Annotated in this window: 102 protein-coding genes, 2 tRNA genes and 1 pseudogene (2 of these 105 cut by a window edge); 61 read left to right on the forward strand and 44 right to left on the reverse strand. The window is 38.1% G+C overall.

Features of this window, described 5'->3' with window-relative positions:
* Positions 1-242: the final stretch of a DUF6624 domain-containing protein gene (locus LC419_RS09005; protein WP_223607027.1), read on the forward strand. 352 nt of this gene lie to the left of the window's left edge; 242 of the gene's 594 nt are visible here — the last part of the coding sequence; its start codon lies beyond the left edge, outside the window; the stop codon is at positions 240-242.
* 279 nt (positions 243-521) lie between these two features.
* Here LC419_RS09005 and LC419_RS09010 read toward each other — a convergent pair.
* From LC419_RS09010 to LC419_RS09020, 3 genes and pseudogenes are all read right to left on the reverse strand, one after another.
* Positions 522-698: pseudogene (locus LC419_RS09010) on the reverse strand (IS982 family transposase); the annotation flags it as partial.
* Between the two features lie 36 nt (positions 699-734).
* Entirely contained in the window at positions 735-1,019 is a 285-nt protein-coding gene (locus LC419_RS09015; RefSeq protein WP_223607028.1) for a hypothetical protein, read from the reverse strand.
* 261 nt (positions 1,020-1,280) lie between these two features.
* Positions 1,281-1,646 (reverse strand): DUF1304 domain-containing protein, encoded by a 366-nt coding sequence (locus tag LC419_RS09020; RefSeq protein ID WP_223607029.1) that lies wholly within the window; start codon positions 1,644-1,646, stop codon positions 1,281-1,283.
* 65 nt (positions 1,647-1,711) lie between these two features.
* On the opposite strand from LC419_RS09020, the gene LC419_RS09025 reads away from it, so the two are divergent.
* The 3 genes from LC419_RS09025 (at position 1,712) to LC419_RS09035 (ending at position 3,230) form a co-directional block, all read left to right on the forward strand.
* Positions 1,712-2,284, forward strand: a complete 573-nt coding sequence (locus LC419_RS09025; RefSeq protein ID WP_223607030.1) for a Crp/Fnr family transcriptional regulator — start codon at positions 1,712-1,714, stop codon at positions 2,282-2,284.
* Between the two features lie 63 nt (positions 2,285-2,347).
* A complete protein-coding gene (locus LC419_RS09030) occupies positions 2,348-2,782 on the forward strand; it encodes a DoxX family membrane protein (RefSeq protein ID WP_223607031.1) in 435 nt (144 codons plus the stop codon).
* Between the two features lie 4 nt (positions 2,783-2,786).
* Entirely contained in the window at positions 2,787-3,230 is a 444-nt protein-coding gene (locus tag LC419_RS09035; protein ID WP_223607032.1) for a carboxymuconolactone decarboxylase family protein, read from the forward strand.
* Between the two features lie 83 nt (positions 3,231-3,313).
* Here the strand turns inward: LC419_RS09035 and LC419_RS09040 are convergent, their stop codons facing one another.
* From LC419_RS09040 to LC419_RS09070, 7 genes are all read right to left on the reverse strand, one after another.
* Positions 3,314-3,745 carry a cyclase family protein gene (locus LC419_RS09040; protein WP_223607588.1) on the reverse strand — a complete coding sequence of 144 codons (432 nt, stop codon included), beginning with the start codon at positions 3,743-3,745 and terminating at the stop codon, positions 3,314-3,316.
* 9 nt (positions 3,746-3,754) lie between these two features.
* Positions 3,755-4,285 (reverse strand): hypothetical protein, encoded by a 531-nt coding sequence (locus LC419_RS09045; RefSeq protein ID WP_223607033.1) that lies wholly within the window; start codon positions 4,283-4,285, stop codon positions 3,755-3,757.
* 76 nt (positions 4,286-4,361) lie between these two features.
* Positions 4,362-5,345: an aldo/keto reductase gene (locus tag LC419_RS09050; RefSeq protein ID WP_223607034.1), complete on the reverse strand. Its 984-nt coding sequence runs from the start codon at positions 5,343-5,345 to the stop codon at positions 4,362-4,364.
* Between the two features lie 250 nt (positions 5,346-5,595).
* Positions 5,596-6,270 (reverse strand): type 1 glutamine amidotransferase domain-containing protein, encoded by a 675-nt coding sequence (locus LC419_RS09055; protein ID WP_223607035.1) that lies wholly within the window; start codon positions 6,268-6,270, stop codon positions 5,596-5,598.
* A gap of 79 nt (positions 6,271-6,349) precedes the next feature.
* Complete coding sequence (locus LC419_RS09060) at positions 6,350-6,637, reverse strand: putative quinol monooxygenase (RefSeq protein ID WP_223607036.1); 288 nt, start codon at positions 6,635-6,637, stop codon at positions 6,350-6,352.
* A gap of 2 nt (positions 6,638-6,639) precedes the next feature.
* Positions 6,640-7,524 carry an NAD-dependent epimerase/dehydratase family protein gene (locus tag LC419_RS09065; protein ID WP_223607037.1) on the reverse strand — a complete coding sequence of 295 codons (885 nt, stop codon included), beginning with the start codon at positions 7,522-7,524 and terminating at the stop codon, positions 6,640-6,642.
* Between the two features lies 1 nt (position 7,525).
* A complete protein-coding gene (locus LC419_RS09070; protein ID WP_223607038.1) occupies positions 7,526-8,140 on the reverse strand; it encodes an NAD(P)H-dependent oxidoreductase in 615 nt (204 codons plus the stop codon).
* Positions 8,141-8,331: 191 nt separating this feature from the next.
* Here LC419_RS09070 and LC419_RS09075 point away from each other — a divergent pair, with 191 nt between their 5' ends.
* The 4 genes from LC419_RS09075 (at position 8,332) to LC419_RS09090 (ending at position 12,296) form a co-directional block, all read left to right on the forward strand.
* The gene (locus LC419_RS09075; protein WP_223607039.1) at positions 8,332-9,078 is read left to right on the forward strand and encodes a metallophosphoesterase; all 747 of its coding nucleotides are present in this window, start codon (positions 8,332-8,334) and stop codon (positions 9,076-9,078) included.
* A gap of 178 nt (positions 9,079-9,256) precedes the next feature.
* On the forward strand, positions 9,257-10,189 hold the full coding sequence (locus LC419_RS09080; RefSeq protein ID WP_223607040.1) for an alpha/beta fold hydrolase: 933 nt from the start codon (positions 9,257-9,259) through the stop codon (positions 10,187-10,189).
* Positions 10,190-10,212: 23 nt separating this feature from the next.
* Positions 10,213-11,334, forward strand: a complete 1,122-nt coding sequence (locus LC419_RS09085) for a serine hydrolase (protein WP_223607041.1) — start codon at positions 10,213-10,215, stop codon at positions 11,332-11,334.
* Positions 11,335-11,378: 44 nt separating this feature from the next.
* Positions 11,379-12,296, forward strand: a complete 918-nt coding sequence (locus tag LC419_RS09090; RefSeq protein WP_223607042.1) for a LysR family transcriptional regulator — start codon at positions 11,379-11,381, stop codon at positions 12,294-12,296.
* On the opposite strand, the gene LC419_RS09095 is transcribed toward LC419_RS09090, so the two are convergent.
* Entirely contained in the window at positions 12,249-12,716 is a 468-nt protein-coding gene (locus LC419_RS09095) for an N-acetyltransferase (RefSeq protein WP_223607043.1), read from the reverse strand. The genes LC419_RS09090 and LC419_RS09095 overlap by 48 nt on opposite strands.
* A gap of 1 nt (position 12,717) precedes the next feature.
* Entirely contained in the window at positions 12,718-13,152 is a 435-nt protein-coding gene (locus tag LC419_RS09100; RefSeq protein WP_223607044.1) for a GNAT family N-acetyltransferase, read from the reverse strand.
* 246 nt (positions 13,153-13,398) lie between these two features.
* Here LC419_RS09100 and LC419_RS09105 point away from each other — a divergent pair, with 246 nt between their 5' ends.
* The 3 genes from LC419_RS09105 (at position 13,399) to LC419_RS09115 (ending at position 16,269) form a co-directional block, all read left to right on the forward strand.
* Positions 13,399-14,274 carry an aldo/keto reductase gene (locus LC419_RS09105; protein WP_223607045.1) on the forward strand — a complete coding sequence of 292 codons (876 nt, stop codon included), beginning with the start codon at positions 13,399-13,401 and terminating at the stop codon, positions 14,272-14,274.
* Between the two features lie 113 nt (positions 14,275-14,387).
* The gene (locus LC419_RS09110; protein WP_223607046.1) at positions 14,388-15,095 is read left to right on the forward strand and encodes a DNA alkylation repair protein; all 708 of its coding nucleotides are present in this window, start codon (positions 14,388-14,390) and stop codon (positions 15,093-15,095) included.
* 115 nt (positions 15,096-15,210) lie between these two features.
* Entirely contained in the window at positions 15,211-16,269 is a 1,059-nt protein-coding gene (locus tag LC419_RS09115; RefSeq protein ID WP_223607047.1) for a nitronate monooxygenase family protein, read from the forward strand.
* A 351-nt stretch (positions 16,270-16,620) separates the two neighbouring features.
* On the opposite strand, the gene murC is transcribed toward LC419_RS09115, so the two are convergent.
* Genes murC through LC419_RS09135 form a run of 4 tightly spaced genes read right to left on the reverse strand, consistent with a single transcriptional unit; the run spans position 16,621 to position 19,881 of the window.
* Complete coding sequence (gene murC, locus LC419_RS09120) at positions 16,621-17,958, reverse strand: UDP-N-acetylmuramate--L-alanine ligase (protein WP_223607048.1); 1,338 nt, start codon at positions 17,956-17,958, stop codon at positions 16,621-16,623.
* Between the two features lie 6 nt (positions 17,959-17,964).
* Positions 17,965-18,402 carry a hypothetical protein gene (locus LC419_RS09125; protein WP_223607049.1) on the reverse strand — a complete coding sequence of 146 codons (438 nt, stop codon included), beginning with the start codon at positions 18,400-18,402 and terminating at the stop codon, positions 17,965-17,967.
* A gap of 15 nt (positions 18,403-18,417) precedes the next feature.
* Positions 18,418-19,224, reverse strand: coding sequence for a 1-acyl-sn-glycerol-3-phosphate acyltransferase (locus LC419_RS09130; RefSeq protein WP_090024003.1), 807 nt, complete (start codon positions 19,222-19,224; stop codon positions 18,418-18,420).
* Positions 19,225-19,251: 27 nt separating this feature from the next.
* Positions 19,252-19,881, reverse strand: a complete 630-nt coding sequence (locus LC419_RS09135; protein ID WP_090024004.1) for a CoA pyrophosphatase — start codon at positions 19,879-19,881, stop codon at positions 19,252-19,254.
* Positions 19,882-20,231: 350 nt separating this feature from the next.
* Between LC419_RS09135 and LC419_RS09140 the strand changes: the two genes are divergently transcribed.
* The 6 genes from LC419_RS09140 to LC419_RS09165 all read left to right on the forward strand — a co-directional run bounded on the left by LC419_RS09140 (position 20,232) and on the right by LC419_RS09165 (position 25,686).
* Positions 20,232-21,050 carry a hypothetical protein gene (locus LC419_RS09140; protein WP_223607050.1) on the forward strand — a complete coding sequence of 273 codons (819 nt, stop codon included), beginning with the start codon at positions 20,232-20,234 and terminating at the stop codon, positions 21,048-21,050.
* Between the two features lie 160 nt (positions 21,051-21,210).
* Entirely contained in the window at positions 21,211-21,609 is a 399-nt protein-coding gene (locus LC419_RS09145; RefSeq protein ID WP_223607051.1) for a hypothetical protein, read from the forward strand.
* Positions 21,610-21,619: 10 nt separating this feature from the next.
* Positions 21,620-22,351: a curli production assembly/transport protein CsgE gene (locus LC419_RS09150; protein ID WP_223607052.1), complete on the forward strand. Its 732-nt coding sequence runs from the start codon at positions 21,620-21,622 to the stop codon at positions 22,349-22,351.
* Positions 22,352-22,362: 11 nt separating this feature from the next.
* Positions 22,363-22,773, forward strand: a complete 411-nt coding sequence (locus tag LC419_RS09155) for a curli production assembly/transport component CsgF (RefSeq protein ID WP_223607053.1) — start codon at positions 22,363-22,365, stop codon at positions 22,771-22,773.
* A gap of 25 nt (positions 22,774-22,798) precedes the next feature.
* Positions 22,799-24,163 carry a CsgG/HfaB family protein gene (locus LC419_RS09160; protein WP_223607054.1) on the forward strand — a complete coding sequence of 455 codons (1,365 nt, stop codon included), beginning with the start codon at positions 22,799-22,801 and terminating at the stop codon, positions 24,161-24,163.
* An 11-nt stretch (positions 24,164-24,174) separates the two neighbouring features.
* The gene (locus tag LC419_RS09165; protein WP_223607055.1) at positions 24,175-25,686 is read left to right on the forward strand and encodes a carboxypeptidase-like regulatory domain-containing protein; all 1,512 of its coding nucleotides are present in this window, start codon (positions 24,175-24,177) and stop codon (positions 25,684-25,686) included.
* Between the two features lie 258 nt (positions 25,687-25,944).
* Here the strand turns inward: LC419_RS09165 and LC419_RS09170 are convergent, their stop codons facing one another.
* The 6 genes from LC419_RS09170 to LC419_RS09195 all read right to left on the reverse strand — a co-directional run bounded on the left by LC419_RS09170 (position 25,945) and on the right by LC419_RS09195 (position 30,857).
* Positions 25,945-26,595: a response regulator transcription factor gene (locus tag LC419_RS09170; protein ID WP_223607056.1), complete on the reverse strand. Its 651-nt coding sequence runs from the start codon at positions 26,593-26,595 to the stop codon at positions 25,945-25,947.
* Positions 26,596-26,820: 225 nt separating this feature from the next.
* On the reverse strand, positions 26,821-27,291 hold the full coding sequence (locus LC419_RS09175; RefSeq protein ID WP_223607057.1) for an OsmC family protein: 471 nt from the start codon (positions 27,289-27,291) through the stop codon (positions 26,821-26,823).
* A 22-nt stretch (positions 27,292-27,313) separates the two neighbouring features.
* Positions 27,314-27,766, reverse strand: coding sequence for a hypothetical protein (locus LC419_RS09180; RefSeq protein WP_223607058.1), 453 nt, complete (start codon positions 27,764-27,766; stop codon positions 27,314-27,316).
* 64 nt (positions 27,767-27,830) lie between these two features.
* The gene (locus LC419_RS09185) at positions 27,831-29,390 is read right to left on the reverse strand and encodes a ribonuclease E/G (protein WP_223607059.1); all 1,560 of its coding nucleotides are present in this window, start codon (positions 29,388-29,390) and stop codon (positions 27,831-27,833) included.
* Positions 29,391-29,756: 366 nt separating this feature from the next.
* Entirely contained in the window at positions 29,757-30,047 is a 291-nt protein-coding gene (locus LC419_RS09190; protein ID WP_002984212.1) for an HU family DNA-binding protein, read from the reverse strand.
* A gap of 138 nt (positions 30,048-30,185) precedes the next feature.
* On the reverse strand, positions 30,186-30,857 hold the full coding sequence (locus LC419_RS09195) for a response regulator transcription factor (RefSeq protein WP_223607060.1): 672 nt from the start codon (positions 30,855-30,857) through the stop codon (positions 30,186-30,188).
* Between the two features lie 180 nt (positions 30,858-31,037).
* Between LC419_RS09195 and tssO the strand changes: the two genes are divergently transcribed.
* From tssO to polA, 19 genes are all read left to right on the forward strand, one after another.
* The gene (gene tssO / locus LC419_RS09200) at positions 31,038-31,571 is read left to right on the forward strand and encodes a type VI secretion system TssO (protein ID WP_223607061.1); all 534 of its coding nucleotides are present in this window, start codon (positions 31,038-31,040) and stop codon (positions 31,569-31,571) included.
* A 20-nt stretch (positions 31,572-31,591) separates the two neighbouring features.
* Entirely contained in the window at positions 31,592-32,116 is a 525-nt protein-coding gene (locus tag LC419_RS09205) for a type VI secretion system transmembrane protein TssO (protein WP_223607062.1), read from the forward strand.
* A 50-nt stretch (positions 32,117-32,166) separates the two neighbouring features.
* Complete coding sequence (locus LC419_RS09210; RefSeq protein WP_223607063.1) at positions 32,167-33,075, forward strand: PKD domain-containing protein; 909 nt, start codon at positions 32,167-32,169, stop codon at positions 33,073-33,075.
* Between the two features lie 45 nt (positions 33,076-33,120).
* Complete coding sequence (tssR, locus tag LC419_RS09215) at positions 33,121-35,520, forward strand: type VI secretion system protein TssR domain-containing protein (protein WP_223607064.1); 2,400 nt, start codon at positions 33,121-33,123, stop codon at positions 35,518-35,520.
* 776 nt (positions 35,521-36,296) lie between these two features.
* Positions 36,297-36,701 carry a type VI secretion system tube protein TssD gene (tssD, locus tag LC419_RS09220; protein ID WP_223607065.1) on the forward strand — a complete coding sequence of 135 codons (405 nt, stop codon included), beginning with the start codon at positions 36,297-36,299 and terminating at the stop codon, positions 36,699-36,701.
* Positions 36,702-36,868: 167 nt separating this feature from the next.
* Entirely contained in the window at positions 36,869-38,809 is a 1,941-nt protein-coding gene (locus LC419_RS09225) for a type VI secretion system Vgr family protein (RefSeq protein WP_223607066.1), read from the forward strand.
* An 11-nt stretch (positions 38,810-38,820) separates the two neighbouring features.
* Positions 38,821-40,110 carry a hypothetical protein gene (locus LC419_RS09230; RefSeq protein ID WP_223607067.1) on the forward strand — a complete coding sequence of 430 codons (1,290 nt, stop codon included), beginning with the start codon at positions 38,821-38,823 and terminating at the stop codon, positions 40,108-40,110.
* 6 nt (positions 40,111-40,116) lie between these two features.
* On the forward strand, positions 40,117-40,794 hold the full coding sequence (locus LC419_RS09235) for a hypothetical protein (protein WP_223607068.1): 678 nt from the start codon (positions 40,117-40,119) through the stop codon (positions 40,792-40,794).
* 245 nt (positions 40,795-41,039) lie between these two features.
* Positions 41,040-43,538: an ATP-dependent Clp protease ATP-binding subunit gene (locus LC419_RS09240; protein ID WP_223607069.1), complete on the forward strand. Its 2,499-nt coding sequence runs from the start codon at positions 41,040-41,042 to the stop codon at positions 43,536-43,538.
* 72 nt (positions 43,539-43,610) lie between these two features.
* A complete protein-coding gene (locus LC419_RS09245; protein WP_223607070.1) occupies positions 43,611-44,480 on the forward strand; it encodes a lytic transglycosylase domain-containing protein in 870 nt (289 codons plus the stop codon).
* A gap of 383 nt (positions 44,481-44,863) precedes the next feature.
* Entirely contained in the window at positions 44,864-45,274 is a 411-nt protein-coding gene (tssD, locus tag LC419_RS09250) for a type VI secretion system tube protein TssD (protein WP_175548869.1), read from the forward strand.
* 220 nt (positions 45,275-45,494) lie between these two features.
* The gene (locus tag LC419_RS09255; protein WP_223607071.1) at positions 45,495-47,666 is read left to right on the forward strand and encodes a type VI secretion system Vgr family protein; all 2,172 of its coding nucleotides are present in this window, start codon (positions 45,495-45,497) and stop codon (positions 47,664-47,666) included.
* A 6-nt stretch (positions 47,667-47,672) separates the two neighbouring features.
* Positions 47,673-48,725, forward strand: a complete 1,053-nt coding sequence (locus LC419_RS09260; protein WP_223607072.1) for a hypothetical protein — start codon at positions 47,673-47,675, stop codon at positions 48,723-48,725.
* 12 nt (positions 48,726-48,737) lie between these two features.
* Complete coding sequence (locus tag LC419_RS09265; RefSeq protein ID WP_223607073.1) at positions 48,738-49,268, forward strand: hypothetical protein; 531 nt, start codon at positions 48,738-48,740, stop codon at positions 49,266-49,268.
* Between the two features lie 188 nt (positions 49,269-49,456).
* Positions 49,457-50,728 (forward strand): hypothetical protein, encoded by a 1,272-nt coding sequence (locus LC419_RS09270; protein WP_223607074.1) that lies wholly within the window; start codon positions 49,457-49,459, stop codon positions 50,726-50,728.
* 367 nt (positions 50,729-51,095) lie between these two features.
* Positions 51,096-51,191, forward strand: coding sequence for a hypothetical protein (locus LC419_RS24230; RefSeq protein WP_368734494.1), 96 nt, complete (start codon positions 51,096-51,098; stop codon positions 51,189-51,191).
* Between the two features lie 312 nt (positions 51,192-51,503).
* Positions 51,504-51,827 carry a hypothetical protein gene (locus LC419_RS09280; RefSeq protein WP_223607075.1) on the forward strand — a complete coding sequence of 108 codons (324 nt, stop codon included), beginning with the start codon at positions 51,504-51,506 and terminating at the stop codon, positions 51,825-51,827.
* Between the two features lie 335 nt (positions 51,828-52,162).
* Positions 52,163-52,570 (forward strand): type VI secretion system tube protein TssD, encoded by a 408-nt coding sequence (gene tssD, locus LC419_RS09285; protein ID WP_223607076.1) that lies wholly within the window; start codon positions 52,163-52,165, stop codon positions 52,568-52,570.
* A gap of 329 nt (positions 52,571-52,899) precedes the next feature.
* Entirely contained in the window at positions 52,900-55,734 is a 2,835-nt protein-coding gene (gene polA, locus LC419_RS09290; RefSeq protein WP_223607077.1) for a DNA polymerase I, read from the forward strand.
* 315 nt (positions 55,735-56,049) lie between these two features.
* On the opposite strand, the gene LC419_RS09295 is transcribed toward polA, so the two are convergent.
* From LC419_RS09295 to LC419_RS09335, 9 genes are all read right to left on the reverse strand, one after another.
* A complete protein-coding gene (locus LC419_RS09295; RefSeq protein WP_223607078.1) occupies positions 56,050-56,784 on the reverse strand; it encodes a hypothetical protein in 735 nt (244 codons plus the stop codon).
* A gap of 28 nt (positions 56,785-56,812) precedes the next feature.
* On the reverse strand, positions 56,813-57,673 hold the full coding sequence (locus LC419_RS09300) for a hypothetical protein (RefSeq protein WP_223607079.1): 861 nt from the start codon (positions 57,671-57,673) through the stop codon (positions 56,813-56,815).
* Positions 57,674-57,763: 90 nt separating this feature from the next.
* Positions 57,764-57,931: a hypothetical protein gene (locus tag LC419_RS09305; RefSeq protein ID WP_223607080.1), complete on the reverse strand. Its 168-nt coding sequence runs from the start codon at positions 57,929-57,931 to the stop codon at positions 57,764-57,766.
* A gap of 168 nt (positions 57,932-58,099) precedes the next feature.
* Entirely contained in the window at positions 58,100-58,735 is a 636-nt protein-coding gene (locus LC419_RS09310) for a hypothetical protein (protein WP_223607081.1), read from the reverse strand.
* A gap of 34 nt (positions 58,736-58,769) precedes the next feature.
* A complete protein-coding gene (locus tag LC419_RS09315; protein ID WP_223607082.1) occupies positions 58,770-59,342 on the reverse strand; it encodes a hypothetical protein in 573 nt (190 codons plus the stop codon).
* Positions 59,343-59,361: 19 nt separating this feature from the next.
* Positions 59,362-59,763 (reverse strand): thrombospondin type 3 repeat-containing protein, encoded by a 402-nt coding sequence (locus LC419_RS09320; protein WP_223607083.1) that lies wholly within the window; start codon positions 59,761-59,763, stop codon positions 59,362-59,364.
* Positions 59,756-60,199 carry a hypothetical protein gene (locus LC419_RS09325; RefSeq protein ID WP_223607084.1) on the reverse strand — a complete coding sequence of 148 codons (444 nt, stop codon included), beginning with the start codon at positions 60,197-60,199 and terminating at the stop codon, positions 59,756-59,758. The genes LC419_RS09320 and LC419_RS09325 overlap by 8 nt, the downstream gene beginning before the upstream one ends.
* A 123-nt stretch (positions 60,200-60,322) precedes the next feature.
* Positions 60,323-60,721: an immunity 22 family protein gene (locus tag LC419_RS09330; protein ID WP_223607085.1), complete on the reverse strand. Its 399-nt coding sequence runs from the start codon at positions 60,719-60,721 to the stop codon at positions 60,323-60,325.
* Between the two features lie 27 nt (positions 60,722-60,748).
* Entirely contained in the window at positions 60,749-61,303 is a 555-nt protein-coding gene (locus tag LC419_RS09335) for a YdeI family protein (protein WP_223607086.1), read from the reverse strand.
* 144 nt (positions 61,304-61,447) lie between these two features.
* On the opposite strand from LC419_RS09335, the gene LC419_RS09340 reads away from it, so the two are divergent.
* A complete protein-coding gene (locus LC419_RS09340) occupies positions 61,448-62,095 on the forward strand; it encodes an MgtC/SapB family protein (RefSeq protein ID WP_223607087.1) in 648 nt (215 codons plus the stop codon).
* Between the two features lie 30 nt (positions 62,096-62,125).
* Here LC419_RS09340 and LC419_RS09345 read toward each other — a convergent pair whose 3' ends face one another.
* The gene (locus LC419_RS09345; protein ID WP_223607088.1) at positions 62,126-62,614 is read right to left on the reverse strand and encodes a copper resistance protein NlpE; all 489 of its coding nucleotides are present in this window, start codon (positions 62,612-62,614) and stop codon (positions 62,126-62,128) included.
* A 348-nt stretch (positions 62,615-62,962) separates the two neighbouring features.
* Between LC419_RS09345 and LC419_RS09350 the strand changes: the two genes are divergently transcribed.
* From LC419_RS09350 to LC419_RS09360, 3 genes are all read left to right on the forward strand, one after another.
* Positions 62,963-65,101, forward strand: coding sequence for a S46 family peptidase (locus tag LC419_RS09350; protein WP_223607089.1), 2,139 nt, complete (start codon positions 62,963-62,965; stop codon positions 65,099-65,101).
* 70 nt (positions 65,102-65,171) lie between these two features.
* A complete protein-coding gene (locus LC419_RS09355) occupies positions 65,172-66,173 on the forward strand; it encodes a polysaccharide deacetylase family protein (protein WP_223607090.1) in 1,002 nt (333 codons plus the stop codon).
* A complete protein-coding gene (locus LC419_RS09360) occupies positions 66,170-67,246 on the forward strand; it encodes a GNAT family N-acetyltransferase (RefSeq protein ID WP_223607091.1) in 1,077 nt (358 codons plus the stop codon). The genes LC419_RS09355 and LC419_RS09360 overlap by 4 nt, the downstream gene beginning before the upstream one ends.
* Before the next feature lie 315 nt (positions 67,247-67,561).
* On the opposite strand, the gene LC419_RS09365 is transcribed toward LC419_RS09360, so the two are convergent.
* Complete coding sequence (locus LC419_RS09365; protein ID WP_223607092.1) at positions 67,562-70,429, reverse strand: pitrilysin family protein; 2,868 nt, start codon at positions 70,427-70,429, stop codon at positions 67,562-67,564.
* A gap of 291 nt (positions 70,430-70,720) precedes the next feature.
* Between LC419_RS09365 and LC419_RS09370 the strand changes: the two genes are divergently transcribed.
* The 12 genes from LC419_RS09370 to LC419_RS09425 all read left to right on the forward strand — a co-directional run bounded on the left by LC419_RS09370 (position 70,721) and on the right by LC419_RS09425 (position 85,467).
* Positions 70,721-72,046 (forward strand): sigma-54 dependent transcriptional regulator, encoded by a 1,326-nt coding sequence (locus tag LC419_RS09370; RefSeq protein ID WP_223607093.1) that lies wholly within the window; start codon positions 70,721-70,723, stop codon positions 72,044-72,046.
* Positions 72,047-72,790: 744 nt separating this feature from the next.
* Positions 72,791-74,485, forward strand: a complete 1,695-nt coding sequence (gene kdpA, locus LC419_RS09375) for a potassium-transporting ATPase subunit KdpA (RefSeq protein ID WP_223607094.1) — start codon at positions 72,791-72,793, stop codon at positions 74,483-74,485.
* A gap of 172 nt (positions 74,486-74,657) precedes the next feature.
* Positions 74,658-76,697: a potassium-transporting ATPase subunit KdpB gene (kdpB, locus tag LC419_RS09380; protein WP_223607095.1), complete on the forward strand. Its 2,040-nt coding sequence runs from the start codon at positions 74,658-74,660 to the stop codon at positions 76,695-76,697.
* Between the two features lie 10 nt (positions 76,698-76,707).
* Positions 76,708-77,265 (forward strand): potassium-transporting ATPase subunit C, encoded by a 558-nt coding sequence (locus LC419_RS09385; RefSeq protein ID WP_223607096.1) that lies wholly within the window; start codon positions 76,708-76,710, stop codon positions 77,263-77,265.
* Positions 77,266-77,278: 13 nt separating this feature from the next.
* Entirely contained in the window at positions 77,279-78,367 is a 1,089-nt protein-coding gene (locus LC419_RS09390) for a porin (RefSeq protein ID WP_223607097.1), read from the forward strand.
* 547 nt (positions 78,368-78,914) lie between these two features.
* A complete protein-coding gene (locus LC419_RS09395; protein ID WP_223607098.1) occupies positions 78,915-80,024 on the forward strand; it encodes a sensor protein KdpD in 1,110 nt (369 codons plus the stop codon).
* 5 nt (positions 80,025-80,029) lie between these two features.
* On the forward strand, positions 80,030-81,745 hold the full coding sequence (locus tag LC419_RS09400; RefSeq protein ID WP_223607099.1) for an ATP-binding protein: 1,716 nt from the start codon (positions 80,030-80,032) through the stop codon (positions 81,743-81,745).
* 72 nt (positions 81,746-81,817) lie between these two features.
* Positions 81,818-82,327, forward strand: coding sequence for a hypothetical protein (locus LC419_RS09405; RefSeq protein ID WP_223607100.1), 510 nt, complete (start codon positions 81,818-81,820; stop codon positions 82,325-82,327).
* 22 nt (positions 82,328-82,349) lie between these two features.
* Positions 82,350-82,586: a hypothetical protein gene (locus LC419_RS09410; RefSeq protein ID WP_223607101.1), complete on the forward strand. Its 237-nt coding sequence runs from the start codon at positions 82,350-82,352 to the stop codon at positions 82,584-82,586.
* Between the two features lie 534 nt (positions 82,587-83,120).
* Positions 83,121-84,560 carry a hypothetical protein gene (locus LC419_RS09415; RefSeq protein ID WP_223607102.1) on the forward strand — a complete coding sequence of 480 codons (1,440 nt, stop codon included), beginning with the start codon at positions 83,121-83,123 and terminating at the stop codon, positions 84,558-84,560.
* A 7-nt stretch (positions 84,561-84,567) separates the two neighbouring features.
* Positions 84,568-85,029 (forward strand): hypothetical protein, encoded by a 462-nt coding sequence (locus LC419_RS09420; RefSeq protein WP_223607103.1) that lies wholly within the window; start codon positions 84,568-84,570, stop codon positions 85,027-85,029.
* Between the two features lie 33 nt (positions 85,030-85,062).
* Positions 85,063-85,467 carry a hypothetical protein gene (locus LC419_RS09425; protein WP_223607104.1) on the forward strand — a complete coding sequence of 135 codons (405 nt, stop codon included), beginning with the start codon at positions 85,063-85,065 and terminating at the stop codon, positions 85,465-85,467.
* Positions 85,468-85,527: 60 nt separating this feature from the next.
* Here LC419_RS09425 and LC419_RS09430 read toward each other — a convergent pair whose 3' ends face one another.
* From LC419_RS09430 to ligA, 3 genes are all read right to left on the reverse strand, one after another.
* Complete coding sequence (locus tag LC419_RS09430; RefSeq protein ID WP_223607105.1) at positions 85,528-87,999, reverse strand: T9SS type A sorting domain-containing protein; 2,472 nt, start codon at positions 87,997-87,999, stop codon at positions 85,528-85,530.
* Between the two features lie 238 nt (positions 88,000-88,237).
* The gene (locus LC419_RS09435; RefSeq protein ID WP_223607106.1) at positions 88,238-90,538 is read right to left on the reverse strand and encodes a T9SS type A sorting domain-containing protein; all 2,301 of its coding nucleotides are present in this window, start codon (positions 90,536-90,538) and stop codon (positions 88,238-88,240) included.
* 103 nt (positions 90,539-90,641) lie between these two features.
* Positions 90,642-92,648: an NAD-dependent DNA ligase LigA gene (gene ligA, locus LC419_RS09440; RefSeq protein ID WP_223607107.1), complete on the reverse strand. Its 2,007-nt coding sequence runs from the start codon at positions 92,646-92,648 to the stop codon at positions 90,642-90,644.
* A gap of 238 nt (positions 92,649-92,886) precedes the next feature.
* Between ligA and LC419_RS09445 the strand changes: the two genes are divergently transcribed.
* The 8 genes from LC419_RS09445 (at position 92,887) to LC419_RS09480 (ending at position 106,271) form a co-directional block, all read left to right on the forward strand.
* Entirely contained in the window at positions 92,887-95,985 is a 3,099-nt protein-coding gene (locus tag LC419_RS09445; protein ID WP_223607108.1) for a TonB-dependent receptor, read from the forward strand.
* 62 nt (positions 95,986-96,047) lie between these two features.
* Positions 96,048-96,794: a glycerophosphodiester phosphodiesterase family protein gene (locus LC419_RS09450; protein WP_223607109.1), complete on the forward strand. Its 747-nt coding sequence runs from the start codon at positions 96,048-96,050 to the stop codon at positions 96,792-96,794.
* Positions 96,795-97,142: 348 nt separating this feature from the next.
* Positions 97,143-100,103, forward strand: coding sequence for a SusC/RagA family TonB-linked outer membrane protein (locus LC419_RS09455; RefSeq protein ID WP_223607110.1), 2,961 nt, complete (start codon positions 97,143-97,145; stop codon positions 100,101-100,103).
* A 10-nt stretch (positions 100,104-100,113) separates the two neighbouring features.
* A complete protein-coding gene (locus LC419_RS09460; protein ID WP_223607111.1) occupies positions 100,114-101,562 on the forward strand; it encodes a SusD/RagB family nutrient-binding outer membrane lipoprotein in 1,449 nt (482 codons plus the stop codon).
* A gap of 74 nt (positions 101,563-101,636) precedes the next feature.
* On the forward strand, positions 101,637-103,202 hold the full coding sequence (locus LC419_RS09465; protein WP_223607590.1) for a calcineurin-like phosphoesterase C-terminal domain-containing protein: 1,566 nt from the start codon (positions 101,637-101,639) through the stop codon (positions 103,200-103,202).
* A 396-nt stretch (positions 103,203-103,598) separates the two neighbouring features.
* Positions 103,599-104,312: a 3-ketoacyl-ACP reductase gene (locus LC419_RS09470; RefSeq protein ID WP_223607112.1), complete on the forward strand. Its 714-nt coding sequence runs from the start codon at positions 103,599-103,601 to the stop codon at positions 104,310-104,312.
* 271 nt (positions 104,313-104,583) lie between these two features.
* Positions 104,584-105,411, forward strand: a complete 828-nt coding sequence (gene prmA / locus LC419_RS09475) for a 50S ribosomal protein L11 methyltransferase (RefSeq protein ID WP_223607113.1) — start codon at positions 104,584-104,586, stop codon at positions 105,409-105,411.
* A 17-nt stretch (positions 105,412-105,428) separates the two neighbouring features.
* The gene (locus tag LC419_RS09480) at positions 105,429-106,271 is read left to right on the forward strand and encodes an SH3 domain-containing protein (RefSeq protein WP_223607114.1); all 843 of its coding nucleotides are present in this window, start codon (positions 105,429-105,431) and stop codon (positions 106,269-106,271) included.
* A 59-nt stretch (positions 106,272-106,330) separates the two neighbouring features.
* Here LC419_RS09480 and LC419_RS09485 read toward each other — a convergent pair whose 3' ends face one another.
* The 5 genes from LC419_RS09485 to LC419_RS09505 form a co-directional block, all read right to left on the reverse strand.
* A complete protein-coding gene (locus tag LC419_RS09485; RefSeq protein ID WP_223607115.1) occupies positions 106,331-107,896 on the reverse strand; it encodes a hypothetical protein in 1,566 nt (521 codons plus the stop codon).
* A gap of 5 nt (positions 107,897-107,901) precedes the next feature.
* Positions 107,902-108,774: an ABC transporter ATP-binding protein gene (locus LC419_RS09490; RefSeq protein WP_223607116.1), complete on the reverse strand. Its 873-nt coding sequence runs from the start codon at positions 108,772-108,774 to the stop codon at positions 107,902-107,904.
* Between the two features lie 1,036 nt (positions 108,775-109,810).
* Positions 109,811-109,884 (reverse strand) — tRNA-Arg (locus tag LC419_RS09495).
* 32 nt (positions 109,885-109,916) lie between these two features.
* Positions 109,917-109,991, reverse strand: a tRNA-Pro gene (locus LC419_RS09500).
* A gap of 317 nt (positions 109,992-110,308) precedes the next feature.
* The gene (locus LC419_RS09505) at positions 110,309-112,279 is read right to left on the reverse strand and encodes a M43 family zinc metalloprotease (protein WP_223607117.1); all 1,971 of its coding nucleotides are present in this window, start codon (positions 112,277-112,279) and stop codon (positions 110,309-110,311) included.
* A 129-nt stretch (positions 112,280-112,408) separates the two neighbouring features.
* Here LC419_RS09505 and LC419_RS09510 point away from each other — a divergent pair, with 129 nt between their 5' ends.
* Positions 112,409-112,906: a hypothetical protein gene (locus tag LC419_RS09510; RefSeq protein ID WP_223607118.1), complete on the forward strand. Its 498-nt coding sequence runs from the start codon at positions 112,409-112,411 to the stop codon at positions 112,904-112,906.
* Between the two features lie 53 nt (positions 112,907-112,959).
* Here LC419_RS09510 and LC419_RS09515 read toward each other — a convergent pair whose 3' ends face one another.
* The 3 genes in view from LC419_RS09515 to LC419_RS09525 are tightly spaced (each overlapping or abutting the next) and all read right to left on the reverse strand, a layout consistent with a single transcriptional unit that may run on beyond the window.
* Positions 112,960-113,733 (reverse strand): ABC transporter permease, encoded by a 774-nt coding sequence (locus LC419_RS09515; RefSeq protein WP_223607119.1) that lies wholly within the window; start codon positions 113,731-113,733, stop codon positions 112,960-112,962.
* Positions 113,726-114,628: an ABC transporter ATP-binding protein gene (locus tag LC419_RS09520; RefSeq protein WP_223607120.1), complete on the reverse strand. Its 903-nt coding sequence runs from the start codon at positions 114,626-114,628 to the stop codon at positions 113,726-113,728. The genes LC419_RS09515 and LC419_RS09520 overlap by 8 nt, the downstream gene beginning before the upstream one ends.
* Positions 114,628-115,343, reverse strand: the 3' portion of a protein-coding gene (locus LC419_RS09525) for an erythromycin esterase family protein (RefSeq protein ID WP_223607121.1). The gene runs 562 nt beyond the window's last position; only the last 716 of its 1,278 coding nucleotides appear in the window; its start codon lies beyond the right edge, outside the window; its stop codon occupies positions 114,628-114,630. The genes LC419_RS09520 and LC419_RS09525 overlap by 1 nt, the downstream gene beginning before the upstream one ends.

Here is a 115,343-nt window from a genome sequence, read left to right on the forward strand (position 1 = left end):
TTCCACAAATAGAGAAAGCGGTAAAAAATGGAGACTTATCTAAACAGCAATATGCATTGATGAAAGATAGGATGTTAATGGACGAAGGAAAACCCCAAATATATGGTTCACAAATAGAAAATGGTAAATTGTATAAATTAGAAAATCCTGAAACTGTAAACGAAAGAAGAAAAGAAATGGGGTTGGAACCAATAGAGGATTATTTAATAAAGTATTTTAATATTCAGTTCAATCCGAATTAAAAACACAACATATAATCACGTAGACGACTCCGGTCATAATTATTTGGAGTGTGTCTCTCACATAAATTTTATTAAAAAAAATGTCAACCTAGATCAGGATAATACAAAAAATTGTAAATAGCCAATGGATAACTTCTTTTATATTTTTTAAAATTCTTAAATTCTTTTGATTATACCTATCAAACAAGCCGTTAAAGAACGGCTGTTAGTGAACCTAATAAAAGCGCTGTTTCAATTACAAATACGCTTGACTTTTTTGGTGTAAATAAGACCAGGAAGTTGGCGGAACAGATGATTTTCGCTGCCAATCCCCATATATTCGGCAGTCAAGACGAGGCTTACAACCTCTAAATCCTTCATTTTGGGAATACGTCTCTGATAAGATAAAAGTGTTTCATCTGAAATTTCCCGTAAAACTTCCAAAATTCTTTCGTAATTTGCAATTAAGTTGTTCATTGTAAATGTTTTGTGGTAAAAACAATTTACTGATTTTCAATCGAATGAACAACTTATTTCTTTGCATTCATAATGCACAACGGGTATTGAATATTGATATTTTATATCTGAATCCAGATCGTATTTTGTATAATTCCACGTTCCCTGAAGCAATTGTATTAAAGCATCAAATATCTTGATTAGTTCTGCTGTTAGTAAAGGTTGTTCGAAAAATGTTTTAAAATCCGGATCTTCTGTTGGGATAGTTTGTAATTCGGTTACAGAAATATAACTTCCTTTACTATGGATAATGGTTTTTACAGTTTGAAGAATATCAATCATGGTCTGTTCTTCAAAAGGGTTTACTATATATCAATCCCATAAGAAGGCAAACCACCCAACCATATGGCCTTTTGTTACACTTTTGTGATATTCTTCAAGAGAGTATTTATTCGTAAAAATATACTGTTCTTTTCTTAATTCTTCATTAATATAATACAGAGCCAGCTGCATAAAAAAATCCGATATCTCAAATCCTCTATCTTTATAGTCTATCAATTCTATTCCCATATATTCAATAGGCTATGAATGTTCATTATAAAATTATTTGAAAATGACAGCAATAATGGCCAGTATTGCAGGCAATGCCTGTACAAAAAATATTTTCTTTGTTGCAGAAACAGCTCCGTAAATTCCGGCTATTGCCACACAGCTCAGGAAAAACAGCGAAATATTAGTCTGCCATTTTGGATCTTCAATCAGAAAAGACCAGATCAGTCCTGCGGCAAGAAAACCATTATAAAGTCCCTGATTGGCAGCCAGACCTTTCGTCGGTTTAAACATTTCAGCCGGCAGTGCCGCTTTAAATACTTCCTTTCCTTTGGTTTCCCAGGCGAACATTTCCATCCACAGGATATAAATATGTTCCAGTGCCACAATGGCGATGAGAATTTTAGCAACAAGTTCCATGATTTACTATTTTGTAATTGTAAAACTAAAAAAATAAAGTTAAGTTTGGGTATTCAATTGCAAAGATGGATACTTTCAAAGCGCATTTAAATAAATTTATTACAATCACCGATGAAGAATACGCTTCTATATTTTCTTTTTTCCAGGAAATTGAAGTGAAAAAAAAGCAGAGTCTGATGCTTAGTGGCGAGATCTGCAGATCGATGTATTTTGTTTCTGTGGGCTGTCTGAGGAAGTTTTTTGTGAACGAGAAAGGGGCAGAACAGACTACTGAATTTGCCATAGAAAACTGGTGGATCACCGACACTTTCGCCTATGAAAGGCAGATGAAATCAGATTTCTGTATTCAGGCAGTGGAACGTTCTACAGTTTTGATTATTGATCTTCAGCAACAGGAGCTTTTGCTGAAGAAACACCCTATCATGGAAAGATATTTCAGGATGATTTACCAAAGGGCATATGCCGCTTCGGAAAGAAGAATCCGCTACCTTTATGAAATGTCCCGGGAAGAACTGTATGTCCATTTCAGTACTTTATATCCATGGTTTATCCAGAGAATTCCTCAATATCTGATCGCTTCTTTCTTAAATCTTACCCCGGAATATCTCAGTGAAATCAGGGCGAAATTACGTTCTTAAACCAGTTTAAGATTTTTACCGAAAATAAGTTGGAAATTTGTCATGTTATTAAAAGCCAATATCATGACAGACAAAAATATTCAGTTTCCACAATTATTTCTAAGACTTGCCATCTCTGTGACCATGCTTTCTGCAGTGGCAGACCGGTTTGGTTTCTGGGGCAAAAACTCAGCCTGGGGAAACTGGGAGAATTTTGAAGCGTACACCCGAAAACTTACTTTTTTTCTTCCTGAAGGATTAAGTGTGTTTTCAGCTTATACAGCAACTTTTTTTGAAATACTTTTTCCACTGATGCTTCTTGTAGGTTGGAAAACCAGAATTGGAGCTTACGGAGCGGGATTGCTGCTGCTGGTCTTTGCATTGTCCATGACCATAGCATTAGGCGTTAAGGCTCCATTGGATTATTCTGTGTGGGTAGGAAGTGCCGGAGCATTTTTACTGGCTGTTCAGCCAAAGTATTCTTTTAGTATAGATCATTTAACCAACAAAAATAAATAATATTATGAGCGCAAGATTAAATATTGCCACAGTAGATTCAGCTGCTTACAAAGCAATGATGGGATTGGAAGGATATCTTCAGACGATTTCATTAAACCACATTCAAAAGGAATTAATAAAAATCAGGGCATCACAGATCAATAAATGTGCTTTCTGCCTTGATATGCACACTAAAGATGCTCTTAAGTACGGAGAAACCACACAGAGAATTTTCATTCTTGAAGGATGGAGAGAAGCCAAAGATTTTTTCACGGAAGAAGAGCAGGTGCTTTTAGCGATGACGGAAGAGATCACCCTGATCAGCCAGAACGGACTTTCAGAAGAGACTTTCCAGAAGGCAAAACAGTATTTTGATGATGCACAGATTGCACAGATCATTATGGCAATTGTCACCATCAATGCATGGAACAGAATTGCTGTAAGCACTCACTTACCGATTGCCAAATAGTTTTCCGTTTAAAGTTATTTACCAAAAAAGAGCACTTCAACAACTGAAGCGCTCTTTCTGTTATAAAAATTAGAAGGAATATTTTAATAGATAGCGACCGGATTGATATTGACCTGGGTAGATCCTACATACAAAGGCTGCCCCAGAACAAATAAGAATTCCCAAACTTTATCTTTCACCAATGGACGGCTGTCGATCAGTTCCAGATTGTAAATTCCTTTTTTTGTCAGCATCAACTGATTGACAGGAAATTCCTCTTTAGATTTTGGATTGGGGTACACTTCTGACGCCCATGTATCGCCACCGAAAGCGATGATTCCCTGCTCGGCAAGCCAATGCGCTGCTTCCATACCGATTCCGGGTTCTGTTTCTAAAAACTTTTGGTTTTCTTTACCGATCAGTTCAAGCCATCCGGTATTGAACAGGACAATATCTCCTTTTCTTAGGGTAAGATTCTGTTTCTTTAAAACAGCTTTAATATCTGCTGTTGTAAATTCTGTACCACCCGGAACTATTGCTTTTCCTTAATGAGCGGTCATATCTAAAACCACACCTCGGGTTACAAAAGGAGGAACTTTTTCAATGCCTAATTTCTTTACGCCTTCTACAGTTACAAAATCAACCGCTTTATTTCCGTTGTAGTAGACATTATCAATTCCAATGTGCCCAATACCGTTAAGCTGAGTTCCAACACCTGTCCATCCGTTGACAAGTTCATCATTGAAAGTGAATTTATTGGGTCCGATGCTTTTTCCGCCCTGTTCTCCGGGCTGGATATTATATAAATTAAAACTTCTGTGTCTGAAAGCCGGTAGGTTTTTGTCAATGGCAACAGCCAGTGGAAGTGTTTTACCTTGCTTTACCAGTCCTACAGCTTGCTTTACGACTTCTGCAGTTAACAGATTGGCGGCTCCTATTTCATCTTTAGCGCCGTAAACAGAAGGATACCATGATGTATCATCAGGATTAATGCTGAGGTTTTGAGCCTTTATATGAATGTTGCTGATGGCCAATAGAATGACCAACCCGAACATTCTGATCAGATTCTTTTTCATTTTTTTATATGATATGGGTGTAAGAAAGAAAATCAGTAAACCGTCTCCCAGGATAAAGTTTACTGATGATACAAGATTAAATTTCGCTTAGCGCTGTATTGATGAAGTTTAATTCATCCTGAGAAAGATCTATTTCCATTGCTTTGGCATTATCAACAGCCTGTTGTGCATTTCTGGCTCCTGCCAAAACTACGGTAATAGCCGGCTGCATAGTAGTCCATCTTAATACCAGTTGGGAAAGGGAAGCTCCTTTTTCCTGAGCAATGGGTTCTATTTTGTCTAAGAAAGTTTTTACTTTACTTAAATCAAACTGTGAAAAATAACCGTTTCTGTGGTCATTGTCTTTTAATTTATCCTCTTTGAAATATTTACCGGTCAAAAGACCTCTTTCCATAGGACTGTAGACGATGATTCCTGAATTGTGCTCCAAAGCATAAGGCACAAGGTCGCCTTCAATAGCACGCTTCAGCATGCTGTAAGAAACCTGGTTGCTCGCTAAATGCAGTGTTCTGTTGGCTTCCTGCATCTGGGAAACGCTATAATTGCTGACACCTGCTGCAAGCACTTTTCCCTGCTGAATCAAAAGTTCCATGGCTTCCATGGTTTCACAGATAGGGGTGGTGCTGTCCGGCCAGTGAAGCTGTAAAAGATCGATATAATCTGTTCCCAGTCTCTTTAAGCTTTCTTCCACTTCTTTGATAATATTGGCCTTTGAAGCGTATTTATAAACCGGAAGCGTTTTGCCTTCATCTTCTGCATCGAAGAAAAACTCACCTTTCCCGTTATTGCTGCCGTCCCATACCAAACCGAATTTGGTTAATAACTGAATTTTCGAACGGTCTTTTCCTTTAATGGCTTCCCCGATCATTTCCTCACTGAGTCCGAAACCGTAAAAAGGTGCCGTATCAATGGAAGTTACGCCGTGATCCAAAGAAGCATGAATTGAATTGATGGAATCCTGTTTTTCATTGCCGCCCCACATATTTCCTCCGATAGCAAAGGCTCCGTGAGTAATTGCAGACAGTTCCAGTTCCGTATTTCCTAATTTTCTGTATTCCATTTTTTTGTCTTGATTATTTATTAAAATTGTGAACCACAAAAGCCTTTTTTCTTGAACCACCCCGTCAAAAATTCTTTGAATTTTAGCCACCCCTCCACAGGAGGGGAATTCTCGACCGACGAATTTTTGTCATTATGAAAATCTTTGATTTTCATACAACTTAAGTGATCTTCCTTTTTTCCAAGTTTTTGAACTTAAAAAAAACTAAAGTGTTTGAAAGCTTTTGTTTCTTTTGTGGTTAAAATCTAAATTATTTACTAAGTTCCTTTAAAATTGCCTCACCTACACTTTTTGCAGACTGAGGATTTTGTCCTGTAATGACCCTCTGGTCACTCACCACATGGTTCTGCCAAAGCCCTGCTTTTTCAAATTTTGCCCCTCTTTCTTTCAGTTTGTCTTCCAGCAGGAAAGGAACGACGTTGGTTAATTTGACTTCAGCTTCTTCCTCATTGGTGAAAGCATTGATCTTTTTGCCGTCTACCAGATATTTTCCGTTATTCAGTTTGATATTGACCAAACCGGAAGGACCATGACATACTGCTGCTACAATACCGCCATTGTCATAAATTTTTGAAGCAATACCAGCTAATTCCGTATTATCAGCGAAATCCCACATCGCTCCGTGACCTCCGGCATAAAAAATAGTACTGTAATTATTGGGATTCACCTGAGACGGCTGTAAAGAATGATCGATTTTATTTTTGTATTCCTTATTTTCCCAGAATTCTTTGTTGACAGGATCTTTTAAATCAAATCCGTCTACCGGTGGAGTTCCGCCTTTTGGGCTTACAAAATCAATTTTATATCCTGCTTTGTGAAGAACTTCCCATGGATGAGAAACTTCACCCAGATAATATCCGGTGTCTTCTCCCGTATCACCTTTTTTATCATGACTGGTCACGACGAATAAAATTTTCTTTTTCATACGTTTAGATTTTTGGTGTTGTGCCTGAACAAATCCTATCGTCAATAGGGTTACCAATAAAAATGCTAATTTTTTCATATTAAAGAATATGCGTGGTATAAATCTGTGGTTTTTCCTGTAATTTTTCGTCAACAATAGCTCCGAAAGCCTGAATATAAGGCTGCTGATTATGCTGCGCCAGTCCTTCATCACTTTTCCAGATTTCGTAGAATATAAACTGGTTTTTGTCTTCAATTCCCTGGTGAAGGCTGTACAGTGCGCACGCGTCTTCTTTTCGGGTTTCTTTTACCATATTCTGAAGAATTTCCAGAACTTCTGCTCTGTATTCTTCTTTGGCCTTTATAACTGCTGTAAGATAAATGTTCATGATTAAATAAAATTTTCGATTGATTGATATCGGGGATTCCAGCCCAATTCTCTTTTTGCTTTGTCTGAATTACACAGACTATTGGAGGCAAATCCAAAATATCCGCCTGCCGGACCAAAAGTATTCACGGCTTCCTGTACGCTGACAGACTGTGCCGGTTGTAAATTATAGTGTCTGCTTATATTCTCCGCCAGATTTCTGATCGTTGAAGATCCGTTTTCCGCATAGTAAAGAGAGCCTGCCTTTGCTTTTTCAAGTGCAAGTACATAGAGATCTGCCAAGTCTTCAATATGCAGATTAGACCATACATTTTCACCTTTTCCAAAATAAACTCCAAACCGTTTTTCTTTAGAGAAATTGATTAAAGCCGGAAGCTGAATGCTATCCTTTTTCAGTCCCAGACCTTCTCCGTAAACCATTGTGGGTACAATAACAATACTTCTTATATCTTTTTTAGCAGACTGAAGAACATAATTGTTGATCAATACCCTTGAAGCCATTTCCAGTCTTGGATGTAAAGGAATATCTTCAGTATAAACAAAATCACTTTTTTCCCCATTTTCTTTTCCTCCAAATATGGCGGAACCTGAAGTGAAAATAAATGTTTTGCCAGTCCCCTCCAATGCATTGATCATACTGTCTGCTGCAAAGGCGTCATCAGCAGAATCTGCTGTGTGGATAATGGCATCAGCCTGGGAAATCGCAGCTTCCAAAACGGCTTCATCATGGATATTCCCTATAATGGGTTCAATTCCCAATGGCTTAAGCTTTTCTGCCGAATCTTCATTACGGACAAGTCCTGATACCCTATAGTTTTTGTCTAATAACTTTTTGGCAACAGTACCACCGATATAACCGGTAATTCCTGTAATAAATACCCTTTTCATGTTAAGCTAACTGTGGTTTTAGTTCCTGTGCAAAAACTTGTTCAAGATGTTCTCTGTAAAGCTTCATATCACGTTCTATATTGGCATTTTTCTCTACATCATGGAAGTGAAAACTTTCCATTTTTTCTAAGGAAACGAAGGCATTCATTCTGTGGAAACCAAATAAAGGCCCATTATCTACACTTGTTTCATTGAAGAACTCTCCGGGAATCGTAAAAGCTGTTTCAGGAGCATTCCAACTGGTCGTTACCATATATTTTCTTCCGCCAAGCATTCCTCCTGTTCCGTAATTGATTTCCGGATTTTCTGCATTTCTTCCGTCACTCATATAGATTCCTTTCGCATGACCAGCTGTGAAAACTTCGTCGATATATTTCTTAAGACCGTTGGGAAGCTGGAACCACCATATCGGAGTGTGGTAGATGATAAAATCTGCCCATACAAATTTCTTAACCTCTTCATCTTTGTCGAATCCTTCTGAAACCTGAGTAGTTTTTACTTCTATATTTTCGAATTTATTCAATACTTCCAAAGTATTCTGAGCGATGGTATCGTTATATTTTCCTCCGGAATGTCCGAAGTTCTGTCCTCCGTTAATGATCAATACTTTTTTCATTTGTTTATGATTGTTTAAATTTTATGATGCAAAGTTAGTTTGCAACATTGTATAATAAAAATAGCATGAATTATATCTAAGTATTATAATACTGATAGTTTAAATTTTGTCATTCATGTGAAATGTCATACCGTTTATTGATTCCATTGTCACGACTCTGCTGTAAATTTGTTATGATTATTAGAGTGGATATGATACAGATTGCGGTTTTTAGTGATGTGCATGGAAATCTTCCTGCGCTGAATGCAGTGTTGGAGGATATAGATAAAAGAGGGATTCAGCAGAAATTCTGTCTGGGAGATCTGGTAGATTTTGCTCCCTGGGGAAATGAAGTCACAGAAAAGATCAAAGATCTGAATATTCCTTGTCTGATGGGGAATCATGATGAAAGAATTGCTTTTGATATTCCCGTGGTTCCTTTATCAAAACATTCAAAGGAAGAAACGGAGGCCAGATTTATTGCGATTGATCATTCCAAAAGACATATTACAGAGGAGAATAAAAGCTTTTTATCCGAACTTCCTTTCCATTTAAAATTAAACTATAAAATAGGGAAGAAGCATTGGAATATTCAGCTTGTGCATTCAAGTCTGTCCAGTAATGATACCTATTTGTATGAATCGGAGAATGATGAGCTTTTTGCAGCTATGCTCAAGGAGTCTCAATCCGATATCGTTGTCATGGGCCATACCCATTTATCATTTACAAAATCTTTTGAAAATAATAAATGGGCCATAAACTGTGGCTCTGTAGGCCGTTCGAAAGAAGAAAACCGTCTGGCTTCTTATCTCGTTTTAACGATGAATGAAGAACAGATTATTCCAGAAATTATACAGATCGCTTACCCGCTTGAAGAAACCGTTCACGCCATAGAAGAGAGCAGAATTCCGAATTATTATGCTGATTTTTTAAGAAATGAAAAAGCTTTGATGCTCTAAAATATTTTCCGAAATAAATACAAATTGTTGATTTTTAGTATTTTGTAAATAGTCGAACGTTGGTTTACAGAAGGTCGAACTCATTTTATCCGTTAAAATCAGTTCGACTTTTTTTATCCGGACTTTTCTGAAAATTTTCTGATTCATCTTTGCATCAGATTATTAAAATTTAGAAATCATGAAAAAAACAGCCCTGTTTATTCTTTTACTTTTATCAGTATTTTGTTTAGCACAAGCCGTAAAAGTTGATACTATTCTCACTCCCGAAATTGGCGGAATAAAACAAGTCATCGAAATTAAAACCGATGATTCCAATAAGCCGATACTTCTGTTTTTATCAGGAGGCCCCGGAAGCTCAATGATGAAAAATGCGGATTCTTTTACGCATATTTTAAAAAATAAATTCACCATTGTTCAATGGGATCAGAGAGATGCAGGAAAAACACTGGCATTAAACCCCTCTCCGGTTCAGCCATCCGTTGAGCTGATGGGTAAAGATACCTTTGAAGTGATCAGTTTTCTTAGAAGGAAGCTAAAGCAGGAGAAAGTATACTTGTTGGGAAGTTCGTGGGGAAATGCTTTAGGATTTTACATTGTTAGAAATCATCCTGAGCTTCTGCATGCTTATTTTGCAGTCAATCCTGTGATCAGTCAGCTGGCCAGTGAAAAGGAACTGCTTACAATTCTGAAAAATCATTTTAAAGAAGATCCTGTTGCCAGCAAAGAATTGGCGAGCGTGCATATTCCGTTTACGATAGATGAAGACCTGTTTTATCTTAGAAAATGGCTTTTTTATAAAGACGGTAAAAAAAATGTCACCAGTGATGAATTCAAAAAAGGTTTTCTTCAGTGGTCCAAAACATGGTCACCAGCCTGGAATGAAGTCATGAAAATAGATTTACCGAAGACTTTAAAGAAAGTGAACTGTCCGATCTATTTTTTCGTAGGGAAAAACGATATCCAAACTTCTACCGCCATTACAAAACAATATTTTGAGAAGGTAAAAGCACCTAAGAAAGACCTGTTTTTATTTGAAAACTCAGGACATCAGATCCATAAGGACGAGCCGGAACTATTTCAAAATAGAATCATGAAAACATTAGAGTATTAAATTCAAATTAAAGCGTAGAAACCATGAAAAAAACAATTGTTTTTACTGTAACATTTCTCTCAGTATTTTGTTTTGGGCAACAGCCAATAAAAGAAACTGTCAATCTGAAATCAATAGTTGATCATGCCGTGAATAAGATGGTTGAAAAACCAGTGATTAACGCTGTGTCGATCGGAATTGTTTACCAGGGGCAGGAATACATAGGGCATTATGGTGAATTGGAAAAAGGAAAATCCAACCTGCCGAATAATGAAACCATCTATGAGATCGGTTCCCTGGGTAAAACTTTAACCGGAACATTGGTGGCGAAAGCTGTTTTGGATAAAAAATTAAAGCTTGAAGACCCTGTTCAGAAATATTTATCTGAAGATTATCCTAACCTGGTTTTCAATGGTCATCCCGTTCTTATAAAGGATTTGGTGACTCACACAAGTGGCTTACCTAAAATGCTGCCTTTGGAAGTAAATGCGGTACTGAATGATTTCACGAATGAAAAAGCACCTGAGAATACCAATAATATCTTGAAAAACTATAAACAAAAAGATTTTTTAAGAGACCTTCACACCGTAAAACTGGATGCGGTACCGGGACATAAATTTTCATATTCAAATGCCGGTATTGAACTTTTAAGTGCTGTTTTAGAAAAAGCTTATCATAAAAATTTTGAAGTTTTATTAAAAGAATATTTTGCTGATAACCTTCAAATGAAGCATACGAAGATTAATTTATCAAAAAAAGAAGAGGCCCATCTTGCCGTAGGATATCATTGTGATTATAATGCCATAGCTCCTGAATTAATATCATCACTTTGGGGGTCATCAGGTAACGTGAAAACAACGCTTCCGGACATGATGGAATACATAAAGTATCAATTAAAAAATACTCCTGAAATAGCAGAATCGCATAAGCCTTTGGTTAAAATTGATGATACGTTCAGTTCAGGATATACGTGGAGAGTCATTACGGATGAAAAATTGGGAACTTTGTATAAGCATCATGGCGGCGTTTTTCGTGCACAATGCTTTATCTACGTCATACCAAAATATAATCTTGGCGTTTTTATTATAGCCAACCAAAGTGGCGTAAATACAGGAAAAGATATACAGAGTGTACTCGATGAAATATTTGGAAGTATATCATTATAATAATTATTCCGTAACTTTGTATCAGAATATTAATAATTAAAGTTATGGTCAATTTAGAATGGTACCGCACTTTTAAAGCGATATACAAAACCGGAACCCTCACGGGTGCAGCAGATTCCCTGTTTATTTCGCAGCCCGGAGTAAGTCTTCATTTAAGCTCACTGGAAGCTTATGTAGGCTATAAATTATTTGACAGGACAGGTCGAAAAATGATTCCCACCGAAAGAGGAAAGGTTTTATTCAATGCCGTTTCTGAGCCGATTGGCAGGCTGGAAGATGTAGAGAAGAATTTTCAGAAATCCACGGAAAAACTGACGCCGACGATCAGTGTGGGAATGTGTTTTGAAACATTTCAGACCACTTTGGAACAGTACGTATCTACTTTACCTTTTAACCTGATTATCAGTTTCGGGCAGTATCCCGAAATGCTGGACCAGCTTGATAAAGGAATTTTAGATCTTATTATTACTCCGAAAAAAGGAGTTTCTCCCAATATCGAACATGAAGCATTTTCTTCCGAACAGATCATTCTGGTAGGTGGAAAAAATGTAGATACGGAAAGCTTTCAGGAAGTTGTACATAAAGGAGCCGAACATATCGAGGAATGGCTGAAACAGGAAAAATGGTATGGAACAACGGGAGACATGGAACATCTTTTTCAGTTCTGGATCATGAATTTTGGTCATAAGCCGAATTTCCGTCCGAATTATATTGTTCCCAATCTAAACTCAATTATCCGTTGTCTGAAAGGCGGAACCGGACTGGCTGTAGTTCCCGATTTTCTATGTAAAAATGAAATAGAAAACGGAGATCTTAAACTGATCTGGGAAGGTGAGAAAAAGCTGGAAAACACTTTGTATTTCGGTTGCAGAAAGAAAACCAATTATCAGTCAGAAATCGATCATATCAAAGGATTATTCAGAAAGGTCATGAGCAAGAAGGATCATGTCGCGCAGCTGTAATCCGTTTTCATAAATAGGGAGTGGGTAATTTTCTATAAAAAAGTCTTTGCGTACTCCCTTTTTTGTAAAACCGTTCTTTTCATAGAATTTAATCTGCTGAAATCCTGTATCTGAGGTACCTACGACTAAAGTGGTATAGCCGCTTTCTTTCGCAATTACTTTAGTCCGATCCATAAGAAGACCACCGATTCCCTGACTTCTGTGGCTTTCAATAACAGCCATATTTTTAATTTCCAGCTCTGTGCTGCTGTTTGGGTACAAAGCGATCACTGCAATATCCCGAAGACCATTATCTAAAAGATAAATGTCAGAATTAAAAATGTACTGATCAATAGCATCAACTGTTTCATCCGCAAGCAGCAAAAGCTCATACGGAATATCTGAAGCCGAATTTATCTTTCTAAGTGTAAATTTTGCCATTCTAAAGACTCATATGAATAATAGGATAGTCTTTTCCTGAACCATCTTTTTCTGATCTCCCGATCTGCGTGAACCCCATTTTCTCATAAAATCCTATGGCTTGTGGATTCTGTTCGTTGACGTCAACTTTAGTCAAACCCGTTATCTCTTTCATAAATTTGTACAGTTTTTTGCCATATCCTTTTCCCCGTACTTCATTGTGGATGAAAAGCATCTCGAGATTGCCCTCAGCTACGGAAGCGAAACCTTCTGCCTGACAATTTTCCAATAGTAAATAGACTTCCAGATGAGGAAGATATTCTCTCGGAATAACTTCTTTAAAATAGTTGAAATCCTCTTCAGCAAGGAAATCATGGGTCGCAAGTACAGCAGACTCCCATATCTCCATAATTCTTGGATAATCTTCTGCCTGTGCTAATCGGATTGAATGTGACATTGTTTTGGATTTGGTGCAAAAATAGGGAATTAGAGACTAGAAATTAGAGGTTAGAAGTTAGAAAGTGGAGTATTGAGAAGAAGTAGGAATTCCGCTTCCTTGAAGGGGTGGATTTTTACGGAGCAAAAAGACGGGGTTAGTGTGAAAATATACACAAAAACAGTAAAAATGGTAAGTAAGAATCCCGATTTTTTGTCGCAAATTTGTTAGGCTATACATTAATATTAAAATTGAAATTTAAAAATTATGCAAAACAAAACATATACAGGACAGCCTGTAGTGACCCTAAATAATGGTGTGGACATCCCGGCCTTAGGCTTTGGAGTTTGGCAGATGGAGAATCTGGAAGAATGTGAAAGAGCGGTGGTAAAAGCGATCCAGACAGGATACAGAATGATCGATACAGCAGCCATCTACCAGAATGAAACGGCAGTAGGAAAGGCAGTGAAAGACAGTGGTGTCAGCAGAGATGAGCTGTTTATCACTTCAAAAGTCTGGGTGCAGGATCATGGTTACGAGCAGGCAAAAAAAGCATTTCAGAGAACATTGGACCGACTTCAGATGGGTTATCTGGATCTGTATCTGATCCACTGGCCTTATGGAGATTTTATCGGAACATGGAAAGCTTTGGAAGAATTATACAGTGAAGGAAAGATCAAAGCTATCGGAGTATGTAATTTTACTGTTGAAAAATTAGAAGAATTGAAAGCGAATTCAACGGTTTCTCCAGTGATCAACCAGATTGAGCTTCACCCGGTTTTCCAGCAGAAAGAACTTCAGGTGTACAACAGAGAAAACAACATCATCACACAGCCTTGGAGCCCTCTTGGAAACGGAAATGCAGATCTTCTGAACAATACTGAATTAAAAGCAATCGCTGAAAAATACAGTAAAACTGTAGCTCAGGTAATTTTAAGATGGCATCTCCAGGAAGGATTTGTAGTTATTCCAAAATCGGTGACACCTTCCAGAATTGAAGAAAACTTTAATGTTTTTGATTTCGAACTGAATGTAGATGAAATGAATACGGTCCGCTCTTTAGATACCGGAAAAAGACTGTTCTTTGATCCGAAAGATTCGGAATGGGAAGAAAAAATGCTGAACGTTGTAGCAGATATTTAACCGTATAGCTCAATATTAATGGTCCCGCAGATCAAACGGATAACACCGATTTTAATACAATCATGTTGAATCAGTTTAATCTGCGGGATATTTTTTAATTTTAAATAAAAACGATGACGGCAGCTCAATTTATAGAAAAGGTATCAACATTCAGAAATGAAAAAGAAATTGACAAGGTTGAAAAATTTTTCAAAGGAAATGATGGTGTTACAAAGCATTTTGGAGTTAAATTCGGAGATGTTTTCACAACGGCAAAAGAATTTTCTTCAATGCCACTGGAGGAAATTAATATACTTCTGGACAGTGATTTCTATGAAGTGAGAATGGGAGGAGTAAGCATCATGGATTTTCAGGCTGGGAATAAAAAAACGTCTGAAGAAAGAAAAAAAGAGCTTTTTGATCTGTATTTAAATCGCCACGACCGGTTGAATAACTGGGATTTCGTAGACCGGGCAGCACGGAATATCATCGGTGAATATCTGATGGACAAACCAAGGACTATTCTCTACAAGCTGGCTGAATCTGAAAATCCGTGGGAAAGAAGAACAGCGATAGTAAGCACTCATGCCTTTATCAGAAAAAATGATTTCGAAGATACCTTTAAAATCGCTGAAATCCTTGTTCACGATCCCCATGAACTGGTCAACAAAGCAGTGGGAAGCTGGATCAGGGAAGCCGGAAAGAAAAATCCCAAAAGATTGCTCAGCTTTCTTAATCAATATGTAGAAACAATGCCCGCTGCTACATTTTTCTATGCAGTAGAAAAGCTCGATCCGGACACGAAAAAGCATTATAAGGAACTCCGGAAGATGATAAGATAAGCTCTCCATTTTGTATTAATTTTGAGTCAAAGAGATAAAAAATACTTGACTGATATCATACTCATTTAAAGAAGGGTTTCATCAGTTTTTTGTAAATTTTAATAAAATAATTGTTATGTTTTGGCCAGACACTATCAGTAAAAGATTCTATATCAAATATCCTGTCATTCAGGCTCCGATGTTTGGAGTCAGTACCCCACAGATGACTGCAGCAGCTGCAAAAGCCGGAGCTCTTGGATCTTTGGCATTGGCTGATCTCCCCCCTGAGAAGTCTATTGAACTCATCCGGGAAACAAAAGAACTGACCGATCAACCTTTTGCTGCCAATATTTTTGTGCATAATATTCCAGAAATTACGGACAGTCTGAAAGAAAGGTTTATCAAAGCCAAACAATTCATTACACAGCTGGCGAAGGAAAATAACATCGAGGTGACACTTCCGGATCTTGAAGATATTAAAGTAAAAAACTACCATGAACAGGTAGATGCCATTATTGGAGAAGGCTGTAAAATAATAAGTTTTACTTTCGGAAATCTGGATGATCAAAGCATACAGAAGCTGAAAGAAAATGGAGTGGTTCTCATCGGCACGTGTACTTCGGTGGAAGAAGCTTTAATTCTTGAAAAATCTGGAATTGATATGATCTGCGTGCAGGGAATTGAAGCCGGAGGTCACAGAGGAACTTTTGATGCTGAGCATATCCCTATGATTGGAGGAATGTCTCTTTTTTCTGAGGTTTATGATCAGGTAAAAGTCCCATTGATCTATGCTGGAGGAATTTATAACAGAAAGAGTTTAAGAGCTGCAAGAGAGCTCGGTGCACAGGGCTTTCAGGTAGGAAGCCTATTGTTGGCATCGGAGGAAAGTGGATTACAACCGTTTGAAAAAGAAAGACTCAAAAATGCCACAGAAAAAGATATTATATTGACGAGAAGCTTTTCAGGCCGATATGCGAGAGGAATCAGAAATAAGTTCATCGAAAGTCTCGAAAACTCAGACTACATTATGCCCTATCCTTACCAGAATAAACTGACGAATGAATTGCGGAGAATTTCAAAAACTCATCATAATTCTGACTTTGTAAGCATCTGGGCGGGGCAGTCTATCCATGATTACAGCAGTCTTTCTACTGAAGAAATTTTGAAAGTGTTGATTCAAGATTCTGAAAAATAAAGAGTAATGATTTCAAGGAAAGAAAATGACTACTGTATTCATGCTTTATTCAAACATTAAGATTAGTGAAGGATGTAAGGTTAGTTAAGAAAAATCAAATGATTTTTTTAAGTCGTACGTCTTAAAATGCAGCTAAAACTTAATATTCTTAAAAGCTTAACAGGACTCTTAATGGTTTTATTTTTTCTGTCGCAGATAATAAGGATAGAAGAGTAAAAATCTGCATTATCCAATTAATCTGCGTGAAATTTGTAAACATACACATTGTAAAAAATCCCTTCATCTGCATGAAAGGATTTTTATTTATATAGAAATTCAATAACATTTATTATTATCAAATCATCGTCATATCTACTTACTCAGATCCAAACCTCCGAAGTTACCCGAACTCATCATCAGGAAAACACCGTCTGTTTTATCGACAGTCTCCCAGTAAGCATGAAGATCTTCAGCATTGGTGAATACTCTCAATTTGTCATTTTTGAATTTTTCCATAATGAATTCCGGGGAAATAGGTTCCATTCTTTTGATCTTTAAAGCATCTTCGGAATAGAAAACGATGGCTTCATCCAAGCCATCCATTGCGTGATCGTACTGTTCAAGGAAAACCGGGTTCAAGCTGGAATACGTATGCAGTTCAAGGAAACCGTATTTCTTTTCCTTCTTAAACTGCTCATGGAATGCTTTTACCGTTGCTTTTACTTTACTTGGCGCGTGGGCAAAATCTTTGTATAAAGTTCCCTGGTCTTCTCTTTCTACTTTTTCAAGACGTTTTGAAGCTCCTTTAAAGCTCATGATAGCCTCATAGAAATCCTCATCCATGATACCCAGCTGACGGCAGATATGTCTCGCCCCTTCCATATTCAGAAGATTATGGGCTCCGAAAACAGAAAGAGGAACATCGCCCATTTCAGTTTTTAGATAGACTTTTCCGTTGCTGATTTCGTATTCAGGCGTTTTGTAAGGAATTTTTCTGAAATAGTTTTCAGCAGCTTCCACTACTTTTACGACTTCTGCGTCTTCTTCGTTGTATACCAGAACACCGCCGGCCGTAATACTCGCTACGAATTTTCTGAACTGTTCAATATAATCGTCAAACGTTTTAAATACATTGATGTGATCCCATGCAATACCGCTCATTAAAGCAATGTTCGGCTGGTACAGAAGAAACTTTGAACGAAGATCGATAGGAGAGGAAAGGTATTCGTCGCCTTCCAGCACCATAAAGTCGTTGTCCTGCGTCAGTTTTACCATACAGTCGAAACCTTCCAGTTGCGCGCCTACCATAAAATCTACCTCTTTCTGGTGGAAATTCAGCACGTGAAGGATCATTGAAGTGATCGTTGTTTTCCCGTGTGATCCGGCGATTACTACTCTTGTTTTGTTTTTGGACTGTTCGTAAAGAAATTCAGGATATGAATAAATTTTTAAACCCAGCTCTTCTGCTCTTGCCAGCTCGGGATTGTCCTGATGGGCATGCATTCCAAGGATAACTGCATCAATATCCGCTGTGATCTTTTCCGGGAACCAGCCCATTTCCTGAGGCAAAATTCCTTTATGATCAAGTCTGGATCTTGAAGGCTCAAAAATAGCATCATCCGAACCTGTCACCTGATATCCTTTATCTTTTAACGCAATGGCAAGATTATGCATGGCGCTTCCGCCGATGGCAATGAAGTGGGTTTTCAATTGTATTTACTGTTTTTTTACGTTGTTATTAATGATCTCCTGGAAAGCGTTCAGGATATTGTTCCAGTTCGTCGTAAAGTTCGGCATGATCATGCTTGCATCCGTTTTGCTGCCTTCATTTTGGCCTTTTTTGATGTTAATGGAAGTACTCACATTATCATACAGCTTTTTCCGGTCTTCCTGTATCCTTCTGAAATTATTCTGGGAAAGGGTTTGGTCCAGTTTCTTCAGATCTTCATCTGAAATTTTGAAATCCTGTTTGTACTTTTTCCCCTGACCTTCAAAAGAATAATGGGCATTGTTGCCTTTGATCAGCAGATTTTCATACACAGGAGCAAAGCCTCCGCTTTTGGAGTAGCTGATGTCAAAATCCGAATATACTTTCTGACTGTTACACGAAACTAATACTATGACCGCGAATAAGATCCCTAATATTTTGTTCATAATTTTTTACTTACTTTAATGATTTGAATCCTTTTGTTCTAATTTTTTAGCTTTAAGTTCTTCATCATAATTGTGCAGTACATTGAAGTCTTCTGTCTGCTCAATGGCAGTCATGATCTTCAATAAAATTTCAGGCGCTTTTTCGTTGTCGTAATCGATGTCCAGAGGGGCTTTGAACTCCATGGTAGGTTTTACGCCTGTTACCTTTACCCGGAGGCCTTTTTTGTCAAATGCCCTTCTGAAGCCGTTGATCTTGATAGGGATCACGATCGGACGCTGACTTTTAACCAGTTTGGCCGTTCCTCTTCGTCCCTGTGCAAAAGCAGATGTAGTACCTTGAGGGAAAGTAGCTACCCAGCCGTTGTCCAGAGCTTTCATAATATTATCAACTTCGGTAAGATCTACCATTCTGTTGACGTTTTTACCCTCTGCTCTCCAGGTTCTTTTTACGGTCACAGCACCGGCGATCTTGAAGATCTTCGGGAGAATCCCTTTATTCATGGTTTCTTCTGCTGCTACATAGTAAAAATCAATCTTGGGATTGAGCAGGTAGATCGGGTTTTTAATCGTATCCAGATAACCGTTGTTTACAGCACAGAATGCATGATACATTGCTGCTACGTCTGCAAAGTAGGTTTGATGGTTACATACAAAAAGTACGTTGGAATCGGGAAGATCCACAAGGTGTTCCGTACCGGTTATCTTCAGTTTATTAAAGCCGTTGAACCTTCTGTAGGATACAATTCCTAAAATAAAAATGATAAACCTTTTTAAAAAATAAGGTGTTCCGAATGCATCGGTGAAAATATTTTTCTTCGCCATCTCTCAATTAAACACGGTAGTGCAAAGTTACATTTTTTTCAGCAACTGGCTAAACTCGCTCAATATCATTGCTGTAGCACCCCAGATAATATATCCGTTGAAATTAATGACCGGAACTTCATGTCCGGCAGCACCGGGAAGTGCCATCATTTCCGGATTATCCGGGAGACTGAGGAAAGAAGTGATAGGAAATTCTATAGTTTCTACCGCCTCGCTCTGCTGAAGAACGAAAAGCGGATTCTTTTTAGTATACGAAATATAGGGGTAGACGTAAAAATTACTTGGGGGAATATAGATCGGGGACATTTCCCTGATCACCCTGATGTAATGCTTCTCTATACCTATCTCTTCGGAAGTTTCACGGACTGCGGTTTCAGCAAAGTCTCTGTCCATTTCCTCACGTTTTCCACCGGGTAGGGAGATCTGTCCGCTGTGTCTGTCATGTTCGTTGATGGTTCTTTGTATCAGGGGGAAATACCATTCATTGTCTTTGAGGTACAATACAATATTTACCGCTGCAAATTTTGGGTTTTTCGCCAGTACTTCGTCATAGGTAAATACAGGCCGGGAAGGTGGTGAAAATACCCCGTGAGCGTGTACTCCCGGCAGTTCTACGTTTGTAATTTTCCTCAATAAATCTTTTCCAAAACTTTCCATAGCTCAAATTTAGCAATATATACTGAAGAAAAGAACAGGCGTTAACATTAATTAACCATTGGGAGAGATGAAAAGATTTAAAAATTCAAAGATTTAAAAATGAAGGACGGAGAAAATGAATGTTATTTTTAGTCATTAAAATTAGAGTTATTTTGTTTATTTATTTGAAAATCACTGATGTATATTACCGTATTTTCACGTAACTGAAACACGTTACACAGAGAAAACGGTAAACAGTTACAACGGAAACGGTAATCAGTGATTTTTAAAATTTACACTTAAGCAGTGGTTTCTCGTTTGGGTTTAGCCTATACCTTTGTCATACTATTAACCAATTAATTTTACCAAAAATGAAAAACTTTATTACAGGTGTATTTACACTAATGGCCATGAGTTTCAGCTTCGCACAATCAAACATTGATCTTACTGCCCAGATTGGAAACTTGAACGTTGCAACTGTTGACCAAACAGGGCTTTTAAACATCAACTCTTTAACACAGGATGGAAACCGAAATACGGCTGATATCGATCAGGTAGGTATTCTGAATATTAATACTGCTGAAAGTATTGGAAACAGAAACTCCATTGACGTAGACCAAGCTGGGATCGGTAACACCAATGATGTAAGCCAAACAGGAAACAGAAACTCCGCAACAACCTGGCAGTTGGGAGCATTAAACTCCACAGAACAGACTCAGATCGGAAGAAGAAATGAAACCTCTTCTTTACAGCTCGGAATAGGAAACGCAGTAGTACAATATCAGGATGGAAGAAGAAATGATGCTTCTGCTATTCAGTTAGGTAACGGAAATGATGCTTATCAGATTCAGCTTGGAAGAAGAAATGATGCAAGCGGTCTTCAGGTAGGTAATGGTAACCTTTTAGTTCAATATCAGGATGGTGATGATAACAGTGCCACACATGATCAAGGAGGTAACAACAATATAGCTGCTTCAGTTCAGGTGGGTGATGACAACATGGCTATGGGGGTTCAGATTGGAAACAGTAACCAATTGTACCAACTTCAATTGGGAGATTCCAATACAGCGATTGATGTTCAGATGGGTAACAATAACTTTACCTGGGTAGCTCAAAGCGGAGATTCTCATATCCACGTAGGAACTCAGATCGGTAACGGAAACTCAATGATCGTTAACCAATCTAACTAATTCATGTACTGTAATCAAGCATAAAAGGAGAGGCTGCGGTTTTCTCCTTTTTTAAGCTTTAAACGATAAACATACCCGGAAACCGTGATTTTATATTTATACCAGCAGGGTGTGTTTTTCCAAACAGTCTATTCATGTACCTTTATTAAAAATTAAGACCATGTTGAAACTCAGATGGGGTGCCTTTACACTTTTCGCAGGGCTGTGTGTGCAAGCGCAGCAGGTAGACTGGGATAAACTCAACAGCAGTACGGTTCTTGATCTTATGGCAAGACAGCAGACAGAGCAGGGACTTTATGGTTCCAGCATTATCCAGATAGGAGATGACAACCATGCGGAACTTTCTCTTAATGCTAAAACCATTATTGCCATTCAACAACTGGGAGACTTCAATACACTTTTTTTCATTAATTCATTTACAGATCAAGCCACCAAAACTGCCGTTACCGCTCAGGGAAATAACAATATTATTGATATTACCGGAAGCAACAGTATTTCAGACGGCATGCAGATCAATGTAAAAGGTGACAACAAAACCATTTTCATGAGAAATTATTAAAACACACGTGATGAAATTTTTATATTCCTTAAATCTGTGCACTTTATTTATCTTCCTGTCTGCAACGGTTGATGGGCAGGAAGATAAAAAAGTGAACGCAAGGATTGAAAAAAGCATTCTCGAAAATCAGATTAATCTAAAAGCTGTTGTTACCAATAATACTGCCGTATACAAAGAGCTGAACTATCTTTTGATTTCCATTAAAAAAGGAAATGCCGGCAATCTTTCCAATAACCAGCAAAGCGGTAAGTTTTCCATCAATCCCAATGAAGTAAAGGTTTTATCTGAGATCAATGTGAATCTTGAACCGAAAGATGCTCTGAAAGCCTTCCTATACGTAAAAGATGAAGAAACCCAGAAAATGATCGCCAAAGACAGTCTTGAAATCAATACCGATCTGTTCAAAAAGAAAACAGCCAAAGTAGAAGAAGATGCCGTCTTTGAACTGAAAGGGCTCACGATTGATGAAACCAAAACAAAGGTTGGGAAAGACTTTTATGATCTTTTTTACATCCAGTACAGTCAGATTCCTGATAAAAGCGGTGGCGCAGTTACCATTTCCGAACTTCCTCTCCGCGGGACGAGTGGCCAGATCAATATCCAGATCGATGACAAAGTGATTTACAGTTTTATGACCAATCCCAGCGAAGATTACCTGAAAGAACAGCTGGCAGCCAGCTTAAAATATATCAAAGAATTTAATGCAAAGAAAAACCTCATTAAAAATGAATTTATCTACTAAAAACGTCCGCCATGAAAACTTTTATCATTATTTTGACCTTTATTGCGGGTATTTTCTCCGGAAAATCTCAGCAGCTCGTCTATAAGCCCATCAATCCGGCATTCGGAGGAGATACGTTTAACTATCAGTGGCTTTTAAGTTCAGCAAATGCTCAAAATCAGTTTGACGAAAAAGATGATTACAGCAGTTTGCTCGATAATATCAATTCTTTAGACAGTTTCAGCCAGAGCCTCAACAGGCAGATCCTGAGTGAGCTGTCCAGGAAATTGTTTGAAGATCAGTTCGGGGAGGGCAGTCTGAAGCCCGGAAATTATCTTTTCGGTTCGCTTTATCTGCAGATTACCACTACAGCCCAGGGACTTTTGATCAATATTTTGGATACCAGTTCAGGCGATCAGTCCGAGATCGTAATTCCAAAATAAAAAATAACTAAAAACCAAACTTACCATGAGAACTTACACTTACACCAGAATTTTTTTCTGTACGCTCCTTCTGTGCTTAATGCAGGCCTGCAGTTCGATACTGGGTCTTCCTTCCGATCCTGAAAGATCCACCATGGGAGAGCTTACTCCCTCTACTGCGGAATTGAAAAATCTTCCGCTTCCCAAAGAAAAAATCGTCATTGGCGTTTACAAATTCAGAGACCAGACCGGCCAGTATAAACCGTCAGAAAACGGCAACAACTGGAGTACGGCTGTTCCACAGGGAACCACAACTATTCTGATCAAAGCATTGGAAGACAGCCGGTGGTTTATCCCGATTGAAAGAGAAAATATCGCCAATCTTTTAAACGAAAGACAGATTATCCGGTCCACCAGACAGGAATACAACAAGGACGCTGATAAAAACAGCCAATCTCTTCCCCCTCTTCTTTATGCAGGAATTCTTCTTGAAGGCGGCGTGATCTCTTACGACAGCAATGTCATGACCGGAGGCCTCGGGGCCAGATATTTCGGAATAGGCGCTTCTACGCAGTACCGTCAGGATAGAATTACCATTTATCTGCGTGCTGTTTCCACACTGAACGGTGAAATTCTTAAAACCGTTTATATTTCAAAAACCATTCTTTCCACCAGCGTCAACGGAAGTTTTTTCAGATATATCGATACCGAAAGACTTCTGGAAGCGGAAGTTGGACTTACTCAAAATGAACCGGTGCAGCTTGCTGTAACTGAAGCTATAGAGAAAGCGGTAAGATCCTTAATCGTTGAAGGGATCAGGGATAAGATCTGGGGCAAATCATCTGAGAATTTAACGGGTTACCAGGCTCTGATCAATGATTATAATAAAGAACAGGAAGATAATGTAGGAAGAACGGTAGGGAATAAGTTTCCGGAAAATTACAGACAGAAAATGTCCGTTTTTGCTAATGTGGAAGCTCAGAAAATTAAAGATGATTACGTAAATCCTAAAATGAATGTTGGCGGAAAACTGGGAATGAAATACTTTATAAGTCCCAATTTCAATATTGAAACCAGCGCCGGTTATTTCACTTTGGAAAATGAAACGATTATTAAAAGAAGCTATATAGTTCCCGAGCTTAATCTGGAGTTTCTTTTGTTCCCAAAATACAGATTCAGTCCGTACGTTTACGGTGGAGCGGGAGCTATGTTTTCAAAATACAAACCTCAGTACAAAGGCCAGGTCGGCGGTGGACTGGAATATATGATCGGGAATAATACCGCAATCCGGGTTTCGTCACAGTATGATATCGGTTTTAAAGATAACTGGGAAGGTTTGGTCAACGGAAAAAGAAAAGATCAGGCACTCCGTTTTGCACTTGGAATCAATTTTTACCTTGGAAACAAATAAAAACATGAACTATGAAAACTTTAATCAAAATACTCAGCATATTCATCCTTATTTTTTGTCTGTTTTCATGCGGCGAAGACCTTGTGGAACAGGCTCAGACAGGAGCATTGAAAGGAAAAGTTGTAAAAAGAGGTACCAATGTACCTATTCCTAATGTGAAAATTTTTACAGCGCCCACTACACAGACGGTTTTCAGCGGGACAGACGGTACATTCGAAATTGCTGCCATGCCGCTTGGAAATTATTCTGTGAAAGCAGAATTATCAGGCTATATCACCACTTTTCAGGGTGTTAATATACAAAACCAAAACCAGGTAGTCACCGTGGTTTTTGAAATGGACGATGATGAATCACTTAATTCCCCTCCATCAGCACCGCAGCTGCTAAGTCCGGTAGACAATGCGGTAAACCAGCCATTAAGCGTTGAACTGACGTGGACTGCTACAGATCCTGATACGGCTGATGTTTTAAAATATAGTTTAACAATTAAAAATAACCTTGATACTAGTGTGATTCAGGTTAATGATTTGGCGGCGAAACATTATTCGCTTTCCAATTTGAAGTTTGGTGTTAGTTACTTCTGGCAGGTGTCTGTTTCGGACGGCATTCACCCGCCAGTTTTAAGTTCCATCAGTAAATTTACCACCAATACGGTTCCGGCCAACCGGTACCATTATGTGCAGAAACAGAACGGTAATTTCGTCATCATGTCGACTGACGGACAAGGAAACAGTTTTCAGCTGACCAATTCGTCCTACAACAGCTGGAGACCACGGAAAAACAACAATGCAGGACTGATTGCATTTCTGCGGACCGAAGGTGGAAGTACCCATATTTATACGGTAAACCCTGACGGATCCAATCCTTTTAAAGTGACTACCGTACCAGCAGCCGGTTTTAATAATTATGAAATGGATTTTGCATGGAGTACCAACGGCCAGGAAATCCTCTATTCTAATTTCAATAAATTATACAGGATCAATAAAGACGGAAGTGGCCTGACTCAGGTGTACACAACCCCGGACGGAAGCATGATCTCCGAATGTGACTGGAGCTACGATGGTAGCAGAATCGCCGTAAAAACAAATGACTTCAACGGCTACAATACGAAAATCTACATTATTGATATGATGGGAAATGTTTTAAAAACTATTCTAACAGGATCAGCAGGAGCATCAGGTGGCCTTAACTTTTCTGTAGACGGACAAATGCTCGTATACACAAGAGATATGTCAGGGTATCTGGATGGAAGCGGTAACTACCGTCAGCTCGACTCCCATATTTTCATCTATAATATAACTACTGACACAATATATGATATTTCTGATGAAAGCGAAAAACCACTGGGAACCAACGATCTTGACCCAAGGTTTTCCCCCAATAATGCCCAGATTATCTACATGAATACTTCCAATGATAATATTTCTCAGAAAAATGTAATGGTTATTGATCTCAACAGCACCATGACTGATCTTTCGAGAGCATCTCTTTTCAGTAACGGGGAAATGCCGGATTATGAGTAATTTGAGTTTGAGAGTTGCTGGTTGACAGTTGATTGTTACTCGTAATTAAATATTATACTTTAATAGTTTTAAGCCTGATATATCCGGGAATATTGAATGATGGGCAAGTATCTGGTGGCTGAGGTTCCCGAAGTCACCGGTACTCATGTCTGGAATCTAGAATTTAAAATCTAGCATCTTATAATAAATTTAATGATCCAAAAAAAATCCAAACCTAAGGTTCGGATTTTTTTTGGTGGTTAAACGAAATTGGTTTCATCAATCAATAATGTGGTTTTCTAAGGCATATTTTACGATTCCTACGGAATTTTTTGCGTTTAATTTAAGGAGGATCCTTTTGCGGTGGGTTTCGACGGTATTGATACTTATAAAAAGTTTTTCAGAAATATCTTTGCTGCTAAATCCGTCGCATATCAGTTTAAGGATCTCCATTTCTCTGCGCGTTAAAGGCTCTTTGATATGAGGATTTGGTTTTCCTTCCTCGCTGCTGATAAAGTTGATCATTCTTTCTTTGGCGTTGTCGCAGATGTAGATCTCATTTAAAAGCAGGGCATTTATGGATTTCAGGAATTCATCATATCTGCTGTTTTTGTCAAGATAGCTCTTTATACCTTTGTTAAAAAGCTTCCGGATGTCAATCATATCATAACTATTGCCTATGACAATAATCTTGATGTTTTTGTCTTTTGAGGTAATGTCTTCTACAAGTCTGAAAATATCTGTCAGCATCAGCATATTGGAGCTTATAACCAGAATTTCAGGGGGATCATCTTTTAATTGTTTAAATAAGGGTTCATAAGAGTTACAAATGTCAATCGTGTTAAAAATTTTGCTCTGTGAGAGCAGTTTTGATAAACCTTCTGTATAGAGTAGTGGCTCATCAAAAATGGTTAATCTCGGTTTCATCATGGTTAGTTTTGTTTATATAAAAATATAAAAAAAACTTTACATTTTACGTATAAATAGCAATTAATTGTAATTTTTTACATAAATAATGATTATAAAATTGAAATTTTATTGATTATTTGATAAATAATTCTCTTATTGTGGAGTTTTGAACTTAAATTTTAGAGTTATTATAGTTAATATGTTGTATTAGTGGTAGTTTTGATGATAGTGAATTTAAAATAAAAATTATTTAACTAACACGGTAGGGATATGTTTCACCGGAAAATTCACCGACCGGGCAATAAAACAAAACTGACCTGCCTTATGATGGAGCTCCTTCGCTTTTTGAATCATTGATTCTTCTGTAACGCTAACTGTGGGATATAATATAACCTCAGTGAAATGACCACTGCCGTTAGTTGTTTCAGTCATAATTACTGTAGCTTCGTCTGTATAATCTGTCACGATGATTCCTTCTTCAGAACAGAAATGAAGATACCAGAGCATGTGGCAGGAAGAAAGTGAAGAAAGAAAAAGATCTTCAGGATTGTGTTTCGTTTTGTCCCCACGAAAAGCGGGATCAGAAGAACCCTCAATAACTGCTTTATTTTCAATATGGATGGTATAGCTCCTTTCGTAGTTTCTATAGCTGCTGGTGCCGGTTCCTTGGTTTCCTGTCCAGTGAATGGCGGTCTTGTAATGATGTTCCTTGCTCATTGTTGTATATTTTTGTAATTATTTATAGTTGTAAAATGATTTCTATTGCCGTGGCTGTTCTTCCCAAATGAACTGATATCCTGAATTCAGGACAGCTTGTATTTCCCAGTCTCTTTTCAACCGAATGATCTGGTCCGGCATTGTAAGCAATTGAAACAGCCAATCCGGAAATAATGATGGCCAGTCCCCAAATGGTGATATTTAAAAATTTTGGAATCTTTACGGTAAAAAGATATTTATGGATTAGAAATAAAATCAGCGTCCATAGTAAAATCTGTATGAAAAAGTCGGCTAAGAATTCTGTGATGAAAATCTGGTAAGATAATGAAGTGTGCCATCCATCAGCAATGAAGGGAAAAGGAAATCCTGACATGGCTGTGTTGCCAGCATCTACCGGAAGCACAAACCACCATTTTGTAAAAAGGGTCATGGCAATCACTGTTAATGGAACTGATTGTATAGCTAAGCGTTTCATGGGCTTATTTTACAGCAATTTAACGAAAAAACCTCCAGCACAAAGCTGAAGGTTTAAATTTTGTCTAATTAGAATATCCAATCAATTCTTCTTTTTTCGAATTGTAAATTTTGTATTCTAAATATTTGAAAGAGTCCCGTGGGATAATGGTTACCCATTTTTTGTATTTTATAAACCATCTCATCTGGATGCTTTTAAGACCTTTGGTAAGGTAAGCTTCCACGAAAGGGTGTACATGAAGATAAAGTTTTCCTTTATCTTTCTGTATAATATTTCTTATGGTTTCTTCCATTCTTTCCACAACAACGATTGGAGCTGTGATTTCTCCGTCTTTGTTTGGATTTTCTTCTTTGGTTTCAATCTGTTTTTCCGGGCGGTTTCTTTGTCTGGTAATCTGGATCAATCCAAATTTGCTCGGTGGAAGAATTTTGTGGCGTGCTTTGTCACGTTTCATTTCTTCTTTCAAATGTTCAAACAGATCTCTTCTGTGGTCAGGATTCTGCATATCGATGAAATCGATTACAATGATGCCTCCCATATCTCGGAGACGAAGCTGTCGGGCAATCTCGGTAGCTGCCATTTTGTTCACGTTCATTGCGTGTTCCTTATTGGCGGAGTTTCCGGTAGTGATATTGTTTCCCGAGTTGACGTCAATCACGTGAAGGGCTTCTGTGTGCTCAATAACGAGATAAGCACCTTTTGAACTTGGAATATTAACGTGTTTTCCAAAACTCTGTTTGAGTTGTTTTTCAACGTTGTAATATTCGAGAAGAGGAATGTGGGAATTATAAAACTGAACAATATTCTTTTTTTCCGGGGCTATGACCTCCACGTAGTTGGTCATTTCGTCTACCATCTGCTCATCGTCGCAGATAATACTCACGAAATCCTGGTTGAAATTGTCCCTTAAAATAGCTGAAGCTTTATCTTCTTCGCTTAAAACTCTGGCCGGAACCTTACTTTTCTGAATGTTTTTGAATGTAGTTTCCCATTTCTGGATCAGCTGATTCATATCATTGTGAAGGTCTGCTACTTTTTTTCCTTCCGCTACCGTTCTTATAATGACTCCAAAACCTTCCGGCTTGATGCTGTCGATAAGGGTTTTCAGTCTTTCTTTTTCCTCAGTGGTTCTGATTTTTTTGGAAATGGAAACTTTGTTGTCGAAAGGGATCAGGACCAGAAAACGGCCTGTCAAAGAAACCTGGGTAGAGATCCTGGGACCTTTTGTAGAAATAGGTTCTTTGGTGATCTGAAGCAGAACGAGATCGTCTTTTGCGATGACTTTATCTACGGTTCCGTTTTTGTCTATTTCGGGTTGTATCTCGAAATTTTTTAAGCTTGAAGTGCTCTGTTTTTTAGAAATAGTATCTTTTAAAAACTTTCTGTACGTAAGATACTGAGGCCCCAGATCCTGATAATGCAGGAATGCATCCTTATCGTATCCGATATTTACGAATGCTGCATTCAGGTTAGGTGCCAGTTTTTTTACTCTTCCTACAAACAGATCTCCAACTATAAATTCGCTTTTGTCTTCTTGCTCATGAAGTTCACATAGTCTTCCGTCTTCCAGTAGTGCAATCTTTGTAAGATCATCTTCATGCGAAACTATTAGTTCTTTCTTCATTTTGTTATAAGATAAAAATTATTAAGATTATGGGGAAATGGCGTGTTTTTTAGCAAATAAATAATATTAAATATAAGAATTTTGAATGAAAATGCTCTATCTTTTTAAAAATATATGCAAAAGCCTTTGTTTTCCGTAGCATCTTATGGTTGCAAACAAAAATATAGTCGGTGAAGTTTAAATAATTAAAAACACCAACTATATTATTATATTGTAAATCTCGAGAAAAAGAGATTATTTTTTCTTATGTCTGTTTGCTCTTCTTCTTTTCTTTCTCTTGTGAGTTGCAACCTTGTGTCTTTTTCTTTTCTTTCCGCTTGGCATAATTTTAATTTTTTAGTAACTAGTTAATATTCAGTTAATGTTTTATTTTACTGCGACTTTAGTTTTTACTTTCTCAACAAAAGATTTTGAAGGTTTGAAAGCAGGAATGTTATGAGCAGGAATCTCAATTGCAGTGTTCTTAGAAATATTTCTTCCTGTTTTAGCAGCTCTTGTTTTAATGATAAAAGATCCAAAACCTCTCAGATAAACGTTATCCCCATTATACATAGAAGTCCTGATCTCCTGCATAAAAGCTTCTACAACTTTCTGTGTTTCATTCTTTTCTGTTCCCAACTTATTTGAGATGGTGTTTACCAATTCTGCCTTTGTCATTTCCTTTTTTAATTTTAAATTTTAGGTGTGCAAATTTAGTTAAAAAAATTGAATACTAGCAAATTAGTGGCAAAATATTTTTGTTTAAAGAGTTGGAGTTTTCTTGTTTACCCAATATTAATATTACATTAAATCTCTCTACATGCTGGAATTATAGTAGCCGTTTTCTACACAGAACCGGATAAGATGCAGTTTTGTTTTCAGCCCAAGTTTTTCCGTCAACCTATTGATATAGGTGTCAATGGTCCGTGTGCTGAGGTTCAGTTTTTCTGCAATTTCCTTGTTGCTGTATCCTTCGTAGCAGAATTTCATCAGCTGGATTTCGGTAGGGCTGAGCTCTTCCTGGCCTTTTTTCTGCCTTTCCATATAGTTCTGTACAGCGAGTGGCTGTTGCTCCCATTCTTTGGAATATTTCTCATAATCGAAGCTGTCAGAAGCAATGCTGCCTTTGATGAGATCTTTTATAATCGTACTCTTTTTCTCGCAGTAATAGATATTGGGTATTTTTGAAAGGATCTCAGCCATATCTTCCTGATAGGTGCTGGAATAAGTAACGATAGGAGTTTCCGTATTGTTTTTGCGGATGTATTTGATTGCTTCTATTCCGCTTAATACGGGCATAAAAAGTTCTATGATAAACACGTCTTCCTGTCTCCTGTAAATCCTGTTCACAAGCTCATGGCCGTTGTTACAGTCATTCAGAAGCATATAGAATGGGTTTTCCATAAGCGTTTTAATCATGATCTTCTTGAAATAGAAGTCGCTGTCTGCTATAGAAAACCTTATTGTGTTTGATAATAATTTACTCACTTTTAATATCGATTTGGTATAAGATATTTAAAATTCAGAGGCCTAATTTAGGAAAAACTTATGAAAGTGGAAATTAAACTTAGGTTAATTAGGGTTTTCCCGAAATTACCTTAGGGAAAATACGTATTGTACATAAAATTTTTTTTTTATATTTTCACAGGCCAAACAAATTGCAAATATATGTCTTCTAACAGGGAAAAAAAATTAAACAAATCTGACGTCAGAGCGGGCATTTGGAAGTTTATTCTATCCTTCGCCGTTCTTTCTGTAGTATCTTTTCTGTGTTTATTTCTCTTTTTCAAAAGCTACAGTATACAGCGGGAAAGAATCGCCATAGAAGCAGAGGCTTATAAAGACCTGATGCGTCGCGGCGATATGCTAAGGGAGCATGTAGAAAATATCTACAACAAAATGAGCCAGCTTAATGAAGGTAAGGTAAAGAGTGAAAGCTTTCTTAAAACCAGCATTATGGATGATGTAGCGGATGCAAGAGAAGCCATAGGTAAGGACAGTGCCGATAATTTTAAACATTATGCAGTGCTGATGAAACAGATAGGGCCAATGCTGACCTTAAAGAACAATATTCTGGAGGTAGAGTACGATAAAAAGATGGTTCTCAGAGATCTTGATGAATGTTTACAGAAGATGAAAAGAGCTAATAATGAGCTTAAAAAAGATCCTACGAGGCATTTTGAAGGACCAAAAGGAAGATAATTTAGAAAAAAAGAAAACTTATGCAGGGACATATTACATTATCCAAAAAAGAAAGGCATTATCAGTTTCTTTATTTAATACTGATGCTTTTAGCCGCTATGGTATTCCTCGGGGTCATCTTTCTAAAAGGATTTGAATCTCCATTTTCAGATGAAGATGTCAGAGGATTAGAGAGTATCGAACAGAAAAAAGCGTTCGAAAGCAAACAGAAGCTCATACAGCCTGTAATGGACAGCGCCTATATAAGGATCAGCAGAATCAAAGATAAAGCTCCGGAACCATTTGTGGAGGATAATATCTCTCATGATATCAATGGTATTGCGAGCTATTTTCATGGGAACGATGTCGTGGATATCCGTAAAGATGCATATCCGCAGATCGCGAAATTCTACAAAATGTATTTTGACGACAAAAAAATTATTTCTATAACTACAGAAGATGTAAACAGATTTGAAAAAGAGGTTGAAGACTGTAGAATTGGCTTTAAAAATAAGCAGAGCTATATTAATGAAAGAGAAAATGCAAGGAGGGAAAGAACTCAGTAATCTAAAGAAATAAACATTAAAGGAATAAAACACATCACAATCACTTAACTATGAATTATTTTCAAAAAAACAAAAAGAACATTATTATCGGTGTTATCGCAACGCTGCTCATTGCAGCCCTCGTTGCGCTATGGCTGCAGAAAAAAGTCATCCATTCTGCCGATGATATTGTAGGAATCGTGAACCCAACCTCATTATCAGTAGGAGATACGCTGTTATTTGAGGACAAAACCCAGTTCGCCAAGACGAAAAGATGGAATTTTGGAGACGGAACAACCTCTGACAAAAGCACAGGGATCCACTTTTACAACAAACCGGGGTATTATCTGATAAGCTTAATTATCGATAGCAAGTATACCAAAACCTTCCCGGTCATGGTATCGTCCAGACCCCAGAAAGTAAAAGACACAATAAAGAGCATTACGCTGATTGAAGCTCAGTCAGAAGCCAGACAGCTTGAAAATGTACAGTTCCGTGCTGTTTCTGATGCAACACGTTTTGCATGGAAATTTGGAGAAACAGGAAATACAGATTCCAAAGAAAAAGTAGCTTTCTATTCTTACAAAAAACCTGGAGATTACCGTGTGGCATTATATACAGAGGAAAACGAGGAGCCTATTTATCACAACATCAGAATTCTTCCCGCCTATAATTCCTTAGAAGAGGAGGCGGTACCTGTAGAAGATTCTTACAAAAAGATTGACGACGATTTCAAATACCACCTTCAGCAGATTGCCAACGGGAACAGTTTTAATATGCATTACAACTACCTGTTGAATAAGTATCTGTGTAACAATGAAAATACAGTGGTAAAAGTAAGCGACAGCAAAGCCAATAATTTCTACATGTATTGTGCCGGACTTCAGTTTGATAAAAACGTTGTGATCCAGACCGTAAAAGTTAACTTGGACGACAAACAAACTTGTGTAACAAAAGTTGACATCAACCAAAGCAAATAATAGGATCCGGATTTCCGGACACACCAATCATTAAAATAAAATAGGATGAAAAATAAATTTCCTCTAGCAGCATATTATATAGGATTATCAGTATTAATAACCAGCTGTCAAGTGAAGCTGCCGTCTAAGAGAACTCCTGAGCCTTCGAAATACGGACAGGTAGATAATTCTCCGGTAGTAAACGGATACCCGAAAAAAGCAGCTCCCTGGATCGTCATTTCAGACCGATCCAGAAATACGGCCTATCTCGATAAAAGTGACGAAAAGTCTTACAAAGAAGTTAAATTCCTGGAGCCTTTAATGGTTCTTAAAAACAGAGACGGAATGGTAAAAGTGGCGGAATATATTCCGGATGCTTTGATGAAAAAAGTTTCGTCCAAATCGATTAAAACCTACGGATGGATTCCGGAATCCGAACTTCTTCTATGGAATAATTCTTTAAAAAGCGAAAAGACAGGATATCCGGTAAGAGTAGCCGTAGTTCCGAATAACAGTGAAGTAGTTCGAAGCGCAGAAAGATATTACAAGAATGACTCTATCATGGTGTTCAATTCACCAAGTCTGATAGAAGCAGCCAATGTCAAAATTCCAAACGGACAGATGGTGTACGTTTACAAACAGGCGGAAAACAATAAACGTTTTCTGGTAGGTAAAAAACCTTCTATTGATATGGACAGTATCAGCACAAGTCTTTACGGCTGGGTGGATTCCAATGTGATCTCTGCATGGGGCGAGCGTTCCGCAATAAAAGTGAAAAATGACACAAAAGTTACCGAGTCTTCTTTAGGAATACATGAAGGATATCCAGGGGCGGCAGATTCTGAAAGCAGAACAGCAATTCTTCTTACGGATACCAACAAGAGAACACCTCTTGAAAACATTTATCCAGTAAGTCTTGCTTTAAATGAAGCTCCGACACCGGATTCCAAAACAAAATATTTTACCAATATCCTGGATTATAGTAAAAACTATATTTTCAATGTTTTGGGTGAAGAGATTTATTTTGACCGTTACAGAGAGATTACAGAAAGAAATAAGAATATCAACATCGTTTTTGCGCTGGATGTAAGTGCTCCTAATACACCTTATGCACCTATCGTAAAATCCCTTCTTCAGGATCTTCAGCTTAGATTTGAGAAGCCTTCTTATTTCAATGACGTGAAATATGGTGTTGTTTTGTATAAAAATAATCCATGCGGAGAAAATGTTCTGGTTTCCAGTTTAAACAGAGATTACAGTAAGATTACAACATTTATTACCGAAAGAACCAATGAAATGAACTGTGCGAGCAACAGCGGATACCAGCCGGTAGGAGAGGCGCTTTCTGCCGCAGGAAACCTTCTTTCAAATGTTCCGGATGAAACCAATATTGTAGTTACTGTAGGTACTTCTGCCAATCAGAGTGGCAATATGTATAGTGTAATCAGTTCCCTTACGCAGGCGCAGGCCAGACTGATCATGTTCCAGACCAGTGCAAGATCAGCAGATACCTACAATGATTTTGTATTGATGGCAGAAAATGTAGTGACCAACACCGCGAAAAATATTGCTGAACTTAAAAAGCAGAAGATCATCAATCAAAACGATGTTCTTACCAAAAATAACTTTAGCCTGGTAGAAGGTGATGCAGGGTTCTTCTCACTGGATTATCCGAAGCAGAGTATGTCGCAGGGATTTGTCATTTTCCCTAAGAAAGGAGATGTTGCAACACCCGGTTATCTGAAAAAATCGGTAGACAGCCTTATTGCACAGGTTACTTTAGATAATGAGACAATCGATAAGTCACTTAATGAATATTTCCACTCTTCAGTAGGAGCTGGAAGAACAGATGTAGATCTTAAATACAAATATCTGTTCCCGGGACTTACGAATCCGGTTTCTGCAGGTATTGCAGCACAGCTGATCAATTATGGAAACCCGTTCCTGGTAAAAGGATATATTCCTAAAGAATTGAAAGAGGTTAAACCGAATATTGAAAAAGGGATTCTTATTTCTGAAACAGAATATGATAACCTGAAGAATTTCTATACAGAAGTTCATCTTAAGACCCAACCTGAAAGAGCTGATTTTAGCCAGTCTGCAGCCATTAAAGAGTATATCAGGATCCTTAAAAAGTATAATCCTACTTTAACATTCCTTGATAAATCCGAACTGTATGAAAAACCGATGTCTTATGCCGTAGGATTGAGTACAGGGTTTGATAATTCTGAGGAAGAACTGATGTCAAAATACAAATTGAAAGGTTGGAAAAAACCTAAGATCGTTTTAAAAGAAACGGTAAGAAAGTATTTCAAGGATTATAAAGTACTGGCAGAGAGAATGCTTTCCCACAGAAACAACCCTGCAGTAAAGATCCAGCAGAACGGACAAACATTCTATTGGCTTAACGAATACTTTATGCCAACCACTCAGATTGTTGAAGCACCGGAATACACCAAACATTAATCATTAAATCTGATGATACCAAAAGCAGGAGTTTTTACTTCTGCTTTTTTTGTGGAATTTTGTAAGAGCCGGGATTTAGATGCTAGAGATTAGATTTCAGACATCAGATTTCAGACGTAAGACTTTTGGGTAAGGTTGAAATTGGGGAACGTCAATGGTGAATTTTGCTTCGTAAGTGAAAATGTGAATGAGAGATTCAAGAGACGAGATTTTAGATGACAGGCATCAGATTTTTGGATTAAGGTTGAGGTTGGAAACGTCAATTGTGAATTTTGCGTTGCAAATGAATGGTGAATAATGGATTCAAGAAACAAGACTTCAGATGTCAGACATCAGATTTCAGATATTAATACCAACCGTCAACTAACACCACCTTTTACATTCTCCAACCCTAAAACTCTCAAACTCTCATACCCCGTATCCCGAAATTACAGCTCACAAACATCCCGAAAATTCTTAAACACTCAACCTCTCCGATCCTCAAAACCCAAACTCCAAAAACCCCGATCTCAATATCCCAAACCCTACCTAATTCTCAAATAAGTGTAAAATTCTCTTATTTTCGTTGAAATACAGATACTTGGAAAGTCCCTTCCCATAATATATTGGGGAGGTTCTTAAATCCATAGTCGTAGAATTACTACAAGAAATCGTAGAATTACTACAAAATATGAAATTTCTATTTAAATCCTTTTGGAATAGAAATAAGGGTTCTATATTTGTTAAACAATCACACCACATCACAAAATATTAATTAAGTTTAAAATTTACCTAACATGGCAGGAAATTCAAGAGGAATCTTAAAATTCAATGGCGGAGAAGGACAGAAATTATTGAAACTGAATTACAGCGTATCCAGATCTACAGACGTTTCAGGACGTGTAGCATCAGATCCTTCCAATGCACTGATTAAAATTACAGTGGAAGCTACTGAAAAATCTGACATTCTGGAAAGTTTACTGAATGGAAAGTACAAACCTACCATTGGAGAAGTAACTTTCAACAAATCTCATGAAGAAGGAACGCTAATCACTCTGAGCTGGAAAAACGGATATGTGGTTCAGCATCAGGTAAGTTTCGACGCAATAGACGAAAACAGCATGCTGATCAGTTTCGTAGTGAGCGCAGAAACTATTGACTACGGCAATTCCGAATTTAACGGATTATGGCCATCTAATTAAGACACACTATTACACATCAACATTCATAGAAAAAGACTGTCCCTCAAAAGACAGTCTTTTTTGCCTAAGGTGCTTTATCTGAAATCTTTACAATAGAAATATATCCTATCCGGTAGACATCGGATTGATATTTTTTTTATCTTTAATAAATCCAAACACAAAGATATATGAAAACAGAAACACAAAATGTTGCGAAAAATTCTTCATTTCGGCCGTCCCAAAATGCCGACGGAATCTCAGAAAATCACCATACGGGAATCAACAGGCTGGTCAAGCTGTCCCTGGTAGTGGAAGGGAAGATTATTAAATTCTATAAACATTTCAGACTAAAACAAAGCGCTCAGCGCCATCATGAGTTTACCCTTATATTAGCCCATGATGCATTAGGTGACCGCCAGACGCATACCCTGGAAGAAGCTAATAAATTTCTGGGAAAACGTCTGACCGCCGTAATTTCATATAAAGATATTGAGAACAGTCCCGAAAGAAATTTCGTGGGAATTATTACCAAAGTAGCCTTCAGTCAGGAAAAAATGAGCCTTGGAAATATAGTCTTGTCGGGATACAGTCCTACTGTTTTGCTGGATGGTGCTCCGCATGTTCAGAGTTTCGGAGGTGCACAGCCTGTCAATATGGGAATCATTGCTGAAGAAGTGATCAAGCAGGGCATCGATAAAAGTCGTTTTGATATCAGAATCGATACTAATGATTATTCTCAGATCATCTACAGCAGCCAGTATGATGAGACGCATTATAATTATCTCGCCAGGATGGCTGAAGCCTATGGCGAACAGTTTTACTACGATGGTGAAGTTCTTCATTTCGGAAAACTTCCACCGCAGAACAAGCCTATAAAACTTTTTTACGGAAGCAATGCCGATGATATTAAAGTTGAATTAAAAGCCGTTCATACAAAACCTGAGTTCTATGGCTACAACAGCAGCCGGAACGAAAAACTCACTTCGGGAACAACACCTGTGACTCACGTCAGTGATCTGGCGAAGACTGCATACGGACATAACGACAATATTTACAGAACACCGGCACTTCAGGCAGCTCCCATAAAAGCTTCAACCCATCTCGATATCGAACATTCCCAAAGAAGCACTTCGGGAAGTGAAGCCGTGAATGTCTTTTCGTTATCCGGTTCTACCAGTGTTCCATTTTTGCATCCGGGATGCGTTGCTGATATTCAGATGAGGAAACCTGATAGCAGTGAGACCTCTTATTTTACCAGAATCATGATCACAGAAGCAGAACATGAGATCGATACGATAGGACATTATACCGGGAGCTTTGAAGCCATTGCTTCCGATACAGGCTATCTGCCTAAACCAGATTTTACTTCACCGAAAGCCGAACCTCAGATCGCAACGGTAATTTCCAACACCGATCCGGAAGGACAGGGAAGAGTGCAGGTAAGATTTGACTGGCAGACCAACGATACCACCCATTTCATAAGAATGATGAGCCCTGATGCAGGCGGTACAGACCAGATCACACAAAACCGGGGTTATGTCGCTATTCCAGAAGTAGGAGATCAAGTGATGGTCAATTTTGTTCACAGCCATCCTGACAGACCTTTCGTGATGGGAGGAATGTTCCATGGCGGGATAGGATTGGGCGGTGGTGTAGACAACCGGGTAAAATCTATCCAGACCAGAAGCGGTCACCGTGTGGTGTTCACAGAAGATGAAAGCATCATCATTACCGACAAATCCGGCAACGAGATCAATCTGGATACTACCGGAAGTAATATTACGATCACCGCTCCGGAAACCATGACCCTGAACTGTAAGAACATGAATATTAATGTGGGAGAGAATATGAATACGATTGTGGGAATGAATAAATCCAGCAGTATCGGTCTGAACAATACAGAAAGCGTTGGAGCTATGAAGCTTACTTCGGTCGTTGGAGATGCAAGTATGTTTATTACAGGTAAGCTGACAGAGATTATTGACGGAGATGTACACAGTGAGACGAAGAAGGGGAAAACCATATTAAACAATGAAGGAGGGATAGAAACCACTAGCAATGGAAAGATAAAAAAGGATGCTCAGGGAAATATTGATAATAGAAGCGGAGAAATAGGAAAATCTCATTAAAACTTTAATCTATGAGCAGAATAAGAATTGTAAAGGGAAAGATTTACGAAAAAGTAGAGGGAGACCTTCAGTACTACTCTGAAACAGATATTATTGAAAACTCTGCTGATGTTTACTCTGAAGATAGTGCAAAAAGTATTTCACATCGCGGAAGTCCATCAAAACCCCCTGCTGGGGAGATTAATGCGAAGTGTCTCGTTAAGTTCAGGCCTGGTGAGAAATATGTGGGACAATATGGATTTGACTGGATAAGGGTTGCCGATACAAAGTTAAATGGAGATACTCCGTATAAAGATATCATTTGCAATAAAAATGGAGTTCCACCGGATGCGAATGAATTCAGTCTTCTGAAAAACAGGTTTGACAAATTACTGGTAGTACAGAAAAAAATAACCTATATTATTCCGGAGTTAAATTTATATCCTGGTTTTGAAGCACAATTGATTTTGTATATTGATATTCAGGAAAAACCTGAAAAAATTATTCTGAAATATGATAGTAAATATCTGGATCTGAGAGGGAAAAGTGAAATTAAGAATTTATCTGTCACACCATCTGGCAAGCCTCACCAGGAATATCTGACCGTATATGCTAAAGAAGCCTGCTCAAAAAATAATTATATAGAAGCTTACGCTATTGATAAAAATAAAAAAGAACAATTAGTGGGAAAATTAAAAGTCCTTCCTAATAAAACAGTTTTTAAGTTACCGGTTGTATTTGTTGGGGTAACCACTAATTTATCAGGCGTAAAAGGGAATGGTAAGACAGGCAGCTATATCGGAGAATATAAAAATTTATTTACTCTATACAGACAGGCTTTAGTAAAACCGGAATTAAAATACATTCAAAAGTTTGATGTATCAGCTGATCCGGAGGTGATGTCCTATAAAACTGCAGGAGGTATAGCGTATGAAAAAACGGTAGGTTCCAAAAAAAAATATTTGCATTATAGACTGGAAACTCTGCTTAATGCCAAACATCCTGAATTTAAAACTTATTATAAAGTATTTTTCTTTGCGGACTCTTGCCCGGGAACTGCCGGAGTAGCATTGCTGAATACCCAGTTGACCATTGTATTTACTCCAAGAAACCCAGCAACAACTGTTCATGAGCTGCTTCATGCAGTAGGCCTGCCTCATACCTGGGAAAAAGGGAATAAAGGGACAGATATTAACGGATTTATTTTTGAGAAAAAGAAAACCGATAACGTGATGGACTATTCCTCAATACGATATTCTCTTTGGAAATGGCAGTGGAAAAAATTACAAAGTAAAAGTACCAGCCATCAATATAAACCCTGATTTACAATGAAAAGATTAATTTTAATAACACTCCTCTGTATGCTGTTCTCATGTAACGGACAGGATCAAAATAAAAAAACGATCAATAACAAAACAACAGAAACTTCCAAAATGCAAAATATAAACATAAAGTCCTGGAAAGAAAAAGCTGTCAATTATATGAAACATCACAATGAGGATGGTGAAAATATAACGCTGGATCCCCCGTACTATCTATTTAAAGAAGTTGATGATCATAAGAAGCTTGTAGAATTTTCAGGGGATGACAAAGATGGTTATTCCCTGAAAGAAACCCTTCCTGATCCTAATATTTATAATGATATAAAATTCTACAGACCGGATGGAAGCATTCAATATACGTTTAGAACCTTAATTGTAAATCCAAATATTGTAGTAGGCGAGCATATAGAGTACAGCGGTAAAGGAGAAGAAGTTAAAAAAACAAATTATGATGAAGGTTTTCAGTCTTCTCCGGAGAAAATAATTAAGTTTATAGAATCACGTAACGGGAGTATAAAAAATGAACTGACTATTATTGACCGTGAGAGAAAGAATAATATAAGTACATGGCATATTGAATTTTTAAACTCCAAAGAAGGAAAAGTAAATGTTTTAACCTTAGAAGATCATACTTTGAAAATTTTAAAGTCTGAAGAAAGGGACTCTGATTTTTTACAGGATTAAATAATGCTTGGAGAATTTGTTTTTCTCTATTAGTGATCATTTTCAATTTAAAAATTATCATCCCAAACAAAATCACCACCAAAAAACTTATTACTTCTCTAATCAAAGAATTAACTATCTTTAACCCTACATGCATTTTGTATAAAAAAGATATATTTGTAAAAATGTATTTTTTGACAGATCGCACCAAATAATCTGATACAACGATAAAGAACACAGACATATTAATATTAGAAAAATTATAAATGGGAGTACTAGTAACCAACGAAACAGTAAAGCAGCTATTTCATATTGCCCAGTCGATAGCGAAAGAAAATTATAATGCAACGTACGGCGGGCCACATATTTTACAGGCCTTAATGCATAAAGATATCGGCCTTAATGAATTCCTGAAAAGCATTGATAAAGATCCCGGCTATTTTTATGAGTGGGCAGATGTCCGTATTGAAGACTATCCGAAAACCGCCCATCTTCCGGATGAGGTACGTGCGGATGAGGCCGTAGATACACTTACTGAAGAAGCAGATGATATCCGTTTGAAACTTGGACTGGATGAGATTACCCCGATCTGCATCCTTACCGCTATCGTAAAGCCTCAGGTTATTTTTTCGCTGCAGCAGCTGAAATCACTTCCGCTGAGAGAACATGAAATTTTCAATTTATACAGAAAAGATACCCCTTTCGCAGTATCCGAAGACGGTGATTTTGCTTCCCTTTTTTCCAACGGATCAGATTTTACAGATTCATCGTTTCCTTCCATTAAAAGCTATTGTGTAGACAGAACAGCGCAGGCGAGAAAAGGAGATCTGGAAAACATTATAGGAAGAGATAAAGAACTGAGGATGCTTGTAGAGATCCTTTGCCGAAGAAGCAAGCCGAATGTGATCATCATCGGTGAGCCGGGTGTAGGAAAAACAGCATTGGTAGAAGGTTTTGCTACCGAAATTACCAAAGGAAATGTTCCTGAAATGCTAAAAAATGCAACCCTTCTTGAACTGGACACAGGAGCATTATTAGCCGGAACGTCTTACAAAGGAGAAATTGAAGACCGTCTGAAAAAAGTGATTAATGAATGCAAGAAAATTGAAAAAGCAGTTCTTTTCATTGACGAAATTCATACCCTTCTGGACCCGAAAGGAAGCATCGGAAACGTAGCCAACCTTCTTAAACCAGAACTGGCGAGAGGTGAAATTACGGTGATCGGAGCTACCACACAGGAAGAATACAGAAAAATCATTGAGCCGGAACAGGCTTTCAACCGTCGTTTCGAAGTATTGACGGTCAATGAACCGGACGAGCAGACTTGCGTTAAAATGATCGACGTTCTTCTTGACGGCTACAAAAAGCACCACGGCATCGAAGTAGAAAAAACTTCTATTTCAGAGTGTGTACGTTTAGCAAAAAGATATGCAAAAGGTAAGAAACTACCGGATGCCGCAATTGACCTGCTAGACCGAACTATGGCTGCGATCAAAATGCTGGATGAACTTTCAGAAAAAGAACTCGCAAGCTGGAAAGAAACCTATGAAACCATTTTAAAAGAAGAATTTACCGATAGCAAGGATCAGGCTAATGAACTGATCTGGAACTATAACCTTCTGAGAGATAAAATAAGTCCGATTCTTTGGGGATCATTAAGCGAGCAACCGGTTATCGACAACGCTATGCCGGTGGATCAGATCCACAAAATCATTGATGATACTTACGCAGAGCTTTTACAGCATGCAGCCAAAAAAAGAGAAAAAGTAGACCGTCTGGAACTCGCAGCAGTAATGGCGGCAAAAACAAATATTCCAATAGGTAAGATCCAGGCTCAGGAAAAAGAAAAGCTTCTGAATATGGAATCCATGTTACTGAACAGAGTAGTAGGGCAGGATCATGCCTTAAAAATTCTTTCAGATGCTATTGTTGAAAACCGAAGCGGATTGAACAAACCGGGGCAGCCTATCGGGTCATTTTTCCTTCTGGGACCTACCGGAACCGGAAAAACTGAGCTTGCAAAATCCATGGCAGAACTTCTTTTCAATGATGAGAAAGCGATGGTGCGTTTTGATATGTCCGAATTTAAAGAAGAACATTCCGCAGCATTACTGTACGGAGCGCCTCCGGGCTATGTGGGATATGAAGAAGGAGGAATGTTGGTGAATAAAATCAGACAGCAGCCGTATACCGTTGTTTTATTTGATGAAATTGAAAAAGCTCACCATTCCGTTTTTGATGTATTCCTGCAGATCATGGATGAAGGTAAAGTGCATGATAAACTTGGAAAAGAGGGAGATTTCAGTAATGCCATTATATTATTTACTTCAAATATCGGAAGTGAAGAAATCGTAAAACAGTTTGAAGAAGGAAAAGTTCCGGAATCATCCTCACTGATGCAGATTATGTCCAATTCAGGAAGATTCAGACCGGAGTTTTTAGCGAGGATTACAGAGATTATTCCTTTTGCACCGATCACGGAATCTATTGCAGAGCGAATTTTCAATATCCAGCTTAAATCCCTTCATGCTTCACTGACAAGATTGGGAATGGTTTTAAAAATCTCAGACGAAGCAGTGAAAAACCTTGCCTTAGGAGGATTCAGCAGCAAATACGGAGCAAGACAGATCTCCGGCGTGATCCGTGCCCAGTTGGCCAGACCTATTTCTAAAATGATCGTAAGAGAAGAAGTGAAATCCGGCCAGACCATCCATGTAGACTGGAATAATGAAGAAGATAAACTGAGCTGGAAAGTAGAAGACTAACAATAAAACATGGAAAACTGGTAAGTGAATAAACAAATCAGCTTTCTTTATGATAACCATTAAGAAATTAAAATGAAAACGGTATTTAAAAATATCTTGACAGGACTGATGCTCGCGGGGACTTTTGTCATGGTGAACGGACAGTTTCTCGCCGCCTCTGACACTTCGGAAGCCAGCGTGAGAAAATACACTAATATCATCAATGGCAATAAGGAAATCGTTGAATTCATTGAACATTCATTGGTAGAGAAAGGTGTACCGAAACACTTGAGGAATCTGGCGTTGATAGAGTCCCATTTTAACAGGAATATTACTTCCGGAGCAGGAGCAGTAGGAATGTGGCAGTTTATGACCGCGCATGCCAATCAATACGGCCTTACACAGCAGGAACGTACTGATGTATATAAAAGTACCAAGACCGCCGCGATTTCCCTGGCCAATCTGTATAAGAAATACGGAGACTGGATTACGGTTGTAGCCGCTTATAACTGTGGTGAAGGAAATATTGCCAAAGCCATGCAGGCCGCAGGCTCTACACAGTATCATATTTATTCCCAATATCTTCCGGGAGAAACCATCAATCATGTTAAAAAATACCTGAATGCCTGCTATGCAACCGGTGAGCTGGAAAGCGTTTTAAACAATTACAACTCTTCACGGCTTAATAAAGTTTTCTTTACGGAAGCTGGAGGCAATAGAAATAATGAGGCACCTCTGCAGGAAACTGAAATCAATGCAGGATTTAATCTGGATGTGATTGCCCGTGAACTGAATGTACAATTGAACGAAATCTTAGCCTGGAACCCGGGAATTGTAGAGGAATTGCAGAAAAAAGGCGAAAGTCCTCTTTATTTGCCAACCGACCTTATGCCGGATTTTCTTCTGAAAAAAAATAAAATTCTTTTCCGTTCCATAAAAGAAGGAGGAAAAGCTCAGCAATAAGTTCCATACTATTGAAAATAGAATAACCGTCTTTTTAATGACGGTTTTTTTATGCTCCAAAGTTGGGTTTTTAGGAATACGAAAAATATTTTTAAGGTATGTTAATTAGGTCTTAATTTATCTTAAAAACCCTTAATATTTCTCCTTTAAGTGTAAAAAAATAATTAAAATACCTTTTTGATAATTGTTTTAACTATTTTAAATTCAATTATTTAAATAGTGTATTTAAATCTATTGTCGTAGAATTACTACATCAAATCGTAGAATTACTACAAATTTTTAAATTTATATCCAAAAGCTTTTTTTTCAAAATACGTCGTTATATATTTGCTCTGTAATCAATCACTAAATCACAAAATATTAACAGTTAAAATTTACAAATCATGGCAGCAAATTCAAGAGGAATCTTAAAATTCAACGGAGGAGAAGAGCAAAAATTATTAAAGCTTAACTACAGCGTATCCAGATCTACAGATGTATCAGGACGTGTAGCATCAGATCCTTCCAACGCACTGATCAAAGTAACAGTAGAAGCTACTGAAAAATCTGACATCTTAGAAAGCTTACTAAACGGAAAGTATAAGCCTACTACAGGTGAAGTGACTTTCAACAAGTCTCATGAAGAAGGTACACTGACTACGCTTAAGTGGGAAAACGGATACGTGATCCAGCACGAAGTAGACTTTGATGCCGTAGACGAAAACAGTATGCTGATCAGTTTCGTAATCAGTGCTGAAGTTATTACGCTTGGTAACTCTGAGTACCGCGGAATGTGGCCTTCATCCGGTCATTAATTTGAACAATCATCTTAGTAAAAATAAATTGGTGCAGGATAGTGTATTCGTAAGAATATGCTATTCTGTTTTTGCCGTTTTTGGACAATCATAGCCAAAACAATGATTTTAACGAAGTTCTTACGATCTAGATAAGAATGGAGAAACTGCCTCCCATCGCTGTATGCCTACGGAAGCTATTTCAATTTATTATATAATTTAAACAAAAAAGACACACACTATGTTTAAGGATGATAAATCAATTAAAGTACAAGGCCCGAAAAGCAGTATAAAAGATGCAGCAACAGGAAAGTTGAAAAATGCTGAAAATATTGCCGTACAGAAAGTGGAGGATAAACTTCAGAAAGCTGACGAGGCCGTTAAAAAATCAGCAAAAAAAGCACAGGAAATATACTCCGGGGCAGCACAGAACTCCGGAATGTTCATGAACCAAACCATGGTACCGAATAATCCTTCCATTACCGAAAATAAGGTGTGGTCAAAACAGCCTACTTCAAAGATTCATAATGCCCAGGCTATTCCTGAAAGCTTTATTGCAGGGATCAACCGGGTTGTCCAGCTTGATATTGTGATAGAAGGCCAGGTGATCAAACATTTCAAACATTTTAAACTCGTACAGAGTGCTTCCAGACATCATGAATTCAGCCTGATGCTTGCCCATGATGCTTTAGGAAATGCAGAAAACCATAATCTCCAGGAAGCACAGAACTTTTTAGGAAAGAGAATTACAGTTGTATTTAAATATAAAGATATTGAACAGGGACCCGAGCGAAATTTCGTGGGAGTCATTACAGAAGTCGGATTCAGCCAGGAAAAAGGAAACCTCGGAAATATTGTTCTGACGGGCTTCAGTCCGACAGTCCTGCTGGATGCAGCTCCCCATATCCAGAGTTTCGGAGGCGGACAGGAGGTAAGCTTAAACAGCATTGCCGATCATGTCATCAGAGAAGGTCTTGGGCAGAACAAATTCGATTTCAGGGTAGATGCCCAACACGGAAACGTTCCTTACAGTTCTCAATATGAAGAAACCCATTATAATTATCTGGCGAGAATTGCAGAAGCTTATGGTGAACAGTTCTATTATGACGGTGAAGTTTTGCATTTCGGGAAACTACCACCACAGGAAAAGCCTGTTAAACTTACCTATGGCAGCAGTGTCAGTGATATTGCCATTAAAATGAAAGCTCAGCATGTAAGCCCGAGTTTTTATGGCTACAACAGCAGTAAAAATGAAAAGCTGACCACCGGCAATTCTAAAATCAGTCATACTTCTGATATTGCGAAAAGAGCTTATGAAATATCAGAAAAAACCTTTAAAACTCCTTCTTTGAGAGTAGCTCCCATTAAGGCCACGTCCTTTATGGATATCGATGCTTCACAGAAAGGAACAGCGGGAAGTAAGGCATCAGAGGTTTTCATCACCTCAGGATCTACAACGGTTCCGTTCCTGTATCCGGGATGTACTGCAGACATCGAAATGCGTAAAGCAGATACTAATGATACGTCTTATTTTACCAAATTAATGATCATTGGCGTTACCCATGAAGTAGATGGAAGAGGCTACTACGACGGGACTTTTGAAGCGATTGCGGCTGATACAGGATTTATTCCCCGCCCGGAGTTTGAAAACCCGAAAGCAGAAGCCCAATTCGCCAAAGTTGTTTCCAATACAGACCCTCTGAATCAGGGAAGAGTGAAAGTGCAGTTTGACTGGCAAAGCGGACAGGATACCACAGAATTTATTCGTGTCATGTCTCCAGATGCCGGAAGCAGCGATAAAGTCAACAAAAACCGTGGTTTTATGTCTGTTCCCGAAGTGGAAGATCAGGTGATCATCAATTTTGTTCACCAGCATCCTGACCGTCCTTTCGTGATGGGAGGCATGTTCCATGGAAGTATTGGCGCTGGCGGAGGTGCCGGGAATAATGTGATGAGTTTTAGCGGAAGAAGTGGCGCAGAACTTAAATATGATAACGGAGCCGGATCTATGAATCTTAAGGATCAGGGAGGAGCGAATATGTTTTTTGACGGAGCCGGAAATGTAGTTCATAATGCAAATAATGACAGTACCAAAACCGTCGGAAACAATAAAACAGATAAGGTTGGAAACAATAAAAAACTGGAGGTAGGCTGTGAGCATATCGCCGATGTCGGAAATAAGCATAAAGTAGCTGTTGGCGGAGAAAACAGTGTATTCACAATGGATAACACCGGAACGATCGATCTTACCGGAGTAAAACAGATAAAACTTAAAGTAGGAAGCAGTGAGATTGTTATTACCGGAACCAAAATTACAATTACCAGCACTGAAGTAGATATCAAGGCGGGAAGTGCTACAGCTAATTTTAAAGGAGATACGAAAATTACGGGAGGACAGGTTGATATTAATTAAGCAAAAATGGAGTTTATAAAATACGAGATAAAAAGAAGTGATACCTTAGAATCTATTGCATTAGAACATGCAGTAAGCGTTGAAGAGTTAATCAACTTTCATAATCTTTATTGTGGAACAACTAATTTTATTATTGGAAATAAATTGCCTATTTATTTGCAATATTTGTTATTAGAAAAAAAAACTGAGGATGAAAAAAAGCAAGCAGCAGAGGAAAGGGAATATCAGCAAAAAGTAAGATACAGATGTGAACAATTTAATACTACAAAAGTTGAAGACAGAATAACTTTCCATTGTAACACAAAAAAAGAATATACTGTTGAAAGGGATTTATTGCAGAATAGAGCCAGAGTAAAACTTAAGGAATATCTGTATAAAATAAACCCTGAAAACCTGTCTCTGGCAATAGAAGCTATAAAGGAGCTTGAGTTTGATAAAGAAAACGTTATTTTCAATTTAAATAAAGATAATACCATAAAAGAAGTTGTCAATTTTTTTGAGATTAAAGAAAAATGGGAGCGTTTTAAACCAAAACTAGCATCTTCAGAATTTTACAGACAGATCGAAAAAATCAATTCCAAGGCAGCAGAGGACATCATTAAAGGAGGCGGTTTGGAGTTTGAAAATGAAGGCAATTTAAGAAAGACTTATGACAAATCACTTCTATACCATGTATTGTTTAATGATTATGATGCTCATAAAAAGAGAGAAAAAAATGACATTTTAAAATTTATCTCCCAGATATTTGTCAATATTCCGGTTGAACTCGAACTACAGCATTCCATTATTAAAGAAGATGATTATTTTGTAGAATACAGAACAGTGGGAACACTTTTAAAGGATAAAATTGATCATTCTGTGTTGGAAGACCAGTACAATAAATTTTATAGACCTATCATAGAATATGGTTTTTCTGAATATAATTATGATTATCGGATCAGGAGAATGGTTGATAAAAAAACAGGGATTATTGTGAATGCATCTGCCTTGATGAAAGAAGAAGTGAAAAATAATTATCAGTTTATAACTCAATTTGATCTGAAACAAATTGAACTATAAAAAATAAAATTAATGGACAATAATAAATTTACTCTTCATAATGTCTTTATGCATCGTGCTGCGTGGGGTGCCCTAGTGGCCTTACCCTGCATGGTTTTGTTTGGATTTTTATATTATATATTCCTAGGTGATAATTTTAGACTTGGTTTCGTAATGATTTTTACAGCCTTATGTCTTGGAACAATTGTATTTATTATAAAAAGAAGTTCAAATGATGTGACAATATGGTTCAATAATGAATATATGTTTATCCAGAAAGGTCATGGAAAACAGCAGAAATATTTAAAAGATAGTATATCAGGTTTTTATAGCTATGATTATGAAACAAAAACACCGTTGTTGAAAAAATCATTAATAAAGATCAAATTTACGCTTAAAGATGGAACCAATATCTATTTGAATGATTCAGAATATAGAAATAAATATGATGATGAAAAAGGGAGAATACTGGAAAAGATGATTCAAACGGCACAGTTTGAGTTAGGTTTTAAAAAAATAAAAAGTGCTGGGCTTTCAAATGTTTATTGGTATTCAAAATTATAATTTGAAAGAATTAATTTTCCAGACAAACCTGGACAATTGAATATTTTTTAACTAATATTGAATTATAAGGCAGAATAATCTTAAAAAATTTATTCTTGAAAATGTGACATTGTATAAGGATAAGGTAAGAGAGCTAAATTTAGGAGCTTACTGGAACAGTAAATAATAAAATAATTAACAATATAAATATGAGTGCTTCATACATACCGAAAGACGTTTATACTATCTGTACTTTTCAAACAGATGCAGAGCCTAAACAGTTAATTCCGACAAGAGGTACAATAACTGTTTTCTATGGTACTGATAAAACAAGGCCATTGTTAAATATTGAAGATCGTAATATAAATGAAGAATTTCCATGTAAAAGTCCGAAAAATGCAATGTGGAGTTTTTTGTGTTTTGGTGCCGGGCTTATTGTAGGTGCTGCTCTGGTTTTATCGGGACCAGTTGGATGGGCAGTTCTTGCTATTGGAGTTGGATTTATGGCTTACGGAGTTTATAAAGCTACAAAAATTGATCATATGTGTTCAGGATCTCTGGAAAAAGGAAGTTGGAAGATAGAACACAAAACTGTAAATTTTGATAAGAAAAATGCAATTACCCAAAATTCAATGCTATCATGTGATGCGGGAGGAATACTTACCCCTATTTTCAGTTACGCTGTAGCCAAAAAGTATGCTCAGGAAATTGATAGTAATAATAGTAAAGAAATAGGCTTTAATGCAGTCGCATCATTTTTTGGAGGTGCCGGATTTGTTGTCGCAGCGATGGAAATAGGAATTGCTAAAACCTTGTTATGGATGGGAGGAACGATGGCTTTCATGCATGGAGCGACAACGGGAGAAAAAGAAATCATCAGGGAAAATTCGTTAGAGGATAATCAGCATTATCAGGATATGAATACTGAAGTAGATCCTAATAGCTTAATACCAGGTTATGTTAAAGATCCTTTAAATTCCACACCAGGAGATCTGGGAAGTCCGGATATTTTGAATATAGGAAAAGAAGGACTATCTGCTCCTTATTTTGTTAATCCTTTTTGGTATATCAGAGATATTAAAGGTAATGTAATAGAAATTCGACAAGGTACACAGTTAGCAAAAGATCTGCAGGTTCTAAAAAATGTAGATTCCAGAGAAATCTGGAAAACTCCTGAAGGAAAGCAGATTGTAGAGAATATACGCTCCGGGAAATATCCTAATTCGATGGTAGTAAAATCTAAAGACGGGCTAGGCACAGTGAGGCCAAGGAACCTACCTGCTTTGGCTGAAGATCTACCTAAAGTAAGACTTCAGAATATCAAGAATATCGGAACTGCCGGCGTAAAAGGAGGAGGATTCATCGCGTTTGCGTTTCCGTTTATAGCTACCTATTTTTCAGAAGATTCAAGGAAAGCATTAGCCAATGCAATGGCAGAGGATGCCGGAAACGGAATCAATGTCGTTGCGAAGCATGGATAATTATTGTCTCGCAATTCTTAATTTCTTGGAGAAGACAGACATAAATACAAAAAGACCTGAAAAGGTCTTTTTGTGTTATACATAATAATACTAAAATGATCCAAAGAATATTTCCGGAAGGGCCGCTCTTCAAAATTTCTCTATGAAAAAAATATTCTTATCGATCTATTTTACTATCAGTTTTCCCAGTTTGGTAAACTTCCTTTTTTTATGTTTTGTATACTGATGATGTGTTTAAATGCATATGGTGTATATACTTTTAAAATGAGGATTTTTGAAGTAAGCCTTAAAGTATTCTGGAACAATTTATTTAGAATCCGGTGAAACACAAAAAGCAATTCAAAAGTTTGAAAAATATCTTCAAACGATTGATCCCAAAAGTGACGATGCTAAGTTTGCGCTCAATGATTTGGGAGTAGCGTATTTTAAACTTAACGATATACAAAATGCAAAGAAATATTAGCAAAAAGCTGCAGAATTAGGCAATACCACAAGCTCAAATAATCTGAAAGAACTTGCGAAAGCTAAATGATTTACGACTTCAGATTCTCTATGAAAAAAAATAAAGTCTTTACATTTGAAAATGTTCTGCCCTACCATGCAATCTGGACCGGTTTTGTCATCATACCATGTCTGTTTTTATATGGATCTTTGTATTATTTTTTATTCAAAGGTGCGTTCAAACTTTCTTTTGTCATGTTTTTTACATTGTTTTATTGGGGGACTTGTTACTTGATTTTAAAAGCTATTTCTGTTCAGGTGAAAATTTGGTTTAATGATCAATATCTCTTCATACAAAAAGGAAACAGGAAGCAGAAAAAATATCCTAAGGCTGATATTAAAGGATTTTACTCCCTATGATTATGAAACAAAATCACCCATATTGCAAAATTCAAAGGTTTATTTTATATTTTGTCTGAAAAACAATCAAGAGATCTATATTAATGACGTTGAGTATAAAAGCAGATATGAAGAAGAAAAAGGTGAAAATCTTAAAAGATTTCTTAAGGCAGCTCAAAAAGAATTAAATTTTGTAAGAATAAGAAAGAGAAATTTTCAAAGCAGTTACTGGTATTCAAATCAGGAGAGTGATAGTTGATGAGCATTTCATTTATTCAGCAAAATGAGCCTTTGACGCTTCTAAACCTTAGCCTCATATTGCATGTCTGAAATCTCATATTGACAATATTATTTCACTTGATGGTGTAAAATTACAGCTTTTATCAAGCTTTGAAAAATAAGTAAATCCATTATCAATAAGCATTTTAAGCATTATGTTAAATCAAAAGTAGTAGAATTACTACATCAAATCGTAGTATTACTACAATATCTGAGATTTGTATCTAAAAACTTTTTCCTTACTCCTATCGGGTCTATCTTTGCTCTGTAATCAATCACTATTCACACAATATATAACAATTAAATTCACCAATCATGGCAGCAAATTCAAGAGGAATCTTAAAATTCAACGGAGGAGAAGGTCAAAAATTATTAAAGCTTAATTATAGCGTATCAAGATCTACAGACGTTTCAGGACGTGTAGCATCAGACCCTTCTAACGCTCTTATCAAAGTAACAGTAGAAGCTACTGAAAAATCTGATATCTTAGAAAGTTTATTGAACGGAAAATACAAGCCTACAAAAGGGGAAGTAACTTTCAATAAATCTCACGAAGAAGGTACATTAACTACCCTGAACTGGGAAAACGGATATGTAATCCAACACGAAGTAGACTTCGATGCCATTGACAGCAACAGTATGCTGATCAGCTTTGTAATCAGCGCAGAGGTTATTACTTTAGGGAACTCTGAGTACCGCGGAATGTGGCCAGGAGGTCAATAATTAACAGACCTAAGTCTTTTAAAAAAAATAACAACAGAACAGAGCAGCAGAAATGCTGTTCTGTTTTTTTATGCTCTTACTACTGGTGGCTGAGGCCCTCGACGCCACCAGGTACCTGTCTTAATTGTTTCCTACCAGCAACTGCCTTTCAAATCCATAACTCTCAAGCTCTCACACCCGAATCCCGCAACTCAAAACTAATAACTCATAATTTATAACTCTCAGCTCTCAAACCCGCACCGCGTACCCCGAAACTCATCACTCATAATTTATAACTCATCACTCCCAAAAATATTCCTATTTTCTTATATTTGTTCATTATAGATATTATGGACGCAACACAAGATAAAAGACTCTTTCTCATCGATGCTTATGCAATGATCTTTAGAGGATATTACGCATTGATCAGGAATCCGAGACTTACCAGCACAGGACTGGATACTTCTGCTATTTTTGGCTTTACCAATTCTTTGATCGAATTGATCAGAAGAGAGAAGCCCTCTCATCTGGCGGTTGTTTTTGATGTAGGACAGGCAAGCGTTAGAACCGATGATTATTCGGAATACAAAGCCAACAGAAGTGAAACGCCTGAAGCCATCAAAATTGCTATTCCATATATTCACAGAATCCTGCAGGCGATGCATATTCCCATCCTGGGAGTGGAAGGTTATGAAGCGGATGACGTTATAGGAACCATTGCCTGTAAAGCAGAAAAAGAAGGGTATACCACGTTCATGGTAACACCGGACAAAGATTTTGCCCAGCTGGTTACCGATAAGATCAAGATCTATAAACCAGGCTTAAAAGGTGGTGATATCGAGATTCTTGGAGTGGATGAAGTAAAAGCAAAATATGAAATTGAAGATCCTAAGCAGGTCATAGATTTCCTTGCGATGATGGGCGATGCTGTAGATAATATTCCGGGACTGGATGGAGTAGGAGAGAAAACGGCGATGAAATTCCTTAAAGAATTCGGAAATATCGAAACCCTGTTACAAAATACAGATAAGCTGAAAGGAAAGCTGAAAGAAAAAGTTGAAGCGTCCGCAGAACGTGGAATTTTATCCAAAAAATTAGCCACCATCATCTGTGATGCACCGGTAGAATTCCATCAGGAGCAGTATGACCTTGATACCCCGGATTTTGAAAAAGTAAAAGAAGTTTTTGAGGAAATTGAATTCCGCAGATTATACGAAAACCTGTACAGAGCTTTTGCTTCCGCACCTGTAGAAACAGTAGTGATAAGTGAAGTTGAGGTTAAACAGATCGCAGAAGTTACACAGATAAAAGGACAGGCCATGCAGCTGGATCTGTTTGCGAATTTTGAAGAACTGGATCAGGCAACGTCTACCAAGTCCAGCATAGATCACAATGACCATCTGTATCAGTTCGTCAATAATCCGAAAGCACAGAAAGTATTGGTCAGTAATTTATTAAAGCAGAAAGCAGTCTGTTTTGATACCGAAACCACTTCACTGAATGAGCTGGAAGCTGAGCTTGTAGGAATGAGTTTCTCCTACAAAAAAGGACTGGCATATTATATTCCTTTATCTGAGGACAAAGGAGAGGTGCTTCAGACGCTGGAAATCTTCAGGCCGTTCTTTGAAAAAGAGGATTTGCTGAAAATTGCCCACAATTTAAAATTCGATTATAAAATATTAAAGCAGTACGATATTACGGTGAAAGGGGCCATGTTTGACACCATGATCGCCCATTATCTGCTGAACCCGGACGGAAGACACGGAATGGATTATCTTTCCGAAGTGTATCTGAATTATAAACCCGTTTCCATCGAAACCATTATCGGGAAAAAGGGCAAAAACCAGGGAACTTTCAGAGATGCAGACCTGAGAACACAGACCGATTATGCAGCAGAAGATGCTGATGTAACGTTCCAGCTGTACGAACTCTTTGCACCGCAGCTGAAAAAAGAAAATTTAGAAGATCTGTTCTTCAACATAGAAATGCCTTTGATGGAGGTGCTTGCTAAAATGGAGCTTTCCGGAATTTCACTGGATGAAAAATGGCTGGCGCAGGAAAGTATTGACCTGGAAAACGACCTAAGACAGTTAGAAAAGACCATTTTTGAGTTTTCAGGAGAAGAATTCAACATGAATTCGCCGAAACAGCTTGGAGAAATTCTTTTTGAAAAAATGCAATTGGATCCTAAAGCAAAGAAAACAAAAACCGGACAGTATGCAACTTCCGAAGATGTTCTTCAAAAGCTTTCCTCGAAACATGAAATTATCAAGCATATTCTGGAATACAGAACCTATCAGAAATTAAAATCGACTTATGTAGATGCGCTGCCTTCACAGATTGATAAGCAGGACAGCAGGGTACATACCAATTTCTCCCAGACAACAGCTGCTACAGGACGTCTGGCAAGTGTAAACCCCAATCTTCAGAATATCCCGATCAGAACTCTTCGTGGGCAGCAGATCAGAGGAGCTTTCGTTTCAGGAGAAGGAAAAAAGATTATCTCTGCCGATTACTCGCAGATTGAACTTCGTCTGATCGCTGAAATTTCAGGAGAAGACAATATGATCAAGGCTTTCCAGGATGGTGAGGATATTCATGCATCAACAGCCGCAAAACTGTTTAAAATCCCGTTGGAAGAAGTTTCCAAAACGCAGAGAAGTCAGGCTAAGACCGTTAACTTTGGAATTATCTACGGTCAGGGAGCTTTTGCATTGGCAGAGCAAACCGGGCTTTCAAGAACTGAGGCGAAGCAGATGATCGAAGCCTATTTTGAAACCTATCCAAAATTAAAGGAATACATGGCAGAACAGGTAAGCAAAGCCCGCCAGATAGGGTATGTGGAAACAATTCTGGGAAGAAAACGTCATTTAAAAGACATTAATTCCAATAATTTCGTGGTAAGAGGTCATGCGGAGAGAAATGCCGTTAATGCACCCGTTCAGGGAAGTGCAGCAGATGTTGTCAAGCTTGCCATGATTAAAATTGATAAAGAACTGAAAGCACAGGAACTGCAGACTAAAATGCTTCTTCAGGTGCATGATGAATTGGTGTTTGAAGCTCCGATAGATGAAATTGAAAGAGCCTCAAAACTCATCAAAACCGAAATGGAAAGCGCTCTGGAAACCCAGGTACCGTTATTGGTAGAAGTGGGAGTCGGGAATAACTGGCTGGAAGCGCATTAATAGAAAATATTGTCAATAAAATAAGGTGGGTTTTTAAACTCACCTTTTTCTTTTCAGATGATTTGGAGTTGACAACAAAAAGAGCATAAAAAAAGAAGACTAAAAATTTAGCCTTCTAAAGTGTTCCCTGTTTCTGCAGGAAACCCTTATAATCATCTTTCATCTCATTGATCTTACCTTCCTTTGTTGTTTTTCGGATTGTATATAATAAGGGTAATTATTTATCCTAATGAATCCGGGGTAAAGATATTAAGTCTGAACTTCCTGTGAAATACTACTTTAGGGGTAGTTTTTGATGAGAGTGAAAATAAATATTTATTCGTGAACTGCATTATAAGCTTTCCTTACCACATCATCCGGAGACGTTTTTTCAAATAGATACTTTTCCCTTTTGAGCTGAAATTTTCTAGATTCCGTGGGCATTTCTTCATCCATCGTATTTACGGATTCAAGGGTTAGTTTTCCCTTCATGGGTTGGTAGAATAATGCAGAATGAGAACCCGCTCCCATATTATACGTTTCAATATAAGTCAGAACAATATCTCCGTTCAGGTATTTAAATCTGCTGAATTGATTTCCATAAGGCCCGACGTCATATAAATTAATGCTCAGTTCTCCGTTTTGAATTGTGATATCTTCCGGATCATGCATCTTGTAACCGGCTTCGTTGTATTCATCAGAAAGAACAGTATCAGAGATTTTATCCAACCGGTAAGTTTTATCCGGATTCTTCAGCAGGATCATCATTTTTCGGCGAGCCAGTGTATCTTCTTTTTTCCTGATAACAAGGGCAATGTCAGCCAGTCTGTCCTGATTGAGATCTCCTTCCGCGTCATACTGAATTTCATATCCGCGGGGAACCAGATCAGATGGGTCTTCCCCACTTTTAGTAGAAATCTCTTGTAGCTCAGAACTTTTACTATTTAACGAATCTTTTTGCGGAGGAGTTTCTACAGCCGTTGCTTTTTTCTGACCAGTCTCAGCTATTTTATCTTTTTTGCAGGAATAGAGTAGCAGAAGTGCAGCAAGTATGGGAATAAATTTTTTCAAAAGGTTTGATTTTGTGTGTTATTTTAATCTATTCTTTGACGTCATAAATTCCTTTGTCTAAATTCCAGGTGAGTTTAGTGTGATTTTCATTCCAGAATTTTTTCCACCAGGCGGCATCTTTTGTTTCATCCAACTTTTGATCTCCAAAAAGCATAGAAAGGTAAGCATAGCTATGAGTATCCGGGCTGCAGTACAGAGCCGGGCCTTTTTCTTTTGGCATTTCATCCAGTTTGTATATTTTTTGAAGACATTTTTTTGTGAGTTGATCTTTCTTAGGATTATTCTGGATAGATACAATAAGGGCTTCAATTGCTTTTAAGCTGCTTGCTTCAGGGATTTTGGAATTCTTAAATTCTGTGGAATGATATTCTTCAACAGGTTGATTTGAAAGAAATTTTATCCAGTTATTTTTGATCGTTTTAAGATCTTCATCCGTTGAGTTCATAGTAACATATCCAAAATTTTTCTTTGTTAGATTTTGAAGCAATTGGTTTGCTCTTCCAGCCACGGTAAACAAATCATTTTCTACAACAAGGCCTTTTCCTTCAAAAAGAATATCGCCATTTATGATCCGGTCCCAAATAATCAGTTTAGAAGTTCCTTCAAGAGGCGTTACTTTCCTATTGGTAAGTTGCTCTGTAAGCGCTTTTAAATAATCAGAATTTTTAGATTGATTATTAACAGAGGAATTAAGGGTTAAAAATGCATCGCACCATGTTTTATCATTCGTGTTTTTTTCCAGAAGTTGTTCTGCAGTAAGTTTTTGAGCATCATTGAATTTTTCTTCATTAAGTCCTTCAATGGTCTGTTGACCCCAGGAAACAAGAACTTTTTGAGCATTAGAAGTAAAATAGGAAAAAATAAAAAAGGTCAGAAGTAGTTTCTTCATGGTCAATGGAATTTAGCTTTTTGTTTTTTTAACGGATTCATTCTAGAAATATTTTATTTGAATAAAAACGGATTTGTATGAGAAAACATTTTATCTTTTGATCAGTTCTCCATTGACTAGCTCAACCGCTTTTCCCGGCTGGCTATAGTTCCATCCCAGTTCAATGGCTTCTGTTATTTTGGATTGGATTAGGTGTGGAGTAATATCCATCGGTTCTCTGCCATAATCGATGGATCTGAAGAAACCGGTATATATCAAAAGAAGCTGTCCTTCGCTTTCATGCTGTACGTGAATTCCATATTCATGGTCATGCTTGTCGTTATGTGAAACGATCTTTCTTATTTTCCAGTAAAAGATTTGGTCGTTGACGACTATTTTCCTAAGTCCTTTTTTGCTAAAGCCATTGTGTTTTCTTAAAACTGATCACTACTTATTTCCCGGATTCTTAATGTTCTTTAAGCCATCCATATCTTTTTTCATCCTTTCCTTCCAGCCTTTTCCATTTCTTTTTTCCAGATAAGGTGCGGTGAGCTCGCTGTATTTTTCCTGAGCTTTACGATCTATCGGATCAATGGTGCAACCAGTATTCTGTGAAATAATTCCATATTTCTTACGGATACTGTCTGTCTTTCTGATCTTAGTCTGGTCATCAATCTGAAGAAAGAAGCCTCCTGCATACCTCATAACGATCTGATCTTTTTTAATATCTTTTTGAGCTTCTCTGATGTAATAATTCTCCTGCTTCGTAAGCTCCTTTTTGTTTTTTATAAAACTTTCAGCTGCGATGTAAATAAAAAATGCCAGAGCCAGCGTATTTAGAAAAGGAAATACGCTTAAAAACTTACTTTTAAAGTTTAATTTCTTAAAATCCAGACTGCTGACCAGATAAGAAGCCAATGCTGTTACGACAAAAACAGCTGGCAGATATTGGAGCTGGCATTCTTTAAGCATCTCCCATACATCCAACTCCGCAGGATAATTGAGGAAATAATATCCGAAAATATACACGGCAGCCACCAGCAGGATGACCGCTACATTGATGATGATGAGTTTTTTGTACATATCAGAAATCTTTACTTATCTAAAATAAGATTTTCTAACGAAACTCAGTACTTTTATTGGCTTTCACTTCCCCGAACCTATCCAGAATATCTGCATATTTTTTCAACATACGCTTATTAATACGCGGATGGTCAGATTCCAGATATTTTTTTGATAAATAGGAATAGGTATTTTGCCTGCCGTTTTGAATCACAGTCAGGCTGTAAGTTGTATCAGGTAGAGGTGGATAGATTTTCTTTTTATTTTTCAACTCAAAATCTTCCTGAGTATATTTCAGAAATTTTTTAAACTTTTTTGAATGAATAATGTCAAAAAGCCGTTTCTTATCATCCTCTGAAAGTTCTACTGTTTTAGAAGAAAGAGGTGAATTTTTATAATAGGCATATACATCTCCTTTAGCCTTAAAAATATACACCAGATATTGACGTGGTGATTCGGGTATAGGATCAGATGTGCCTAAAATGATATAGAGATCACTTTTATTTAACCCCCGCAATCCAAATTGAGTATAAGAACCTACCTCTGAACGCAGCGCGAAAGTAGGGAGTTGCTGAGCATATCCCAAACCCATCAGTAGCAAAAAGAAAATCGATATTGTTTTTTTCAAAATAAGAGTATGCTTTAGCTTAATTAACGGGAGGTCTGTTACAGCGCGGACATCCATTATTAGTTTCCGGACCGGGTACCGAGGGGCAGGAGTCATCTTTATCCAGTATTCCATCGCCATCCTGATCAGGCCAAGGGCAGCCATTATTTTCAGCAGGCCCGGAAACTGTAGGGCATGCATCATATTGATCAATGACACTGTCATGATCACTATCCGGCCATGGACATCCGTGGTTTTCTTTTTCTCCGGATTCCTTCGGACAGCGGTCTAGGTAAAACAAAAATCCGTCCCGGTCTTCATCAGAAAGGCAGATCTCCTTGGAAAATTCCTTTTTACACTTCTTAAATGCTTCCTTGTTTTCAATATTTTGAGCCTTGAAACAGAAAGGAAAAAGGAGGAGAAACAGTAAAATTCTAGTCATGGTTTACTTTTGTGTAGGTAATTTCGTCATCTTTCAGGCCGTATATATTGCAGTCTTCATTCGTCAAATCAATCAGATCAAAAAACAGATGAAATTGGTACGTTCTTCCAGTGATCAGTTTAGGATATTGAATCGTTTCTTTGATAGGGATTGGGTACGTATAGGTTTGCCCTGGTTTTATTTTTGTGGTTTTTTTGATGCAGTCTTTAAAACAGTCTACATCAGCAATATAATTTCCCGTCTTAAGCTGCATTCTGTAAGGTGAAAAGGATGTATTGATCTTTGTTTTTTTGTTTCCTACGTTGGTGACAGTCAGTTCTACAACCCCTTTGCTTTGCAGATTAGCGGTACTGGCTTCAAGTTTTAGCGTACATTTTTTCTGCCCCGAAAAAGATGAGACATACAATATCAGTACAATAAATAGAGCCTGTTTCATCAATACATTATTAAATCCTAAGATACTTAAAAAAAAATAGTTGAAGGAGTTAAAAACAGAAAAGGATCACAAAAACCTTCAGCAGATTCCTGTGATCCTTTATTCAAATCCTTTCGCAAAAGACTAGATGTTATATTCAATTTCTCCGATGTAGTACAGTGCATACTCTTCATCGTTTACAGAAACCGGATTGGGAATAGCATGTTTATTCGCGAAAATAATCGCATTCACCGGAGTTTCCAGACCAAGTTCATTGATTTTTTGTTCAATTACCGGAAGCCATTGGTCAGCGTAAGAATAATCTGTGAATTTTTCGTAGATGCCTAGATTTTCATCTTCAAAACCATATTCCAGAAAATCATAATCAAACCATTGTATATTTTGCGTTTCGGCGAATTTTGATACATAAAGGTCTTCGTTTTCTTCCTCTATATAATAACTTTCATCCTCTTCAGCAAAAGCATCAAAGTCATCTTCATTTTTAAAATATCCCAACCAAAAGTGTGAAATCTCTTTCTCCATAAATTATTTTTTAAGTATACCGTATGTTTATTTTAATCTTCTTAACTGTTCGCTTTCGCTGATCACTTTCTCCAGTCTTGAAAGTCTTGTTTTTTCCTGTTTGGCACTCATAAGCCAGTGAATGGTCAGCTTTTTATAAGAAGGTGCCTGCTTTTCAAAAAATTCCCAGGCATTTTTATGCGTTTTAAATTTTTTCTCATACGCAGGATCAAGAATGTGTTCCGTCTCATGCGAATAGATTCCCGTTTTGTCCTCTTTTCTTGCGTCAAACGCTTTTTGTCCTGCAGGCCTCATCAATCCGGCTTTCGTAAGCTCTTCGACCTTTTTAATGTTGATGAGACTCCAGTTGCTGTTGGGCTTTCTCGGCGTAAACCGGTTGTAATAGCTTTCTTCATCTACAGATCTTCTCACCCCGTCTATCCAGCCAAAACATAAAGCCTGATCTACAGATTCGGACCAGTTCATTGAAGCCTTCCCGGTGCCTTTTTTGTAGAAGCCTACCAGAACTTCCTTTTCTTTCGTGTGATTTTTCTCCAGCCACTTTCTGAATTCTTCCGTTGTTGCAAAAAATATAGGAGCCATGGTGAATCTTTTTGATGCGTATTAAAATGTAATATTACAAAACTTTTCTTTGAAATGAGAATTTGACCGGGACAAAGTCGCCCTATGAAAAAATGCGGAAGTAGACTTTTTTATTGTAATTTTATTCAGGTAAAACGCTAAACAATGGAATTTCTTCAGGATCATTATGCCGTCCAAAACGAACTGCTCCTTATACTCATCTCAGTCATGCTGGGACTGCTGATCGGTGCAGAACGCGAATACCGGAACAAATCTGCAGGTTTGCGGACTTTCATTCTGGTATGTTTCGGATCCTGCCTGTTCACGATTCTTTCTATTAAAATCGGAGTACAGAATCCGGATCGTCTCGCAGCCAATATCATTACCGGAATCGGTTTTTTGGGAGCGGGCGTTATTTTTAAAGGGGACAATAAGATCGATGGGATCACGACAGCGACTACCATTTGGGCTACTGCTTCTATAGGAATGGCCGTAGGTTCAGGGTATGTATATCTTTCGCTTTTAGGAACAGCACTGGTTATTTTGATTCTGAGCGCGCTCATCTATCTCCAGAGTTTTATAGACAGCAGCCACAAGATCAGGGAATACAGAATTACGGTGGCCGAATCAGAAGATATCAGCCATTGTGAAAAAATATTTAAAGATCACCATCTGAAATATTTTATGCTGAAAATGCAGTATTCACAGGGAAATCTTTCTATAACATGGAGACTCACCGGAAAACATACCAAACACGATGAGGTGGTCAGAAGTCTCATCAATGATCCTAAAATTACAGCCTATCAGTTTTAAGTTAAAACAAAAAAATAAAGGCCTGAGCCTTTATTTTTTCTTGAAAACATACAGATCCTTGTTCGGTCCAGTAATTTCCTGTCCGTCCATATCAAGCTGTATCAGCTTGTTTTCGCCTACTTTATATTTGTAACCGGCTGTTTTTCCTTTTAGAGTAATCACACTTCCGGCAGCATCCCATTCAAAAGTTCCTTTATCCTGGTTTTTAGAATTCCTGTCGATATATTCTTCAGTAATGCTGAATGTTTTATCATTGTTTATGGTGAGTAAAGTCTTGATTCCCGGGCAGTCTGCACATGGAACTACCGCTTCATAAATTCCCGGCCAGTCAAGAGCATTTTCCGAAGTGTCGCCTGCCGCAGTAGGAGTTGCTTTTGTAATGCTGTCAGCTGGAGTAGTCTGTACAGCCGCAGAATCCGTTGCTGCATCAGTAGTTTCAGTTGTTTTTTCTTTCTGATTACACGATGCTAAAAAGACTGCCGATGCAATTCCCAGAATGAACATTTTGCTATTCATCATGATAAAGTAATTTAGATTATATTAATAATTAAGTGCTGTATTTGAAACAAAAACTGAGCCGTTTCGGGGGAGAGTAGGAGAGTTGTAGGGTTTTAGAGTAAGAGGGTTGCTAGTTGCTGGTTCGAATCTCTGAACCCGGAACTCGCATCCCGAAACATATCTGAAATCTACTATTAACAATTCACTTGCGAAGCAAAATTCACAATCGCCCTATTTCAACCTCAATCTGAACCTTAGCCTTAAAAGTCTCATGTCTGAAATCTGGAGTCTGAAGTCTAAAATCTAAAATCCTCGCCCACGTAAGGCATATGTACAATATTCTTTGTAAATTGGGGCAAAATTTTGATTATGACAAAAAAGATACTTTTATCCGTATTTCTTTTGCCGGCTGCAATGGCATTCGCTCAGCAATATGGAGGAATGTGGATTCCGACAGAACTGAATGAAAAGGAAATGAAGGATCTGGGAATGAAGATCTCTGCCAAAGACATTTTCAATACCCAGAAGCCGAGCATCAAGGATGCAGTAGTACAGTTTAACGGCGGATGTACTGCAGAAATCATTTCACCTAAAGGATTGTTACTCACCAACCACCACTGTGGATATGGGCAGATCCAGGCACATTCTACGGTTCAGAATGATCTTCTTTCAAACGGATTCTGGGCTAAGAATCCTGAGGGAGAACTTCCGAATCCTGGCGTAAAAGTAGACTTCATTGTAGATATCAAAGAAGTTACCGATCAGATTTTAGAAGGGACAGACAACCTTGTTGAACCCGAACTGGCTAAAAAGATCAGTAAAAATATTGAGGTTTATAAAAACTCTCAGAAAATAGAATCTTACCAGTCGATCATTGTAAAATCAATGTATTACGGTAACAAATATTACGCTTTTACTACTGAAACGTATAAAGATATCCGTCTGGTTGGGGCACCGCCTCAAAGCATCGGAAAATTCGGTAGCGATACAGATAACTGGGTTTGGCCTAGACACACCGGAGATTTCTCCATGTTCAGAATTTATGCAGGAAAAGACAACAAGCCCGCTGAATATTCAAAAGACAACGTTCCTTACGTTCCGAAACATTATCTGCCGGTTTCTATAAAAGATAAGGCTGAAAACGACTTTACATTCGTATTCGGATTTCCTGGAAGAACTACAGAATACCTTCCTGCAGTAGCTGTGGAGAAGATCATGAAAGATATTGATCCGGCGAGAATTGCTGTACGTGACGTTGCTTTGAAAACATTGGACGAAAAAATGCGTGTAGACAGTGAAACACGTATCAAATATGCTTCTAAATATGCATCCGTAGCTAATTACTGGAAAAAATGGATCGGTGAGGTAGAAGGCCTGAAAAAGTCTAATGCCATAGAGAAAAAAGTAATGTATGAAGGATCTTTGGTGGCTAAAAATCCTGAGATCAAAGCTACTTTGGACCAGTTAAATAAGCTGTACAACGACCAGGCTCCTTATGCGTTAAACAATGCATATTACACAGAAGTGGTAAGAAATGCGGAAACGCTGAAGCTTGCAGGAGACTACTACGATTATGTAGCTTCTGTGGAAGCTGGAAGAATGGACGAAAAAGAGCTTACGAAATTAAAAGCAAAGGTTACTTCATTCTACAAAGATTACAGTGCAGAGCTTGATGCTAAAGTAACGGCAAAATTATTGGCTTTATATGCTAATAAAACAGCTCCTCAGTTCTTACCGGTAGGATTCAATAAATATAAAGATGAAAACCAGAACATCCCGATGATCGAGGAGATGTCTAAAAGCTCCATCGTTACAGGAAGAGCTCAGGTGAACGGAGCCGCCCTGACAACGGATGTGGAAAAGGCATTTTCTAATCAGGACAAGCTGGTTAAGACTTTGAAAAAAGATCCTATTTATCAGCTGTATGTTTCTATGAAGGAAACCTATATGAAAAATGCAGATCCTCAGTTTACTGCTCTTCAGGGTAAAATTGATGATCTTCAGAAGAAATTCATGGCGCAGCAGATGGCTACGGACAAAGACAGAAAATTCTTCCCGGATGCCAACTCTACGCTTCGTGTAACTTATGGAAAAGTAAAAGGTTCTACGCCTAGAGATGCTGTTTCTTACGGTTACCAGACGCACCTTGCCGGAGTTATTGAAAAATATGTTCCGGGAGATTATGAATTTGATGTTCCTAAAAAACTGATTGATCTTTACAACAAGAAAGATTACGGATCCTATAAGGACAAAACAGGAGATGTTCCTGTTGGATTCACTGCTACAAACCATACCACGGGAGGTAACTCAGGAAGTCCGGCGCTTGATGCCAACGGAAATCTTGTAGGCCTAAACTTCGACAGACAGTGGGAAGGAACGATGAGTGATATCAATTATGACCCACGTTTCAGCCGAAACATTATGGTAGATACAAAATATATCCTGTTCATTATCGATAAATTTGCCGATTCCAAATGGCTTATCGACGAAATGAAGGTGATCAAATAATACATAAAAATCATACCTTTAAGAATCTATTTAAATTCCATTTGAATAGATTCTTTTTTATTTAACAGAGATGAAAGATAAGATCATCAATATCCTTACTGCCTTCGAAACGGACGATATCGGGAAATCTTTTCCGCTGGATTACTGTTTGCCCCTTTATCACAGCGTTTCCGATGATCATTTGTCACACATCAGACATGTCATCAATTATAAAAGTAAAAAACAGTTTGAAGAGGATCTGGACTGTTTTTCAAAGCATTTCCAATTTGTAAATTGGCCAGAATTCAAAGATTTTGTCAATGGCAGTTTTAGGCCAAAGAAAAAGATCGCTTTGCTGACTTTTGATGATGGTTTCAGGGAATTTTATGACGTAGCAGTTCCCATTCTGGAACGTAAAGGAATATACGCCTGTAATTTTATCAATCCCGCTTTTGTGGATAATAAAGATATGATGTTCAGATGCAAAGCCAGTCTGCTTATTGAGGAAATTGGAAAAAGAAAAACGATAGATCCTGAAGTGTTCCGCATTCTGAATGTGGAAAATAAAGCTGAAAAACAAGCTTTGATCAACAGGATTTTAAACATCAGTTATCAGGAAAAAGAAATCCTTAATATCCTTGCAGAAAAGCTTGAAAAGGATTACAAGTCTTATTCAAAAGAACAGAAACCTTATCTCAGCACAGACGAATTAAAAATACTGACTGAAAAAGGGTTTGGAATTTCCTCTCACAGCTGGGATCATCCCAAATATGGAGATCTTTCCCTGGAACAGCAAATGGAAACCACAAACCGGACTTTCGATTATCTGAAAGAAAGTGGTTTTTTACACGAAACGTTTGCGTTCCCATTCACTGATTTTGGAGTGAAAAAAGAATTCTTTGATGAGTTGTTTAAAAATGAAGAAATCAGTTTCAGCTTTGGATGTGCCGGTGTAAAACTGGACAGCGTGGAAAGAAACTTTCAGAGAATTCCTATGGAAATGGGGGAGAGCGGAGAAAGAATCCTGAAAAAAGAAACCGCTTATTTCAGGTTGAAAAAGATCATGAATAAAAATACAATTGTACGGAAATGATAGAGCTGAAAACGTATAACAGAAAACAACTGCAGGAGTTTATTGCTTCGGGAGATTTCCGGAAGTATGATTTTCTGCCCATTACCGGACACCGTGCACAATCTCATATTAAAAATCCGAAGGCTTCAGACGAACAGACGCTTCTTATTCTGGCTTTTTGTGAAGGAAAACTGGCCGGTTATGTAGGCTGTTTCCCTGACAATTTTATCATCGACGGAAAAGAATTCAGTTACGCCTGGTTGAGTACCCTGTATGTAAGCAGTGAATTCCGCAAGAAAAGGATACCAAAAAAACTGCTGAAAAAGGTTTTTGAAGAATATGATGATCGTATCTCTATAACAGAATTCACGAAAGAGGCGGAAGCACTCTATACGATTATGGGTGTTTTTGAAGATGTTTTCCCAAAATACGGTAAACGTTACTATTTCCGGACCGATGCCGCTACAATGATTCCCGAGAAAAAGCCTGAAACGAAGGTTTTGACGCCTCTTTTTAAATTAACTGATACTATCACCAATTCCTTAATTGCTTTAAAAAATGGCCCTTTAAAGAAGCCGAAGTTTAAATTTGAAATTCTGGATCATATCGACACCGAAAGTTCTGATTTTATATCAAAATTCGAAAGCAGACGCAAGGCTGATGAAATCAATGTGTTTATTAAAAATCCGTGGGTGCTGGAAGGAAAAAAAGAGGAGAAATACCTCTTTTCAAGTTATGCTGATACTTTTAAATATTTCTGGGTAAAAGTCTACGACGATAAGAATATTCTAACAGCCTGTTCATTACTGCTCTTAAGAGACGGATATCTTAAAATTCCATATCTTTTTTCAGAATCGGGCTCAGACCGTTTTATAGACTTCTTAATCTATTTTATCGTCAAAAATAAAGTAAAAGCCCTCACTAGCTATCACAAACAGCTGAATGAAAAACTGAACTTATCTAAAACATTTCCAAAGATCTACCAACGTGATTTTAAACGCGAATACCTTTTCCACAAACAACTTTTGAATGATCTTCCTGAAGGATTTGACCCTCATTATCAGGATGGGGACGGGGATTGTATGATGACTTAGATGAGTTATAAGTTATGAGTTTCGGAAATTTTGAGCGTTTTAGGATGATGATGGTTGAACAAACGACAAATATCTGGTGGCTGAGGCCAATCGAAGCCACCAGCAGTAATATCTGATATTTAATTCTTAACTCTTACAATTCACATTTCACTTGCTCCGCAGAATTTACAATTGACCCTTCCTATTCCTAACCTTAACCTAAAAGTCTTATATCTCGTGTCTGACATCTGATATCTAAAATCTTGGTTTCTGGCTCTTGATTCTTGTCTCTAAAAATAAAAAAAACCGCTCCATATCATGAAGCGGTCTCTATATTTAATGTCCGAAGATATCCTTCAGCGTTAGTTCTTGAAAGGTTCCCATCTCGTTGACGGCGTCCATATCAAGGTTTTCCTTCTTACCGATGATGGCGGTGTTGAAATGAATCGGTTTGATCTCTGTCTGATAGAACGTTTTGACGTCTTCAAAATTCAGGGTTTTGATCTGTCCGTAGATGTCCTTTCTGAAATCGTGGTAGATTCCGAGTTTTTTCAGTCTTAAGGTATTGAAAAATATATTGTTTCGGGTAATTCTGGTGGAAGCGATCTGTTTTAGTGCAGCATTTCTCGCGTTTTCAAACTGGATGGGAACTTCAGGAAGTTCATTCATCAGTTCACCCATCGTGCTTACTGCCGTTTGAAGTTTGTCCGGCTGGGTTCCGATATAAGTCGTGATATAATCAGGATGTCCCAGTTCAGAATTGGCGGCATAGGAAACATACGCTGAATACGCTAAACTCTTACTTTCACGGATCTCCTGGAAAACAATGGATGAAAGTCCTCTTCCGAAATATTCATTGAAAACATTGATCTTTCCGAAGTTTGAAGTATTCACCTCATGTCCTCTTCCTACTTTGCTCATTTCCATCTGTACCATGTCATAATCTGTGAAATAGACGTTTCCATTGGTTTCAGGTTCAGGATATTGCTTGGGTTCAGGGATCTGGAAACTTTCGTTTTCTACATATTGTCCCATGTACTGTTTGAAATTTTCAAGCTTTTTTCCATAATAAAATACCTGATAAGGATATTTGAACAGCTTTTTCATTCGGTCTGTAAATACTTCTGCGTTGCTGCTTTCAAGTTCCTCCTTCGAAATAATATCCGTGTATCGGGAGAAGCTGCCCAGTTTGGTGTAATTGGTCAGAGCGGTCATGATACGGTTTTTATCTTTTCGGGTGGCCTGACGGTTTTCGAGAACGGTTTCTACAAATTGTCTGTAGATTTCCTGATCAGGTTTTACGTCATACATCCAGTGTTGCAGGAGGGCAATCCCTTTTTCAATATTTTCCTCCAGTCCGCTCAGTGAAATAAGAAGCTGGTCGTTGGTGGTTTTAAAATCATTGCTAACCCCAATCTTGAAGAATTCCTTCTTTAAATCTTCCGGTGAAAGATCTTCCGTCCCAAGATACTGTAACAGCTGTGTAGAAATTCCAAGATCTCTGTCATGATCACTTCCGAAAGGGAAAATAAAGTGAACTTGGGCAATATCATTGTATTTATTAAGAACGAAGCTCAACTTTTTATCCTTGATGGTATCTGTAAGGATTTCCTTCTCATAATCAATAAATTCCGGTTGTATATCTTCCGTTTTTTCTGCGACGATTTCCTTTAAAAAATCTGACTGCGCTTCACGGTTGATCTTGATGGGGGTAATTCCAGGGTTTTCAACTCTTACCAACTGATCATTAACGCCTTTCTCTTTGTATACAATAACATAATTGTCCTTGAAAAAAGCATTGGCAAAATCCACCACATCTTCTTTGGTGAAATTCTGATACTCGTCCAGTTCATTCAGTTCCTGCTCCCACGATCTTCCCTTGATGTAAGTGTCATAAAGATTCGTAGCCAGTCCATCAGCTGTTTCAAGGCCTTTCAAACGCTGAAGTTTAAAATCATTGATGATTGCCGGAAGAATCCAGTCCGGGAAATCTCCTTTTTTGATCAGCTCGATCTGCTCCAGAACCATATCTTTCGCCTCATCCATCGTTTGGGTTTCCTTTGGAACCGCGACGATAGAAAAATATCCGTACTGTTTCAGGCCAACAGAAAATGCCTGTGCCCAAAGCATTCTTTGCGTCTGATTGATATTAAGGTCAAGCAATCCCGCTTCTCCTCTGTTGCTGAGAATATTGGCTGTAATGTCCGCCAACATCGCTTCTCTGGTTCCGTAGCTGTCTGTTCTCCAGGCAAGCTGAACTCTTGGCGTTGTCGGACTTTTTACGGTTCTTTTGACAATTTCCGTTAATGGTTGTTCAACTACAGCAGTCTTTTTAGGCAGTTCACGGTAAGGAATTGTTCCAAAATATTGATTAACAAGCTGAATGGTTTCCTCAAAATCCAGATCACCCACTAAAACCATAGCATAATTATTCGGAACGTAATATTCGTCAAAATACTTATGAATTGCCTTCATAGATGGGTTTTTCAGGTGTTCCGGTCTTCCGATCGTCGTTTGCTGACCATTTGGGTGTGTGGGAAACAGGGCATCCATCAGTTCATAATTCACAAGCCTTGAATCATTATCCTGAGCTCTGTTGAATTCTTCATATACCGATTCCAGTTCCGTATGGAAAAGTCGCAGGACAACCTTTGAAAATCTTTCTTTTTCTATTTTAAGCCATTTTTCAAGCTCATTATTCGGAACATTATTTTTGTAAACTGTTTCGTCGAACCACGTATGGGCATTCGTTCCACTGGCGCCCAGTGAAGAAATCACTTTATCATATTCATTCGCGATGGCGTACTGGCTGGCATCCTGAGAAACTTCATCTATTTTTTTATAAATTTCCTTCTTCTTTTCAGGATCCTGTTCCGCTTTGTGCTCTTCATACAAAGCTGAAATCTGGTCAAGAAGCTCTTTTTCCTTTTCCCAGTTCTGAGTCCCGATCTTCGAAGTTCCTTTAAACATCATGTGTTCAAGATAATGTGCCAAACCTGTATTATCAGCCGGATCATTATTGCTTCCTGTTCTCACGGGAATATAAGTCTGTATCCTTGGGGCATCGAAGTTTTGGGCAAGAAAAACCTTTAGGCCGTTCTTCAGCGTATAGATTCTTACCTTATTTTCGTCATGCGTTACTGTAATATATTCGTAGTTGTTTTTATCTGTATGAACCGTTTCTTTGTATCTTTTGTCAATCATAAGCTAACTCATTTCATTCTTTTTGATCCGAATGCACTACAAATGTAAGCAATCAAAGAAAATTTTAGTGTGTTTTTGTGACTATTACATCTATAACTTCGATTTGCAAAGATGAAAAGGATTTTTTTTTCCTGACACCATCATTCAGTGATTTTTTAACCCCAACAATTGACCATTCACTTGCGAAGCAAAATTCACCATTGACAGTTTCCAATTAAATTTCATCCCACCACTGTTCATTTGCTCAAAAAAATCAATAAGTTTGCATCAGGTTTTCCAAAAACAACCACTATGTCCGGAAACATTCTGATCATCGATGATGAGATCAAGCTCCTGAAATTACTGGGGATGATTCTTTCCCAAGAAAATTTTAATGTCAAAGAAGCTTCTACAGCACGTTCTGCGATGACCATGCTCGAGCAGAATGAATTTGATGTCGTTTTATGTGATGTCCGCCTTCCTGATGCTTTCGGGGTGGAACTGGTACGGTCCATCAAAACCAAATATCCACACCTCGAAATTATTCTGATGACCGCCTTCGGAAATATTACCGATGCCGTTCAGGCTATGAAAAACGGAGCATACGACTATCTGGTAAAAGGAGATGATAACGAGAAAATTATTCCACTCGTGTACAAAGCTCTGGAAAAAGTAAAAGACAACCGTTCTAAAATCGGTCAGAAAACCACCATCTCAAAAGGATTCGGACAGATCATTGGAACTTCTCCGCTGATTCTTCAGTCTAAAAAACTGGCTGAAAAAGTAGCTTTAACGGATGCTGCCGTTCTTCTGACCGGAGAAACAGGAACCGGAAAAGAAGTTTTCGCCAATGCCATCCATGACGGAAGCGATAGAAAGAAAAATAATTTTGTAGCCATCAACTGTTCAGCATTCAGTAAAGAAATACTGGAAAGCGAACTTTTCGGGCATAAACAAGGCGCATTTACCGGTGCCGTAAAAGATAAGAAAGGGCTGATAGAAGAGGCCAACGGAGGAACCTTATTTTTAGATGAAATAGGAGAGATGCCCATTGAACTTCAGGCCAAATTGCTGCGTGTTCTCGAAACCGGAGAATTCATTAAAATGGGCGAGACCAAACTGTCCAGATCAGATTTCAGACTGATTGCTGCCACCAACAGAGACCTCGAAGACGAAATCAAACAGGGCCATTTCCGGGAAGATCTTTATTTCCGACTGAATGTTTTCGAGATCCATCTTCCGCCACTACGTGAAAGAAAAGAAGATCTGAAGCTACTGGCCAAAAATTTCATTGATATTTTCTCCCGTAAACTTCACCTTTCAAACCTTCAGGTGAACCCTGATTACTATAAAACCTTAGAAAAAAACGACTGGAAAGGGAATATCCGCGAGCTTAGAAATGCCGTAGAAAGAAGCCTTATTCTCATGGAAGACAATATCCTCGATGTCGACAGCCTACCGCATTATTCAGATAAAATTGTTCCTGAAAGCGACTCTTTAAGCATGAGATCCCTTGAAAAAATTCACATCCAAAAAGTTCTTCAATACACAAAAGGCAATAAAGCCGAAGCCGCCAGACTGCTGGAAATCGGTATTGCAACGCTGTACCGTAAGATGGAGGAGTATGGATGGAGGTAGATGGGTTGCGAGTACCGGGGTTTGAGCGTCGGAGAGTGTGAGTGCCGTTAAATAAACGACAAATATCTTGTGGCTGAGGTTCCCGAAGTCACCAGCAGTAATATCAGATATTCAATTCTTAACTCTTACAATTCACCTTTCACTTGCAACGCAAAATTCACAATTGACAGTTTCTGTCTGAAATCTGAAATCTGATGTCTGGCATCTAAAATCGTGTTTCTTGAATCTCCCATTCACTCTTAACTTGTGAAGCAAAATTCACCATTCACTACTCACAACAACCATTACAACTACGACCAACCTAACTTCCTATCATTTCAATAAACGAGCCTATCAAAATGATAGGCTTTTGTGTTTTGGCATGGTTGAGTTATTTATTTTAATTAATTGATTATTAGTTGCTTGAGTGTTTTTATTTCAAAGTGGGCCTTCTTTTGGCCTATAGGACCTGAATAAAATATTTTAAAAATGACAATTTCAAGAAAAACGTTCAAAAAACGTGAGCACGCAGGCTTCAGTCTGCTGCTGGTATCGTACGTACTGCTGACCCTATTAACCTTAATAATAACGATATGATGCTGATAAGTTTGATCCTGCTTTTTGCAGTGATGTTCTGGCTTCTTTATAAATCCGTTGAATTTTTTGATAAAATATAAAACTATGTGGAGTTTATTTTTCCTTTCAATTCTGGCCTTTGTGTACATCTGCTACGTTTTGCTGAAACCTGAAAAATTTTAACCGGTCATGAATACAGAAATTTTAGGCGTTATCGCCATGTTTGTGATCACATTAGTCATTGGAATATTTCTTGGAAAATACATTGCTAATGTGTATGGGTACAAAAAGACCTTTTTAGATCCTGTTTTTGAACCTGTTGAAAAATTAATTTATAAAATATCGGGAATCAACCCGGCCCGTCAGATGACCTGGAAGCAGAATATGTATGCCATGCTGACGATCAATCTGGTTTGGTTCATCATAGGATTCCTGATCCTGATGACCCAGGCGTGGCTTCCCTTAAATCCAGACGGAAACCCGAATATGTCGCCTGATCTTGCTTTTAATACAGCTATTTCCTTTCTGGTGAACTGTAACCTTCAGCATTATTCAGGAGAAACGGGAGTAAGTTATTTAAGCCAGCTTTATCTGATGTTCCTGCAGTTTGTAACCGCAGCTACCGGAATGGCGGCTATGGCTGTTCTTTTCAAAGCTTTTAAAGATAAAACAACTACAGAATTAGGGAATTTCTACGATTTCTTTACTAAATCTGTGGTCAGAATACTTGTTCCGATCAGTATCCTTGTTGCCCTTATCCTTTCTGCTAACGGAAGTCCGATGACTTTCGAAGGGAAAGACCATATAATAACGCTGGAAGGACAGAAAGTTGATGTTTCCAGAGGTCCTGTAGCAGCTTTTGTGGCAATCAAGCATTTAGGAACCAATGGAGGAGGTTTCTTCGGAGCCAACTCGGCACACCCGCTTGAAAATCCGAACTATGTGACGAATATGACCGAGATGGTCACTCAGATGATCATTCCGTTTGCATTGGTTTTTGCATTAGGATTTTATCTGAAAAAGAGAAAGCTGTCATGGGTGATCTTTACCGTAATGACGGTTGGTTTCCTGGCACTTGCCGTCCCGAATATTGTCAATGAAACAAGCGGGAATCCTCTTATCACAGAAATGGGGACTGACAGCAGTCTTGGAGCTATGGAGGGCAAAGAAATCCGTTTCGGAAGTGCATCTTCGGGATATTGGAGTATCGCAACAACAGTGATCTCAACAGGTTCCGTGAATTCGATGCATGACAGCACCATGCCGCTTTCAGGAATGAATGAGCTGCTGGCGATGATGATCAACTGTTTCTACGGAGGCTGTGGAGTAGGAATTCTGAATTATTTCATCTTTATCATTCTTGCTGTATTCATCAGTGGTCTGATGGTAGGAAGGACACCGGAATTCATGGGTAAGAAGATCGAAGCCAAAGAGATGAAGATTGCTATGATCGTGGCTCTGTTCCACCCGTTCTTAATACTGGTAGGAACAGCATTAACTGCCTATCTGCCTGAATTCGGTGCCAAAACATTGAATAATCCTGGGTTCCACGGATTCAGTGAAATGTTATACGAGTTCACTTCTTCTTCTGCGAACAACGGTTCCGGATTCGAAGGACTTGGAGACAATACCCCATGGTGGAATATCTCAACAGGAATTGTATTGCTCTTATCCAGATTTATTCCGATCATAGGACCGATAGCGATTGCGGGATTATTGGCACAGAAAAAATTCATTCCGGAAAGTTCAGGAACTCTGAAAACGGATACGGCCACTTTCGGCTTTATGACGCTGGCGGTGATCCTTCTTATTGCAGCCCTGTCTTTCTTCCCGGCCCTTACATTAGGACCTATCGCAGAACAGATCCAGTATTTCTCTAAATAAAAATTAAAAATTAAAATCAATAGTCAACCATTAGGAAGATTGAAATATCAGGAAACTAGTCTAAATCTCATCGAAACATTCACCTGAATATATTATCCATTTTCACTCCTTGTTGTTTTAATCTGTCTTAATGGTTACCATTGATTTACAATTATATAACTCTTTCAAAAAAATGAAAAATCAATCACAGACATTGTTTCAAAAAGATTTGGTGAACGAAGCGATCAGACAGTCCTTCGTCAAGCTGAATCCGAAAATCATGTTTAAAAATCCCGTGATGTTCCTGGTAGAGGTCGGAACTGTTGTGATGTTCATCGTAAGTCTTTTCAGTCTTACAGGAGACAAATCGCAGGGAAGCTTTGCTTATAACTTTACGGTATTCATTATCTTATTTTTCACCGTTCTCTTCGCGAATTTTGCAGAAGCCATTGCAGAAGCCAGAGGAAAAGCTCAGGCGGATACGCTCAGAAAAACACGTGAAGAAACTCCAGCCAAAGTCGTTTTGGAGAACAAACCAGGATTTCAGGTAGAAACCGTTCTGAGAATGTCTGCCGAAATGAAACTGGGTGATATTTTCCTTTGCGAAACCGGAGATCAGATCCCGATGGACGGAGAAATCATCGAAGGACTTGCTACCATTGATGAATCTGCGATCACCGGAGAAAGTGCACCTGTTATCCGTGAATCCGGAGGGGACAAAAGTTCTGTAACCGGAGGTACAAAGGTTCTTTCAGACAGAATAAAAGTAAAAGTGACCACCAAACCTGGAGAGTCCTTTTTAGATAAAATGATTGCACTTGTAGAAGGAGCATCAAGACAGAAAACACCTAATGAAATCGCATTAACTATACTTTTGGCAGGATTTACCCTGACCTTTATTATCGTAACACTCACTTTAAAACCTTTTGCAGACTACGCGCAGACTCCCATTACTATTGCGGCATTTATATCACTTTTCGTTTGTTTGATTCCCACAACCATTGGAGGTCTGCTTTCTGCAATCGGAATCGCCGGAATGGACAGAGCCCTGAGAGCGAATGTAATCACTAAAAGCGGTAAAGCCGTGGAAACTGCCGGAGATATTGATGTATTGCTTCTTGATAAAACAGGAACTATCACCATTGGAAACCGTAAAGCAACAGAATTTCACCCTGCAGACGGAATCAGACTGCCGGACTTTATTAAAGCTTCTGCGTTAAGTTCAGTAGCGGATGAAACGCCGGAAGGAAAATCCATTATAGAACTAAGCCAGCTGAAATCAGAAGACCTTCTTGTTCCCAACCCGGTCTACATTGATTTCTCGGCGGAAACCAGAACCTCAGGAATTGATTTTGAAGACACAAGGATCAGAAAAGGAGCTTATGACACGATAAAAAAACTGACTGAAAAAGCCGGGAACATCTTCCCTAAAGAAACCCAGGACGCCGTTACCAAAATTTCTGAAAACGGAGGAACTCCTCTTGTGGTAAGCGTTAATGAAAAAGTCTGGGGCGTCATCGAACTTCAGGATATCATTAAAACAGGAATTCAGGAACGTTTCCAGAGACTGAGAAAAATGGGGGTGAAAACGGTGATGGTAACCGGAGATAATCCTCTGACTGCAAAATTCATTGCAGAAAAGGCAGGCGTAGATGATTTCATTGCCGAAGCCAAGCCTGAAGACAAAATGAACTACATTAAAAAAGAGCAGCAGGAAGGAAAGCTGGTCGCCATGATGGGAGACGGAACGAATGACGCGCCGGCACTGGCTCAGGCCGATGTGGGGGTAGCGATGAACAGCGGAACACAGGCTGCAAAAGAAGCCGGTAACATGGTAGACCTTGACAATGACCCTACGAAACTGATCGAGATCGTGGAGATTGGGAAACAGCTGCTGATGACCCGTGGAACACTGACGACTTTCAGTATTGCGAATGACGTTGCTAAATATTTTGCCATTATTCCGGCACTGTTTATCACCTTCATTCCTTCACTTCAAAAGTTGAATATTATGAATCTTCACAGCCCGGAAACAGCTATCTTATCAGCCGTTATTTTCAATGCCGTGATCATTCCTTTCCTTATTCCATTAGCGTTAAAAGGAGTTGCCTATAAACCGATTGGTGCCAGTGCGCTCTTAAGAAGAAACCTTTTAATCTATGGTTTGGGTGGTGTTATTGTTCCGTTTATCGGGATCAAAATCATCGATTTAGTGATCAGTTTATTCTATTAAAATTAAAAAAATGAAAAATCATATTGTTGCAGCATTCAGACTGACTTTTGTAATGCTGGCTATCGTAGGAATTTATCTGCTTATCGTATACGCAGGCTCAAAAATATTGCCTACGAAGGGAAATGCAGAGATCATTACCCAAAACGGACAGAAATTCTACGCCAATATCGGGCAGGAATTTAAATCTGAAAAATATTTCCAGGGACGTCCTTCAGCTGTTGATTATAATGCCGCAGGAAGCGCAGGAAGTAATAAAGGCCCAAGCAATGAAGAATACCTGCAAATCGTACAGAAAAGGATAGATACCTTAAAGATGATCCATCCGGGAATGGGAAATACAAAAGTTCCTGTGGAATTGGTAACAGCCAGTGGAAGCGGCCTGGATCCGGATATTTCTGAAGAAGGAGCTTTGTATCAGGTCAAGAAAATTGCAGCAGTCAGAAATCTTTCTGAAGAAAAAGTAAGAAATTTAGTAAAAAACCAAACAGAAAAACCGTTTTTAGGACTTCTAGGTCCGTCAAAAATAAATGTACTGAAGCTTAATATCGCTTTGGATCAATTAAAATAATCTAGCCATCACCGTGAAAAAATATATCATTACGAGTGCCGTATTATTTGGGATCTTTTTCCCGAAAGCACAATCATCAGATTCATTAAAAACAGAAAATAAAGTGACTTTTTCTGCCTATGCAGAACTTTTCTACACGTATGACTTTAATGAGCCTGCCAATCATCTCCGTCAGAATTTTTTATATTCCTACAACAGACATAATGAGGTCAATCTCAATTTAGGATTGATAAAAGCAAATTATCAGAGTGAAAATCTCCGCGCCAATGTAGCTTTAATGGCCGGAACCTACGCGCAGGACAATATGGCTGCCGAGCAGGATGCACTGCGCTACGTCAACGAAGCGAATATCGGGATCAGAATTTCAAAAACCAAAAATCTGTGGATCGATGCAGGGATTATGCCTTCCCACATCGGTTGGGAAAGTGCCATAGGAAAAGATAATGTGAATCTCACCAGAAGTTTTGCCGCAGAAAACTCACCGTATTTCGAAACGGGAGCAAAGGTTTCTTACACTTCAGACAATGGAAAATGGTTTTTAAGCGGATTGGTGCTTAATGGCTGGCAGCGTATTGCAAAACCGGAAGGTAACCAGACGATTTCATTCGGGCACCAGGTGACCTACAAACCGACAGAAAAAATTACGCTGAATAGCAGTTCATTCATCGGAAACGACAAATCAAAAGCTGAAAAAAGGATGCGGTATTTCCATGATCTTTACGGAAATTTTCAGTTGACAGATCGATTCTCAGCATTGCTTGGGTTCGATATCGGGGCTGAACAGAAAGAGAAAGGGAGCAGCAGCTATAACATCTGGTATACTCCCAATGTGTTAATGAAATATCAGCTTGATAGCAAGTGGGCGCTGGCAGGAAGAGTTGAATATTACAATGATAAAAACGGCGTGATCATTAGCACCAAAACGCCCAATGGTTTCCAAACCTTTGGATATTCTCTGAATGTTGATTATGCCATTCTGAAGAATGTGGTTTTCCGTACAGAAGCGAGAGGATTTACGTCTAAAGATGCCATTTTTGTGAAAAACGGAGAGATGAAGCAGGGGAATTTCTTTATCACGACAAGTTTGGCTGCCTGGTTTTAGAAAGTGAAAATTAATTAACCACAAAGTGACAAAAGTTTTTAGCACTTAAGTTATTTTGAAGTTTAAATACATTGTGAAAAGAAGATCACATAAGTTTTAAAAAAATCAAAAATTTTTATATTGAATAATAGGAGTAAACAATGTTGAAGTAAAATTGGAGAAACGCAAAGGCGCAAAGCTTTATTTAAACGCGTTTTTAAGACGCAAGAAAATCAAAGATTTTAAGAACGGGTGACGAGGAGATTGCTTCGTCGCTATGCTCCTCGCAATGACAGCAGCATTAAATTGTATCGGAGATAAAATCCTGGCGTATTAAAACATTCGAATTAGAAAAAAACTTACGTCTTTGCGATCACCAACAAATTACGTAAACATCTGTGAAAATCTGTGTAATCCGTGTGATCTGCGGGAGATAAAAAAACATCAACAAGATAGTTCAGCGAAATATTTTATACAGAATAATCGTAACTTACTTATAAAGTCTAAAGCGGTGGAAAATAAACCTTTTGTGCCTTTTGTATTAAAAAAAATAAAGCAAAAAAAATCAATGTCATCAGCAAAACATTTTTTAGAATTGATCCAGAAATCCCGGAAAGGAAAATTCAAGATCTATATCGGGATGAGCGCAGGGGTGGGTAAAACGTTCCGTATGCTTCAGGAGGCGCAGTCTCTGCTGCGTAACGGCATTGATGTGAAAATCGGTTATGTAGAAACCCATGACCGTGAGGAAACCGTTGCTCTTACCAACGGAATTCCTGAAATACCGAGAAGGTCAGTTTTCTATAAGGGTAAAAACCTGGAAGAAATGGATCTTCAGACCATTATCAATGAACATCCGGAGGTCGTTCTCGTAGATGAATTGGCCCACACCAATGTTGAAGGTTCCAAAAATAAAAAAAGATGGCAGGATGTGCTGGAAATCCTTGATAACGGGATCAATGTCATCAGTGCCATGAACATCCAGCATATCGAAAGCCTGAATGAAGAGGTGAAAAATATTACAGGAATAGAAGTTGCTGAACGTGTTCCTGATAAAATTCTGGGTCTTGCCGATGAGGTAGTGAATATCGACCTAACCGCCGATGAGCTGCTGACCCGTCTGAAAGAAGGGAAAATCTACAAAAAAGAGAAAATCCAGACGGCGCTTACCAATTTCTTTCAGAGCGGACATATCCTGCAGCTCCGGGAGCTTGCCTTAAAAGAAGTGGCTGCCCATGTAGAAAGAAAGGTAGAAACAGAGATTAAAACAGAAAATTTTAAACCCATAAAATTTCTGGCGTGCATCAGCAGTAATGAAAAGATTGCTAAAAATATCATCAGGAAAACAGCCCGTCTGGCGAGTTATTATAACAGCCAGTGGACGGTTCTGTATGTTCAAAAGCCATCAGAGAATCCCGAAAAAATTGCCCTAGACAAACAGCGGTATTTGATTAATAATTTTAATTTAGCACAGGAATTGGGAGCAAAAGTGGTCCGGGTAAAAGAAAACAGCGTCCATAAAGGAATTCTGGATTATGTGATTGCCCATAATATCACCACGGTCTGCATCGGAAAACCCCACGCAGAGCTCTGGCAGCGTCTTTCAGGCTATAGCTGGATTTACACGCTGATGAACAGGCTGAATGAAAGGCAGATAGATATTATTATTTTATCTTAGAAGTAATGAAACTTAAAACAAAACTCACCCTAGGCGTAGGTCTTTTATTTTTACTCATTGTACTCATGTCAGTGATCGGATCCGTCTATATCAATAAACTGAAATCGGATACGGAAAAGATCCTTACGGCCAATTACAACAGTCTGGAATTTTCCAAAAACATGTTGCTGGCACTGGATAAAATAAGCACAGACAGCGCTATTGCCGTTAATGATTTTCAGAAAAACAATAAGCTGCAGGAGAAAAACCTTACTGAATTTGGTGAGAAGGAAGCCACTCAAAGTCTGAATCTTCATTTCAACAGTTACCTGAAACAATCTTCTCCGGAAAAGGAAAAACTGATCCGTGAAGACCTCGCGAAAATCATGTCCCTGAATATGAAAGGGATTGAAAGAAAAAGTGATATCGCCATCATCACCGCTGAAAATGCCACTTTCTGGATTGTAAGTCTGGGAACGGTGTGTTTTCTGATCGCTTTTATCCTGCTTTTTAATTTGCCACAAACTATTGCAGAACCTATCAACCAGCTTACCTTCGGTATCCGGCAGATTGCTGCTAAAAATTACAGTGAAAGGGTTCATTTCAAAGGGAGTGAGGAATTCAACAGTCTTGCGGATTCTTTCAATACCATGGCGGAAAAGCTCCAGGAGTATGAAAGCAGCAGTCTTTCCAAACAGTTGATGGATAAAAAACGGATTGAAACACTGGTGAACAATATGCATGATGCAGTGATCGGATTGGATGAAAACCACTTTATCTACATGATCAATGATGAAGCTTTGAAAATCACCAATCTCCATAAAGAAGAAATCATTGGGAAAACGGTTCATGAAGTCGCTGTTAATAATGATCTGATACGCGAATTGCTTAAGAATATTGATCATCCGGTAAAAGAACCGATCAAGATTGTTCGTGATAATAAAGAAAACTATTTTGAACAGGATATTATCCCTATCAATATTGTAAAAACGGGTGAAAAGGAGACCAAATATATCGGAAAAGTGATTCTTCTCCGCAATATTACCCCTTTTAAAGAACTTGATTTTGCTAAAACCAATTTCATAGCTACGATTTCTCACGAGCTTAAAACTCCGATTTCTGCCATAAAAATGGGAGTACAGCTACTTGGAAACCAAAAATTCGGAGAGTTGAATGACCAGCAGAAAGAACTGCTGAAAAGTATCAATGATGATGGTCAAAGACTATTGAATATCACCGGGGAATTACTGAATCTTTCGCAGGTAGAAACCGGAAACATTCGCCTGACCGTTGAAAAATGTTCTCCAAAAGAAGTGGTACAGGCTGCCGTAAAAAATGTTGAAAAGCTGGCAGAACAGAAGAATATTCTCATCAATACCGAATATCTGATTGGCGATAATGATTTCGTTACGGCCGATTTCGACAAAACAGTCTGGGTGATGAATAATTTTCTTACCAATGCGGTCAAACATTCTTTTCAGGACGAGAATATCAATATCACGGTAGAAAAACAGGATTCAATGATTCAGTTCAGTATTACCGATACCGGAAGTGGGATTGATGAAAAGTACCACCGCCAGATCTTCGACCGCTATTTTCAGGTTCCGGGAAAGCATCAGAACGGAACAGGGCTGGGACTGGCTATTTCCAAAAATTTTATAGAAAAACAAAACGGCGAAATAGGAGTGAACAGTTCTCCCAATCAGGGAAGTACTTTTTATTTCAGGCTGCCGGTGGCATAATGTTTAAGCGGATATTTTTAATATATTTGAACATTAAAATTAAAGACGATAATAGACCTGATTGATACGAGTATGAGAGAAATTCATTTTTATTCAAGTAAAATTGTAAGTTCTATCATGTTTGTCTTTTCTGCTTTATTTACCTATAATTTTATATTTATGGATATGGGCCGCTATAGTCTTTTTAAAGTAATTATGTTTAATCTGGGTTTTGTATTGTTTCTTTTTGGTCTTATTTATTCCCTTATTTTATTGATTCGTAGAAAACCCTTGCTTACGATTACTGATAAGCAGATTATTATTTATGGCGTGTTGGAAAAACGGACGCTAGTAGATTTTAAAGATATTAAATCCTTTTATATATCAAATACAACTCATCGGGGAATTAAAACGACTGAAAGTATTTTTATCGTTCTAAAACCAGATGAAAACAAGAAATCAGATAAACTTTCATTTTATTTCCATCAGGCCATAAAGGTTGATATTTTAAATGTCAAAACAAGAGTTTTACTGGAACTTTTGAATTCGAGGCTTGAAACTTTTAATGATGTGAAGAAATTTGGTTCTGGCGAAATCGTTTAAATTTGAATTAAAATTACACAAGATGAATACATCAGATCTGAAAGCTGATTTGATTAACAGAATCAGTCAGTTAAAAGAAAAAAGAATTATGGATGAGGTTCAAAAACTGTTAGATTTTGAATTAAATGAAAACGAACATATTCTTACTGAACCTCAAAAAACCAGAATTGCTGAGGCACAGGCAGAATACAAAAGTTCAGCCTGTCTTACAGAGGATAAAGCCAATCAGGATATTGAAGAATGGCTGGGAGGAAAGTAACCCAAAAAACATTAATTTAATAGTCAACAATGTTTGATCATATCTTCGATTACTTCCTTCCCATCTGTATTGCATCTCTGGTCATACCGGCAATATTTTTTTATTTTCAGAAGAAAAAAATAATCACGAAATACAGACAGCCGGATTCCAGTGAATTGAAAAATATTAGTGGAAAGAGGTTTTTTACGTAAAAGTTTTCGCTTTTGTACTTTTCATATTCTGCTGAATCAAAACTCTGTTTTTTTATTTCCGGCCGACTTCTATTTTATTCCCAGCCGTTTTATTAATCTGAACTTTAATTCCGATAAGAGAAATACGAAAAGCCCTACGTTACTGAGAGAGTTCAGTTTCAATAATGATTCTGTTGTTTTAGTATCTTACCCTGATTTTCTGGTAAATGGGAAACGGACAATTTATTTACAGGATCTTACACCTGACCAGATCAAACTTTTCCAGGAAGCTTTAAAGAATAGAATGGTATCTGTTCGACATTAACAAAATTCCTTTAAATTTACAGAGTAACAAAACCATTCCATGAAAAGCCTCATCAGTCTGTTAGTACTTCTGTTCTTTTTCTGTTCCTATTCTCAGGTTTCCAAAAGAACGGCCGCGATTATCCAACCCCTTGAAAAAACAAGATTATTCTATGCAAGTGATGACAAAGACATAAAAAAGATAGAAGAATTACTGTTTAAAGAAGCGAGTTTGGAAGAACTTGTCTACTTAGCAGAGAAAGGCAAAAATGTTTATATAAAAGCAGCAGCCATTGATGTTTTGGCCAATAAAAAAGAGGGCGGAAAAATGCTGGATGCGTTTAAGAAAAATCTTCATTCAAAGGAGAAATTAGATTATAGAGGAGGGTGTATTGTAAGTGAACATCTTTTATCTGCATATGTTTTTGAATCAGTTTCTGTAGGTGATAATTTTTCAGAAAAAGAACAAGAGAATCTTCACCGCGAAATGGTATCAATTACTCTGAATGCCCAACCTGTTAATGCGGAGCTTCTGGAAACTCTGGCCTTTGATTTGCCGCTGGATAATGATAGCTACACTAAAATAAGGAAGCTGGTAATAGATACAAAGTCACCCATACTGCTTGTGAATCTTGCAAAATATAAAAATCCTAATGATATAGATCTGATCAAAAGCTTTGGAAAACAGGCTTATCCAGCCATTGAAGAATTTCCGGATCCGGCGTTTCTGCCAATGATGAAGGAACATATTACTGATTCTTCTCATTTTGCCTTCATGTTTGCATTATCTGAATTCTGCGGTGAAGAGGCTAAAGAAATAGTGATTAAAGCCATTGAATACAATAAGAAAATCAATAAGGAAAAGGATTGTGGTGGCAATTGCCTGGCTTTCCTCTATCAGCAGATTTCTATAAAAAAATGTACGCTGTATGATGCTGCACTGGCTGATCTTTGGGTAACGGATAAGATCATTTCTTTTGATATTCTGGATGCCTATGAAAAAACACACACCCAAAAAGAAACCGCAAAATTTCTGCTGGATGGATTTTTGAAACCCGGACAAGCCGAAGTTATTGCGGTGAATGCATACGATATGGATCATATGGAGGATGATGTATCCGGTGAAATGACTTTTGACAATAATCTAAGGCTTGTTACACTGCTGGAAAAAACAAAAAAGATCTCGAGGGAAACTTATGAAAAGGGAGTGAGAAATTCTCTTCAGTATCTGGATGATCTTGATCTTTACCGTTTCATCTCTAAACTGAAAGATAATGAGGCCGTACTTCAGCATAAGGATGTTCTGCTGGACAGGGTTAGAAATAATGAAAATGCTTATGGTGCTCTCACGATCATGGATGGTCTGAAAATGCTCAAAGATGAAAAGCTTTTTACTGAAGGGGCCGCTATTATTGTCAGCAGAAAAAAAGAGTTTAACAAGTTCCCGGTATGGGAAAGAGAGTATAGAAATTTTATCAAAGAAAATAACATCAAAGAATAGTTGAGCTATGAATACGATAAAAATCTTTTTGGTCATTCTGTTTTGTATCCTGTTGCATACACAGATGTCAGGACAGGCTTTTAAGCTGGAAGAGCTTGCCGGATTCAATAAGCTTGATATGGCCGGCTTTAAAGCAGAAATTAAAAAGCATAAATATACATTCTACGACAAAACGGAAAGTCCTGTATTCATTCTGTTCGAATATGACAGTCCGGATTATACCCACAAGATCGGAAAATTTGAATACGCCGAGGATAAATCTCAGGACAATATAGAGTTTCAGTTCAAGGATAAAAAAGAACATGATGCCTATATCAAAACAATTCTCAAGGCGGGCTATAAACAGACTGAAAAAGGGAAGATCCTTACCGGCGAAATCTATTTAGATTACTATAAAAATAAGGCACAGATCAGAATGGTTTATCCTAAAACCTCAAAGGATAACTACACCATTTTGGTTTTCAAATAAAAAGGTTTTATCAGGATTAAAACTAAAAAAGCTATGCTGGGATTCTTTATTTATGTACTGCTGGTTTTCGCTGCAGCGAATTTGTATTATTTCTTATTTTCAGATAATCCAAGCTGGAAAAGGATGATGCTGTATGTAGTGCTTCCTTTCTCAGCTTTTCTTTTGGTGACCGCAGTATTTTTAAGTCTTATAGATTCTGATGATCTGGTACGTAATACCGGAGATTTTTTTACATTTCTATTATTTTCCAATGTTTTACTCGTTGCCTTTGCTTTTTTTCTTTTAGCCATTCATAATACGGTTGCAGGAATGTTTTCTTCTGCTAAAAACTATGGAACTTACGTCTTTGTATTTACCATTGCTGCATTTTTTGGATGTCCTTTGCTTGTTTTTGTTTTATACGTCTTGGTATCACTTATTTTTGGATTAGGATCATAGAAACAAAAAGAGCTGTGAAAAAAATTCACAGCCCTTAAGGATATAAAAAAGATTATTAGTTTAATTTTTAATGAATTTCTGAACCATTGTCTTGTCTTTGCTAGACAGTTTAATGATATAGCTTCCTTTAGCCAGTTCAGAAACTTGTACAGCATTACCTTTTACACTTGTGGTAGTCAGAATTCTTCCGGCTGCATCATAAATTTCAGCCTTGATGATCTCAGCATCGGATTTGATGTGGAGAACATCCTGTACCGGATTAGGATAAATGCTTAGATTTTCCTTACCAGTTATAGATTCTGCGGTAGCTAATATACCTCTCACAGCAGTGGTATAGGTATTGGTGATGATCGGTGCGTTGTAATCAAAATAAATGCTCGCCGTATTGCTGAATACGTCACCCAATGTCAAAGTAGATTTTGTTTTGATTTTGAAAGAGATATAACCGTCATTGTTGGCATCATCAAACGGCAGCTGTATATTTTGAAATATAAATTCTGTAGTATTGGCTCCGGACATTCTCGTTACAAAACTATGGCTTCCGCTTAATGGCGTTAATGTAGAGATGTCAAATTTTGAAGCGTCAATCACGTCTTTCACCACGATGTTTCTTGCATTGGCCGTACCGTTATTTTCAAATCGGATCAGATAATGAACATAATCTCCCACTTGAGTCTGTGCGATCATGGTTCCTTCAAGACAGGTTTTATCATTCGGATCTAAAGAATTCACTACCGTCTGGTTCAGAGTAAACGTATTGTCAGCAGGCGTATCATCCGGAGCTCCGTTGATCTGCACAGTATAATGCAGGATATCACCATCATTTAGAGGCGGAGTATCGGTAGGCGTATTCATTTCAAATTTAGCTTTGATTTCTCTTGTTTCAAAAGGAAGAAGACCTGTAAAATTCCAGCTCAGACTTCCGGTGGATTGGGAATTTGGGGTTACTGTAGAATTCATAAAATCCATAACGTTGTCATTGAAACTTAATCCAATCGTTCCGGACTGCATGGTTGTTCCTTTATTTTTGAAAACGATTTTATAATCCGATTCAAATCCTGGTACTGCAGAATCAAGAGGGATAATGACAATTTCAAGATCAGGGTGTGAACCATTGGCCGTGATACAGAAATCGCTGGTCAACGGACTTGCCTGTGCCGGGAAATTAGCCGTGGAAGACGCCGGAGAAATATTAAAGTAAGCCGGGTTTTCAAGAACAGGTGTCAGGGTATATAATCCCGCAGGTACCGGAATCGAGTAGTTACCGGAATGATCTCCAATAATACTTCCCGTAGTTCCGCCTCCGGAAATATTGAATTTCTGAAATGCTTTATTTAAGTCTGCCGGATCACATCCGTTTCCGTTAAGATCGTATTTTGTATTTCCTTTAACGGTATAAAATGTACCGCCCGGAGTGAACGAGCAGTAAGAGTTTACCGTCACATTATTGTATCCGTTCGTAGCATTTTGGCTGATGATATTACTCATTTCTGAATCATCACAGCAGATATAGCTTAAATTGGGGTTGTTTTGATAACTTCCGCTTGTAAGTCTTCCGTTTTTTATAAACAGGCTCTGTAAATTGTTGTTAGGAACATTGAGCGAATTCAGGGCTGTGTTGTGGCTTACGTCAAGAGAAGTCAACTGGTTGTTATTCAGGAAAAGTGTATTCAGTAAAGGCACAACCGAAAGATCGATGGTTGTAAGCTGGTTGTTGAGAATCCTCAGATAATTTAAAATCGGACTCTGACTTAAATTAATCGTAGAAAGACTGTTATAACTGGCTTCCAGTGTTTTTAATTTAGGCGTATTCTGAAGATTAAGGGAGGTAAGCTGGTTAGCTGAGCATACAACGTCTTCAAGCTTTGTTAAATTACTTAAATCAAGACTTGTTAATGAATTTCCTGAAATATTAAGACGATACAGATCAACCAGCGAACTTAGATTAATACTGGAGATGTCATTGTAACTGCAAAGCAAAAATTTCATCGTGGTACTGCCTGCGAAATTGATGGTTTGTACCTTTCCTCCCGTACATGTCAGGATATTCATTTTCGGAAGATTTGAAATATCGAGATTCACAATTTTAGCATTGGATACATTAATGTTTTGAAGCAGGGGGCAACCGGTAAAATTGGCTGCAGTCATATTGACGTTGTCTGTAAAGCTTACCAGGGCAAGCTTTGGCATGCCACTCACATCTACAGAAAGAAGATTCGAACAGTCAGATACTTCCAGATATTCCAGATTGGTGAATGATTTTACACCTTCTATCGACGAAATCTGAAATGTAGCGTTGTTGTTTGAGTGGTATATATTAATATTCCGGATGTTGGCCGCTTCAGAAACTTGTATTTCGCCATCATTATTGGTGTCGATATTGATCCATTGGCCGGCCAGATTCTGGGTGATTTCGTTGGTGGCATTTCCCGAAAGCAGTTTAGCCTTAAAAACAGGATCGGGAATGTTGACAATCTGCGCAACGACAGATAAATGTGCAATGAATAGCACAAAAAAGTAGATTTTTTTCATGGTTTGGTGATATTAGTGGTGTAAATATATAAAAAATTATATTATTAAAAATAATTACTTTTTAGTTTTTAATTGTTCGTATAATATTGTTTTTGTTAATTATTGTTTAATTAATTTATTTAAATGTTAGTTTAGTATTAATTTTATTTTTTATCATTACCGGTAAGCTGACACAGTAAAACATGAAAAAAAGCTGTGAGGATCTCACAGCTTTTAAGGTTTTATATAGATAACTATTTTATGCTTTAATAAACTTAAGCGTCAGTGTTTTATTTTTTGTAGAGACTTTTATGATGTAATTTCCTTTTGCCAGATCAGAAACATTCACAGAATTGTTTTTTACTCCTGTGGTATTTAAAATTCTTCCGGCTGTATCATAGATTTCAGCCTTAATAACCTCATCTTTAGACTGGATATAAAGCATATCTTTTACAGGATTAGGATAAATACTGAAATCGTTTTTGTTGGTATTCACCTCAGATGTTGCCAGTACGGTTTGTACTGAAGTGGTATACGTATTGGTGACGATAGGAGCGTTATAGTCAAAATAAATTCTGGCTGTATTGCTGAAGCTGTCTCCTGCTGCTAAAGTAGATTTTGTCTTTATTTTAAATGAAATATAGCCGTCATTGTTGGCATCATCAAAAGGAAGCTGAATATTTTCAAAAATAAATTCCGCCGTATTGGTTCCCGAAATTTTGGTAACAAAGCTATGGCTTCCGCTTAATGGAACCAGCGTAGACAGATCAAATTTGGATGTATCAATATCATCTTTTACAACAATATTTTTGGCATTGGCAGTACCGTTGTTTTCGAATCGGATCAGATAATGAACATAATCTCCAGCCTGAGCCTGTGCAATGGATGCGCCTTCCAGACAGGTTTTATCATTAGGGTCAAAAGAATTGACAACCGTCTGATTCAATGTAAACGTGTTATCTGCAGGAGTTTCATCTGCAACCCCGTTGATCTGGGCCGTGTAGTGAAGCACATCACCCATATTTAAAGAAGGGGTCTGTGTTGATGTATTCAATGTAAACTTAGCTTTAATTTCTCTCGATTCAAAAGGAAGAAGATTCGTAAAATTCCAGTTTAAAACTCCAGTAGATTGAGAATTGGGAGCTGTAGTTGCACTTACAAAATTCATCAGGGCATCATTGAAATTGAACACTACATTTCCTGACTGTGTTCCGGTTCCTTTGTTTTTGAAAACAATTTTATAATCTGCATCAAACCCCGGAACCGCAATATCTGTTGGAATGATTACAATTTCAAGATCCGGATGATTGCCGTTGGCCGTCATGCAGAAATTCTGTGTTAGTGGACTTGTTTGCGCAGGGAAATTAGCTGTTAAACTTGTTGGCGAGATATTAAAATAAGTCGGATTTTCAAGAACCGGGCTGATGGTATGGGCTCCGGCTTGTACTGGAATTGAATAATTTCCCGAACTGTTAGCCGTTATACTTCCTGAAATACTTCCGCTGGTAATATTGAATTTTTGGAATGCCTTGTTGAGATCATTCACATCACAGCCATTACTGTTACTGTCAAATTTTGTATTTCCTGAGATCGTGTAAAAAGCTCCACCCGGAGTAAATGAACAGTATGAATTCACAACACACGAAGTGGTAGAAGGCAATAAAGCATTGACGTTGGAAATTTCAGAATCATCCGCACAGATATACGCAAGATTGGGTGTGCTGGAAATAGTAGAATTATTATTTTGTGTAAAGTTATTGATGCCGTTTTTAATAAACAACGACTTAAGATTAGGATTCACATCGCAGCCAAAAATTTTCAAATCTGTATTCTGGGATAAATCGATACTTATAAACTTGTTGTAGGTACAGTTCAGTGTTTCAAGTTTTGGAAAAGTACCGAAATTGAGTGTTATAAATTGATTACCCGCAATACTCAGAAATTTTAGATTAGGCGTCTGGCCTGAAGGCAGGGTTTGCAGCTTATTGGAGGTTAAAGATAGGTTGTTGAGATTCGTATTATTATTTAAAGATAGATTAGCAAGTTGGCACTGCGTCATATCCACTTCATATAAATTGGTCAGCCCCGATAGATCAATAGACGGTATGTTGCTGAAAAAAATATCCAGATCATATAACTGGCTGCAACCCTGAAGATTTACAGATGATAAAACATAGCATCTGCTGAGATCAAGTTTATACAAGGATGTACTATTGCTCAGATCGATGGTTTGTAATAAAGGAAAACTATCAATATAGAGATCTGTAAGATTGGTAAAGCTTTTTATCCCTGCTATAGAAACTACATTATTAAAATTGGAGGAATAATTGGGCATATCATATAAATCAAAACGCAGTTTACTGATATTGGCAGCTTCAGATAATTGAATTTCGCCGTCATGATTGGTGTCAATAATCGTATTATTACCCATGAGGTCTTTGGCCAGATAAGGCATATTAGCGACCAGTAAACTTTTAAAATTGGCATCAGGAATATTCACAATCTGCGCCTGAAACAAAGAAAGGATCATCATACAGATGACGAAATAGATTTTTTTCATGAATTAGTCTTATTTAATTTATTATTCTTTTCTTGGTGAAAAAGAGCAAAATTAAACCATTGAAATCTAATCTCAATGGTTTAATTACAATTTGTTAAAGATATTACTGTTTCTCTATAAGATTCAAAAATTCCTGTTCATCCAGAATCGTAATGGTTCCGATATCCTGAGCCTTTTTCAGCTTGCTTCCGGCCTTTTCTCCAACCACCAGGAAGTTGAGGTTTTTAGACACTGCAGAAATATTTTTTCCACCGTGCTTTTCCACCATTTCTTCTGCAGATTCTCTCGTAAATAATGATAATTTTCCTGTAAAAAGGAATGTTTTTCCTTCCAGAACATTAGATAAAACCTCATTCGTACTTTCGCCTTTTTGAAGCTGTACTCCGTAAGACTTCAGACGTTCGATCATCAGAATGTTTTCCGGATTCTTGAAAAACTCCACGATGCTTACAGCGATCTTGGCTCCAATATCTTCTACCTGACAAAGCTCTTCTACTGTGGCTTCTTTCAGCTCATCAATCGTAGAAAAGTTTTTCACCAGTTTCTTGGCAACCGTTTCCCCCACATGCTTGATTCCGATGCCGTAAAGAACCTTTTCAAAAGGAATTTCCTTGGACTTTTCAATCCCTGAAATAATATTTTGTGCAGATTTTTCCGCCATTCTTTCCAGAGGAAGAATCTGTTCCTTCGTTAAAGCATAAAAGTCAGCAGGATTTTCAATTAATTTTTCTCTGTAAAGCTGCTCTATCGTTTCACTTCCTAGATTATCAATATTCAAAGCCTTTCTGGAAACATAATGAATCATTCTTCCCACCACCTGTGGCGGGCAGTGAAGTTCATTCGGACAGAAATGGATCGCCTGATCAACGATTTTCACCAGCTCTGTTCCACATTCAGGACAGTTTTTAATATATTCGATTTCTCTGCTTTCTGAAGTTCTTTTTTCAGTGTGTACGCCTACAATTTTAGGAATGATCTCACCGCCTTTTTCTACATACACAAAGTCGTGCTCATGCAGATCCAGTTTTTTAATGATATCTTCATTGTGAAGAGATGCTCTTTTAACGATGGTTCCAGCCAGTAAAACAGGTTTTAAATTAGCCACCGGAGTGATCGCTCCCGTTCTTCCTACCTGATAAGATACGCTCTGAAGCTCCGTTTCCACCTTTTCAGCTTTGAATTTATAAGCCATCGCCCATCGCGGTGATTTTGCGGTGTAGCCCAGCTGCCTCTGCTGTTGTAAAGAATTCACTTTTAAAACAATTCCATCAATTTCAAAAGGAAGATTGTGGCGTTCCGTATCCCAGAAACTGATAAATTCCTTCACTTCATCCATCGTTTTGCAGAGTTTTGCCTGCTGTGAAGTTTTAAAACCCCAGCCTTGAGCTTTCTGAAGCAGCTCCCAATGCGTTTCCGCTGGAACATCCTCGGAAATAAACTGGTAAAGTACAGAAGACAGACTTCTCTTTCTTACCTCGCCGCTATCCTGCATTTTTAAACTTCCGCTGGCCGTATTCCTAGGGTTCATAAAAGGATCTAAACCTTCCTCCTCACGCAGTTTATTAAGCTTGTCGAAATTTTTTCTTGTCAGATAAATTTCACCTCTCATAAAAAATTGAGCCGGGAAATCACCTTTCAGCGTAAGAGGAATATCTGAAATGGTTCGGACGTTGGAAGTGATCTCATCTCCCTGAAAACCGTCACCACGTGTTACCGCCTGAGCCAGTTTTCCGTTTTCATAAAGAATAGAAATGGAAGCACCGTCATATTTCAGCTCAGCAACAAATTCCACCGGGTCATTGATGGTTTTGATAATTCTTTTCTCCCAGTCTTCCAGATCGTCGAAATCATAGGAATTATCCAGGGAATACATTCTGAACTTATGCTGAATGGTAGGAAATACTTTGGTAATTCCTCCGCCTACACGTACCGTAGGTGAATTTTCGTCGTAAAATTCAGGATGTTTTGCTTCCAGATCCTGAAGCTCTTCCAGAAGCATATCAAACTCATAATCAGAGACTGTAGCTGCATCCAGAAGATAATAATTTTCATTATGCTGATGGAGCTCTTTTCGGAGCTGCTCTATCTTTTGCTGTATATTTTCAGACATTCCTTTCTATCTTTTGAGCAAAAATAGCTAAACTAATCTCATTAAAAAATACCGTAATAAAATATTATAGAAACATTAAAAAAGCGTAATATGGTTTAACGTATTGATTGATTGTATTTTAAAACACTTGTTTAAATTAATTTAACACAATGTTATGATTTAGTTGAGAATTTGTTAAAGTTCTCTTAAACACCCGGTCCGTAAAGTCAAAATACCTTTGCTCATCTAATTTGAAGAGATGAGAAAAGTAAAGATTGTACTAGGATTATTGTTTTTGGGATTTGGAACACTGGCTTATGCGCAGACTACGCAGGCTTCTATCGTGGGAAGAATTACCGGACTGGGCAGTACTGCTCAGGAAAAAGTGAAGGTAACCATCGTGAACGAGTCTACAGGGTTCAGGACGGAGACGGAAACCAATTCGAAAGGAGAATATATTTTTAAAGAAATCCCTCTGGGCGGACCTTATACGGTGATCGTGAACGAGGAGAAGAAAGAAGGATATAATGTCAATTTCGGAGACCAGGTTACGGTAAACATGAGCTTAGGGGGTGACGAGAAGCAGATAGAAGAAGTGGTAGTGACCGGAAACCTTAAAAACAAGATCGGAAACCTCGGAGCAGCTACCGCTATTTCAGCGAAGAACATCAGCATGCTCCCGGTGAACGGAAGAAATTTCACCAATCTTACCGAATTGTCCCCATTAAGCGGAAAAGGCGGAAACCTGTCCGGACAGCTGGGATCTTCCACCAACTTTACGATCGACGGGATGACGGCCAAAAACCCGACTTCTGCAGGATCTACAACCAGCCGTAGTGGCGCACCGTTTTCTATTTCGATAGAAGCTGTACGTGAATTCAAAATCACCACCAATCAGTACGACGTAACACTCGGAAGAAGTGGAGGAGGAACAGTAAGTGCCGTGACCAAATCCGGTACGAATAAATTTTCAGGAAGTGCATGGGAATACCTGAGGACAAACTGGCTTTCCAGCCCTTATGACATCAGAGGAAACAAAAGAGAGAATGATTTCTCTACGTCTCAGTTCGGTTTTTCACTGGGAGGACCGATCATTAAAAACAAATTACACTTCTTCGTGGCATGGGATCACCAGTTAGATTCAAGACCGTTGCAGATAGCCGATATCAAATCTGCGGATGATGAGAAAAGGCTTAATACAAATACACAGACGCTGAATCAGTTTCTTGATATTGCCAGAAAAAAATACGGGGTAGGAAATACGCCACAGTTTGGAAGTTTTGACAAAGTAAGAAATTCAGATGCCGGATTTTTACGTCTGGACTGGCAGATCAGTCCTAAGCATTTATTGACCTTAAGAAACAACTTTACCTACGATCTGAATAAAAACGGATTGACAGATAATACTGCGATCAATTTCTTTGAATCTTATGGCAATGATAAAAATATTGACAACAGTTTACTCTTAACCTTAAGATCAAATTTAAAACCTAACCTTACCAACGAATTAAAGGCTCAGTATCTCTATACTTTCCAGAACAGTTATCAGAATGATGAATTGGGAATGCCTGTTCCAAGAGCCATTGTAGAAAATATTGTAACCCCTGGAGTGGGAGCTACCAATATTCAGATCGGTGGACACCGTTTCGGACAGGAAAGTTTTAGAAATAATGTGATCCAGATTGTAGATAATTTATACTACAATACGGATAAGGTAAAATATACTTTCGGTGCAGACCTGATGTATACCAGTGCGAAATCAATATATGGAAGTGAGGTGAACGGAAGATTCCAGTTCAGGGAAGATCCAACACTGGGATTGGGTAATCTGTATAATTTTGATAACCTTATCGCATACAGGTTTTACAGAGAAGTACCTTTAATGGAAGACCCGTCTGTAAGATCCAATATCTGGAACATCGGTCTTTACGGGCAGTTTCAGACGAAGATCGGGGAAGGTCTTGATTTAATGGGAGGAGTAAGGTTTGACTATGGAGGATATCCGAAAGCTGAACTCAACCAAAAGCTATATGATCAGATGGGCATCAGAACAGATAATAAAATCAAATCTTTTGTGATTCAGCCTAGATTCCAGTTCGAATGGAACTTCAATGAGCAGAATAAAGATTTCCTGAAATTCGGAGCGGGAATCTTCTCTTCCGATATCAATAATTATATGATCATCAACAATCTTGTGTTTGACGGAAAACATCTGGCAACAGTAGATGTAGATCCTGCTACAGCGGGTCTTACACCGGATTTCTACCGATACAGAACCGATTACAGTTCCGTTCCTTCACTGGCCCAGTACCAGATCCCTACGATCAACTACACCGGGGAAGATGCAAAAATTCCTATCGTTTATAAAGCAAATATTTCCTACACCCACTTCTTTAACGAAAGATTCAGAGCAGGAATTGCAGGATACATGGCTTTGGGAAGAAACAATTACTTCTATTATGACCGTAATATGATGCCTGATCCTTATTTCACACTGGCTAATGAAGGCGGAAGAGGGGTTTATGTTCCGGCTGCATCGATCAACGGGACGAAAGTAGACTGGAAAGAAGGAAGAATCAATAAAAACTTTGGAAGAGTACTTGAACTTGTAAGTGATGGAAAAGTGAACCAGTACTCATTTGTGGTGGATACCAGCTACCGTTACTGGAAAGATGGGGAGATCACGGCAAGTTATACCTGGTCCGATATCAAAGACAATACCTCATACAATGGAAACGTTGCGAATTCAGCGACATTGTCCACGATGGTTCAGGGAGATCCGAGAGATTTGAGAATGACGTATTCTGATAACCAGTTCAGAAATAAGATTGTAGTGTATGGTAATTCACCTACCATCGCAGGATTTACGCTGGGAGTAAGGTATTCCGGAATCGGAGGAACGCGTTTCTCGGTAACCGCAGGTGGAAATGTTAACGGAGATTTCGTAGACACGAATGATCTTGCTTACATCTTCCCGGAAATCATTACACAACCGCTTCTCAATGATCCTGAAGTAGGACAGGCGTTGAAAGATTATGTAGAAAAATACAACAATGCCATAGCAGAACGTAACGGAGGTAAAAACGGATTCTTCGGAGTATGGGATGTTCGTGTTGCCAAAAAAATCAAGTTTGAAAAAATCGGAGCCTTTGAAATTTCTGTAGATATTTTCAACCTGGCGAATCTTCTTAACAAAGAATGGGGTGTCAATAAGTCCTATGGAAATATGGCGCTTTATAGGGCACCAAAATTCAACCAGGCTACCAAACAGTTTGAATATACTAAAAATACCAGTGGTTTAGCACCTCTTTCCGGGAATCCTTACCAGATTCAGATCGGTGCCAAATACAGTTTTTAATATGTAAACACTACCTTTATCAAACGTTTTTAAGATTTTTATCTAATTATCTAAATTGTATTATGAAAAATTTTATCTTAGGGTTAGCAGTTTTAAGTACAGTCCTAATGAAGGCACAAACCCAGATTATCGCACACAGAGGCTATTTCCAGGCACAGCCGCCTACCACGGAAAATTCTATTCAATCTTTAGAGAATGCCCAGAAATTAAAAATATACGGATCGGAATTTGATGTGAGAATGACCAAAGACGGTATTCTTGTGGTCAATCACGATGAGCATCATGGTGAAATGGAGATCTCCGAGACTTCTTTCAAAGAGCTGGAAGGATTGAAACTGTCCAATGGTGAAAAATTTCCTATGTTAAAAGATTATCTGAAGCAGGGAAAAAAAGATGTCTCTTTAAAGCTGATCGTTGAGATTAAGCCGGCTAAAACTCCGGAACTGGAAAATGAGATCACTCAGAAGACCCTTAAAATGATTAAGGAAATGAAACTGGAAGGTCAAAGTGAGTATATTTCTTTCAGCTTAAACATCTGTAAAGAGATCAAAAAACTGGAACCGAAATTCAAAGTACAGTATCTGAACGGAGAATTGTCTCCTGAGCAGATCAAAAAAGAAGGTCTTGACGGAATGGACTATCATTACAGTGTTTTCCAGAAAAACCCAACATGGATCTCTGATGCAAAAGCATTAGGCCTTATCACGAATTCCTGGACGGTCAATGATCCGGCAGTGTACGAACAGTTGAAAAATCAGGGAATCGGTTTTGTGACCACCAATATTCCTGATCAGCTGAAAAATAAATAACAGCTTTAATTCTTTAAGGATTTAAAAAAAAATCTGATATTGAAAATCACGGCCTGTCTCATTGTAGGGACAGGCTTTTTTGTCTCTTAAATTAAATTAGTTTATTGTTTATCAGTGTTTTAAATGGGTTGTGTTTTATTTTCTCAGAGCAAGATAATAAAGATACGCCAATGACAATATAAAACGACATTAAACATCCTTAATTCTTTAAACCGCTGTTTATCAGAGGTGTATTCAATGTTGTTAAGAATACGTTCATATTTTGTTTCATATTTTTTTAATAAATGTTAAAACGATGTTAAAGCCATAGCGATAATGTCGGTCTAATTTTGCGCAAACAAAAAGGATATGCGTAAAGAGAAACAAAAACTGCTGGTTTTGTCGCTGTTAGGACTGGTCAGCGTCAACCTGGCAGCTCAACAGAAAGCAAAAAAAGATACTGTTAAAGGCATTGATGAGGTCGTGGTAACTGCTTTGGGGATCAAGAGACATGATAAAGCTTTGGGGTATGTTGCTGAAAAAGTAGGTTCCGCAACATTTGAGGAAACCCAGAACAACAACTGGGCCCAGTCGATGGAAGGAAAAGTAGCCGGGCTGAAAGTTCAGACAGCAGGAGCCGGACCGCTGGGAACGGCAAGGATAACCCTCAGAGGAGAAAAATCCATTATGATGGATCACAACTATGCCCTGATCGTTGTGGATGGTGTTCCGATGGGAAATTCCACGACAGGGACTGATACACCGGCTTATGGTGCAGGTTCCGGAGGTGATGTTCCTATTGATATGGGAAATGGACTGAACAGCATTAACCCGGATGATATCGAATCGGTAACCGTTCTGAAAGGAGCTTCTGCCGCAGCTTTATATGGTTCCCGTGCAGCCAACGGAGCTTTAATGATCACTACAAAATCCGGGAAAAGTAAGAATGGAAAGCTGAATGTGACTTTTAATTCCTACTCAAGTTTTGATACGGTATTGAAATGGCCGGACTGGCAATATGAATACGGTCAGGGAACGCTAGCCAAAAATAAAGCCGGGGAATTTTACTATTCTTACGGTTTATCTGCGGACGGGGTGAGTACAGGCGGAACAAGTAGCGCATTCGGACCCAAATTCGCCGGACAGTACTATTTTCAATACGATCCTACCCAACAGGGACAAAGTCTGGAAAGACAGCTGTGGAGACCTTACGAAGACAATATCAAAGGGTTTTGGAGAACGGGTTCTACCTATTCCAACAGTATTTCCGTGGAAAGTTCCAATGAAAAAACCAGTTTCAGAACGTCTCTTACGTACCTTAACAATGAGTGGATGATGCCTAACACAGGTTTTGACAGGTTTAATTTTGCTTTGTCGTTCGCCCATCAGTTAACGAAAAAATTAAAAATATCTACCAAATTTTCATACAATACAACCACCAGTGACAACCTTCCAGCTACGGGATACAACAACCAGTCGATTTCTTATTTCATGATTTTCCAGAATCCGAATGTAGATCTTGAATGGTATAAACCGGTCTGGAAATACGGACAGGAGCAGGTCGACCAGATTCACCCGTTCAGTTCGTATATCGACAACCCTTATCTGATCGCGTATGAAATGCTGAATGGGGTTAAGAAAAAGACAATCACAGGAAATATTACAGCGGATTATCAGTTTAACAATAATTTCAGCTTAATGCTGAGGTCAGGTGTTGAAATTTTAAATGAAACCAGAACCACAAGAAGGCCGTGGAGTTCTGCCAATTACTTGAAAGGATATTACAGAGAGCAGTTTATTAAAAATCACGAATATAACAATGACCTTTTATTCTCGTATAAAATAGACCTGAACAAATTCAGCTTTTCTGCTTCTGCCGGAGGAAGTATGCGGTATAATGAGTACGTCATGAACGACTATCAGGCAATCGGATTAAAAACAGCGGGAGAATATAGCCTTACCAACGCGCTTTCCATTCCTGTGAAATATCCGGTTCCCCGCGATAAGCAGGTTGAAAGTGTTTACGGGTTATTTACAGCAGGTTATGACAATAAGATTTTTGTAGACATAACGGGAAGAAATGACTGGAGTTCCACCCTTCCGAAAGCAAACCGTTCTTTCTTTTATCCTTCGGTAAGTACAAGTTTTATTCTGTCTGATATTTTTAACCTGAAAAGCAATCAGCTGAATTTCTGGAAACTGAGAGGTTCGTGGGCAAAAGTAGGTATAGACAGTGATCCTTATCTGCTGGACAACTATTATACCGCCAGTAATATTACCGGAAGTGTGATATCGCCGACCACTTTTAACAACCCTTCACTGAAGCCGGAAAAAAATACCAATATCGAAGCCGGTATGGATTTCAGTCTTTTCAAAAGCAGGTTGAATTTTAATTTCACTGCCTATCAGAACGTCAGCGAAAATCAGATCATACCCGTATCGTTGCCTTTTGAGAGCGGATTCTCTAAAAGAGTGATCAATGCAGGAAAAATCAGGAACAGAGGTCTTGAAGTTTCTGTGGACGCTTATCCTGTAAAATCTAAAGATTTCTCATGGAAGATCGGTGGAAACTGGTCTTCCAACGAAAACCGGGTCATGAGTGTTCCTGAAGGATTTGACGGAATTGTTTCCAATGTAGGAGGAGTCGTGTTCTATAAAATGGAAGTCGGAGGTTCCCTTGGAGATATGTACGGATACAAACTGCTGCGTTCGCCGGATGGAAAAGTGGTGTATAGAGACGGATTAACGGAAATTCCTGCAGGAATTGAGAAAGTAGGAAATGCATTCCCGAAATGGAGAGCAGGTCTTCAGAATGATTTTAAAATTAAAAATTTCACCATCAGTTTTTCATTTGACGGACAGTACGGCGGTATTGCTTATTCTCAGTCGCACCACAAAATGTCTGAGCAGGGAAAACTTAAATCTACGCTTCCGGGAAGAGACAATCCGGGTGGGATGATCATTGGAGACGGTGTTGTTCAGAATTCTGACGGAAGCTACAGCACAAATACAAAGGCAGTGACCGTTTCATCCTATTACGCAGATTATTATCGGAGAGCCAACGTGGAAACCAACAGCTTCAGCACCGATTTTATCAAACTCAGAGATGCCAGGATATCCTATTCCTTCCCAAAAGAAACCATACAGTCTCTGGGACTTGAAGATCTTACGCTGGCTGTTTTCGGGAAGAATCTTTGGATGTGGACGAAGTTCCCCATGTTCGATCCTGAGGTAGCCACTTTGGATAATGCCACCATTACTCCCGGTGTTGAAATGGGGCAGCTCCCGACTGCAAGAACAGTTGGTTTTCAGTTAAATCTTAAATTCTAAATCAAAAAAAATGAAAAAAATAATCATACATCTGGCAGTGGCTGCTTCTGTTTTCGCGCTTCACTCCTGCGACAGAACTTTTGAAGAAATCAATACCGATACCAGCAGAATTAAGGATCCGTCCGTAGGAAGTCTTCTGGCTCCGATTCAATACGAAATGGGAAGTTACGGCTACAACAGGGCAGATGATTTTACATTTGATATTATGCAGGATGCCCTGGATTTTCCTAATGAAGGCAATACATTCAGCAGATATTATTTTAATGAGAAAAGCGGAGCAGGATATTGGGACAATTCCTACAGATGGCTGAAACAGGTCAATGAACTCAAAAAATACGCTGCTAAAGAAGAAAACAACAACTATCTCGCCATATCAATGGTCCTGAACGCCTGGATCACCGCCAATCTTACGGATGCTTTCGGAGATATTCCGTTTTCTGAAGCCGGAAGAGGTGAGGAAGGAATTTTAAAACCTAAATATGATCAGCAGAAAGATATCTACGTACAGCTTTTAAATGATTTGAAAACAGCCAACTCCTTATTTGATGCTACAAAAGCACTTACCGAAACAGATTTGTTTTACAATGCCAATACCAACAGCCAAACCGGAATCTTAGGCTGGAAAAAGTTTTGTAATTCACTTTCATTAAGACTTCTGACGAGAATTCTAAGCAGAAACGGTGAAGTGAATGTGTATGAAAGAATCCAGGAGATCGTTAACAATCCAACACAATATCCTGTTTTCCAAAATAACAGTGACAGCGTTGTTCTTTCTCTTTCGGGGATATCACCATACCTGCCGCCAATCGCCCGTCCGCAGGATTTTACAACCTCCAGAGCAGCAGGTGAATTTTTCGTAGAAGCATTGAAAAATAATAATGACCCAAGGCTGAGCATGTTCTTTACCAAAGCAAAAAATACCGCAGGAGTGGATATAGGATATAAAGGAGCTCCGTCCGGATATGCATTGGGAACTGTTTTCGATTATCAGCCTTCCAACCTAAACCAGAACCTGGCAAAAGCACCGTTAAAGGTCCTGATCATGACCTATTCCGAGGTGCAGTTTATTCTGGCGGAGCTTGTCAACAGGGGAATTATCGCAGGAAGTCAGCAGACTTTTTATGAAACCGGAGTTAAATCCATCATAGAACAGTGGGGTGCAGTGGTTCCTGCCAATTATTTCAATAATGCTCAGCTGGCCTATGACGGTTCACTGCAGAAGATCATGCTTCAGAAATACATTTCCCTGTTTTTTGTAGACCATCAGCAATGGTATGAATTCAGACGGACCAAGCTTCCTGTTCTTCCCAATAACGGAGGATTGCAGAATGGTGGGGTAATGCCGGTAAGATTCATGTATCCAACCACGACAAAGGTCATGAATGCTGAAAATTACAATGCGGCAGTACAGGCAATGGGTGGAGACCATATCAATGTGAAAATGTGGTGGAATAAGTAAATAAGATTTAATAAAGAATAAAGAATAAAGAATAAAGAAAAAAGAAAGATATGAGTATTAGTATAAAATTTTTAATGCCTTGTGTGCTGGTTTCAGCAATGGCATTCTCTCAGGATTCTGTTTCAGGATATGTATTTGAAGACGGTAGCAGGAATCAGAAGAAAGAAAACCGCGAAAAAGGAATTGAAGGAGTAGCTGTTTCAAATGGAGTTCAGGTCGTTCTTACCGATAAAAACGGAAGATACAGTTTGCCGGTTCAGGAAGACCAGACTATTTTTGTGATCAAACCCTCAGGATACCAGACTGTTTTAAACGGTAATAATCTGCCCCAGTTCTACCATCATCACAAGCCAAAAGGCTCACCGGCAGACTTCAAATACAAAGGAACAGCGCCAACGGGAGAACTTCCCAAAGAGCTGAATTTCCCCCTTTACAAAAAAGAAGAAAGCAAAAATTTTGACATTCTTGTTTTCGGAGATCCTCAGCCGTATACAGAAAAGGAACTTGATTATTTCAAAAGAGGAATCGTTAATGAAGTGAAAAACACCAAGAAAAATGCTGTATTGGGCATCAGTCTGGGAGATTTGGTTGGGGATAATCTGAGCCTTCAGAAACCTTATGCAGAGGTCATGAAAGAAATCGGATTGCCGTGGTATAATGTAATGGGAAATCATGACATGAACTACGATGCGAAAGAAGACCGTTTTTCAGATGAAACCTTTGAGTCCAATTTTGGTCCTGCCAATTATTCTTTCAACTATGGGAATGTGCATTTTATTATTTTAGATGATATTCTGTATCCGGATCCTAGAGATGGTAAAGGATATTGGGGTGGATTTCGTGAAGATCAGCTGAAATTTATTGAAAATGATCTGAAACTGGTGGATAAAAATAAACTGATTGTGATCTCTTTCCATATTCCACTGGAGCATAATAACGAAGATAATTTCAGAAATGCAGACCGTCAGAAATTATTTGATTTTCTGAATCCTTTTGAAAATGTCCTGCTATTATCGGCGCATACCCATATTCAGCAACAGATTTTTTATACGAAAAAGGCAGGCTGGAACGGATCAAAAGACCTTCATGAATATAATGTAGGAACCACTTGCGGAGACTGGTACTCCGGAACGCCTGATGATGCAGGACTTCCTACCTCCACCATGAGAGACGGAACCGCAAAAGGATATTCATTCATCAGTTTTAATGATAATCAGTATAAAGTTAAATACAAAACAGCCGGAAAACCGGATGACTATCAGATCAAACTATATGTTCCGAAAGCAATTCCTTATCCTTCGAAAACCTCTGCAAAAATTCTGGCCAACTTCTTTATGGGAAGTAAAAAAGATAAAGTAGAGTACAGAATAGACAACGGAAATTGGGAAGAAATGGACTACGATGAAGCAGTAGATCCGAATTTTGCCCTTTCTGTATTTAAATGGGACTCTACACAGAATCTCTTCCCGGGCAGAAGACCTTCCAATCCTGAAATGTCAAAACATATCTGGACCGCAGGATTTCCTAAAAAACTGGCTTTGGGAAAACATAAACTTGAAGTGAAAGCTTCCGATATGTACGGAAATCAGTTTACAGCTTCAGAAGAATTCGAGGTACAGAACCCGGTTCTTATTCCATAGCTTTTCATTTTCTACTATACTTTCAATTGAAACCGGCTTTTCTGAAGCTGGTTTTGTGTTGAACTTATTTTAACCAGCATAAACTTTTTTTGGACTTATAAACCACCCCGTCAAAATTTCTTTGAATTTTCGACACCCTCCACAGGAGGGGAATTTTCGTCGGTTCGACAATTGTTATTCAGCAGTATAAAAATTATGATTTTTTTAAACTTATATGATCTTTTTCTTCGAAAAGCATTTAAACTTCAAATAGCTTACTCGTAAAAAAGCTTTTGTCTTTTGTGATAGAAAGAATCAGCTATGTAACAGTTTACTATTAAAATTGTATTAAATGTCTATTCTTCCGGCCCTGTCAAAATGTTCTTTCGTAAATTTGCCCTACGAAAGAATAATATTATGAATATAAACGGAAAAAACGCCATCGTAACAGGTGGTGGAAGAGGACTGGGAAAGGCAGTTGCATTAGCTTTGGCCAATGAAGGAGTACACGTTGCCGTTACCGGTAGAAATGAAGAAAACCTTAAAAATACAGTCGAAGAAATCAAAGCGATTGGGGTAAACTCGGCGTATGCTGTTTTCAGTATGGATAATGAATCTGAAGTGAAAGCAGGGATTGAATCTCTTGCACAGCAATTGGGAAGTGTTGATATTTTAATCAATAATGCAGGCATCGGAGATTTTGGAAGCATTGAAGAGATGTCTTCCGAAACCTGGGAGCAGGTGATTAAAACCAACTTATTTGGAGTGTATTATGCTTCTAAGGCTGTTTATCCGTTTCTGAAAGCGAATGGTGAGGGAGATATTGTCAATGTAGCTTCTACAGCAGGACTGAAAGGTGGCCCGAATATGTCAGCGTACGCGGCATCAAAAGCAGCGGTAGTTTCATTATCACAGTCGATGATGGCGGAATGGAGAAAACAGAACATCCGTGTCATCACGTTGACACCAAGTACCATCGCTTCTGATATGAGTATTCAGGGAGGACTTACAGACGGAAATCCGGATAAGGTGCTTCAGCCGGAAGATTTCGCGGAATGGGTAAGAGATATTTTAAAAATGAACAGAAGAGCACTGATTGCCAATGCTTCTATTTTCTCTACCAATCCATAAGAATGTTTGATCGTTTCGGATGAATTCAAACAATAAAAATATTCAATAGGAGCGGGCTTTAGCCCGCTTTTTTCTTACATAAATTTGTCCGTCTTTAGCCAAAATATAGAAAACTTTATTTCTTCCTGCCTATGCTGTGTTAACACCTCAAAAAAAGTTGTGCCTCTGCGCTTAAAATAAAAATGGAATCAACAAAAAAACGATACTGAACACACTTCAATTTTTTTAACCGTAATAACATTCTTATTTTTGCACTAAATTACTTACGCACATGCAAAATTATTTAGAATTCAATTTCAAGATTTCTCCATTACAGCCATGGAACGAGATATTAATGGCAGAGCTTATCGAAATAGGTTTTGACAGCTTTACAGAAGAAATCGACGGAATTTTAGGATATATTCAGAAAGAACTGTTTAAAGAAGAGGAGCTTAAAGCGCTTCCGCTTTTTGAAAATGAAAATGTAGAGATCACTTATTCATTCGAAGAAATGCCGAATATCAACTGGAATGAAGAATGGGAAAAGAACTTTTCACCGATTAATATTGATGATAAAGTCCTGATCAGAGCAGAATTCCATGAATCGGTACCGGGAATGCACGAAATTATCATTCAGCCTAAAATGTCTTTCGGAACAGGGCATCATCCTACGACGCACCTGATGATTCAGCAGATGATGGATATTGATTTCAATGGTAAAAAAGTCCTTGATATGGGATGTGGAACCTCCGTGTTGGCGATTTATGCAAAACAGCAGGGTGCCGGCGACGTAAAAGCGATTGATATTGATGAATGGTCTGTGGAAAATTCAAAAGAAAACGCTGCCAGAAACGGCGTTGAACTGGATATTGAACTGGGCACTGCAGAAAACTTGGGAAAAGAGAATTTTGATATCATTCTGGCCAATATCAACAGAAATATCCTGATCTCTGATATTCCTACTTATGTTGATGTAATGAATGAAGGCGGTCAATTACTCCTTTCCGGTCTGTGTTTCTTTGATGTGGATGATATCCTGGAAGTTTGTAAACAAAGCGGGATGGAGCTTAAGAAAAAGCTTCAGCGTGAAGAATGGGTAAGCCTGTTATTGGAAAAATAATGAAACAAACTTGTATTATGAAATCTTCACTGACCGTTTTATGTCTAATATTCCTGCAGCTTTTTTCGGCACAGGAAGAAAACATGACGTATGCTGACGGAGTTTTTAGTTTTGAGGAAAATAAACCCCAGAAAGTTTTTACAGACTGGACCAGGGTCAGAAAAGAAGCGGATGTAAAGTCACAGGTTACTGACTCTCTGCAGACCAATCAGCAGGTGATGATTCTTAAAAAAGAAGATGCTATCCTGAGACTGGGCGAAAGAGAAGCCAATTGGTACAAGGTTTCTTACCAGAAAGGAGATATTGTTTCTGAAGGCTATATCTGGGGCGGCAATCTGTGTGTAGGTTACCGTAACAAAAATGGCTATGACTTCCTTTTTGGACTCTCAAAAACTGTAGACCGGAAAAGTAAGGAATATAACGGTACAGAAAAGCAGAATATCGCTGGCATCAAAGTGATGGAAGGAAATATCATGATCGATGAGGTGTATTTTGATACCGGCAGGGGAGAAGAGCTGAGCTATGGAACATTTACCATTGAAAGCGGCCATAAGCTGCAGAATGTAGAATTAACCCTTAAAGCAATGGTTTCCGGTGAGGCCTGCGGAATTGCTAGCTACAGTCAGTATGTGCTTTTCAGGGATAAAAAATTGGTTGCTCTGCCTCAGCTGATGAATGTTGGTGACGCAGATGTATACTACCATACCGAAGGATTTGTATTTCCCAATGATAAAGGCGGAGTATCCAATGCTTTTATCTTTAAAACGGAGGAAATGGAAAAAGACGATAAAGACAGGGAAAAGAAGAAACGTGCTTCCAAAACCTATCTTTGGGACGGAAGTTCCTATAAAATCAAATAATGCCAAAAAAAATAGTCTGTTTCTGAAACAGACTATTTTTTTAGAATTTAGTAAGTGTATTATAAACTTTTTATCTGATTTTTTCTTACGGCAAAACTTAAAATCAATAAAGCGCAACTTGTCATAAATAAAGTTGTAATCATTTGGTAGTCATGATTATTTATATTTCCCAGATAATTGGCATCGGGAACTCTATAAGCAATATATGTAAGTGCAAAGAACAAAATTTCAAATAATTTTCGTCCACTGCTTACCACACCCAGGCAAGCACTTAGAGCTACAACAAAAACGATCCCATTTAAAATCTGAATAATGGAAATAAAATGGAAGCTGAACAGCAGGCGGAAAATTACAGGCAGTGCCAGTACAGTTAAAAGAGTGAGTCCTGCTAAAACCTGTGCGGGAAGCAATCTTTGTAATGGCTTGTAGGAGGCAAATGTAAAATAATGAAGCCGGTTCGTTACCTCTTTAGAGGTGAGATCTGATATTCTGTTAACCTGAAGGAAAAATAATGCCGGAAGTAAAAGAATATAAGCGTTCTCCAGAGGAAGGAATATGGAGGCAACCCATAAACCTACATTAATCAGCCAGAGCCATTTTGCATCTTTTCTGATCATCATCATCAGCTCTGTTTTAACGAATGGTATAATTCCGTAGGCTGGAGTTATTTCAGGAAGTTCAGATTTTCTAAACCCCGAATAAGGAGCTGGGGTTGTTTTTTCTTCTGAAATTTGTAATATCGGACGTCTTTGTACGGATTGCTTAAAGTCAAATCGGTGAAAGAAAAGAGATGAAATGTACAGCAATAAAAAGGTTAAAACTATCCACACCAGTCTGCCGATCAGATAATTTTTGTCCCAGGATGCACCATTCCATTCAAAAGTTTTATACTGATTATTTTCAAGCTTAATATAGCCCAATGTTATACTTTGAATATCTTCATTAAACTGCTTATTAATCTTTTCATTGATACTGCTTGTTACAATGCCTACCCCAAAAACATCCTTAATATTATCCCCCATTGTATTGGTCTGTCTGGCCATGGTAAGTATAATGGTCATGAAAGTCAAAAAATAAATAGAATTCTGAAGAATAGTTTTCCGGTTTAGAAAGACTTCTGCTGCTATTGCCAGTCCTGAAACACAAATCATAGCAGGGACAACCATAAAAAAATAAGGCCGCAAAAAATCTCCGATATAAAACGGATACCCTGAATTGTGTATAAAAAACATGACAATTCCTACCAGAAGAGCAATACCCGAAATGGTAAGCAAAATCATAAGATTACCAAGGAATTTTATAAAGAGGTAGCCGAAGTTACTGATAGGAGTCGTTGCAATGATGAGCCCTACTTCAGTATCAATATCTTTTTTGATTGTACTGTTTACCAGGTAAAATCCACATAAAGACAGCATGATCGTGGTCATCAGTGCAGTCATATGTCCTGCCCATGCCGAGTTGTACACTCCTTTGTATCCCGGGATGTTTAGTGTACTGTAATCTGCTTCCGGTGGGGGAACAAAAGAATGCGCGGCATAAACTGCTATGGCCACAGTGATGAGAAAAGCATAGCTGCGGCTGCGCTGCAGATAGTCTCCTTTTAAGGTGTTGAATAAATTTCCCATGATGTCTAATGCTGATTTTTGGTTAAAAATAAATAAGCATCTTCCAAATTGGCATTCACGGGTTTTGAGCCCTGTTCAAACCCTTCTGAATTAGAGATATACCGAACCATTGTTTTATCTGACAGTCTTGTAATATCCACTATCAGGTATTTTGCTTTAAACTTTTCTAATTCATTCGGAGACAGGGCAATTTCAAATATTTTGTTTTCTACTTTGCTGATAATAGCCGGCCCCGTATTTTTTTCAATAAGACTTCCGTTTTTCATGATGGCTACTTCATCAGCTACCGTTTCTATATCAGATACAATATGCGAGGAAAGGATGACAATGGCATCACCCGCCATTTCTGAGATCAATTGACGGAAACGAACCCTTTCTTCCGGATCAAGCCCAACGGTAGGTTCGTCGAAGATTAATATTTTAGGATCATTCAGTAAGGCCTGCGCAATCCCTATCCTTTGTTTCATTCCTCCGGAATAAGTACCGATAGGGCGTTTTGCATTTTCAATAAGATTGACTCCCTCCAACAGGATATCAATTCGTTTTCGAAGACCCGATCCGCCAACTCCCTTCATAGCGGCAATATATTCCAAAAATTCATAAGCATTAAGATTGGGATATACCCCAAAATCCTGTGGAAGGTATCCCAGTATTTTTCGGATTACATTCGGATTTTTAATAATATCTTCTCCGTTTAGGAATACGTTTCCATGCGTTGGTTTGCTTATCGTAGCAATGATTTTCATTAAAGTGGATTTACCTGCGCCGTTTGGTCCAAGGAGACCTAATACCCCTTTTTCAATGGTCATGGTAAAATCCGATAGTCCGACTTTACCTTTGCCGAACTCTTTGGTGAGGGTTTTGATTTCTAATTGCATTCTTTGTGTTTTTGTACCGTAATTTACAATTTATATTGTTGTAAATCAGTATTTTTAGGGTCAGTTTTGATTAACTTATTAAAAGATCTAAGACAATACTCATTGTACTGATATTTGTTTTGTTTTAATGAGATTTTAGTTAATTTTATATATCTATTTTTGTGTTTTTATTGAAATTAAATTTTGATAAAAAACGCACGGCAAGAATAGAGGGAGTGCAATGCAGAAAAAATATATCTAACCTGTGCTATACGTCAGAAATCTTCAGTGGTGGAAGTGCAAAAATGACCATTGAGTTGATCAATAGAGATTTTGTATAATCATAAACAATAAATATAAGCTCATTAAGCCTCAAAACGCGGTTAAAAATAATTCCCGGCGTATTTGTAGGCAAATCCTGTATGAGCGCAATTTTAGAGCATTGATGGAGCAATACAATGCAATTTTACTACAGAAGGGAAGTGATATAGAAAGGAGAATGGCATTTATCCTCAGATTGATGCTAGTAAGGAGAAATGGTCTAGGTCATTACCCGGAAGCAGGTTTGTTGACGACTTTTCATCTGTTTAAGCTTATTACCCCTGTAGGCAATGTAAATAATTGCGCTAAATATCAGTTCCACACAACCACCTGCGAGAGCAGATAGAAAAGCTTCTGGTTCTATTTTAAAAAGGCTGAAGGCTGCCAATTCAACGTTAGCTCCCAGAATCCAATATGTTTTTCGGGTAGTCTGCAAAGAGCTTTTTTCCTCTATATGAAACTGGTCCAAATAAATTTTATGTAATTTGCTTTTTGTTCCGCAGATTAATCGGATGATGCATATTTTTTTTATTTTGATTTGTCTGATCTCTATGATCGAGAGAAAAAATCAAACCATTAAGGTGCGATAAGCTTTTAAGAATATTAAGTTTTAGCTTGGATGTAAGATGAGTTAATCTTAATGTTTAAAAAAACTTGAAATGGGAATTTGTTTTAAATTTTATGATGAGTGTATTATACAACAAAAAACCTCACAATTTTTATTGTGAGGTTTAAGTGAGCGCGTCAGGATTCGAACCTGAGACCGTCTGCTTAGAAGGCAGATGCTCTATCCAGCTGAGCTACGCACCCATTAAATAATTTTGAAAAAATTACTAAAACTGTCGGGGCGGCAGGATTCGAACCTGCGACCTCCTGGTCCCAAACCAGGCGCGATGACCGGACTACGCTACGCCCCGATTATTAGGTCATCTCAACGAATTTTACTTCGTTTTTGCGAGTGCAAAGATAGAAAATTATTTTGAATAAAAAAGACAATCTTGAAAAAATATTTAATAATAATTTGTGAAATTAAAACCATTGTGGATTAAAAAAGAGACTGCTCCATTACATGAATAAATATTGTAAGTTAAATATCAATGTTTTATATACAGATTTTTCCTGTCTTTACATTTTTTCGGAGGATTAAAAAAAAGAAAAATAAAAATAAAAAAAAACCTCCGGAATTTCTCCGAAGGTTTATTATTCCTGCAAAAACTACAGGGTAAGATTTAATTTATTTTTTTATAAATTTTACACTTTCTGTTTTCTTGTCATTTTTGAAAGTAATGAAATACGTTCCTTTTGCCAATTCTGCAACACGGATTTTCTGATCTTCAAGAGCTCCGGATTTTACGATTTGACCAACGGCATTGTAAATTTCATATTTAGTGTTGTTAGCAACATTGGTAACGTTCAGAACATCACTTACAGGGTTTGGATAAACACCTGCTGTGTTTTTATCTTTTACCACTTCGCTGGTAGATAATGCTCCTAATACTTTAAATTGTTTTTGCTGTGAATCTGTGAAATCATATCCTCCAAGAACGATGTTTCCTGCAGAATTTTTAACTCTGTAGAAACCTTCGTACTCGTAGATACCATCACCTTCAGAATCATTGATCGTGAATGTATAACAGTCATTTAAAGGCAATACCCAGTTTTGAGTCATTACTGCCGGAAGAGGCGTACTTGCAGTTGGGTTTGGAACGTCAGCATAAGGACCACCGCTGTAAACTACAGTACCTGCGCTGTTTTTTAAGTCCCACGTAGTTTCAGATCCCCAATAGTCAAGCTGTAATTCGAATGTAAAGTTTGTACTTGATACAGGGACTGTATTTCCAAGAATTACAGAAGAAGAGTCATTGCTTGCTCTTTGATCAGCAGTTCCGTTTACGGATGTAATCTTAGCAGAAACAGTCCCTGAACCCGCTCCTGAAGGAATGCTGATTATTGCGTATTTATCCTGAGCTAGGTTTCCAGTCCAGTTAATAGTCTGTTGAGCTCCGCCGTTTACAGAATAAGTAATCACTGCAGACGTAAGGGAGCTTGTTCCTCTGTTGTATATTGAGAACTGAGCAGTAATAAGTGCAGGAGCGTCAGCACATGATGTATCGAAGCAGTTTCTTTCACCCTTTAATTCTGCATCATTAGCAAATAAAGGAATAGGAAGATCTGCTGTAGATGTTTTCAGTTCCATTCTTCTTGGAGAATTGTTCATTACAGCTACCATTCTATCCTTTTGGTTGATGGTAAAAATGTTCATACAGGTATCAAAGGTATAGTCCATGTAGTTTTCGAACATTTCATCAGGAGTACCACAGGTGTTGGATTTAGGGTGCGCAGGGCATCCGCCGTTGGATGTTCTGTGAACAGGAGTATCTGCAACAAAGTCATTTCCGCAGTTTGAATCTCCCCAGATGTGTCTCAATCCTAAGAAGTGTCCCACCTCGTGAGTCATTGTTCTTCCACGGTCATAAGGAGCATTTAATAAAAATGTTCCGTCATTATAAGCACTGCTTCCGAAAGTAGCATAGTTAGCTACTACACCGTCTGTATAAGCATAACCTCCATTGGTATTCAATCCCGGTAAAGTGGAATTGGAAGGAAATTGTGCATAACCAAGAAGATCAGCATCAGAGAAGTTTACGCTCCACATGTTCATGTATTTTGTAGGATCCCAGATTGTCATTGGCTTTACGTAGCTGTCAATCGCTGCCGTGGACCATGAAGGTTGACAAAGATTAACACGATCTACTCCGTTGGTTGGATTTCCTTTAGGATCCACTTTTGCCAAAGCAAACTGTATCATGGTGTCTGCTCCTACAGGGCTGGTATTTGCTCCGGGAGTTCCAGCCAGTTTTCTGTAATCATTGTTCATAACAGTGATTTGAGACTGAACCTGTGTATCTGTAATGTTAGGTGCTGTGCCTAATGCCTGTCCACTGTGAATAACGTGTACTACAACAGGTATTGTAATAACTCCACCGTTTTGAGACTTGTTAGCCTGTGCATTAGCAATTAATGGTCCAATCCAGTCTTCAAACTGCTGCTCAGTCATTCTTTTCGGATCTTTTTGCTGTAGCATAGCTTCATATTCTGTAGAAGCACATCTCACAAATCCATTTGTTTTTCTAAGCTCTTCAAGGGAATAGACTTTTCCAAAAACAATCTTATCTTTAGGATCATTTTTTTGTCCGAATGCCAAACAAAAGAGTGTTAAAAAAAGTAAAAACGGTAATTTAAAAGTAGTTTTACCTTTCATGTGTATATATTTTAATTAATTTTACAAATATATTTATTTTTACTAATAATTTTAGGCTAAAGTTAAAAAACAATGAAAATTAGTTACAAGCTATTGATTGTGATAATCCCTCTTATTTTATCAAATGCAAACTGTACTTCTCAACAAAAAAGAAGTTCGGATACCATTTCATCAAATGGTGTACAGAAAAAATCTAAGATTGAAAAGATAGAAATCACGGAACAGACCAGAGGTACAAACAGATTAATTTCATTTACTCCAGGTTCTAAAACCACATCTGTAAACGGAACTATCTCAGTGGATGTTTTGTCTGCAGCAGCCTGGGAAAGTATTGTAAAACAAGCCGAGTTGATCGATCTGTATAAAATAGCATCATTCAAATCTCCATCTGAAGGCAGATTTGGAGACAGAGCTCTAGCTTCCACCATATTGATTACAACAGGCGGCAAGACCTATGAATCATCAACCTTTGATTCCGGAGTGCCCCCGAAAGAACTGGAATCTCTTTATAGAGAGCTTTTCAAAGAGATAAAAAGCAAACAGAAATTCTCCGGCAAAGATGTACGCTGATTAAGGTTTCGCTCTCCGATGTTTTTTTTAACCTGAGAGCGATTTGATGTATTTTAAACGCCCTTTTTCCTCACAAACAAATAAAAACTCACTCCAGCAAAGATAAACACCGCAGCTATATTGCAGTAATCCAGCCGTTCAAAAGAAATATTTTCGAACATTAAATTTCTGAAAAGTTTGGAACCTCCGGTGTACACTATAAAATCAGAAAACTTTTTCTCATTGGCAAGGCCTGAAAAAACGAGCATAAACATGCTGAAACCTATCGGGTAGATGAAGTTTTTAAAGGTCAAACTTAAAGAAAGCTGTATCATGGTGATCGCTGAAAGGGTGATCCCAAACTTTAAGAAAGCATAGAATATCACCTCTCTGAAATCATAATTCTGAAATCCAAGCTCCGGAAAAGTAAGACTTAATAAATAACCACTCAGAAGAAAAACAAGATAGGTCATAATCATAGAAAACCAGACCGTCATCAGCATAAACAATACTTTTGACAAAAATATCTTTGATTTTGAAACGGGTATGGTAAAAAGAATTTTATAATTGTTGTTTTTGTACTCTACGTCACAGCAGGCATGGATAAACAGAGAAACCAATATAGGATAAAGCATATAAAGAAACAGGGATACCGTCTTTCCCAATACCATTTTCCAGGGATTGGAAGTTGCTTCACTGGGTCCGCCTTCAGTAAGAATACCATAAAGATAATAAAGGTCAAAAGCGAAAATAATAAAGGCAGGAAGCAAAAGTATCCCGAATATTTCTTTGTTTTTCGAAAGTTTATATTGTTCAGAAGAAAAAGCTCTGTAGAAAGTATTAGTCATGGTTTTTAGAAATTAGGTTAATAAAGATCTGTTCAAGATTCGTGCTCTGAGATTCTATATCATAGATCTCAATTCCGTTGTCAATCACTGTTTTTATGAGTAAATTAAACTTTTCACCATCATTGGCTCTCACGGAAATCTTATTCGGACTGTATTGCGAAACAGAAAACGATTCCTGCAGGACAGAAACTGCTTTTTCAGTGTTGTTTACCTTCAGAACCACATCCTTTTCAACCTGGCTCAGAAGTTCGTTCTTCGTTCCCTGGAAAACCATTTTGCCCCCTTCAATGATTCCGATATGCGTAGCTGTTTTTTCCAGCTCGCTCAGGATATGGCTTGACAGAAAAATAGTTTTACCCTGCTCATTCAGATGTTGAAAAAGCTTTCTCATTTCAAAGATTCCCTGAGGATCCAGACCGTTCAGAGGTTCATCCAGAATCAGGAGTTGAGGATCATGAAATATCGCCATTGCTATTCCCAGTCGCTGTTTCATCCCCATCGAGAGTGCGCTGGCTTTCTTTTTTTTTTCCTTGTGAAGATCTACCAGTTCCAGAACTTCATCAATCCTTTTGCTTCCTTTGTGGTAGATAATATCCAGGTACTTTAAATTTTCATGAACCGTCAGTTTCGTATAAAAACAAGGTGATTCTATCAGGTTTCCTGTGGAGGCGAGAATTTCTGTTCGGTTTTGTTTTAAACTCTTACTTTGGATGAATATTTTATCATCCGTCTCTTCCAGAAGTCCCAGAAGAAGCTTTATCGTTGTCGATTTTCCGGCTCCGTTTCTTCCCAGGTAGCCATAGATACTCCCTTCCGGAACATTCAGACTGATATTGTTTAAAATGGCTTTAGAGCCTATGGTGTAACTCAGGTCTTTAGTAGTGATGCTTTCCATTATTTCGTGATTGGTGTTAAAACAGTATTGGTGTCTATATAGAAAATTCCGTCAAAAGAGCGGCTCCAGTTCCTTTTCATATCCATTTTCTGGTTGATGGTTGAAACAAATTCCTTCTTCAGGAATGAGCTTTCCGGAATATTTCTTAAATTAAGAAAGAAATAAGGTGTTTTTGTCCTGTGAAATATATTTTCTATGGCAAACTTTCCGGGTTTGTCAGAGATGCTTCCCCCTTCATTTTTTTGGGCATATGAAGAAAAATCAATAATATAGGATGTTTTCCCGTATTGATTACGGATGTAAGCACCGAGCGGAAGATAATCTTTACTGTATCTTTCTGCAAAAGAGTGAATATTCGCGCACCATACAATGACCTTTTTATCTTTGTAAACAGAATCAATCTGATGGATAAGATTTTTGGCCATCAGAGAGTCTCTGAACTGCATACTCGGCATAGATCCGGGTTTGTATTTCCAGCTTTTGGTTATGTTGTTCTTCATATCATGGAAATATCTTGCATACATCGTATTTTCAGGTGTTTTGTCCAGTTTTAGAACGGCCTGCTCAAGTCTGGTGAGCTCCTGAAGAAATTCATTCTTTTGATTTCCTTTTAAAATCCTGTTGACGTATTTTTTGTAAATAAATTGATTAAGCTCATCAATATGTTTGTTGAAAACCGGAAAGGCTTTAATATCGATGGTATTGCGGCTTAAAA

The sequence above is a fragment of the Chryseobacterium sp. OSA05B genome (genome assembly GCF_019970065.1).
Lineage (GTDB): Bacteria > Bacteroidota > Bacteroidia > Flavobacteriales > Weeksellaceae > Chryseobacterium.

What these genes read in the sequence shown, in the direction of transcription:
- LC419_RS09015 (WP_223607028.1), bottom strand. Translation starts at nt 1,019, where the DNA reads ATGATTGATATTCTTCAAACTGTAAAAACCATTATCCATAGTAAAGGA.
- LC419_RS09020 (WP_223607029.1), bottom strand. Translation starts at nt 1,646, where the DNA reads ATGGAACTTGTTGCTAAAATTCTCATCGCCATTGTGGCACTGGAACAT.
- LC419_RS09025 (WP_223607030.1), top strand. Translation starts at nt 1,712, where the DNA reads ATGGATACTTTCAAAGCGCATTTAAATAAATTTATTACAATCACCGAT.
- LC419_RS09030 (WP_223607031.1), top strand. Translation starts at nt 2,348, where the DNA reads ATGACAGACAAAAATATTCAGTTTCCACAATTATTTCTAAGACTTGCC.
- LC419_RS09035 (WP_223607032.1), top strand. Translation starts at nt 2,787, where the DNA reads ATGAGCGCAAGATTAAATATTGCCACAGTAGATTCAGCTGCTTACAAA.
- LC419_RS09045 (WP_223607033.1), bottom strand. Translation starts at nt 4,285, where the DNA reads ATGAAAAAGAATCTGATCAGAATGTTCGGGTTGGTCATTCTATTGGCC.
- LC419_RS09050 (WP_223607034.1), bottom strand. Translation starts at nt 5,345, where the DNA reads ATGGAATACAGAAAATTAGGAAATACGGAACTGGAACTGTCTGCAATT.
- LC419_RS09055 (WP_223607035.1), bottom strand. Translation starts at nt 6,270, where the DNA reads ATGAAAAAGAAAATTTTATTCGTCGTGACCAGTCATGATAAAAAAGGT.
- LC419_RS09060 (WP_223607036.1), bottom strand. Translation starts at nt 6,637, where the DNA reads ATGAACATTTATCTTACAGCAGTTATAAAGGCCAAAGAAGAATACAGA.
- LC419_RS09065 (WP_223607037.1), bottom strand. Translation starts at nt 7,524, where the DNA reads ATGAAAAGGGTATTTATTACAGGAATTACCGGTTATATCGGTGGTACT.
- LC419_RS09070 (WP_223607038.1), bottom strand. Translation starts at nt 8,140, where the DNA reads ATGAAAAAAGTATTGATCATTAACGGAGGACAGAACTTCGGACATTCC.
- LC419_RS09075 (WP_223607039.1), top strand. Translation starts at nt 8,332, where the DNA reads ATGATACAGATTGCGGTTTTTAGTGATGTGCATGGAAATCTTCCTGCG.
- LC419_RS09080 (WP_223607040.1), top strand. Translation starts at nt 9,257, where the DNA reads ATGAAAAAAACAGCCCTGTTTATTCTTTTACTTTTATCAGTATTTTGT.
- LC419_RS09085 (WP_223607041.1), top strand. Translation starts at nt 10,213, where the DNA reads ATGAAAAAAACAATTGTTTTTACTGTAACATTTCTCTCAGTATTTTGT.
- LC419_RS09090 (WP_223607042.1), top strand. Translation starts at nt 11,379, where the DNA reads ATGGTCAATTTAGAATGGTACCGCACTTTTAAAGCGATATACAAAACC.
- LC419_RS09095 (WP_223607043.1), bottom strand. Translation starts at nt 12,716, where the DNA reads ATGGCAAAATTTACACTTAGAAAGATAAATTCGGCTTCAGATATTCCG.
- LC419_RS09100 (WP_223607044.1), bottom strand. Translation starts at nt 13,152, where the DNA reads ATGTCACATTCAATCCGATTAGCACAGGCAGAAGATTATCCAAGAATT.
- LC419_RS09105 (WP_223607045.1), top strand. Translation starts at nt 13,399, where the DNA reads ATGCAAAACAAAACATATACAGGACAGCCTGTAGTGACCCTAAATAAT.
- LC419_RS09110 (WP_223607046.1), top strand. Translation starts at nt 14,388, where the DNA reads ATGACGGCAGCTCAATTTATAGAAAAGGTATCAACATTCAGAAATGAA.
- LC419_RS09115 (WP_223607047.1), top strand. Translation starts at nt 15,211, where the DNA reads ATGTTTTGGCCAGACACTATCAGTAAAAGATTCTATATCAAATATCCT.
- LC419_RS09125 (WP_223607049.1), bottom strand. Translation starts at nt 18,402, where the DNA reads ATGAACAAAATATTAGGGATCTTATTCGCGGTCATAGTATTAGTTTCG.
- LC419_RS09130 (WP_090024003.1), bottom strand. Translation starts at nt 19,224, where the DNA reads ATGGCGAAGAAAAATATTTTCACCGATGCATTCGGAACACCTTATTTT.
- LC419_RS09135 (WP_090024004.1), bottom strand. Translation starts at nt 19,881, where the DNA reads ATGGAAAGTTTTGGAAAAGATTTATTGAGGAAAATTACAAACGTAGAA.
- LC419_RS09140 (WP_223607050.1), top strand. Translation starts at nt 20,232, where the DNA reads ATGAAAAACTTTATTACAGGTGTATTTACACTAATGGCCATGAGTTTC.
- LC419_RS09145 (WP_223607051.1), top strand. Translation starts at nt 21,211, where the DNA reads ATGTTGAAACTCAGATGGGGTGCCTTTACACTTTTCGCAGGGCTGTGT.
- LC419_RS09150 (WP_223607052.1), top strand. Translation starts at nt 21,620, where the DNA reads ATGAAATTTTTATATTCCTTAAATCTGTGCACTTTATTTATCTTCCTG.
- LC419_RS09155 (WP_223607053.1), top strand. Translation starts at nt 22,363, where the DNA reads ATGAAAACTTTTATCATTATTTTGACCTTTATTGCGGGTATTTTCTCC.
- LC419_RS09160 (WP_223607054.1), top strand. Translation starts at nt 22,799, where the DNA reads ATGAGAACTTACACTTACACCAGAATTTTTTTCTGTACGCTCCTTCTG.
- LC419_RS09165 (WP_223607055.1), top strand. Translation starts at nt 24,175, where the DNA reads ATGAAAACTTTAATCAAAATACTCAGCATATTCATCCTTATTTTTTGT.
- LC419_RS09170 (WP_223607056.1), bottom strand. Translation starts at nt 26,595, where the DNA reads ATGATGAAACCGAGATTAACCATTTTTGATGAGCCACTACTCTATACA.
- LC419_RS09175 (WP_223607057.1), bottom strand. Translation starts at nt 27,291, where the DNA reads ATGAGCAAGGAACATCATTACAAGACCGCCATTCACTGGACAGGAAAC.
- LC419_RS09180 (WP_223607058.1), bottom strand. Translation starts at nt 27,766, where the DNA reads ATGAAACGCTTAGCTATACAATCAGTTCCATTAACAGTGATTGCCATG.
- LC419_RS09185 (WP_223607059.1), bottom strand. Translation starts at nt 29,390, where the DNA reads ATGAAGAAAGAACTAATAGTTTCGCATGAAGATGATCTTACAAAGATT.
- LC419_RS09190 (WP_002984212.1), bottom strand. Translation starts at nt 30,047, where the DNA reads ATGACAAAGGCAGAATTGGTAAACACCATCTCAAATAAGTTGGGAACA.
- tssO (WP_223607061.1), top strand. Translation starts at nt 31,038, where the DNA reads ATGTCTTCTAACAGGGAAAAAAAATTAAACAAATCTGACGTCAGAGCG.
- LC419_RS09205 (WP_223607062.1), top strand. Translation starts at nt 31,592, where the DNA reads ATGCAGGGACATATTACATTATCCAAAAAAGAAAGGCATTATCAGTTT.
- LC419_RS09210 (WP_223607063.1), top strand. Translation starts at nt 32,167, where the DNA reads ATGAATTATTTTCAAAAAAACAAAAAGAACATTATTATCGGTGTTATC.
- tssR (WP_223607064.1), top strand. Translation starts at nt 33,121, where the DNA reads ATGAAAAATAAATTTCCTCTAGCAGCATATTATATAGGATTATCAGTA.
- tssD (WP_223607065.1), top strand. Translation starts at nt 36,297, where the DNA reads ATGGCAGGAAATTCAAGAGGAATCTTAAAATTCAATGGCGGAGAAGGA.
- LC419_RS09225 (WP_223607066.1), top strand. Translation starts at nt 36,869, where the DNA reads ATGAAAACAGAAACACAAAATGTTGCGAAAAATTCTTCATTTCGGCCG.
- LC419_RS09230 (WP_223607067.1), top strand. Translation starts at nt 38,821, where the DNA reads ATGAGCAGAATAAGAATTGTAAAGGGAAAGATTTACGAAAAAGTAGAG.
- LC419_RS09235 (WP_223607068.1), top strand. Translation starts at nt 40,117, where the DNA reads ATGAAAAGATTAATTTTAATAACACTCCTCTGTATGCTGTTCTCATGT.
- LC419_RS09240 (WP_223607069.1), top strand. Translation starts at nt 41,040, where the DNA reads ATGGGAGTACTAGTAACCAACGAAACAGTAAAGCAGCTATTTCATATT.
- LC419_RS09245 (WP_223607070.1), top strand. Translation starts at nt 43,611, where the DNA reads ATGAAAACGGTATTTAAAAATATCTTGACAGGACTGATGCTCGCGGGG.
- tssD (WP_175548869.1), top strand. Translation starts at nt 44,864, where the DNA reads ATGGCAGCAAATTCAAGAGGAATCTTAAAATTCAACGGAGGAGAAGAG.
- LC419_RS09255 (WP_223607071.1), top strand. Translation starts at nt 45,495, where the DNA reads ATGTTTAAGGATGATAAATCAATTAAAGTACAAGGCCCGAAAAGCAGT.
- LC419_RS09260 (WP_223607072.1), top strand. Translation starts at nt 47,673, where the DNA reads ATGGAGTTTATAAAATACGAGATAAAAAGAAGTGATACCTTAGAATCT.
- LC419_RS09265 (WP_223607073.1), top strand. Translation starts at nt 48,738, where the DNA reads ATGGACAATAATAAATTTACTCTTCATAATGTCTTTATGCATCGTGCT.
- LC419_RS09270 (WP_223607074.1), top strand. Translation starts at nt 49,457, where the DNA reads ATGAGTGCTTCATACATACCGAAAGACGTTTATACTATCTGTACTTTT.
- LC419_RS09280 (WP_223607075.1), top strand. Translation starts at nt 51,504, where the DNA reads ATGATCAATATCTCTTCATACAAAAAGGAAACAGGAAGCAGAAAAAAT.
- tssD (WP_223607076.1), top strand. Translation starts at nt 52,163, where the DNA reads ATGGCAGCAAATTCAAGAGGAATCTTAAAATTCAACGGAGGAGAAGGT.
- polA (WP_223607077.1), top strand. Translation starts at nt 52,900, where the DNA reads ATGGACGCAACACAAGATAAAAGACTCTTTCTCATCGATGCTTATGCA.
- LC419_RS09300 (WP_223607079.1), bottom strand. Translation starts at nt 57,673, where the DNA reads ATGAAGAAACTACTTCTGACCTTTTTTATTTTTTCCTATTTTACTTCT.
- LC419_RS09310 (WP_223607081.1), bottom strand. Translation starts at nt 58,735, where the DNA reads ATGTACAAAAAACTCATCATCATCAATGTAGCGGTCATCCTGCTGGTG.
- LC419_RS09320 (WP_223607083.1), bottom strand. Translation starts at nt 59,763, where the DNA reads ATGACTAGAATTTTACTGTTTCTCCTCCTTTTTCCTTTCTGTTTCAAG.
- LC419_RS09325 (WP_223607084.1), bottom strand. Translation starts at nt 60,199, where the DNA reads ATGAAACAGGCTCTATTTATTGTACTGATATTGTATGTCTCATCTTTT.
- LC419_RS09330 (WP_223607085.1), bottom strand. Translation starts at nt 60,721, where the DNA reads ATGGAGAAAGAGATTTCACACTTTTGGTTGGGATATTTTAAAAATGAA.
- LC419_RS09335 (WP_223607086.1), bottom strand. Translation starts at nt 61,303, where the DNA reads ATGGCTCCTATATTTTTTGCAACAACGGAAGAATTCAGAAAGTGGCTG.
- LC419_RS09340 (WP_223607087.1), top strand. Translation starts at nt 61,448, where the DNA reads ATGGAATTTCTTCAGGATCATTATGCCGTCCAAAACGAACTGCTCCTT.
- LC419_RS09345 (WP_223607088.1), bottom strand. Translation starts at nt 62,614, where the DNA reads ATGATGAATAGCAAAATGTTCATTCTGGGAATTGCATCGGCAGTCTTT.
- LC419_RS09350 (WP_223607089.1), top strand. Translation starts at nt 62,963, where the DNA reads ATGACAAAAAAGATACTTTTATCCGTATTTCTTTTGCCGGCTGCAATG.
- LC419_RS09355 (WP_223607090.1), top strand. Translation starts at nt 65,172, where the DNA reads ATGAAAGATAAGATCATCAATATCCTTACTGCCTTCGAAACGGACGAT.
- LC419_RS09360 (WP_223607091.1), top strand. Translation starts at nt 66,170, where the DNA reads ATGATAGAGCTGAAAACGTATAACAGAAAACAACTGCAGGAGTTTATT.
- LC419_RS09365 (WP_223607092.1), bottom strand. Translation starts at nt 70,429, where the DNA reads ATGATTGACAAAAGATACAAAGAAACGGTTCATACAGATAAAAACAAC.
- LC419_RS09370 (WP_223607093.1), top strand. Translation starts at nt 70,721, where the DNA reads ATGTCCGGAAACATTCTGATCATCGATGATGAGATCAAGCTCCTGAAA.
- kdpA (WP_223607094.1), top strand. Translation starts at nt 72,791, where the DNA reads ATGAATACAGAAATTTTAGGCGTTATCGCCATGTTTGTGATCACATTA.
- kdpB (WP_223607095.1), top strand. Translation starts at nt 74,658, where the DNA reads ATGAAAAATCAATCACAGACATTGTTTCAAAAAGATTTGGTGAACGAA.
- LC419_RS09385 (WP_223607096.1), top strand. Translation starts at nt 76,708, where the DNA reads ATGAAAAATCATATTGTTGCAGCATTCAGACTGACTTTTGTAATGCTG.
- LC419_RS09395 (WP_223607098.1), top strand. Translation starts at nt 78,915, where the DNA reads ATGTCATCAGCAAAACATTTTTTAGAATTGATCCAGAAATCCCGGAAA.
- LC419_RS09400 (WP_223607099.1), top strand. Translation starts at nt 80,030, where the DNA reads ATGAAACTTAAAACAAAACTCACCCTAGGCGTAGGTCTTTTATTTTTA.
- LC419_RS09405 (WP_223607100.1), top strand. Translation starts at nt 81,818, where the DNA reads ATGAGAGAAATTCATTTTTATTCAAGTAAAATTGTAAGTTCTATCATG.
- LC419_RS09410 (WP_223607101.1), top strand. Translation starts at nt 82,350, where the DNA reads ATGAATACATCAGATCTGAAAGCTGATTTGATTAACAGAATCAGTCAG.
- LC419_RS09415 (WP_223607102.1), top strand. Translation starts at nt 83,121, where the DNA reads ATGAAAAGCCTCATCAGTCTGTTAGTACTTCTGTTCTTTTTCTGTTCC.
- LC419_RS09420 (WP_223607103.1), top strand. Translation starts at nt 84,568, where the DNA reads ATGAATACGATAAAAATCTTTTTGGTCATTCTGTTTTGTATCCTGTTG.
- LC419_RS09425 (WP_223607104.1), top strand. Translation starts at nt 85,063, where the DNA reads ATGCTGGGATTCTTTATTTATGTACTGCTGGTTTTCGCTGCAGCGAAT.
- LC419_RS09430 (WP_223607105.1), bottom strand. Translation starts at nt 87,999, where the DNA reads ATGAAAAAAATCTACTTTTTTGTGCTATTCATTGCACATTTATCTGTC.
- LC419_RS09435 (WP_223607106.1), bottom strand. Translation starts at nt 90,538, where the DNA reads ATGAAAAAAATCTATTTCGTCATCTGTATGATGATCCTTTCTTTGTTT.
- ligA (WP_223607107.1), bottom strand. Translation starts at nt 92,648, where the DNA reads ATGTCTGAAAATATACAGCAAAAGATAGAGCAGCTCCGAAAAGAGCTC.
- LC419_RS09445 (WP_223607108.1), top strand. Translation starts at nt 92,887, where the DNA reads ATGAGAAAAGTAAAGATTGTACTAGGATTATTGTTTTTGGGATTTGGA.
- LC419_RS09450 (WP_223607109.1), top strand. Translation starts at nt 96,048, where the DNA reads ATGAAAAATTTTATCTTAGGGTTAGCAGTTTTAAGTACAGTCCTAATG.
- LC419_RS09455 (WP_223607110.1), top strand. Translation starts at nt 97,143, where the DNA reads ATGCGTAAAGAGAAACAAAAACTGCTGGTTTTGTCGCTGTTAGGACTG.
- LC419_RS09460 (WP_223607111.1), top strand. Translation starts at nt 100,114, where the DNA reads ATGAAAAAAATAATCATACATCTGGCAGTGGCTGCTTCTGTTTTCGCG.
- LC419_RS09465 (WP_223607590.1), top strand. Translation starts at nt 101,637, where the DNA reads ATGCCTTGTGTGCTGGTTTCAGCAATGGCATTCTCTCAGGATTCTGTT.
- LC419_RS09470 (WP_223607112.1), top strand. Translation starts at nt 103,599, where the DNA reads ATGAATATAAACGGAAAAAACGCCATCGTAACAGGTGGTGGAAGAGGA.
- prmA (WP_223607113.1), top strand. Translation starts at nt 104,584, where the DNA reads ATGCAAAATTATTTAGAATTCAATTTCAAGATTTCTCCATTACAGCCA.
- LC419_RS09480 (WP_223607114.1), top strand. Translation starts at nt 105,429, where the DNA reads ATGAAATCTTCACTGACCGTTTTATGTCTAATATTCCTGCAGCTTTTT.
- LC419_RS09485 (WP_223607115.1), bottom strand. Translation starts at nt 107,896, where the DNA reads ATGGGAAATTTATTCAACACCTTAAAAGGAGACTATCTGCAGCGCAGC.
- LC419_RS09490 (WP_223607116.1), bottom strand. Translation starts at nt 108,774, where the DNA reads ATGCAATTAGAAATCAAAACCCTCACCAAAGAGTTCGGCAAAGGTAAA.
- LC419_RS09510 (WP_223607118.1), top strand. Translation starts at nt 112,409, where the DNA reads ATGAAAATTAGTTACAAGCTATTGATTGTGATAATCCCTCTTATTTTA.
- LC419_RS09515 (WP_223607119.1), bottom strand. Translation starts at nt 113,733, where the DNA reads ATGACTAATACTTTCTACAGAGCTTTTTCTTCTGAACAATATAAACTT.
- LC419_RS09520 (WP_223607120.1), bottom strand. Translation starts at nt 114,628, where the DNA reads ATGGAAAGCATCACTACTAAAGACCTGAGTTACACCATAGGCTCTAAA.